General features: G+C 61.3%; 88 protein-coding genes, 1 other RNA gene and 1 riboswitch (1 of these 90 cut by a window edge). Of the genes, 47 read left to right on the top strand and 42 right to left on the bottom strand.

The window, feature by feature from the left end; all coding sequences use genetic code 11:
• Positions 1 to 101: 101 nt before the first annotated feature.
• The 3 genes from fusA to rpsL all read right to left on the bottom strand — a co-directional run bounded on the left by fusA (position 102) and on the right by rpsL (position 3201).
• Positions 102 to 2180 (bottom strand): elongation factor G, encoded by a 2079-nt coding sequence (gene fusA, locus AEYBE204_RS29675; RefSeq protein ID WP_023462131.1) that lies wholly within the window; start codon positions 2178 to 2180, stop codon positions 102 to 104.
• Between the two features lie 163 nt (positions 2181 to 2343).
• Positions 2344 to 2817, bottom strand: coding sequence for a 30S ribosomal protein S7 (rpsG, locus tag AEYBE204_RS29670; protein WP_023462130.1), 474 nt, complete (start codon positions 2815 to 2817; stop codon positions 2344 to 2346).
• Between the two features lie 12 nt (positions 2818 to 2829).
• On the bottom strand, positions 2830 to 3201 hold the full coding sequence (gene rpsL, locus AEYBE204_RS29665) for a 30S ribosomal protein S12 (protein ID WP_023462129.1): 372 nt from the start codon (positions 3199 to 3201) through the stop codon (positions 2830 to 2832).
• 341 nt (positions 3202 to 3542) lie between these two features.
• Between rpsL and AEYBE204_RS29660 the strand changes: the two genes are divergently transcribed.
• From AEYBE204_RS29660 to AEYBE204_RS29650, 3 genes are read left to right on the top strand one after another with little or no spacing between them, the layout of a single operon-like run.
• The gene (locus AEYBE204_RS29660) at positions 3543 to 3896 is read left to right on the top strand and encodes a helix-turn-helix transcriptional regulator (protein WP_023462128.1); all 354 of its coding nucleotides are present in this window, start codon (positions 3543 to 3545) and stop codon (positions 3894 to 3896) included.
• 1 nt (position 3897) lies between these two features.
• A complete protein-coding gene (locus AEYBE204_RS29655) occupies positions 3898 to 4350 on the top strand; it encodes a VOC family protein (RefSeq protein WP_023462127.1) in 453 nt (150 codons plus the stop codon).
• Entirely contained in the window at positions 4347 to 4823 is a 477-nt protein-coding gene (locus tag AEYBE204_RS29650) for an SRPBCC family protein (protein WP_023462126.1), read from the top strand. Before AEYBE204_RS29655 ends, AEYBE204_RS29650 begins: the two co-directional genes overlap by 4 nt.
• Before the next feature lie 84 nt (positions 4824 to 4907).
• On the opposite strand, the gene thiC is transcribed toward AEYBE204_RS29650, so the two are convergent.
• Positions 4908 to 6776, bottom strand: a complete 1869-nt coding sequence (gene thiC / locus AEYBE204_RS29645) for a phosphomethylpyrimidine synthase ThiC (RefSeq protein WP_023462125.1) — start codon at positions 6774 to 6776, stop codon at positions 4908 to 4910.
• Positions 6777 to 6854: 78 nt separating this feature from the next.
• A riboswitch (TPP riboswitch) is annotated at positions 6855 to 6969 on the bottom strand.
• Between the two features lie 102 nt (positions 6970 to 7071).
• Here thiC and AEYBE204_RS29640 point away from each other — a divergent pair.
• Genes AEYBE204_RS29640 through AEYBE204_RS29630 form a run of 3 tightly spaced genes read left to right on the top strand, consistent with a single transcriptional unit; the run spans position 7072 to position 10002 of the window.
• Positions 7072 to 7911 carry a TIGR00266 family protein gene (locus AEYBE204_RS29640; RefSeq protein WP_023462124.1) on the top strand — a complete coding sequence of 280 codons (840 nt, stop codon included), beginning with the start codon at positions 7072 to 7074 and terminating at the stop codon, positions 7909 to 7911.
• Between the two features lie 5 nt (positions 7912 to 7916).
• Entirely contained in the window at positions 7917 to 9230 is a 1314-nt protein-coding gene (gene cytX / locus AEYBE204_RS29635) for a putative hydroxymethylpyrimidine transporter CytX (RefSeq protein WP_023462123.1), read from the top strand.
• A 28-nt stretch (positions 9231 to 9258) separates the two neighbouring features.
• Positions 9259 to 10002 (top strand): hypothetical protein, encoded by a 744-nt coding sequence (locus AEYBE204_RS29630; RefSeq protein ID WP_023462122.1) that lies wholly within the window; start codon positions 9259 to 9261, stop codon positions 10000 to 10002.
• A 12-nt stretch (positions 10003 to 10014) separates the two neighbouring features.
• Here AEYBE204_RS29630 and AEYBE204_RS40300 read toward each other — a convergent pair whose 3' ends face one another.
• Together AEYBE204_RS40300 and AEYBE204_RS29625 are read right to left on the bottom strand one after the other, a co-directional pair.
• Positions 10015 to 10152, bottom strand: a complete 138-nt coding sequence (locus tag AEYBE204_RS40300; protein WP_023462121.1) for a hypothetical protein — start codon at positions 10150 to 10152, stop codon at positions 10015 to 10017.
• A gap of 246 nt (positions 10153 to 10398) precedes the next feature.
• Positions 10399 to 10773, bottom strand: coding sequence for a hypothetical protein (locus AEYBE204_RS29625; RefSeq protein ID WP_023462120.1), 375 nt, complete (start codon positions 10771 to 10773; stop codon positions 10399 to 10401).
• A 117-nt stretch (positions 10774 to 10890) separates the two neighbouring features.
• Here AEYBE204_RS29625 and AEYBE204_RS29620 point away from each other — a divergent pair, with 117 nt between their 5' ends.
• The gene (locus tag AEYBE204_RS29620; RefSeq protein WP_023462119.1) at positions 10891 to 11220 is read left to right on the top strand and encodes a helix-turn-helix transcriptional regulator; all 330 of its coding nucleotides are present in this window, start codon (positions 10891 to 10893) and stop codon (positions 11218 to 11220) included.
• On the top strand, positions 11217 to 11663 hold the full coding sequence (locus AEYBE204_RS29615) for an SRPBCC domain-containing protein (RefSeq protein WP_023462118.1): 447 nt from the start codon (positions 11217 to 11219) through the stop codon (positions 11661 to 11663). Before AEYBE204_RS29620 ends, AEYBE204_RS29615 begins: the two co-directional genes overlap by 4 nt.
• 3 nt (positions 11664 to 11666) lie before the next feature.
• On the opposite strand, the gene AEYBE204_RS29610 is transcribed toward AEYBE204_RS29615, so the two are convergent.
• Positions 11667 to 11906, bottom strand: a complete 240-nt coding sequence (locus tag AEYBE204_RS29610; RefSeq protein ID WP_023462117.1) for a hypothetical protein — start codon at positions 11904 to 11906, stop codon at positions 11667 to 11669.
• Positions 11907 to 12238: 332 nt separating this feature from the next.
• Here AEYBE204_RS29610 and AEYBE204_RS29605 point away from each other — a divergent pair, with 332 nt between their 5' ends.
• From AEYBE204_RS29605 to AEYBE204_RS29590, 4 genes are all read left to right on the top strand, one after another.
• Complete coding sequence (locus tag AEYBE204_RS29605) at positions 12239 to 12595, top strand: hypothetical protein (RefSeq protein ID WP_023462116.1); 357 nt, start codon at positions 12239 to 12241, stop codon at positions 12593 to 12595.
• A gap of 68 nt (positions 12596 to 12663) precedes the next feature.
• On the top strand, positions 12664 to 13650 hold the full coding sequence (locus AEYBE204_RS29600; RefSeq protein ID WP_023462115.1) for an SDR family oxidoreductase: 987 nt from the start codon (positions 12664 to 12666) through the stop codon (positions 13648 to 13650).
• A gap of 31 nt (positions 13651 to 13681) precedes the next feature.
• Positions 13682 to 14206, top strand: coding sequence for a helix-turn-helix domain-containing protein (locus tag AEYBE204_RS29595; RefSeq protein ID WP_023462114.1), 525 nt, complete (start codon positions 13682 to 13684; stop codon positions 14204 to 14206).
• Positions 14207 to 14260: 54 nt separating this feature from the next.
• Complete coding sequence (locus AEYBE204_RS29590; RefSeq protein ID WP_023462113.1) at positions 14261 to 15448, top strand: CynX/NimT family MFS transporter; 1188 nt, start codon at positions 14261 to 14263, stop codon at positions 15446 to 15448.
• Here the strand turns inward: AEYBE204_RS29590 and AEYBE204_RS29585 are convergent.
• Entirely contained in the window at positions 15415 to 16164 is a 750-nt protein-coding gene (locus AEYBE204_RS29585; protein WP_023462112.1) for an endonuclease/exonuclease/phosphatase family protein, read from the bottom strand. The genes AEYBE204_RS29590 and AEYBE204_RS29585 overlap by 34 nt on opposite strands.
• The gene (locus tag AEYBE204_RS29580; protein WP_023462111.1) at positions 16164 to 17180 is read right to left on the bottom strand and encodes a phosphatidylserine/phosphatidylglycerophosphate/cardiolipin synthase family protein; all 1017 of its coding nucleotides are present in this window, start codon (positions 17178 to 17180) and stop codon (positions 16164 to 16166) included. Before AEYBE204_RS29580 ends, AEYBE204_RS29585 begins: the two co-directional genes overlap by 1 nt.
• Positions 17181 to 17321: 141 nt before the next feature.
• Here AEYBE204_RS29580 and AEYBE204_RS29575 point away from each other — a divergent pair, with 141 nt between their 5' ends.
• The gene (locus AEYBE204_RS29575) at positions 17322 to 17690 is read left to right on the top strand and encodes a hypothetical protein (RefSeq protein WP_023462110.1); all 369 of its coding nucleotides are present in this window, start codon (positions 17322 to 17324) and stop codon (positions 17688 to 17690) included.
• A 2-nt stretch (positions 17691 to 17692) separates the two neighbouring features.
• Here the strand turns inward: AEYBE204_RS29575 and AEYBE204_RS29570 are convergent, their stop codons facing one another.
• A complete protein-coding gene (locus AEYBE204_RS29570; RefSeq protein WP_023462109.1) occupies positions 17693 to 18475 on the bottom strand; it encodes a M12 family metallopeptidase in 783 nt (260 codons plus the stop codon).
• A 63-nt stretch (positions 18476 to 18538) separates the two neighbouring features.
• On the opposite strand from AEYBE204_RS29570, the gene AEYBE204_RS39485 reads away from it, so the two are divergent.
• Positions 18539 to 19054 carry a hypothetical protein gene (locus tag AEYBE204_RS39485; protein WP_023462108.1) on the top strand — a complete coding sequence of 172 codons (516 nt, stop codon included), beginning with the start codon at positions 18539 to 18541 and terminating at the stop codon, positions 19052 to 19054.
• 210 nt (positions 19055 to 19264) lie between these two features.
• Positions 19265 to 21076, top strand: a complete 1812-nt coding sequence (locus AEYBE204_RS29560) for a long-chain-acyl-CoA synthetase (RefSeq protein WP_023462107.1) — start codon at positions 19265 to 19267, stop codon at positions 21074 to 21076.
• Positions 21077 to 21124: 48 nt separating this feature from the next.
• Here the strand turns inward: AEYBE204_RS29560 and AEYBE204_RS29555 are convergent, their stop codons facing one another.
• The gene (locus AEYBE204_RS29555; RefSeq protein ID WP_023462106.1) at positions 21125 to 21421 is read right to left on the bottom strand and encodes a hypothetical protein; all 297 of its coding nucleotides are present in this window, start codon (positions 21419 to 21421) and stop codon (positions 21125 to 21127) included.
• A gap of 149 nt (positions 21422 to 21570) precedes the next feature.
• Between AEYBE204_RS29555 and AEYBE204_RS29550 the strand changes: the two genes are divergently transcribed.
• A complete protein-coding gene (locus tag AEYBE204_RS29550) occupies positions 21571 to 22803 on the top strand; it encodes a tetratricopeptide repeat protein (RefSeq protein WP_023462105.1) in 1233 nt (410 codons plus the stop codon).
• Positions 22804 to 22823: 20 nt separating this feature from the next.
• Entirely contained in the window at positions 22824 to 23183 is a 360-nt protein-coding gene (locus AEYBE204_RS29545) for a hypothetical protein (protein WP_023462104.1), read from the top strand.
• Between the two features lie 90 nt (positions 23184 to 23273).
• On the opposite strand, the gene AEYBE204_RS29540 is transcribed toward AEYBE204_RS29545, so the two are convergent.
• Positions 23274 to 25793: a TonB-dependent receptor gene (locus AEYBE204_RS29540; protein WP_023462103.1), complete on the bottom strand. Its 2520-nt coding sequence runs from the start codon at positions 25791 to 25793 to the stop codon at positions 23274 to 23276.
• Between the two features lie 345 nt (positions 25794 to 26138).
• Positions 26139 to 27317, bottom strand: a complete 1179-nt coding sequence (gene nhaA, locus AEYBE204_RS29535; protein WP_023462102.1) for a Na+/H+ antiporter NhaA — start codon at positions 27315 to 27317, stop codon at positions 26139 to 26141.
• Between the two features lie 84 nt (positions 27318 to 27401).
• Here nhaA and AEYBE204_RS29530 point away from each other — a divergent pair, with 84 nt between their 5' ends.
• On the top strand, positions 27402 to 28829 hold the full coding sequence (locus AEYBE204_RS29530; RefSeq protein ID WP_031230383.1) for a protein adenylyltransferase SelO family protein: 1428 nt from the start codon (positions 27402 to 27404) through the stop codon (positions 28827 to 28829).
• On the opposite strand, the gene AEYBE204_RS29525 is transcribed toward AEYBE204_RS29530, so the two are convergent.
• The 6 genes from AEYBE204_RS29525 to AEYBE204_RS0120180 form a co-directional block, all read right to left on the bottom strand.
• Entirely contained in the window at positions 28819 to 29109 is a 291-nt protein-coding gene (locus AEYBE204_RS29525) for a type II toxin-antitoxin system RelE/ParE family toxin (protein WP_023462100.1), read from the bottom strand. The genes AEYBE204_RS29530 and AEYBE204_RS29525 overlap by 11 nt on opposite strands.
• A complete protein-coding gene (locus AEYBE204_RS29520; protein WP_023462099.1) occupies positions 29106 to 29396 on the bottom strand; it encodes a type II toxin-antitoxin system ParD family antitoxin in 291 nt (96 codons plus the stop codon). The genes AEYBE204_RS29525 and AEYBE204_RS29520 overlap by 4 nt, the downstream gene beginning before the upstream one ends.
• Before the next feature lie 42 nt (positions 29397 to 29438).
• Positions 29439 to 30362, bottom strand: coding sequence for a glutaminase (locus tag AEYBE204_RS29515; RefSeq protein ID WP_023462098.1), 924 nt, complete (start codon positions 30360 to 30362; stop codon positions 29439 to 29441).
• Positions 30363 to 30371: 9 nt separating this feature from the next.
• A complete protein-coding gene (bla, locus tag AEYBE204_RS29510) occupies positions 30372 to 31304 on the bottom strand; it encodes a class A beta-lactamase (protein WP_023462097.1) in 933 nt (310 codons plus the stop codon).
• A gap of 1 nt (position 31305) precedes the next feature.
• Positions 31306 to 33378: a S9 family peptidase gene (locus AEYBE204_RS29505; protein WP_023462096.1), complete on the bottom strand. Its 2073-nt coding sequence runs from the start codon at positions 33376 to 33378 to the stop codon at positions 31306 to 31308.
• Positions 33379 to 33477: 99 nt separating this feature from the next.
• Positions 33478 to 34353, bottom strand: coding sequence for a rhamnogalacturonan acetylesterase (locus AEYBE204_RS0120180; protein WP_023462095.1), 876 nt, complete (start codon positions 34351 to 34353; stop codon positions 33478 to 33480).
• 151 nt (positions 34354 to 34504) lie between these two features.
• On the opposite strand from AEYBE204_RS0120180, the gene AEYBE204_RS29500 reads away from it, so the two are divergent.
• The 3 genes from AEYBE204_RS29500 to AEYBE204_RS29490 all read left to right on the top strand — a co-directional run bounded on the left by AEYBE204_RS29500 (position 34505) and on the right by AEYBE204_RS29490 (position 43572).
• Positions 34505 to 36757, top strand: coding sequence for an autotransporter assembly complex family protein (locus AEYBE204_RS29500; RefSeq protein ID WP_023462094.1), 2253 nt, complete (start codon positions 34505 to 34507; stop codon positions 36755 to 36757).
• A complete protein-coding gene (locus AEYBE204_RS29495) occupies positions 36757 to 41022 on the top strand; it encodes a translocation/assembly module TamB domain-containing protein (RefSeq protein ID WP_023462093.1) in 4266 nt (1421 codons plus the stop codon). The genes AEYBE204_RS29500 and AEYBE204_RS29495 overlap by 1 nt, the downstream gene beginning before the upstream one ends.
• Positions 41023 to 41340: 318 nt before the next feature.
• Positions 41341 to 43572: an EAL domain-containing protein gene (locus AEYBE204_RS29490; RefSeq protein WP_081724622.1), complete on the top strand. Its 2232-nt coding sequence runs from the start codon at positions 41341 to 41343 to the stop codon at positions 43570 to 43572.
• On the opposite strand, the gene AEYBE204_RS29485 is transcribed toward AEYBE204_RS29490, so the two are convergent.
• On the bottom strand, positions 43569 to 44387 hold the full coding sequence (locus AEYBE204_RS29485; protein ID WP_023462091.1) for a protein phosphatase 2C domain-containing protein: 819 nt from the start codon (positions 44385 to 44387) through the stop codon (positions 43569 to 43571). The genes AEYBE204_RS29490 and AEYBE204_RS29485 overlap by 4 nt on opposite strands.
• A complete protein-coding gene (locus tag AEYBE204_RS29480) occupies positions 44384 to 44791 on the bottom strand; it encodes a thioesterase family protein (protein WP_023462090.1) in 408 nt (135 codons plus the stop codon). Before AEYBE204_RS29480 ends, AEYBE204_RS29485 begins: the two co-directional genes overlap by 4 nt.
• A 54-nt stretch (positions 44792 to 44845) precedes the next feature.
• Here AEYBE204_RS29480 and AEYBE204_RS40295 point away from each other — a divergent pair, with 54 nt between their 5' ends.
• Complete coding sequence (locus AEYBE204_RS40295; RefSeq protein ID WP_023462089.1) at positions 44846 to 45001, top strand: hypothetical protein; 156 nt, start codon at positions 44846 to 44848, stop codon at positions 44999 to 45001.
• 19 nt (positions 45002 to 45020) lie between these two features.
• Entirely contained in the window at positions 45021 to 45902 is an 882-nt protein-coding gene (locus tag AEYBE204_RS29475; protein WP_023462088.1) for a hypothetical protein, read from the top strand.
• Between the two features lie 20 nt (positions 45903 to 45922).
• Here AEYBE204_RS29475 and AEYBE204_RS29470 read toward each other — a convergent pair whose 3' ends face one another.
• From AEYBE204_RS29470 to AEYBE204_RS29460, 4 genes are all read right to left on the bottom strand, one after another.
• On the bottom strand, positions 45923 to 46207 hold the full coding sequence (locus AEYBE204_RS29470) for a hypothetical protein (RefSeq protein WP_023462087.1): 285 nt from the start codon (positions 46205 to 46207) through the stop codon (positions 45923 to 45925).
• Between the two features lie 15 nt (positions 46208 to 46222).
• Entirely contained in the window at positions 46223 to 46651 is a 429-nt protein-coding gene (locus tag AEYBE204_RS39920; protein WP_023462086.1) for a YdcH family protein, read from the bottom strand.
• Positions 46652 to 46735: 84 nt separating this feature from the next.
• Entirely contained in the window at positions 46736 to 47251 is a 516-nt protein-coding gene (locus AEYBE204_RS29465; RefSeq protein WP_023462085.1) for a TIGR02444 family protein, read from the bottom strand.
• Positions 47244 to 47828, bottom strand: coding sequence for a UbiX family flavin prenyltransferase (locus AEYBE204_RS29460; protein WP_031230372.1), 585 nt, complete (start codon positions 47826 to 47828; stop codon positions 47244 to 47246). Before AEYBE204_RS29460 ends, AEYBE204_RS29465 begins: the two co-directional genes overlap by 8 nt.
• Before the next feature lie 173 nt (positions 47829 to 48001).
• On the opposite strand from AEYBE204_RS29460, the gene AEYBE204_RS29455 reads away from it, so the two are divergent.
• Positions 48002 to 48202 carry a DUF465 domain-containing protein gene (locus AEYBE204_RS29455; protein WP_023462083.1) on the top strand — a complete coding sequence of 67 codons (201 nt, stop codon included), beginning with the start codon at positions 48002 to 48004 and terminating at the stop codon, positions 48200 to 48202.
• Between the two features lie 309 nt (positions 48203 to 48511).
• On the top strand, positions 48512 to 49579 hold the full coding sequence (locus tag AEYBE204_RS29450; protein WP_023462082.1) for a helix-turn-helix domain-containing protein: 1068 nt from the start codon (positions 48512 to 48514) through the stop codon (positions 49577 to 49579).
• Between the two features lie 54 nt (positions 49580 to 49633).
• On the opposite strand, the gene AEYBE204_RS29445 is transcribed toward AEYBE204_RS29450, so the two are convergent.
• From AEYBE204_RS29445 to AEYBE204_RS29430, 4 genes are all read right to left on the bottom strand, one after another.
• The gene (locus tag AEYBE204_RS29445) at positions 49634 to 50335 is read right to left on the bottom strand and encodes a DUF1013 domain-containing protein (RefSeq protein ID WP_023462081.1); all 702 of its coding nucleotides are present in this window, start codon (positions 50333 to 50335) and stop codon (positions 49634 to 49636) included.
• Between the two features lie 133 nt (positions 50336 to 50468).
• Positions 50469 to 50987: a hypothetical protein gene (locus AEYBE204_RS29440; protein ID WP_023462080.1), complete on the bottom strand. Its 519-nt coding sequence runs from the start codon at positions 50985 to 50987 to the stop codon at positions 50469 to 50471.
• A gap of 106 nt (positions 50988 to 51093) precedes the next feature.
• Positions 51094 to 51663, bottom strand: coding sequence for a hypothetical protein (locus tag AEYBE204_RS29435; RefSeq protein ID WP_023462079.1), 570 nt, complete (start codon positions 51661 to 51663; stop codon positions 51094 to 51096).
• 129 nt (positions 51664 to 51792) lie between these two features.
• Positions 51793 to 52779 carry an NAD(P)H-quinone oxidoreductase gene (locus AEYBE204_RS29430; RefSeq protein WP_031230369.1) on the bottom strand — a complete coding sequence of 329 codons (987 nt, stop codon included), beginning with the start codon at positions 52777 to 52779 and terminating at the stop codon, positions 51793 to 51795.
• Positions 52780 to 52890: 111 nt separating this feature from the next.
• Between AEYBE204_RS29430 and AEYBE204_RS29425 the strand changes: the two genes are divergently transcribed.
• The 3 genes from AEYBE204_RS29425 to thiE all read left to right on the top strand — a co-directional run bounded on the left by AEYBE204_RS29425 (position 52891) and on the right by thiE (position 54619).
• Entirely contained in the window at positions 52891 to 53112 is a 222-nt protein-coding gene (locus tag AEYBE204_RS29425) for a DUF1192 domain-containing protein (protein ID WP_023462077.1), read from the top strand.
• Between the two features lie 136 nt (positions 53113 to 53248).
• On the top strand, positions 53249 to 53767 hold the full coding sequence (locus AEYBE204_RS29420) for a DUF1465 family protein (RefSeq protein WP_023462076.1): 519 nt from the start codon (positions 53249 to 53251) through the stop codon (positions 53765 to 53767).
• Between the two features lie 228 nt (positions 53768 to 53995).
• Positions 53996 to 54619 carry a thiamine phosphate synthase gene (thiE, locus tag AEYBE204_RS29415; RefSeq protein WP_023462075.1) on the top strand — a complete coding sequence of 208 codons (624 nt, stop codon included), beginning with the start codon at positions 53996 to 53998 and terminating at the stop codon, positions 54617 to 54619.
• Here the strand turns inward: thiE and AEYBE204_RS29410 are convergent.
• Positions 54606 to 55295: a hypothetical protein gene (locus tag AEYBE204_RS29410; RefSeq protein WP_023462074.1), complete on the bottom strand. Its 690-nt coding sequence runs from the start codon at positions 55293 to 55295 to the stop codon at positions 54606 to 54608. The two genes, thiE and AEYBE204_RS29410, sit on opposite strands and share 14 nt — an antisense overlap.
• 187 nt (positions 55296 to 55482) lie before the next feature.
• Here AEYBE204_RS29410 and efp point away from each other — a divergent pair, with 187 nt between their 5' ends.
• Both efp and AEYBE204_RS29400 read left to right on the top strand, forming a co-directional pair.
• Positions 55483 to 56052 carry an elongation factor P gene (efp, locus tag AEYBE204_RS29405; protein ID WP_023462073.1) on the top strand — a complete coding sequence of 190 codons (570 nt, stop codon included), beginning with the start codon at positions 55483 to 55485 and terminating at the stop codon, positions 56050 to 56052.
• A gap of 138 nt (positions 56053 to 56190) precedes the next feature.
• Entirely contained in the window at positions 56191 to 56985 is a 795-nt protein-coding gene (locus AEYBE204_RS29400; RefSeq protein WP_023462072.1) for an inositol monophosphatase family protein, read from the top strand.
• 53 nt (positions 56986 to 57038) lie between these two features.
• On the opposite strand, the gene AEYBE204_RS29395 is transcribed toward AEYBE204_RS29400, so the two are convergent.
• From AEYBE204_RS29395 to AEYBE204_RS29385, 3 genes are all read right to left on the bottom strand, one after another.
• A complete protein-coding gene (locus AEYBE204_RS29395) occupies positions 57039 to 57707 on the bottom strand; it encodes a TetR/AcrR family transcriptional regulator (protein WP_023462071.1) in 669 nt (222 codons plus the stop codon).
• Positions 57708 to 57709: 2 nt separating this feature from the next.
• Positions 57710 to 58576: an oxidoreductase gene (locus AEYBE204_RS29390; RefSeq protein WP_023462070.1), complete on the bottom strand. Its 867-nt coding sequence runs from the start codon at positions 58574 to 58576 to the stop codon at positions 57710 to 57712.
• Between the two features lie 296 nt (positions 58577 to 58872).
• Positions 58873 to 60720, bottom strand: coding sequence for an ABC transporter transmembrane domain-containing protein (locus tag AEYBE204_RS29385; RefSeq protein ID WP_031230367.1), 1848 nt, complete (start codon positions 60718 to 60720; stop codon positions 58873 to 58875).
• Between the two features lie 133 nt (positions 60721 to 60853).
• On the opposite strand from AEYBE204_RS29385, the gene rpmE reads away from it, so the two are divergent.
• From rpmE to AEYBE204_RS29350, 7 genes are all read left to right on the top strand, one after another.
• Positions 60854 to 61078: a 50S ribosomal protein L31 gene (gene rpmE, locus AEYBE204_RS29380; protein ID WP_023462067.1), complete on the top strand. Its 225-nt coding sequence runs from the start codon at positions 60854 to 60856 to the stop codon at positions 61076 to 61078.
• Between the two features lie 293 nt (positions 61079 to 61371).
• Positions 61372 to 62310 carry an acetylglutamate kinase gene (gene argB / locus AEYBE204_RS29375; RefSeq protein WP_023462066.1) on the top strand — a complete coding sequence of 313 codons (939 nt, stop codon included), beginning with the start codon at positions 61372 to 61374 and terminating at the stop codon, positions 62308 to 62310.
• 74 nt (positions 62311 to 62384) lie between these two features.
• Positions 62385 to 63041, top strand: a complete 657-nt coding sequence (locus AEYBE204_RS29370) for a pyrimidine 5'-nucleotidase (protein ID WP_023462065.1) — start codon at positions 62385 to 62387, stop codon at positions 63039 to 63041.
• A gap of 76 nt (positions 63042 to 63117) precedes the next feature.
• A complete protein-coding gene (locus tag AEYBE204_RS29365; protein ID WP_023462064.1) occupies positions 63118 to 63471 on the top strand; it encodes a hypothetical protein in 354 nt (117 codons plus the stop codon).
• Positions 63468 to 64274, top strand: coding sequence for a DUF2145 domain-containing protein (locus AEYBE204_RS29360; RefSeq protein WP_023462063.1), 807 nt, complete (start codon positions 63468 to 63470; stop codon positions 64272 to 64274). The genes AEYBE204_RS29365 and AEYBE204_RS29360 overlap by 4 nt, the downstream gene beginning before the upstream one ends.
• Before the next feature lie 170 nt (positions 64275 to 64444).
• A complete protein-coding gene (gene dapD, locus AEYBE204_RS29355) occupies positions 64445 to 65305 on the top strand; it encodes a 2,3,4,5-tetrahydropyridine-2,6-dicarboxylate N-succinyltransferase (protein WP_023462062.1) in 861 nt (286 codons plus the stop codon).
• 281 nt (positions 65306 to 65586) lie between these two features.
• The gene (locus AEYBE204_RS29350; RefSeq protein ID WP_023462061.1) at positions 65587 to 66054 is read left to right on the top strand and encodes a hypothetical protein; all 468 of its coding nucleotides are present in this window, start codon (positions 65587 to 65589) and stop codon (positions 66052 to 66054) included.
• An 11-nt stretch (positions 66055 to 66065) separates the two neighbouring features.
• Here the strand turns inward: AEYBE204_RS29350 and AEYBE204_RS29345 are convergent, their stop codons facing one another.
• Entirely contained in the window at positions 66066 to 66725 is a 660-nt protein-coding gene (locus AEYBE204_RS29345; protein WP_023462060.1) for a YiiX/YebB-like N1pC/P60 family cysteine hydrolase, read from the bottom strand.
• Between the two features lie 8 nt (positions 66726 to 66733).
• Complete coding sequence (ilvC, locus tag AEYBE204_RS29340) at positions 66734 to 67741, bottom strand: ketol-acid reductoisomerase (protein ID WP_023462059.1); 1008 nt, start codon at positions 67739 to 67741, stop codon at positions 66734 to 66736.
• A gap of 58 nt (positions 67742 to 67799) precedes the next feature.
• On the opposite strand from ilvC, the gene AEYBE204_RS29335 reads away from it, so the two are divergent.
• Positions 67800 to 68606: a thymidylate synthase gene (locus AEYBE204_RS29335; protein ID WP_023462058.1), complete on the top strand. Its 807-nt coding sequence runs from the start codon at positions 67800 to 67802 to the stop codon at positions 68604 to 68606.
• A gap of 184 nt (positions 68607 to 68790) precedes the next feature.
• Positions 68791 to 69312 carry a dihydrofolate reductase gene (locus tag AEYBE204_RS29330; protein WP_023462057.1) on the top strand — a complete coding sequence of 174 codons (522 nt, stop codon included), beginning with the start codon at positions 68791 to 68793 and terminating at the stop codon, positions 69310 to 69312.
• Between the two features lie 138 nt (positions 69313 to 69450).
• On the opposite strand, the gene AEYBE204_RS29325 is transcribed toward AEYBE204_RS29330, so the two are convergent.
• The 4 genes from AEYBE204_RS29325 to AEYBE204_RS29310 all read right to left on the bottom strand — a co-directional run bounded on the left by AEYBE204_RS29325 (position 69451) and on the right by AEYBE204_RS29310 (position 74563).
• On the bottom strand, positions 69451 to 70728 hold the full coding sequence (locus tag AEYBE204_RS29325; RefSeq protein WP_031230364.1) for a hypothetical protein: 1278 nt from the start codon (positions 70726 to 70728) through the stop codon (positions 69451 to 69453).
• An 82-nt stretch (positions 70729 to 70810) separates the two neighbouring features.
• Positions 70811 to 71902: an NADH:flavin oxidoreductase gene (locus AEYBE204_RS29320; RefSeq protein WP_023462055.1), complete on the bottom strand. Its 1092-nt coding sequence runs from the start codon at positions 71900 to 71902 to the stop codon at positions 70811 to 70813.
• A 90-nt stretch (positions 71903 to 71992) separates the two neighbouring features.
• Complete coding sequence (locus tag AEYBE204_RS29315) at positions 71993 to 73384, bottom strand: tetratricopeptide repeat protein (RefSeq protein ID WP_023462054.1); 1392 nt, start codon at positions 73382 to 73384, stop codon at positions 71993 to 71995.
• 63 nt (positions 73385 to 73447) lie between these two features.
• On the bottom strand, positions 73448 to 74563 hold the full coding sequence (locus AEYBE204_RS29310) for an Mrp/NBP35 family ATP-binding protein (RefSeq protein WP_023462053.1): 1116 nt from the start codon (positions 74561 to 74563) through the stop codon (positions 73448 to 73450).
• 71 nt (positions 74564 to 74634) lie between these two features.
• On the opposite strand from AEYBE204_RS29310, the gene miaA reads away from it, so the two are divergent.
• The 4 genes from miaA to AEYBE204_RS29290 all read left to right on the top strand — a co-directional run bounded on the left by miaA (position 74635) and on the right by AEYBE204_RS29290 (position 79690).
• Positions 74635 to 75516 (top strand): tRNA (adenosine(37)-N6)-dimethylallyltransferase MiaA, encoded by an 882-nt coding sequence (gene miaA / locus AEYBE204_RS29305; protein WP_023462052.1) that lies wholly within the window; start codon positions 74635 to 74637, stop codon positions 75514 to 75516.
• Between the two features lie 134 nt (positions 75517 to 75650).
• Complete coding sequence (locus AEYBE204_RS29300) at positions 75651 to 76808, top strand: aldose epimerase family protein (RefSeq protein ID WP_023462051.1); 1158 nt, start codon at positions 75651 to 75653, stop codon at positions 76806 to 76808.
• A gap of 37 nt (positions 76809 to 76845) precedes the next feature.
• A complete protein-coding gene (locus tag AEYBE204_RS29295; protein ID WP_023462050.1) occupies positions 76846 to 78657 on the top strand; it encodes an IlvD/Edd family dehydratase in 1812 nt (603 codons plus the stop codon).
• Between the two features lie 211 nt (positions 78658 to 78868).
• Positions 78869 to 79690 carry a methyl-accepting chemotaxis protein gene (locus AEYBE204_RS29290; RefSeq protein WP_023462049.1) on the top strand — a complete coding sequence of 274 codons (822 nt, stop codon included), beginning with the start codon at positions 78869 to 78871 and terminating at the stop codon, positions 79688 to 79690.
• 74 nt (positions 79691 to 79764) lie between these two features.
• On the opposite strand, the gene AEYBE204_RS29285 is transcribed toward AEYBE204_RS29290, so the two are convergent.
• A complete protein-coding gene (locus AEYBE204_RS29285) occupies positions 79765 to 80793 on the bottom strand; it encodes a sigma-54-dependent Fis family transcriptional regulator (RefSeq protein WP_023462048.1) in 1029 nt (342 codons plus the stop codon).
• A 315-nt stretch (positions 80794 to 81108) separates the two neighbouring features.
• On the opposite strand from AEYBE204_RS29285, the gene AEYBE204_RS29280 reads away from it, so the two are divergent.
• The 4 genes from AEYBE204_RS29280 (at position 81109) to AEYBE204_RS29270 (ending at position 85952) form a co-directional block, all read left to right on the top strand.
• On the top strand, positions 81109 to 82626 hold the full coding sequence (locus tag AEYBE204_RS29280) for an aldehyde dehydrogenase family protein (protein WP_023462047.1): 1518 nt from the start codon (positions 81109 to 81111) through the stop codon (positions 82624 to 82626).
• A gap of 144 nt (positions 82627 to 82770) precedes the next feature.
• Positions 82771 to 83121, top strand: a transfer-messenger RNA (tmRNA) gene (gene ssrA, locus AEYBE204_RS39915).
• Between the two features lie 128 nt (positions 83122 to 83249).
• The gene (locus AEYBE204_RS29275; protein ID WP_023462046.1) at positions 83250 to 83747 is read left to right on the top strand and encodes an SspB family protein; all 498 of its coding nucleotides are present in this window, start codon (positions 83250 to 83252) and stop codon (positions 83745 to 83747) included.
• 69 nt (positions 83748 to 83816) lie between these two features.
• Entirely contained in the window at positions 83817 to 85952 is a 2136-nt protein-coding gene (locus tag AEYBE204_RS29270; RefSeq protein WP_235068118.1) for a serine hydrolase, read from the top strand.
• Between the two features lie 194 nt (positions 85953 to 86146).
• Here the strand turns inward: AEYBE204_RS29270 and AEYBE204_RS29265 are convergent, their stop codons facing one another.
• Positions 86147 to 86506, bottom strand: a complete 360-nt coding sequence (locus AEYBE204_RS29265) for a RusA family crossover junction endodeoxyribonuclease (protein WP_023462044.1) — start codon at positions 86504 to 86506, stop codon at positions 86147 to 86149.
• Positions 86503 to 86650, bottom strand: partial view of a peptidylprolyl isomerase gene (locus AEYBE204_RS29260; RefSeq protein ID WP_023462043.1) — the final stretch only. It continues 659 nt past the right edge of the window; 148 of the gene's 807 nt are visible here — the last part of the coding sequence; the start codon falls outside the window, past its right edge; it ends in the stop codon at positions 86503 to 86505. The genes AEYBE204_RS29265 and AEYBE204_RS29260 overlap by 4 nt, the downstream gene beginning before the upstream one ends.

Below are 86650 nucleotides of genomic sequence, written 5' to 3'. Positions count from 1 at the left end.
TTTTTCAATTCCGCGGATGCGGACCTTCATTTGCGTAGGGTTGATTACGTAAGGAGCGGCCCGTAGCACACAAAATGCCACGGGCCAACATCCGATTTTGTTTAGGCGTACTTCTTGATCACTTCGTCGGCGACGTGCTGCGGCACGGGCTCGTAGTGATCGTAGACCATCGAGAACTGCGCACGGCCTTGCGACATACCGCGCAGAGTATTCACGTAGCCGAACATGTTCGCGAGCGGCACGAAGGCGTCGACGACGATGGCGTTACCGCGCATGTCCTGGCCCTGAATCATGCCGCGACGGCCGTTCAGATCGCCGATGACCGAACCCAGATACTCTTCCGGGGTCACGACTTCGACCTTCATGATCGGTTCGAGCAGCTTGGGGCCGCCCTTCTCACGCAGTTCCTTGAACGCGGCGCGGGCCGCGATTTCGAAGGCGAGGACCGAGGAGTCGACGTCGTGGTAAGCGCCGTCGATCAGGGTGGCCTTGAAGTCGATCAGCGGGAAGCCGGCCAGCAGACCGTTTTCCTTGGACGATTCGAGGCCCTTAGTGACGCCCGGGATGTATTCCTTAGGGACCGCGCCGCCGACGATGGCCGACTCGAACACGAAGCCCGTGCCGGGCTCGCCCGGTTCGAAGACCAGCTTGATGCGGGCGAACTGCCCCGTACCACCGGTTTGCTTCTTGTGGGTGTAGTCGATTTCAGCCTTGCGGGTGATCGATTCACGATAGGCCACCTGCGGCGCGCCGATATTGGCTTCGACCTTATAGGTGCGCTTCAGGATGTCGATCTTGATGTCGAGGTGGAGTTCGCCCATGCCCTTCAGGATCGTCTGGCCCGACTCGTGGTCGGTCGAAACGGTGAAGGACGGATCTTCGGACGCCAGCTTGGCCAGAGCAACGCCCAGCTTTTCCTGATCGGCCTTCGACTTGGGTTCCACGGCGATTTCGATAACCGGTGCGGGGAATTCCATGCGTTCCAGGATGACCGGCGACTTCAGCGGGTCACAAAGGGTGTCACCCGTGCGGGTGTCCTTCAGACCGGCCAGAGCGACGATATCGCCGGCATAGGCTTCCTTGATGTCTTCGCGGTTGTTGGAGTGCATGAGCAGCATGCGGCCAACGCGCTCGCGCTTGTCGCGCGTCGAGTTGAGCAGGCCCATGCCGGCTTCCAGCTTGCCCGAGTACAGGCGGCAGAAGGTCAGCGAACCGACGAAGGGGTCGTCCATGATCTTGAACGCCAGAACCGACAGGGGCTCTTCGTCCGAAGCGTGGCGAACCACTTCTTCTTCGGTCTTGTAGTCGATGCCCTTGGTCGGCGGGATGTCCAGCGGCGACGGCAGGTAATCGACGACGGCGTCGAGCAGGGTCTGAACGCCCTTGTTCTTGAAGGCCGAACCGCAGAGGATCGGATAGAAGGCGCCGGTCAGAACCGCCTTACGGATGCACTTCTTGATGGTGGCGACGTCGGGCTCGTTGCCTTCGAGATAGGCTTCCATGGCTTCGTCGTCGAGTTCGACGGCGTTGTCGATGAGGTACTGACGCGCCTCAACGGCCTTGTCCATCAGATCGGCCGGGATTTCGTGTTCGGCATAGTTGGCGCCGAGCGCGTCGTTGTCCCAGATGATCGCCTTCATCTTCACGATGTCGACGAGGCCGGACAGGGTGTTTTCCGAACCGATCGGGAACTGGATCGGCACGGCCTTGGCGCCCAGACGGTCGCGCATGGACTGAACCGACTTGTCGAAATCGGCACCGATCTTGTCCATCTTGTTGACGAACACGATGCGCGGCACCGAGTACTTGTCGGCCTGACGCCAGACGGTTTCGGTCTGGGGCTCAACGCCGGCGTTACCGTCGAGAACGGCGACCGCGCCGTCGAGAACGCGAAGCGAACGCTCCACTTCGATGGTGAAGTCGACGTGGCCCGGGGTGTCGATGATGTTCAGGCGCTTGCCTTCCCAGAAAGCGGTCGTCGCGGCGGACGTAATCGTGATGCCGCGCTCCTGCTCCTGCTCCATCCAGTCCATCGTGGCAGCGCCATCGTGGACTTCGCCGATCTTGTGGCTCTTGCCGGTGTAGTAGAGGATACGTTCCGTAGTCGTGGTCTTCCCGGCGTCGATATGCGCCATGATACCAAAGTTACGGTAGTCCTCGATCTTGTGTATGCGGGGCATGATACGGGCCTCAACAGAAGGTCAAAAAGGGATAGCTAAATAGGGTCGCCAAAAAACTTGGTTTCGCCAGAGACTTTAATGTGTAGATGCGCGGGCGGTTTAACCTAAACCCCCCGCGCGTTAAAGCTCTAATATGACAGGGGCGTGAACCCCTGCCCCGCACTTACCAGCGGTAGTGGGCGAAAGCGCGGTTGGCTTCGGCCATCTTGTGGGTGTCTTCGCGCTTCTTGACCGCGGTGCCGCGGTTGTTGGAAGCGTCGAGAAGCTCACCGGCCAGCTTTTCCGTCATGGTGCTCTCACCACGCTTGCGCGCGGCATTGACCAGCCAGCGGATAGCCAGGGCACGGCGACGGTCCGGACGGACTTCGACGGGGACCTGATAGGTCGCACCGCCGACGCGGCGCGAACGGACTTCGATCGACGGCGAAACGTTGTCGAGGGCCGCGTGGAAGGTTTCGATCGCGGTCGAATCCTTCTTCTTGGCTTCCAGGATGTCGAAGGCGCCGTAGATGATGTTTTCGGCGACGGCTTTTTTGCCTTCGTACATGACGTAGTTCATGAACTTGGTGACGACCAGATCACCGAACTTGGGGTCCGGCAGGACGTCGCGCTTCTCAGCGCGGTGACGACGGGACATACTCGATGCTCCTTACTTAGGACGCTTCGCACCGTAGTGCGAACGGCGTTGCTTACGGTTCTTGACGCCTTGCGTGTCTAGCACGCCGCGCAGGATGTGGTAACGGACGCCCGGAAGGTCCTTCACGCGGCCGCCGCGGATCAGAACCACCGAGTGTTCCTGAAGGTTGTGGCCGACGCCCGGGATGTAGCACACCGATTCGATGCCCGAGGTCAGACGGACCTTGGCGACCTTACGAAGGGCCGAGTTCGGCTTCTTCGGGGTGGTGGTGTAAACGCGGGTGCAAACGCCGCGGCGCTGGGGCGAACCCTTCAGGGCCGGCACCTTGTTGCGCTTCGGCGGGGCCTTGCGCGGCTTACGGATAAGCTGGTTAATCGTGGGCATATCATGCTCTCGTATAGGGAACCTGTGCCGTTTGGCCGGGGGGTTCCGGGTTGAAATACGGCCGTTTGGCCGGTCGTGATCGAGGGGCCATATCGACAAACACAAAAGCCGCAACCTGCGCTATGGAGGTTACGGCGGGCACACAGGCCCTGCATAATTCGACATGGGGAACGGGTCTTGGCAGACCCAACCTCAAAAAGATTGCGCGGCTATACAGGCCAAGCACCGCAAGGTCAAGCGGAGTCCGGAACGTCGTCTATAATAATACGAGCGAGCCAAAGGCTTGACAGAGCGCGCCCATAAATATAACCATTAAGTTATATAACTTTTAGGTTTTAAATATGCTCAGCGCCGCCCAGATGGATGCCGCCTTTACCGCCCTCGCCGATCCGACCCGTCGCGCCATCCTGACACGGCTTAAAACCGGAGACGCGACCGTCAACGAACTGGCCGACCCTTTCGCCATGAGCCAGCCGGCGATTTCCAAGCACCTGATCGTGCTGGAACGGGCGGGCCTGATTACCCGCGGCCGCGATGGGACCCGTCGCCCTTGCCGCCTCAACGCCCAGCCGATGGCGGAGATCAATGCCTGGATCGAAGGCTACCGCGCCCACTGGGAGCAGCGTTTCTCGCGCCTCGATGCGCTGCTTGAAGATCTGAAAACCGAAACCCCCAAAACCACCAAAGGAGAGTAGAATGCCCAGCCTGACCCCCTTCCTCATGTTCAACGCCCCTATGCCGGAGGTCGTTACCTTCTATAAATCGGTATTCAGGGATGACGCCGATATCCTCTCGGACGGTACGGGCGGCGGTGCCGCCTTCAGCCTCTGCGGGCAAAGGTTCAATGCTTTCAACGGCGGCCCACACTTTTCGTTCAGTCAGGGCGTGTCGTTCATGGTTACGGTCGGTACGCAGGACGAAATCGACTATTACTGGACCGCCCTGTCGGCGGACGGCGGCAAACCCCTGCAATGCGGCTGGGTGACCGACAGATTCGGTCTGCCCTGGCAGATCGTGCCGGAGCATCTGGGCCGCTACCTTTCCGACCCCGATCGCGAAAAGGCCGGACGCGCCATGCAGGCCATGATGGGCATGGGGAAGCTGGACATAGCCGGCCTGACAACGGCCTTTGAAGGCACGGCCCAATGACCCGGACCCTCAACGTCACGACACCCGCCCCCACCGACATCGTCGTCATCCGTCATTTCGATGCCCCGCGTCCTCTCGTCTGGCGCGCCCTCACCGAACCGGCCTTGCTGAAACGCTGGCTTATCGGCCCGGATGGCTGGACCATGCCGGTGTGCGAGATCGACCTGCGCGTCGGCGGCACCTATCGCTTCGTCTGGCGGCATCAGGCCAAGGGCGACATGGGTATGAGCGGTGAATACCGCGTTGTCGACGCCCCCGTCACCTTTACCAATACCGAAGTCTTCGACGAGGCATGGTACGATGGCGAATGCGTCGTGACCCAGACGCTCAGCGACGATGGCGATGAGACCGAACTGACGGTGCTGATGCACTTTATATCGGAAAAGGCGCGCGACATGGCGCTGCAATCCGGCATGACCTCCGGCATCGACAGCGGGTATCAGCGGCTGGACGGCATATTGACAGAGCTTTGAACAAAAAGGCGTGGGGTCACGGACCCCACACCCCTTGACCGATGCGCAAACGGTTCATTCTGTTCCCGGTGACGGGTGCAGGGTCTAAGACCCTGCTTCTACCGGTAGGTAGACCTCCGAGCCCAGCGCCTTGAACTTCTTCGACATCTCGCTCATGCCGGAGCTTTGTTCAACAACGGCGGCCTCAAGGTCGGCCTTCTCGTTATCCGTCATGTTCGCCGCATAGTCCCGGACTTCCTGCGTGATCTTCATCGAGCAGAACTTCGGGCCGCACATCGAGCAGAAGTGCGCCGTCTTATGCGCTTCCTTCGGCAGGGTCTCGTCGTGGAAGGCGCGCGCCGTGTCGGGATCGAGGCCGAGATTGAACTGATCCTCCCAGCGGAAATCGAACCGGGCCCGGCTCAGGGCGTCGTCCCAGGCGCGCGCCGCCGGGTGGCCCTTGGCGAGGTCGGCGGCGTGGGCGGCGATCTTGTAGGTGATCACGCCGGTCTTGACGTCGTTGCGATCCGGCAGGCCGAGGTGTTCCTTCGGCGTTACATAACAGAGCATGGCCGTACCGAACCAGCCGATCATGGCCGCACCGATGCCGGAGGTGATGTGATCGTAGCCCGGCGCGATGTCGGTCGTCAGTGGGCCCAAGGTATAGAAGGGCGCTTCGCCGCAGGTGGCGAGTTGCTTGTCCATATTGGCCTTGATCTTGTGCATCGGCACGTGGCCGGGGCCTTCGATCATCACCTGACAGCCCTTGGCCCATGCGATCTGGGTCAGTTCGCCCAAGGTTTCCAACTCGGCGAATTGTGCGCGGTCGTTGGCGTCGGCGATCGAGCCCGGACGCAGACCATCGCCCAGCGAGAAGGTGACATCGTACTCACGCATGATGTCGCAGATTTCATCGAAGTGCGTGTAGAGGAAGTTCTCCTTATGGTGCGCCAGACACCACTTGGCCATGATCGAGCCGCCGCGCGACACGATGCCGGTGACGCGATTGGCGGTCAGGTGGACATAGGCCAGACGCACCCCGGCGTGGATGGTGAAGTAATCGACGCCTTGCTGGGCCTGTTCGATCAGGGTATCGCGATAGACTTCCCAGGTCAGGTCTTCGGCAACGCCATTGACCTTTTCCAGCGCCTGATAGATCGGCACGGTGCCGATAGGGTTCGGCGAATTACGCAGAATCCATTCGCGGATATTGTGGATGTTGCGACCGGTCGAGAGGTCCATGACGTTGTCGGCGCCCCAGCGGATCGCCCACACCATCTTGTCGACCTCTTCTTCCATCGACGAGGTGACGGCGGAATTGCCGATATTGGCGTTGATCTTCACAAGGAAGTTGCGGCCGATGATCATCGGCTCGACTTCGGCATGGTTGATATTGGCCGGGATGACCGCGCGGCCACGGGCCACTTCGTCGCGGACGAATTCCGGGGTGATGAAATCGGGGATAGAGGCGCCGAAGTCCTCGCCGTCGCGGATCACGTCGGCGTCGGCCTTGCGGCGGATGTTTTCGCGGATGGCGATATATTCCATTTCAGCCGTGATGATCCCGGCGCGGGCATATTCGAGCTGGGTGACCATCTTGCCCGGCTTGCCGCGCATCACCTTGGGCAGGTTGGGGAATTCCGGCGCCAGACGATCGGCGGAGACATTGCCGTTGTCTTCGGGTTTGACGGCGCGGCCTTCGATGAATTCGACATCGCCACGATCCAGCACCAGTTGTTCGCGCACGCGCGGCAGGCCTTTGTCGATCTCAGGCACGAAGCCCGCTTCGGTATAGGGGCCGGTCGAATCGTAAAGGCTGACCGGCGGCTCGTTGGCCTCTTTTTGCAGCGCGACTTCGCGGAACGGGACGCGGATGTCGGGGAACAGGACGCCCGGCTCATAGACCTTGATCGAGCCGGGAAACGGCGAGGCCTCGACCCTGATGGGCTTCAGCTCTTTGATGGGCTTGTTCATTGTGTAATCCCTTTAAAACAAAGGGATCATGCGCGTCAGGTGCTATGGTCCACGGGCGGGTTGCTGAAAACGCGGTCGCCCTGGGCTGTACTCACTCCCTTCGCCGGCATGACCCGGATCAGGTTCGGCGGGTGTACGGAAGCTTGTCCGATTCTCAGCCCGCTTTGACGCGCGGACACCCCGGTGAACTACGGCGGAACATAGGGGAAGGTTAAGGTGGGGGCAAGGCAGAAAAGGACTTCCCTTTGCCGTCAGTCGCGTTAAACCTGTGCCACCACATCGCAGGAGCCCGCTCATGTTCGGCAATTCATCCGTCCCCACCACGCACCACGGTCGTCAATCCGGCGTCGCCGACGACATCGACTTCGACATCAAGGGGCAGGAACTGCAATTCGTCGAGATCGAACTCGATCCCGGCGAAAGCGCCATCGCCGAAGCCGGGGCGATGGTTTGGAAAGATGCCAGCGTCGGCATGACCACCGTCTTCGGCGACGGGTCGGGTCAGCAGAAAGGTTTCATGGGCGCGCTGCTCGGTGCGGGCAAGCGTCTGGTCACCGGCGAGAGCCTGTTTACCACCGTCTTCACCCATAATGGCCACGGCAAGGCCCGCGTCGCCTTCGGCGCGCCGGTGCCCGGGGCCATCGTGCCGCTCAAGCTATCGGATGTCGGTGGCCGCCTGATCTGTCAGAAGGACTCGTTCCTCGCCGCCGCGAAAGGTGTGTCGCTCGGCATCGCTTTTCAGAAGCGCATCATGACCGGCCTGTTCGGCGGCGAAGGCTTCATCATGCAGAAGCTCGAAGGTGACGGCTGGGTCTTCGTGCAGTTCGGCGGCATGGTCATCGAGCGCGAGCTGAAGGCCGGTGAGCAGCTTCATGTCGATACGGGCTGTGTCGCGGCCTTTACCGATACGGTCGATTTCGACCTCGTTCAGGCCGGCGGCGTCAAGTCGATGCTGTTTGGCGGCGAAGGCGTCTTCTTCGCGCAACTGACCGGACCGGGCAAGGTGTGGATTCAGTCCCTGCCCTTCTCGCGTCTGGCCGGTCGCATCGTGGCGACGGCGGGCGGCGGCGGTTCCAACCGTGGCGAAGGCTCGGTCTTGGGCGGCCTCGGCGACCTGATCGGCGGAAATAACTAAGCGCTATGTCCCAACCCGACTCCTACGATCCCTTTGTTCCGGCCCAGGCCTCCCAGCGCATCCTGACCACGCGCGATGCGTTTGCCCTATGGTTTTCGCTCGGCATCGGCCTTCTGGTGCTGCAAGCCGGGGCCTATCTGGTGCCCGGCCTGTCCTTGCCTCAGGCGCTGTTAGCCATCGTGGTCGGGAGCGGCATCGGCGCAGTGTTGCTGGGTCTGGCCAGCATGGTCGGGGCGGATACGGGTCTGGCGACTATGGCCGCGCTCAGGCCGACACTGGGCATTCGCGGCGCGCATGTGGCAGCGATCCTCAACATCCTGCAACTGATCGGCTGGGGGGCGTTCGAGATCATCGCCATGCGCGATGCCGCAGGCACCTTGTCGCAAAATGCGTTCGGGGTGGGCTTGCCGATCCTGTGGACCCTCGTGTTCGGCGTCGCGGCCACGGCGCTGGCGGTGATGGGCCCGCTTGGCTTCGTCCGTCGTCTGCTCAGGAAATACGGTCTGTGGGTTCTGCTGGCCGGGGCCGCGTGGATGACCTTCGCGCTCCTGTCGAGCGGCGACCTGAGCGCCGCGTTTGCCCGCCCCGGCGACGGCTCGCTGGCGTTCGGGAGCGCCATTGACCTCGTCATAGCCATGCCACTCAGTTGGCTGCCGCTGATCGCCGACTATGCGCGCTTCGGCAAATCGCCGGGCGCTATGTTCAAGGGCAGCGCCCTGGGCTATGCGCTGGCCAATATCTGGTTCTTTTCGCTCGGGGCAGCTTACGCCCTGAGCGCCGGACAAAGCGCCGACAACATGCTTCTATCGGCTCTGGCGACCACCGGCGGCGGGCTGGCCTTGCTGTTCATTCTGATCGATGAGACCGACAATATCTTCGCCGACATCTTCTCGGCAGCGACCTCATTGGCCAGCCTTATCAAGGCCCATATCCGTCATCTGGTGATCGGCTTCGGCGTCCTGTGTACGGCGATCGCCCTGTTCGTGCCAATGACACAGTTCCTGACCTTCCTCTACATGATCGGCTCGGTCTTCACCCCGCTTTACGGCGTGTTTCTGGTCGATCACTTCATCATCCGCAAACGTCAGGTCGCGGCAACGGAAATCCACGACATCAAAGGCCCGTATGGCTTTACCTTCGGCCTGAGCCTGACGGCGTTTGCCGCGTGGGCGGCCGGGATCGCCACCTATTATGCCGTCTTGAACCTTTCGCCCGCATGGGGTGCCACCCTCCCCGCCTTTGCCGTATCAGCCATCGGTTATTGGGGACTGTCCAAGATAATCCGTCCCATTGACAGGCGCCCGCCAAATTTATCATAATCAACAAACATTCAGGGGGGATGACATCATGAAATTCGTAGCCGTAAACCTGTGCCTGGCTCTGGTGCTATCGGCAGGAAACGCTATCGTCGTGCCGGTGGCTCAGGCTCAGGTTTCTGACGCCTCTGCCGACACCGCCGTAGATATCGCTATGGCCTACCTTAAAGAGAACAAGCTTTTCTCACTGCTGATGCGCACGGAGCCCGGCTTCGAAGCGGAGGCACGGGCAGAATTCCGCCGCATCGCAACCTCGGTGCCCGCCGACAAGGTCCAATCCGAGGCTCAGGCCTATGGCACCAAGGTTGTGCTTCTCCTTATCGAAAAATATACCATCAAGTCGTCGGATGCGGCGATCGAAGGGTTCCTGCAGCAAAACCTTAAAATGGCCATCGGCTTGAAAGACCGGCCCGCAGACTGCGTCGCCTACGTCATGGGTACCGGAAAGATATCGCTTGAGATTATGACACCCGCGATCATCGAAGCTGAAACCGAGATTAAATACCAATTGCTCGAAAGCGCCCTGACGCGCCCTGCGGCCTTTACACCTATGGCGATATCGGACCTGCTCGCATTGGTTGAAAAGCGTTATGCGGCCATCGGCGGCGATATCTCGAACCTGACGCTTCTGGATCAGGCGACATCGCTGCCGCCGGCACAGGGATGTCAGGTGGTAACGCAGTTCAGCCAGATGCTGACCGCAGGTACGCCGACCGAAAACGCCACGCTATACCGGAACTTTTTATATCTGAGCAAACAGTCTCAAGCGCAATAATCAGATCATCAATCAGTCGATCATTGCTGCGACGAGGCGGCGCAAGGCGCGCGGCGAAAAGCCGGGCATGGTAGCCTTGGGTTCGGCCTGACGCGCGGCCTTAGCGGTCAGGGTGCGCGCGTCGTGGTGCGCGGGATTGGCAGTTGCCATGATAAATACTCCTTTGCCGGCGGTTTTATCCGCACGGTCGTCATTTTGAATCGGTGAAACGCGCCGGACTTTCAACAGTGCGGCGATCGAACGGGGATAGTGAGAGAGGTTTCTCAGGCGCGCCGGGTCCCGCTTATGAGGTGCGGACAGACTTCTGGCGCGGCATATCGTCGTTTGACCTCACCCATATAGGGCAAGGCTCACCGAATTACAAGTTGCAATTGTTACCAACCGCCCCAACGGTCCTTATCCCCCACATTCTGCCCTGATACGCACCTCAAGTTTGGCGTGGGTTTCCTGCATCCGGCGCAGGCGTTGTTCGTCCAGTTCACCTGTCCCGCCCGCAGCCTTGTCATAACGGATCATATCGCGCAACGCCTTTTGAACTTCGACCATGCCGTCGCGCGCCCCGCGCCAGTGGGCGCAGGCATAGTCCATATTGCCCTCTTCCTTGTAAACGAGCGCCTTGGTCGCGGTTTCGCTCAGCCATGTCATCAGCCCGGCATACTGGGTTTCGATCTGCTCATAGTTACGCCGGGCACCGGCGGGATCGAGCTCGGCACGGGCCGACGGCGCGGTGACCATCGCAACGGTAAACAGGATAAGAGCAGCACGGCGCATGGCATCCCCGGCAAATGCACTACAAATACCATCGTTTTTCAAAACATGGCGTTACAAATCCTGTGAGGCTTTTCAATTAGAATTGACTAATAAATTAGCGAATGCTAATTTATTTACATGATCGAACTTGCCCCCATAGACACCGTCCTTCGCGCGCTCGCGGACCCCACACGCCGGGCCGTCTATGAACGCGTCATGTCGTCGGAGGAAATCACCGTCACCAGCCTGACCGAAGGCAGCGGCGTCACACAGGGCGCGGTGTCGCAACACCTCAAGGCGCTCAGACTGGCGGGTCTGGTCATCGAACGACCCGAAGGGCGACGGGTATGGTATCGCGCCGCACCCGAAGGCCTCAAGCCCCTGAGCGACTGGATGAGCCACTATGGTGCCTTCTGGACCGAGCGGTTCGGCAATCTTCGCGAACTTTTGAAGGATATGGATAGATGAGCGACTCGCAGAATATCGTCGTCGACGAAATTTTCCCCCACACCCCGGACGCGATCTGGAAAGCCCTCACCGACGGCGAACTGATGAAGCGCTGGCTGATGCCTGCCGAAGGCTTTGCAGCGACCGTGGGCAAGCGTTTTACCTTCAAGACCACGCCCGCCGGGCAATGGGACGGCACCATACATTGCGAAGTGCTTGAAGTCGTGCCTGCCGCCCGCTTCGTCTATAGCTGGCAAGGCGGACATGAGGATAATGTTGGTTACGGGTCGAAGCTGGATACACAGGTCACGTGGACACTAACGGCGGTCGATGGCGGCACACGCGTTCATCTCGTCCATTCGGGCTTTGTCGTTCCACGCAACGATGTAGCCTTCAAAAACATGGGCGACGGCTGGAAAAAGGTCGTGCAGCGCCTCGGCTCCGCGCTGGAGGATCAGGCCTGATTCTCAGACAGCGGTGTTTTTCGACACTTTCGGCTGGTTGGAATCGCTCTTGCCATAGCGGTCATTGCCGAGGCCCTTGCCGTGATCGGTATGCGGTGTGCGACGCTCGTCTTTCGCTTCGGTCTCATCACCATAGGGCTCACCCGGCTCGCCATTTTGCGGATGTTCGCGCTCGAAATGCTCGCGCACATCGCCGGTCTCGGACTTTTTGGTGTCAGGGGATTTGGGCGCGTTACTGGACATTGGAATTCCTGCTTTAAAATACAGAACGGCCCGGTCTGAGCCGGGGGAAACTCAGGCCGGGCCGCTGGTTTACACTCACCCTTCACGGGCCTCGTGTAATTCAAGTTCGCTTTTTCATACCCCTTCAATCTATGCTCAGCCTCGTCAAAAGGCTGTATCCGACACGATGCGTGCGGGTAAAAAAACGATCAGACAATGGCTTTAGAGACTCTTTAAGCGGACTATCGCGCCGCCCGCTGGCCCTCTTATCCACAGGTCAACCTTACGGAATTTGCAACTTTTTTCGTTTTGGCGGGTCTGATAATCTGACGCGGTTCAGAAGGGGTCTGTCCATGAAACTGTTTACATCCGTATGTCTTGCCGTCGCCCTTGGCAGTGCTGCCATAACGTCGGCCTATGCCGCCACACCGCTTGAAGAATCGCGCGCCATCGCCGCTGATCTCAAAGCCTCCATGACCGAAATGGGCGACGCGTCGAAGGCCGGCGATATGAAACGCGCCTGCGCCGCCTCGCGCCGTTCGGTCGATCTGCTCGACCAATATATGGTCAAATTCAAGCAGATCCGCGATTCCAATCCAAGTGCCGACGCCGACAAGCTAGCCGAAGCCGACCTGATCCACGCCAAGTTGTCCAATCAGCGCACCGAGCTCAACACCCTGAGCGGTGAAATCTGCGCTAAGGCAGGTTAGGCATCGATTTTTGACCGGCCGCGGCGGCATACCTCTCCTCATCGGGGGATTAACAGAGGATATGCCGCATGACTCCCGACGACTACCGTAAAGACTACGCCGCCGAGGCGGACCGCACCGCCGACCAGCACCGCGCCATTCAGGACGAGGTGCTGGAAGGCGAAAAGTCGGAGTCCGAATCCAGAAACGTGCCGCAAACCGGCGCGCGCGATTACCCGGCCCCGCCCTTCCCGCATCAGACGCTCGAAAAACCGGGACATGAGGCCGATCTCGACCTGCAACCGATGTACGACGCGCCCTATTACAAGGGCTCCGACAAGCTGAAGGACAAGGCCGCCATCATTACCGGCGGCGATTCCGGCATCGGGCGCGCGGTGGCCATCCTGTTCGCCCGCGAAGGCGCCGACGTCGCTATCGTCTATCTCAACGAACACGAAGACGCGGAGAAAACGAAAGCGCTGATCGAGGCCGAAGGCCGCAAGGCAATCCTGATCCCCGGCGATGTGACCGACCGCGCCTTTTGTTTCGATGCCGTCGAACAGACCGTGAAGGCCTTCGGCAAGCTGGATGTGCTGGTCAATAATGCCGCGTTTCAGATGCACGAAATGGACTTCGAGAAGCTGACGCCAGAGCATTTCGACCTGACGATCAAGACCAATCTGTACGGCTATTTCAACATGACGCAGGCGGCGCTGAAGCATATGAAAAAGGGCGCGGCCATCGTCAATTCGGGTTCGATCACCGGCATCGACGGCTCGAAATCCATCGTCGATTATTCAATGACCAAGGGTGGTATCCACGCCTTTACGCGCGCCCTGTCGGGGCAACTTCTGGCCAAGAGTATCCGCGTCAATGCGGTCGCCCCCGGTCCGGTGTGGACGCCGCTCAACCCCGCCGATAAGCCGGTCGAACAGGTCGAGCAATTCGGCAGCGACACCCCGATGAAGCGCGCCGCCCAGCCCGAAGAACTGGCCCCGGCCTATGTGTTTCTGGCGTCGAACCATTGCTCCAGCTATATCACGGGCGAAATCCTGCCGGTGATCGGCGGTTATTGACGCCCGGGACGGGCGCTGGCAAAATTGCCGCATGTCCCGTCCCACCTCCCCTCTGCGCCGTTTGCGTCTGCTGAAAGGCCTCAAGCAAAGCCATCTGGCCGAGCTGATGGGCGTGGCGCAGACGACCGTCTCGCGCTGGGAAAGCGGCGCGCTCGACCTACCCGACGATCAATGGCGTAAGGCGCAAAGCCTGCTGGCCGACTCGGCACAGGACGCCATCCTGAAACGACTCGTCGAATCCTCGACCCTCAGCCTGCACCTGATCGACGACCGGACACACGACCTGCTGGCGGTGTCGGCATCACGCGAAAACCGCTGGAACGCCGAACCGGGTGCCTTTATCGGCAAGACCCTGATCGGATTCGCCACGCCGGAAATCCTCGCTGCCGAAGCGTCCCTGCGCGAACTTGGCTGGTACGACGACCGCCTGACGCGGCTGGAGGTCGACACCGGCCCCAATCATAATCCCGTCGTGCCGATCATCCGAAGCCGCCTGATCTGGGAGCGCGTCCGCCTGTCCGATGGCCGCGCCGCGCGATTGGTCACTACCTTATAGGATACGCATATCTTATGCGTTGATCCGCACGACGTGACGCCCTATCGAACGCGCATGAACATTCCCGCGCCCCGCCTCGACACTATTTGGCGTCACATTATTCTGCTCTGGCTGATCGGCGTGCTGGCCGCCGCCGAACTCGGCAAGTTCGCGTCCCTGGCCCCGGTCATACGCGAAGACCTCGGCTTGTCGCTGGTGCAGGCCGGGTGGCTGGTCTCGCTGATCGAAACCGGTGGTGCGACGCTGGGCCTGATCGCCGGTTTACTGATCGGACGCTTGGGCAGCCGAAAAGCCCTGATCATCGGCGTGACGCTTTTGACCGTCGCGGGCATCGCCGAAGCCCTGTCATCATCGGTTATGCCCCTGTTCGCCGCGCGCATCGTCGAAAGCGCCGGTTATCTGCTCATCGTTATTGCCGCGCCGTCGCTGATCACCCACGTCGCCCGCCCGCAGGATCAGGCCCACGCCCTGACTCTGTGGAGCACCTTCGTCCCTGCCGGGTTCGCCATCGGCATGATCCTCAGCGGCATCGCGCTTACCTTAAGCCACTGGACCGGTGCCTTGTGGCTGTGGGCCGTGGTGGCGGTCATCGCCCTGATCGCCGCGTGGCGCTCGCCGCCGGTGGAGGTCAAAACCGACACCAAATTCAGCCTGCCGGTTCCGGCGGTGTGGCTCCTGTGCGGCGGGTTCGGGTTCTATACGACCCTGTTCGTCGGGCTGATCGCCATGTTCCCGGCGTTTCTGATCGCGCACGGCCTAACGCCGACGGCGGCGGCAACCGTGACCGGAATAGCCTCAGCCGCGACGCTCGGTGGGGCGTGGGTCGCCGGTCAGGCGCTCCATCGCGGCGAGCGCGCCCGCTGGATCGCGCTGGGCGTCGGACTACTGATCCCTGCCGCCTTGAGCCTGTTGATCTTTGCCGGAGGTCATCCCCTGTGGCTGGCGGTACTGATCGTCGCCCTGAATGCCGTGTCGGGCATTGCGTCGAGCATCGTTTTCGCCCGCCTGCCCAAGATGAGCGTGGTGTTCGACGCGGCTGCGGCCAATGGCGTCCTGACGCAGTTCGGTGCGGGCGGCTCGCTGATCGGCCCGCCTTTGCTGGCCTTTATCGCCGGGCATTGGGGCTGGAGCGCGGTCGGCATCGCGGTGGTCGTGGGTTCGTTCTGCGCGCTGGGCCTGATGGTTCTAGCCGAACGCACGGCAAAGCGTCAGGCTACCTCTTCGACCAGCAACGCCGCGTGATCCGAAAAGGGCTGCGGAATCACCTGCATCGCCAGCCGCCCCTCCAGCGACTTCGAACAGACGCACAGATCCAGCAAATGCCGCCAGCGGTGAAAGCTGAAAGTCGTCATATCCGTCGCATTGAGCAGCATCAGATCGCCGCCCTCCAGCAAGGGCGCCAATTCCTCCAAGCCATTGAAGGTGTTGAAATCGGCGAGGATCATCACCTCGCCGCCCGCCGCGTCGATCCATTCGCGCATCTGCTGGAACTGCTTTTCCCGCACCGGGCGTTGCAGCGAAAAGTGCGTGAAAAACAGGGTCAGCCCTTCGCGCAACACAATCCGATGCACCAGCCGCTTCGAGCCATCGCGGAAATAGAGGTAGTCGAACGCAAAAGGTTGTTTTGCGATAAAGGCATTGCTCTTGCCATGATGGAAGGGCAATCGCGTCAGATGGCTGTCGGGACCGTACTTCCCCTCGATATCATAGACCGTATAGTCCTGACACATCAGGGCCTGAACCTGATTGAAGCCGCCGGAATGAACCGAGCCTTGGTCCAGTTCGACCAGACAGGCGATATCCGGTGCTTCGCGGTCGATGATCTGGCGGAACTGCGCCAGCACGGCCTTTTGCGCTGCCGGGGACTGATAGACGTGACGGAAAGCCTTGGTCACGTGGTGGTAAAGGCTTCCGGAAATCCCGGTCGCATAACCCAGATTGGAAAACAGGATGCGCATCAGGCGATCTCCATCGCTTCCGCTGCCACCGTCTCACCCAGCAAAAGGCAATGCTGACGGTCGGTCTCGAAATGCGAGGCAAGTATTGCCACCACGCCCGGATCGCGCACGACCATATTGGCCTCGCGATTGAGGTGCAGGCTGAGGACGTCGAAATTGCAACTGCCGACCGTACCCCAGTCGCCGTCGATCACCGCGTATTTGGCGTGCAGGGTCGTGTTCTGATAGACCAGCACCTCGAAGCCCAGTTTCAGCCATTTGAATTTCAAGCGCTTCGTCATGAAATCGGCGGACCGTACATCGGTCCTGCCGGACAGCATAAGGTGGATCGACACGCCCCGGTCCTGCGCCGCCAGCAAGGCGTTACGCAGCCGTTTCGGCGGAAAGAAATAGGGCGTGGCGATGCGGATCGAATGACGCGCGCGCTCGACGGCTTGCAATAGCGACTCGTAGATTTGGCCGTAATGGTCTTCGGGGATTTGCACCGCATAGGAGCGCGGCCCGGCAAGGGCTTCCGGCGGCAAGTCGCGGTCGGGCTTGCCACGCGTCAGCCGCGTCCAAAGGCGCTCGAAATCGGCCTCGGCGGCCTTGGAGATGTCGGGGGTCAGGACCACCTGCGTGTCGCGCCAGCCGCGCATATACTCGGCCAGCCCCATACTGCCGAGAAGCGTCAGCCGCCCGTCGACGTGCAGGGTCTTGACGTGGGTGCGGGGGAACCACTTCCACGGCGTAAACACCTGCCAGAAGCGCAAACCGCCGTAAAAGATGACCTGCGCTCCGGCCTGACGCAGGGCGGTAATGGCGTCGGACCCGCGCAGGGTCCGGCTGCCGAAGGCGTCGAGGATGACCCGCACCCGGACGCCTTCGCGGGCCTTGCGGCCCAGGAGGTCGAGGAAATCGCGGCCCATCTCGTCGTCGCGCACGATATATTGCTCGAAGTCGATGGACATCTTCGCTTCGGCGGTGGCGCGCGTCAGATTGTACCACGCCTCTTCGGCGCTCAGATGGAACTGCATAACTCGCAGCCTAACACGGCCTGAAATAAAAATCGCATATGACTGTATGCGCCTCCGGACCACGCCGTTGCATTACAGGTTTTGTCAGTTGAACGGTCACACCTCAAGCCGCATAACGTCGTTTTCAACGAAAGATTCGCCATGAAAACCGCCGCGACGATTGCCCTTCTGACCCTTGGCCTGAGCACACCTCTCATGGCCGCCGAAAGTACGCTAAAGGCGCGCGAGGCCGAAGCCATCGCCCTGCACAAGAAGGATCAGGAACTGGCCTACAGGATCGAGGACGACTTCAAACGCGGCGACAAGGCGACGGCGTGTGCCGGCTTGAAGCAAAGCGTCGAACAGCGCCGCTGGATCGCCACGACGGTCGCCGGGACTCAGGCCGAACTGAAAAGCGGCAAGGCGTCGGCGGCTGACATCGCGGCCTTCCCGCAGATAGACGAAAATGTCGAAGCCACGGCGCTGAACCTCAAACACGTTGAACAGGACCTCGCCTCGAAGTGCAGTTAAGCTCATAGTGTATGGAACCGCCGCACCACGTCGGCGTCCAGCTTCGATATGACGCACTTCTGTCCCACCTTACGGCAGCGTTCGGCCAGCTTGCGAAACTGCGGCAGGCAGGTTTTGAGCGCTGTCTTGCCTTTGTCCGACAGCGTGAAGATTCGCGACCAGCGCGGGTCTTCGCGATGGCGCGGGGCCTGATTGGCGAGGTAGTGCATTAAGGAACACGGATCGTAGTCGGACGCATACCTGACCCGCCCGACAGCTGGAAAAGATAGACGGACATCGCGGCATACCGCCGTCCCCACGCCGCAGGTTTTCAGCAGATCGTTGAGAAAGGGCTCTATCGTCAGATAGGTATCGCGGTCGGGCCGCTGATGCTCGTGCATCAGGCCCAGCACGTGGCCGAACTCGTGCAGCACGCTGCCATAGGGGATGCCGCGCTCGATGGTCACCCGGTTATTGAGCGGCAGGTGCCCGATGGTCGCCGTGGTCGCGTCGCCGTCGCGGATCATCAGCGCATCCAGGCGGCCGCGCGGGTCATGCACAAACCGTACCCCCGATGCGCGGTGCCAGTCGTCCATCGCCTGACAGGCCAGCCGCGCCTGTGCCCCCTTGGGCCAGCGGTCCCAGCCGGTACAGTCCTGTCCCATTGCCCCGGCGCGGGCCAACAGAAGCGGCTCTATACGGTAAGGCACGACACCGTCTTTCCACGGTTGCGCCCAGTCCGGCACGGCAGCCGCCTGCACCAAACCGGCCCACAGCATCATGACCGCAAAAATAAGGTATTTCACGCCTTCCCCCTGCCCGAATTGCCGCCTACCTTACGCGCAATTATGACATTTCAAAGGTTCCCCATGCGCGCCCTTCTGACTGCTGCCCTCGTCCTCGTCGCTGCTCCGGCATTCGCGCAGAACGCCACGCCCAAGACCGAAAAGCCGGTGTGTCCGGCAACGCCCGCCATGACCGGAGAATTTGCCCACTGGACCCATGCCGGACCCGTGACCGCCACCGTCGATGCCAAGGGCGCGCCGCTGCTCAAGGTCGGTACGCCGCTCAAGGTCACGCTAATCGATTCGACGCGAGTGACATACAAGCGCGCCCGCGCCACACCGCCCACGACCCCGGTCTATTCCGGCACGCTGTCGCTCAAGGTGGAGACCGCCGGTCAGTACGGTATCGCCGCCGGGGCCGGGGTATGGATCGACGTCGAAAAGGACGGCAAGACCCTGCAATCGAACAAGCACGGCCACGGCCCGGACTGCTCCGGCGTGCGCAAGATCGTTGAATTCGCGCTGGAGCCGGGCAGCTATACGGTGCATCTGGTCGATAACAAGGAACCGACGATCACCGTGATGGCGGTTGCGCGCTAATCCTTCTTAAGCCTCCCTAGCTTGCTGGGGAGGCTTAAGGTTAAGGTATCCAAACACCTACAAACCTTTGCATTCCTTCCCTTGCGGTAAGGGAAAATACTTTCCGTTCACGTCAATTTTACACTGGCCAAAGTCTTAATCCGGGCTATGCTATCCTTCAAGGAAACGACACAGTTTCCATGAAGAAACAGGGTATTCCGGAGACGTCCCATGAACCTGATGGCCAGGGCCAAGCGCGAGTTCATTTTCCTGAAGCGGCTGCTGCGTCTGCTCAAGCGCGTCAAGACGGTCGACCCGGCCTCCTCCAATCTTGTTTGCGACGATTTCGAAGCCGTCGCCGACCGCTTTGCCGATCAGCCGGCCATCCTGTTCGAAGGCAAGACCCTGACCTATGCCGAGCTTGACGGTATGGCCAACCGCTTTGCGCACTGGGCGCGGGCGCGGGGGCTTAAGGCCGGGGATACGGTCGCGCTTCTGATGCCCAACCGCCCCGAATATATCGCCATCTGGCTGGGCCTGAACAAGCTGGGCGTCGTCACGGCCCTGATCAACAACTCCCTGACCGGTTCGGGCCTGGCCCACTGCATCAACATTTCGGGCGCCAGTCTGACGCTTGTCGACACGTCGACCCAGGGCGCTTTTACCGACATCGAAGCTACCCTTTCGCGCCATCAGGGCTTGTGGAGTCTCGACCTGCCCAAGGAAGAGGAAACCAATAGCCTTCATTCCCTCAGCCATGCCATAAAGGGCCAGAGCAGCGTCCGACCCGACAAGGTTCATCGCGCGCATCTCAAGGCGCACGACCCGGCCATGTATATCTATACGTCCGGCACGACGGGCCTGCCCAAGGCTGCCAAGATCACCAATGCCCGTGCGCAGCTCTATATGAAGGCCTTTGCCGGACTGACCCACATGAAGCCCGGCGAGCGCCTCTATAATACCCTGCCGCTGTATCATTCGACCGGCGGCCTGTGCGGTACGGGCGCGGCCCTGCTCAACGGCGCGTCGATGGTCATCAAGCGCCGCTTCTCGGCCTCGGCCTTCTGGCACGACGTGCGCACGCTCGATTGCACGCACATCGTCTATATCGGTGAGCTGTGCCGCTATCTGATCAATTCGCCGCCCTCCCCCGATCCGGCAGACGAAACCAAGCATAAGATCAAGATGGCCTTCGGCAACGGGATGCGGCCCGAAGTGTGGGATGAATTCAAAAAGCGCTTCAACGTGCCGATCATCGTCGAATTCTACGGCTCGACCGAAGGCAATGTGTCGCTGTTCAATCTCGACGGCCATTCCGGCGCTATTGGTCGCGCTCCGGCGTACCTGCGTAGTTCGTTCAATATCCGGCTGGTCAAGTTCGACATCGAATCCGAGCTGCCCGAACGCCGTGCCAATGGCCTGTGTATCGAATGCAAGCCGGGCGAGATCGGCGAAGCCATCGGCGCCATCGGCACCGATGCCCGCCATGCCTATACGGGCTATGCGGACAAGGCCGCATCGGAAAAGAAAATCCTGCACGACGTGTTCAAGCCCGGCGACGCCTGGTTCCGCACCGGCGACCTGATGAAGATGGACCGCGACGGCTATATCTATTTCGTCGACCGTATCGGCGACACCTTCCGCTTCAAGGGCGAAAACGTCTCGACCTCGGAAGTGTCGGAATGCTGCGCCCGCGCGCAGGGCGTCGATGAAGCCATCGTTTATGGTGTGCCCGTCCCGCACTACGACGGTAAGGCCGGGATGGTGTCGCTGATCGTCGACGACAGTTTCTCCATCGAAGCCTTCGGCCACCACGTCCACACCAATCTGCCGGTCTATGCGCGTCCGCGTTTCGTGCGCCTGCTCCAGCACGTCGAGACGACGGGGACGTTCAAATACAAGAAGATGGATCTGGTCATCGCCGGTTTCGATCCAGCCAAGACCGACGACCCGCTCTATGTGATGAAGATGGACGCCACGGATTACACGCCGATAACCGAGGCCTGTATGCAGCTTATCGAAAGCGGCCAGTACCGGATGTAAAAGAAAACCGCCTCTCATCGAAGAGGCGGTTTTTTGTTTGATCCCGGCTTAATCCCGGCGCAGCAGCAGCCCGACCACAAGGCCCGCCGCCGCCGCGATGGCCAGCGACGCGCCCGGATGACGGCGGATCTGACGACGGACGATCTTAGTCTTGTCCTGCGCCTCGTCACGGGCGTCTTCAAGCAGGTCTTGCAGGCGATCGATGCTGCCATTTATCTTTTCGCGCGTCGCGTCGGACACATGCAGCTTGTTTTCGAGGAATTCCAGAGCATCGGCCAGCGAACGGGTCTTCTTTTCCGTAACCTCGGCAGCGGTATCGATAGCGGCTTTTACATTGTCGGGCATGGGGACCTCCTGTGGGGACACGGCTTTAATATAGCGCCTGCCATATAAATTTTCACCCCTCTATCATTACAAATCAACCTTACAAGGTTTGTAAATTGCTGGTGACGTCAGCAGCGCGTACCCCTGAGCCACATTCAGGGAACGTCGTTATGAAATTTACAAAAGCGCTGGTGGCTGCTGCCTCGTTACTGGCCCTGATGCCGGTGACCGCCTATGCGGCGTGGGGCGCGGCGGACGACGAAGCCAACCGCCAGCGCATGATGAATTCCATGCGTCAGCAGCAGGCCGACAACGACCGCCGGTCGTTCGAGCGCCAGCAGCAGCAACAACAAAGCATGTATAACAAGAATCTGGAGCGCCCCTCCGGCGGCGGGTCGTCGTCTTCCGGCGGGTCGTCGTCGGGCGGCGCATTCAACTCCTATCAGCGCGAAGACCCCGTCGATACCGGCCCGCAAAGCGTCGTCAAATCCTACCGCTTCGTCATCTATGTCAAGGAAACCGAGGCCCAGACCATCGCCCGCCTCGAAAAAGAGGCCACCTCCGGGAATATGCTGTCGCAGTTCAATCTGGGGCGCATCTACTATACCGGCTATGCGACGACGCGCGACGACGCGAAGGCGCGCAAGTGGTTTGGGGCGGCGGCGAAACAGGGCCACATCCCGTCGGCGGCGCAGTACGGCATGATGAACATGAACGCTCAAGGCGGGCCTGCCGACCGCGCCGAAGGTATGAAATATCTGAAAATTGCTACCGACAAAGGCGATACCTACGCCATGTCGCTTTATGGCTTCTTCCTGCTTGACGAGCGTAAGTTCGAAGAGGGCCTGCGTATGCCGGAAGCCGTCGCCTTATTGACCAGGGCGGCCGACGGCGGCGAAGTCATCGCTCAGGCGGCGCTGGGGCGTTTCGTCTATTATCTTGGGGTCGGTGCGCCGCTGGATGCCGATCTGGCGGTCAAGTACCTGAAACTCGCCGCCGAGAACGGCGATCCCGGGTCGATGGACGATCTCGGCGAACTCTATATGGGCGGCTCGAACGGCCTCGTCAAACAGAACACCAAGGAAGGCCTGCGCCTGATCAAGGCCTCCGCTGACGGCGGCTTTGCCCGCGCGCAATATATCTACGGCCTGATGCTGTTGCAGGGAAAGCTGGTGCCGCTCGATGCGCCGACCGGGCTCAGCTACGTCAAAAAAGCCGCCGAAAACGGCCACGCCGACGGGCAGTACATCTATGCCGACTGCCTCTATTTCGGCACCGGCACGGCCAAGAACGTCGTGGAATCGGCCCGCTGGTACGGCAAGGCCGCCGCCCAGGGCCACAAGGAGTCGATCGAGATCATGAAGGAACCCGAAATGATCGAGGCCGCCAAAAAGCTATCCTAACTTTAACAAAGGAACGACCCATGAAACGACTTAGCACCATTGCTGTGGCTACCGCCCTGCTCGTCCTGCCCGCCGTGGCCTCTGCCGCCGACGGCTTTGTCACCTGTCAGGCCCATCAGGCCGACAAGAACCGCGTCCTCTACACCGTCGCCTTCCCCGCCAACAAGGCCGACACCGACGCCCTGTGGACCAAGTTCGTGGCCAAGCTGGCCGACAGCGGCTACACCAAGAGCATGTATTCGACCGAAGCCTCGCCGGTGACCGGCATCTGTAACTGGGAAAAGACGGCTGCTGAGGCCAATACCAAGACCGAGAACTTCAAGGCGGCGTTCGTCGCCAAGGGCGCCAATACGATGGGCGTTTCGGGCTTTCCGGAATAGGCGAATCATGTCCTGCAAAAAAAGCCCCGCTGTCGCCAGCGGGGCTTTTTCATTCTTATACCTCCCCATCAGAGATGGGGAGGTATGTTTCTAGTACTTCACCCGCAGGGTCACGCCGTAGGTACGCGGCTGGCCCATGAAGGCGTCGTAGGTATTGGTGTCCGTCGCGGCATTGTAGTAGGTACCCGGATTGGAACCGCCGGTCTGCACCGTGGTCGTGTTCGGGAAGCCCGTGCCTTGCAGCGGGGCATTGATGACGACCTGCTTATAGGTCTCATCCGTCAGGTTCTGCGCCCAGAACTCCAGCATCCACTTCTGGTTCGTCGCGCCGATACCGATACGACCGTTCACCAGCGTAAAGCTGTCCTGCATCTTGTACGGGATCAGGTCCGAACCGGTGTTGTATTCTGAGGAATACTTGGCCGACAGGTTGCCGCTGAGGCGCAGGTTGGATGCCACATTACCCGCCCAGGTCACCGCCAGCGTGCTGGTCCATTTCGGCGCGAACGACATCTGCGCACCCGGCAACAGCGACAATTGCGGGAAGCGCGCCGGGTTCGACAGGTCCGCCGCCGTGAACGTGCCGTACTTGGTGTCGGCATAGGCGACGCCGCCTTGGACCGACAGGCCGCGGATCGGTGTCGTCCAGTAGATGTCGGCATCGACGCCCTTGGACTTCAACTCCGGGATCGATTCGACCACGAAGGCCGTACCGAGGAAGGTGTTGAGCTGGAAGTCCTCATAGGCCTGATCGAAGGCGGTGATGTTGAACAGCAGCTTGTTGCTGAACAGCGAGGTCTTCAGACCGACTTCGTAAGAGTCGACCGTTTCCGGCTTGAAGTAGAGGTTGGTGTCGGGCGTGATGCCGGTCTGGGCGCGGTCGAGGTTGTAGCCGCCGCCCTTGTAGCCGCGGGCGAACGAGGCATAGGTCATGACGTTGTCATTGAAGCGGTAGGCACCTTTCAGCGTACCCGACCATTCCTTTTCCTCGACCGAATTGGCGACGGTACGGTTATTGAAGGCCGCATTGCCCCAGAAGGTACACATATTGCCGACCACTGTCGGGCGCGACGCCGCCGGAATGCCTGCCCACAGACCGACCGGCGTACCGCCCAGCACGCCTGAGCGCGCGATGGCCGAGGCACAACCGATGCCCGAATCCGAGTTGGAATAGGCCGCCGTCATCTCCTTCTTTTCCTGCGTATAGCGCAGACCGAGGGTGACTTCGAAGGCGTCGGTGAACTTGTAGCTGTTGTTGGTGAACAGGGCCAGCGAGCGCGATTGCTGGGTATAGAGGTCGCGCGCGCCTTCACCCGGCGTATAGGAGGTACCGACCGCACGGCCGGTCAGCAGCGACACCATCGGCAGCGAGGTCGATTGACCCAGCGCCTGCGCCAGCAGGATCGACAGATAGGTCTCATACTGCGTGCCGTAGACGTAGGAGTCCGTGCGGTGCAGGTCTTCGTCGGTGAAGAAGGCGCCGACCAGCCAGTTCAGCTTGTCATCGCCGCCGGCCAGACGCAGTTCCTGCGAGAAGGTATCGAACTGCGCGCGGAAGTCGCCATTGTCGCGGCGGTAGAGGATGTCGGCGCCGGAATAGTCGATGTCCTGACCATTGGTGTTCTTCCACTTGCGCACGCCGGTAACCGAAGTCAGGGTCGAATCAAGCCAGTCGAGTTTCAGATTGGCTTCGACCGAGATACCGCCGTCGGTGATCTGCTGCGTCGTGTCGCGGTTGGCGTAGGCCAGACGCTTTTCAGGGTCGGCGGTCGCGGCGACGCCGTTATTGGCGGTCAGGGTGTTGATGATGGCGCCGGTCGGGCCGGTGCGGGTCTGAACCGTGGCACAGCAATATTCGTCGCGCTTGGTATAGTCGGCGATAACGCGGATCTTGTGCGCGCCCGGCGTGAACAGCAATTGACCGCGGATGGTATAGAAGTCCTGCGTCGCGTCTTCCTTGAGCGTGCGCGGGCCGACGCCGGTATTGACGTCGTAATAGCCGCCGCGTTCGCGCTTGGCGACATAGAGACGACCGGCGACAAGGTCTTCGGCCAGAGGACCGGTGACCGAAGCGGATACGCCCTTGCCGTCATAGTTCGAGACGCTGAGTTCGCCATCGGCCATGAAGACGAACTTCGGCTCCTGGGTGATGATGTTGATCACGCCCGCCGAGGTGTTCTTGCCGAACAGGGTGCCTTGCGGACCTTTCAGGACTTCGATGCGGCCGATTTCGCCAAGGTCGCCGAAGCCGACGCCGTTGCGCGGACGATAGACGCCGTCGATGACCACGCCGACCGAGGATTCCATGCCGGGGTTGTCGCCGACCGTACCGACGCCGCGGATGCGGGCGGTGGTCAGGGTCTCGTTTTGCGTCGAGGTGACCGTCAGGCCGGGGGTCAGGACCTGCATGTCCTTGATGTCACGAACACCGGCGTCCTGAAGCAGCTTGGCCGACAAGGTGGTGACCACGATCGGCACGTCCTGCAGCGACTGCTCGCGCTTCTGGGCCGTGACGGTGATGGTGACCGGCTCGTCCTGAGCCTGAGCCTCCTGTGCGTAGGCCGGGGTCAGCAGGGTGAATCCGATCGCCATGCCGGAGCAGGTGGCCATCAGGGTTCTATTAAAAAACGATGTGGTTTTATGATTTTTAAGTGCGCGCATGCGTTTCCCCTAAGGTAACTTTGATGGCCTCAATACCCTACGTAAAGATTACGAAGGGTTAACGGACGATCTGTGTTCTCACCTGTTGTGCTTTAATTCTATTACGTAAGTCTGACCGGAGCCGATTACTTAAGGGCGATCATATGGCACATTCCTAGACAAAGACAATTTGAAAAACGTCTCGCAAATGCACATGAAAAATCGGCGAAGCCTTGTGAAAACAGGCTTACGCGGCGTTAGCAACGGCAAGGGCCAATTGGAAAAACCAAGGAAATATTGACGGTTACGCAAACGTCAACTTACGCGCCGCGACCGCGAAAGGACTATTGCGCCTGCACATCCCGAAAGTAACGATCCCGTAATTACGCCGAGCTTTATGGCATTTTGGGCACTTTCCGCATGGTCAGCAAAGGCCAATGCGCCCAAAAAGAGGCTCATGGTAAAGCCGATACCGCACAGGAGCGACACCCCGTAAAGCTGCGCGAATCCGCCTTCCGGCAGACGCGCCAGCCCGGTTTTGATGGCCAGCCACGCGATACCGAACACCCCCAGTTGTTTGCCCAGAAACAAGCCCAGCGCCACGCCGAGCATCTTCGGATCGAGCAGCGAGGCGAACGACATGCCTGCAAACGAGAAACCCGACGCCACGAAAGCGAAGAAGGGGACTATGCCATAGGCAACCGGGGTATGCAGGTCGTGCATGATCGACTTCAACAGGCTTTCCTCGCCCCGTGCCGGCGCGTCGAGCGTCACCATGAAGGCCGCCGCCACCGCCGATAGCGAGGTCGACAGTCCGGCCTTCAAACTCAAGGCCCAGATGGCGATGAACAGGATCGTATAGAGGCTTTTCAGACCGTGCGGATATTTGCGCAGGGCAAATTTCGCCAGTCCCATGACAGCGAGAAGGCCCAGAATCCACAGAAACAGCCCGAACTTGAATCCCGTCGAATAGAAGATACCGATCACCATGACCGCGCCGAGGTCATCGACAATGGCCAGCGTCAGAAGAAACACCCGCAGAGCGTCGGGCAGGCCCTTGCCCACCACCGCGAACACCGCCAGCGCAAAGGCGATATCGGTCGCCATCGGCACCGACCAGCCGCGCAGATCACCGCCCGGCAAGGCGCCATTGATCGCCACATAGACCAGCGCCGGGACCGCCATGCCGCCGATCGCCCCCAGCACCGGCAGGGCCAGTTTGCGCGGATTCGACAACTCACCCCGGAAAATTTCGTATTTGATTTCAAGCCCGACCACGAAGAAGAAGACGGCCATAAGGCCCTCCTTCGTCCATTTGAGGATCGACTTGTCTTCGGCCCAGCCGCCGACCATCACCGGCACATGATAGTTGATGAAGTCGAAATAGACCGCCGCCCACGGCGAATTGGCCCAGACGACGGCCATCAGCGCCGCCAGCCCCAGAATGAACCCGGTCCCGGCTTCGGTTTTCAGAAAATCGAGCGTGAACTTCATTGGTGCCTCCGGACGCAATTTGAATCGACAACTTATGCGAAGCGTAGCAAAGCCCTTTCGCTCAACCTAGCAAAACCGGACGCCATGCCCTCTAAATCGACCTATCGCCCTGATCCGCGCATGGAAACCTCCGGCCTGCCGCTGTTCGACCGCGTGGCGGCGGCGGATTTTCCGCAAACGACCCTGCGCTACCGTAACGACCGGGCGGCGACAAGCATCGGGCTCGACCTGAGCGACGCCGAATGGATCGCCCATTTCGGACGCTTTCAACCCTTGCCTGACAATCTGAGCCAGCCGTTAGCCCTGAGGTATCACGGCCATCAGTTCCGCCATTACAACCCTGACCTCGGCGACGGGCGCGGTTTTCTCTTCGCCCAGATGCGCGACGATCAGGGCCGTCTGCTCGATCTCGGCACCAAGGGATCGGGTCAGACGCCGTGGTCGCGCGGCGGCGATGGACGCCTGACGCTCAAAGGTGGGGTACGCGAAGTGCTGGCCTCGGCCTATCTGGAGGCCGTCGGGGTCAATACCTCGAAGAGCTTTTCGCTGATCGAAACCGGCGAGGACCTGCGCCGCCACGACGAGCCCTCGCCGACGCGCTCGGCGGTGTTGGTGCGGCTGTCGCACAGCCATATTCGCTTCGGGACGTTCGAGCGGCTGGCCTATGTCAACGACCGGCTGGCCTTGGGTAATCTGACCCGATATGTGGCGGAACTTTATTACCCCGACCTGACGGCTCTTGAGGGTCCGGCCCTGACCCACGCCCTGTTCGACGTCGTCCTGACCAAGACCGCGCAACTGACGGCACAGTGGATGTGTGCGGGGTTCGTGCATGGCGTCCTCAATACCGACAATATGAGCCTGACCGGCGAAAGCTTCGACTACGGCCCCTATCGGGTCTTGCCGCATTACGAGCCCGGACTGGTCGCCGCCTATTTCGACGAAGGCGGACTCTACGCCTATGCGCGGCAACCGGATGCGGTGTTCTGGAATCTACACCAACTGGCGCGTTGCCTGAGCCTGATCGGCGACAGCGTGCCGCTGATCGACAGCTTGAACGCCTTCACCGACCGCTATCAGGCAGCGATGGCAGAGACCTTCTGTCGCCGCTTGAATATCGTCTCGCAAGGGCTGGCGGCCGACACGACGCTGCTGGCTGCCGGATTCAAGGTGCTGGAGGCGCTCAAGCCGCAACCGCGCAGTTTCGAGGGCTTTTTCTTCGACTGGTTCGGCGGCGCAATGTCCGAGACGCGTGCGCTTGCCGGTTCGCGCGGAGACATTTACACGACCGACGCCGGTCTGACGTGGCGCGAACGGCTAAAAGATTACGCGGCGACCGATCCCGACCGACTCAATCACCGCGTCTTCAAACGCCCGGATCCAGCCACCCTGCTCTATGACGAGATCGAAGCCCTGTGGGCACCGATTGCGGAGCGCGACGACTGGTCGCTGTTCGAGGCGAAACTGGCCGAAATCGAAGATTACCGGGCGGCACTAAAGCTCAATCCGTAAGTATATCGGCGTTTACCAATCGCGCACTGTGCAGGATGCGGCTGATTCTCAGGTCCGCCCCAGCCAGACGGTAAAAGACCGAATAGTTGCCGTAAGGGGCGCGTCTGAATTCACCCAAACCTTCGATTTGAGCATAGCCGCGTGGTCGATCGCCTAAACCCAGACAGAACCCCTTAAGCTCAAGCGCAAAACGAACCGCTTGCACCGGGCTGTCCTGCGCGATGAAGTCCGCGATGTCTTCAAGGTCAGCCAGAGCCTGACGCGTAATGAAAACCATCATGCCGCAGCGTCATCCTTGATCATGGCCCGATATTTGGCGATCAACTTATCGAAGGCTTCTTCGGCAGGCACATAACCGCTCGCCTCGCCCTCGTCGATCAGCGCCTTCAATTCGGCAATCTTCTGCTCGCGCTGCTGCTGCTTGTATTTCCAGTCGCGCAGGGCTTCGCGCACGACCTCGCTGGCCGAGGCGTATTCACCGCCGTCCACCGCCTGACGGATCATGGCGGCCATATCGGCGGTCAGAGCGATGCTGACCTTTTCGACGCGGGGCTTATCATCGGGCATGGCACGTCTCCGGTGGGAATTGGTAGTAATTTATACCACCGATCATAGCACCGAACAATTGGTGATCTGGCTGAACGCCTCCAGCGCCGCAAAGCCCACCACCGACGTGCCGAAACGATCGAGCTCTGGCGACCAGACGGCGACCGTTGCCTGACCGGGAATGACCGCAACAATCCCACCGCCGACGCCGCTCTTGGCCGGCAAGCCGACACGATAGGCAAACGAACCCACCGAATCGTACAAGCCGCATGTCAGCATCAGCGAATTGAGCCGCCGCGCCAGCCGTTCGGGGAACACCGTCTCCTCGACAACGGGCGAGAACCCGCCTGCCGCCAGTGGCAAGGCTGCCCGCGCCAGATCGCGGCAGGAGATGGTGATCGCGCATTGTCGGCAATAGGCCGCAATCACGGCTTCGACGTCGTGGGTAATCGTGCCCGCCCCCTTCATCAGGTTGGCGATGGCGCGGTTCTTATGCGCGGTCTCAATTTCCGACGCCGCCACCTCTTCGTCGATGGTGAGCGACGATTGCGCCAGAAAGCCCATATAGTCGCGCACTAAGGCGTCGGAGCGCTTCGCCACCCGCATCAGCATGTCGGTGACGGCCAACGCTCCGGCATTGATGAAAGGATTGCGCGGCAGACCGCCCTCGTGTTCCAACTGCGACAGGAAGTTGAACGGCGTCCCCGACGGCTCCTTGCCGACGCGGGTCCAGACCTCGTCACCGATGCGGTTGAGCGCGATACCCAGCGCGAAGAGCTTGGTTACCGACTGGGCCGAAAAGGGCTCGTCGGCGTCACCCACCACGTATTCAGTACCGGACACCATCTTGACCGCCATGCCGAACTTGCGCGGATCGACGCGTTGCAGTTCGGGGATATAGTCGGCGGGACGGCCCTTGCCAAAATGCGGCTGCACGGTCTTTTCGACCTGTGACAGGACCTCGCTGATGGACAGTTCGTGTTTCATAAGGCCGTCTTAAGACGAGGCGCTCTCGCTGTCGAGGCTTTCGGCAAAGGCCAGGGCATCGACGACCAGCCGTGTGACATCGGCCACGATGGCATTACGCGCCTTGTCGTCCAGCGTCCCGCCGGTCGTATAGATGGCCAGAAAGATCGGCACGGTTTCACCCGTCGGCCAGATCACCGCCACGTCGTTAACCGCGCCATTGGCGCCGCGTCCGGTCTTATGCCCGACGGTCCAGCCCTGCGGCAGACCGGCGGGGATCATATCCGGCCCGGTCGTTGTCGCCTTCATCCAGTCGGTCAGCAGCGACAGGCTTTTCGGCGTCAGCACCTTGCCCGTAAACACCGTACGCAGCAGACCGCTCATGGCGTCGGGCGTCGTGGTGTCGCGCGCGTCGCCCTCGACATTGCTGTTGAGTTCCGGCTCGGTACGATCCAGCCGCGTCACCGTATCGCCCAGACCTCGCACGAAGGCCGTCAGACCTTCGGGTCCACCGATCAGCGGCAACAACAGGTTGGCCGCCGTATTGTCGGATACGGCCACCGTCGCCGAACACAGATCGCCGATGGTCATGCGGCCCTTTTCAAGGTGCATCGTGGTGACCGGCGCGTGATCGACGATATCGGCCTTGCTGTATTTGACCTCCTGCGCGACGGTCAGCTTGCCCTCGTCGACCGCTTTCAAAATCGCCGCCGCCAGCACCCATTTGAAGGTCGAGCACATGGCGAAGCGCTCAGTCGAATTGAGATTCAGGCTGCCGTCGGCGGCGGTGTCGCCGACCATCCGCGTCGAGCCGGTCAGGGTCGAGACCCCGATCCGGCCGCCGTGACGCGCCTGAATCTCCATCAACCGCTTGCCGAGGTCGATCACGCGATTGACCTTTTCTGAGCAGCCCGCCAGAGCGAGCGCACCCGCTCCGGCCAGTATCCCCCGCCGCGTCAGCATCCTATTTCGCCTTCGTGTTTTCGTTCAGCCAGTCGAACACGGTATTGTGCCACTTGAGCGAATTCTGCGGCTTGAGCACCCAGTGGTTTTCATCCGGGAAGCGCAGGAACTTCGACTTGACGCCGTTCATTTGCAGCGCCGTGAAGGTGCCGATCCCTTGCTCCGGGATGACGCGGAAGTCCTGATCCGAATGGATGACCAGCATCGGCACCGACCAGTCCTTCGAATGGAGCGCCGGGTTGAACTTGTCGTAGTTTTCCGGCTTCTCGTACACCGTGCCGCCGTTTTCCCATTCCGAGAACCACAGCTCTTCGGTCGCGTAGCCCATCGAGCGGTTGTCGAACAGGCCGTCGTGGTTGACCAGGCACTTCCACGGTTCCTTCCACTGCGACGCGATCCAGTTGATCATGAAGCCGCCATAGGAGGCCCCCAGCGCGCAGGCGCGATTCTCGTCGAGGAAACTGTACTTCGACAAGGCGAAGGCGTAACCCTTTTGCAGGTCTTCCAGCGGGCGGTCGCCCCAGTGCTGGCTGATCGCGTCGGTGAAGCCCTGCCCGTAGCCGGTCGAGCCGTGGAAGTCGATCATGATCACCGCGTAACCGGCCCCGGCATAGGTTTCCGGGTTCCAGCGGTACGACCACGACTCGCCGAACGAGCCCTGCGGTCCGCCGTGGATCAGGAAGGCGATCGGGTATGTCTGGCCCTCGACATAGTTGGCAGGTTTCAGAATGTACCCATGTACCGTCTCGTCGTTCCAGCCCTTGAAGGAGAACTGCTCGAAGGCCCCGAAGGCGCGATTGCCGATCACCGCGTCATTGATGGTGGTGAGTTTCGTCGCGCCATCGTCGATCAGCTTGGCTTTCGGCTTCGAGACGAACAGTTGCGACGGCGAATCCAGCCCGCTCTTCATGAAGACGAAGCCGGTTTTCAGCGGCGCGAAGGCATCCAGATGCCCGCCCTTCGACAGCGGCGTCACCTTATTAGTGGCGATATCGACCTGAAACAAAGGCGTCTTGCCGACGTCACCGGCAACGACATAGAGCGACTTGCCGTCCGCGGCCCACGTCAGGCTGTCGGCCGAGCGGTCCCAGTCGGCGGCGATCTGCTTGGTTTCACCGGTCGCCAGATTGCGCAGGAAAATCTCGAACTGATCGGCCTCGAAGCCCGCGCGCTTCATGGCGCGGTAAGCCAGCCACTTGCCGTCCGGCGACACCTCGGCACCCGTATCCCAGGCTTTGTTGGCCTCGGTCAGGTTAGTCTGAACGGTCGGGTTGGCGATATCGACCTTATAGATGTCGAAATTGGTCGAGCGCGGCTCGTCCTTGCCCGCGATGCGCACCGAGTAATAGACGCTCTTGCCGTCGGGCGAGAAGCTGTATTCACTCTCGTCGCCGAAGGGCTTGGACGGCACGTCGCCATCGACCCCGGCGGTCAGCGACACGGCCTCACCCCCGGCCAGCGGCACGTAAAACAGGTGGTTTTGCGTCCCGTCGGCCCACGTATCCCAGTGGCGGACGAACAGACGATCATAGACGACGCCGGTCGATTTTTCGGCCTTCTTGGCTTCGGCGGCTTTCAGGGTGCAGGCGATTTCGTCGGTCTCGCAGGTCTCGGCGATGGCCAGCGCCACGACGACGCCTTTGCCGTCCGGCGACAGCTTATAGGCCCCAACGTCAAGCGCCAGCTTGGTCACCTGCACGGCCTCGGAATCCTTGGCATCGGTCTTCCACACCTGCATCGACCCCGACCGCGCCGACAGGAAATAGAGCGCGCCATCGGCACCCCACTGCGGCGACAGGGCTCCGCCCTTCGAGGCCACGGTGAGGGGCTTTGACGTCTTCGTTTTCAGGTCGGTCAGCCACAGACCGGTGACGCCCTTGGTCTTTTCGGCGTTGAGTACGCGGACCTGAAACGCCGCAAAGCTCTCCGTCTTATCGACCGTCAGACCCGACATGCGGTCGAGCGAGATCAGGTCTTCGTAGGTGAACGGTTTCTTGTCCTGCGCCTGAGCCGACAGACCGGTGAAGAGAACGGCGGCGCCCAGAGCGACGGAAGCGAGCAGACGGTGTTTCATGACGGGCACCTGATAGTTGCAACAGAAAGTGTATCCGTTTTAGACGCCTGTTTCGGAAACCTGTCGAGTCTGCGCCCGCCCCGCGAAGATTAAAAAATGTTAATATACGGGCGTGCGCACTTCGGGTCGCATCCCCGACGGTCCCGGTTCGCCAAGCGCAGGCGGCAGGATATCGGGCGTCGCGGGCACCTTGGGCGCTTTGATGAGGTATTTTTTCAACGGCGTGTTCAAACGCTTGAGACCCTCAACGACCAGGGCCGCATTGAACGCCGCCCCGGCCCAGTTCGGATGAACCTCTTCTTTCGGCGGGAAAAAGTCTGCGGTGACCTTGACTTGCCCCAGTACATCGTACCGATCCGCGATCATGCCGTTGAGCGGAATGAACAGGGCCTTTTCCTGTTCGGCAGCCTGCTGCGCCCACAGGGCATAGTCAGTGGCGTTGCGGTTGACCTTGTCACCGGTCCAGCGATTGCGCGGGATCAGCGAAATAACGATCGGCGTCGCCCCCTTGGCCCGCACCTGCCGGATATATTCGCGCATATACCAGCCGAAGCTGTGGACACCCTCGACCACCTTGCCGTTTTTATCGGTCAAGGTTCCCGTCTCGTCGCCATTGCCTTTCAGCGAGCCCTTGCTGTCGTTATGCCCGAAGGCCATCATGACGTAGTCGCCCGGCCGGATCATCGGCACGACCTTTGCCCACAAATCGGGCGAAGTCTGATAACTGCGCGAAGACGTACCGCCCATCGCATCATTCACCACGTGCAGACGCGACGTGTCGAAATAGTACTTCATCATCCGGCCCCAGCCGAATTGCCCGGCCGTGGCGCCATTGTCTTCGCGGCCGTTACGGACGGTCGAATCGCCGATCAAAAACAAGGCAGGCTTATCCTTGCTGACCGCCAGAGCCGGCGTGGCGGAAACGGCGAAAGCGGCGGTAAGGCTCAGCACATGGCGGCGATCGAAAGATGTCATGGGGGTCCCTCGGATATTGTAGGTTTTGGGGATGAAACGCCGATCAAAGCCACAATCCGGCGATAAGCGGTAAATATTAGTGCTTTTTTATTTGCGAGCCGTTCTTATGGACGGATTATTTCGCTGCGCATCGTCGCGGCCGGTATTTTTGATGGGATTTCTGACCTTGCGCCTGGTGTTTCCAGCCCTTCTGGCTTTGACGTGGCTGACCGGCGAAGCGTCGGCGCAAACGACACCCCCTACCCCCGCTACCGAAACACCGCCCGCCGACGAAACGCCGATCATCACCGACGAGGATTTCGAGAAGGCACTGCCATCGCTGACCGCACCCAAGCCCGTGCCGAAACCCGAACCCGGTCAGGCGAAAGCCGGTGAAAAGCTGCCGGGTAAGACCGTCACCGAAAAGGCCGAGGCGGAAAAGGAAACTCCGCCCCTGTCGGCGCAGGTCGGCGGTCTCGAAGTGCTCGAACTGCCCGATTTTCCGCCCCTAACCGATCCGGAGCTGAAGACCGACCTGGCGCCGCTGGAAACCTTCAACCCGGACGCTGCCCCGGTGGGCGAAGCCATCGCCAACAACGATTCCGAAGTGCCGCCGCCCATCGCCTACGACCTGCACGTCGATGGACTGGCGGCGCTGGGGTTGGAAGCCCGGTTCAAGGACCTCAGCGCGCTGGCGGGCGGCAAGGGCAAGGCCGACAACGCCGCCATGCTGCGCGCCCGCCTGACCGAGGACGAGCAGACGGCGCTCAAACTATTGAAATCCGAAGGCTATTACGACGCCGTGGTCATAGCGCGTGTCGAAAACGCCGACATGGCCTCCAATCAGCCATTAGGCCCCCAAGCGAACGCCGCACCTCAGAATGAGGCGCGGGCCGACGCCAATGCACCGCAACGCCGCCTGTCGGTGCTGGTCAACGCCAATCCGGGCGAGGTCTATAAGCTATCGTCGGTCAAGGTCGTCGCCGACCCGACCGAACCGCCCGATCTGGTGCGCAATGCCTTGCCGCTTAGCCCCGGCGACGTCATCGCCGCCGACCTGATCAAATCGGCCGAGGCCAATGTGGCGCTGGTCCTGCCGCAGGAAGGCTATCCGTTCGCCGAACTGGGCCTGCGCGACATCCTCATCGACCCGCAGACGCGCACCGGCGACTATACCTTGCCGGTCAAGACCGGGCCGCGCGCCCGTTTCGGCGCTATCGTCAACGATACCAGCGGCGGGCGTCAGGCCTTCGGCCCGGACCACGTGCAAATCCTGTCACGGTTTCAGACCGGCGACCTTTACGACAGCCGCGAGGTCGACGACCTGCGTCAGGCCATGACCGCCACCGGCCTGTTTACCTCGGTCGGCGTCGAACCGGTCCTGACCGATCGCAAGAACGATGACGGCACGGCGGTGGTCGATCTCAAGGTCACGCAGAACGCCGGACGCCCGCGGACCCTGGCCGCCGATCTCGGCTTTTCGACGGGCCAGGGCGCGCGCGCCGAAATCAACTGGACGCACCGCAATTTCCGCCCGCCCGAAGGCGCTCTAATCGCCAGCATTATCATCGGCACGCAGGAACAGGGCCTGAGCGGCACCTTCCGTCGCTCGAATGCCAAACGCCGCGACCGCACCTTCCAGTACGGGGCATCGTTCAACCATCAGGCTTACGATTCCTACGAGGCCCAAACGATCTCGCTGGCCACCAGCGTCTCGCGCGTTTCAACGCCCCTGTGGCAAAAGCTGTGGACCTGGTCCTACGGGGCTGAACTTCTGGCCACCCGCGAAACCGGCTTTTCCAAAACGCGCGGCGTAGACGTGCAGGATGACTATTTCTACGCATCACTGCCGCTCAAGCTGAACTACGACCGCACCGACAACCTGCTCAATCCGACAAAGGGCTGGCGCGCGGGTGTCCAATCCACACCCACCCTGACGCTTAATGGTCAGGGCGGCTATTTCGTCTCCAATATCGGCGATGTGTCCTACTACAGGCAGGTCTCGACCAAATGGGTCGTCGCCGCGCGCGGACGCGTCGGCTCGATCTACGGCGCTGAAACCGGCGTCATTGCGCCGTCGCTCAGGCAATATGCGGGCGGCGGCGGTTCGGTGCGCGGCTTCGGCTATCAGGAACTTGGGCCGCGCGACGCCAACAACAACCCGTTCGGCGGCCGCAGCGTCGTCGAAATGGCCGTCGAGGCGCGCTACCGCTTCGGCAATTTCGGCGTCGTGCCGTTCATCGACGCCGGTCAGGTCTATGACAAGGAATTCCCGGAATTCACCAATATCCGTTTCGGTATCGGCGTGGGCGCACGCTACTACACCAATTTCGGCCCGGTGCGCATCGACATCGCCACCCCGATCAGCCGCCGCGACGGTGAATCGCCCGTCTCCCTCTATGTCGGTATCGGGCAGGCCTTCTGATGAGCAAGCCACCTAAAAATACACCCGATACGCCCGTCGAAACGCCGGAAATCGTGCGGCATGACCATGCGCAAACGGAAGCCGATGACCTGCCTCCCCCCGAACGCAAGACGCCCGAAAAAAAGCCCTTCCCGGTTAAAAAAGCCCTGTTGTGGACCGGTGGTGTGCTCGGCGGCCTCATCGTGCTGGCGGGTATGGCCGTCGCCGGATTGGACAGTGATCCGGGCAAGCGGTTTATCGTTTCGCAGATCGTCGGCCTCAAGCCCGACAACGGGCTGAAAATCGGCATCGGTCGCATCGAAGGCTCGATCTACGGCGATATGACGGTACACGACCTGACCGTCGCCGACCCGCAGGGCGTCTTCCTCAAAAGTCCGGCGGTGCGTCTGAACTGGAAGCCCTTCGCGCTCCTCAACACACACGTCGATGTGCGCGAACTGTCGTCGCCGCGCGTCGAGATGCTGCGCCTGCCGACGTTCAAGCCAACCGTTCAGACCGGCCCGTCCGAACCGTTCAAGCTGCCCGACATCAAGATTGATGCCGAGAAAGTCGATTTCAAGTCGATCTATCTGGCCGAGCCCGTCACCGGTCAGGCCCAGACCCTGACGCTCTCAGGCACGGCGCATCTGCTTAAAGGGCGCGCCACGATCGATGCGCGCCTGAACGGGGATAAGGGCGACCGCGCCGAACTGAAACTTGACGCCCAGCCCGACGCCAACAAATTGAGCCTATCGGGCCTGATCGATGCCCCGCAAAAGGGCGCCATCGTCGGCCTGATCGGGCTCGATGCACCGCTCAACGCGACCCTGAGCGGACAAGGCGACTGGAAGAGCTGGACCGGCAAGCTTGTCGGCACGACCGGCGAAAATCAACTCGCCGATCTGACCCTGACGGCGCGCGATGGCCTGTTCGGCGTCAAGGGCACCGCGCGGCCTCAGGCCCTGATCCCGTCTACCGCCGACCTGTTCGCTCCCGCCGTCAGCATCGACCTCTCGACCACGTTCAAGGACCGCGTCGCCGACGGCACGCTCGCCCTCGCCTCGGATGCGCTGTCGCTCGGTGCCAAGGGCCGCATCGACCTCGCCAAAGGCGAATTCGGCAACCTGACCTTGCGCGCCGACCTGTACAAGCCCGCCTCGGTCGCCAAGGGCCTGACCGGTAACGCTATCTCGGCGGATGTGTTGCTTGATGGTCCGTTCAAGCGCCCGCTGATCGATTACAAGCTGAACGCTAAAACCATCGGCTTCAATGATGTGGTCGTGCATCAACTCAAGGCCGAAGGTCGTTCGCGCCTCGACGGCGACCATATCCTGATCCCGGTCAAGGCCTCGGCGAAGCACATCACCGGCCTCGACGCCGCCGCGGAATCGCTGGTCAGCAATATCACCATCAATGGCGATCTGGCGTGGTCGGACGGCATGATCCTGTCCGACAACCTGAAAATTCGCTCGGACAAGATCAACGGCACGGCGATCATCCTCGCCCAGCCCAGCGAAGGCCGTTATGAAGGCGCGCTGAAAGGCAAGGTCAATCAGTATCTTGTCCCCGGCCTCGGCGTGTTTAACCTGACGGTCGATGCCGATCTGAAGCAACTGGCTGTCGGCGGTTTCGGTATCGTCGGCAAGGTCGATGGCGAAAGCGTCCGTCTCGACAATGGCGGCCTGCGCGACTTCATGGGCGGTAATTTCAAATTCTCCGGCGCGATGAATACCACGGGCGGCGGCGATATCGTCCTGCAACGGCTGAGCGTCACCGGTCCCGATTTCCGCGTCACCTCGGCCAGCGGACGCTACGCCAAAAACGGCACGCTGAACTTCAAGCTGACGGCGGACTCCAAAAAATACGGCCCCTTGTCCGCCGATGTCGGTGGCACGATCAAGGCCCCGACGGCCACCCTGCGCGCCGCCAGCCCGGGCCTCGGCCTTGATCTGCAAAACGTTGTCGCGCGCCTGTCCACCACCGAAGCCGGTTACGTCATCAAGGCCGAAGGCGGCTCGAAATACGGCCCCCTGCTGGGTGACGTCATCGTGCGCAAGGGCGACGGCCCCCTGACCATCGATATCAATACCGCTCAGGCCGCCGGTATCACCGCCAAAGGCACGGTCGTGCAATCCGATGCGGGGCCGTTCACCGGCACGATCTCGCTGACCGGCCAGGGGATCAATGGCACGGCGCGCCTGCAAGGCTTCGGCGCAAAGCAAGGGGCGCAGATTTCCGCTCGCGCCAACAATTTCGTTGTCCCAGGCATCGCCGATGTCCGCATCGGGCGCGCCATTATCGAGGCCACGGCCAAGCTGGAAGAGCAGCCCACAATTCAGGGCGATATCCAGATCGCCGACCTGCGCTACGGCACAAACTGGGTGCAAAAGGCCCGCGCGAAGGTCAATCTGACCGGGATGCGCGGCACGGTACAGATGATCGCAAATGGAGACGCGGGCACCTCGTTCAACCTCGCCGCCAATGCCGAGGTCGCGCCCGAAAACATCGTCGTCGCCCTCAGCGGTCGCGCCGGGGCCGTGCCCTTCGCGCTCGAAGCGCCTGCCCGCGTGATCAAACAGGGCGAGGACTGGGTGCTGGCCCCCGCCGTGCTGCTCACCGCGCAAGGCAAGGTCAATCTGGCCGGGCGCTTCGGCAACGTCATCCGGGCGCAGGCGCAGTTCACGCGCTTCGATCTGGCCATCCTCAACATCGTCAATCCGGACCTCGGCATCAACGGCACAGTGTCGGGCGGCCTCGACTATACCCAGCGCGGTCAGGCTTTCCCCGAAGCCAAGATGCAACTTGAGTTCGACAATATCACCCGTTCGACCATCGCCCGCGTCTCGACGCCGCTCGACATCCAGATGGAAGGCACGCTGGGCGGCAACAATACCTCGGCGCGCGGCGTCATCCGTCAGCAGGGCGTCGTCATCGGTCGTTACGACGTCCGCCTCGACCCGCAGGGCGGCGGGGCGTGGACCGAGCAATTGATGAACGGCACAGTGCGTGGCGGTATCCGCTATAACGGCCCTTCCAGCGCCCTGTTCTCTCTGGCCGGTCTGGCCGATCAGCAGATGACCGGTAACGTGGCGCTGGCCGCCGACGTGTCGGGCAGCCTGGGTTCGCCGCGCCTCAACGGTCTGGTCAAGGGTACGGGCCTGACCTACGAACACCTGACCTTCGGTACCCGCATCCGCGATATTGCGCTGGAAGGTCGTTTCTCCAACGACCGGCTGGAGTTGCAGAAGTTCGACGGTCGCGCCGGTTCCGGCACGGTGTCGGCGACCGGCTTCGTCGGCCTTTCGGCGGACGACAAGTTCCCGATGAAGCTCAATGCCAAGCTCGACAATGCCCGTCTGGCGGCCTCGGATGCGGTGTCATCGACCGTCTCCGGCACCATCGACGTCACCAACGACGCCCAGAGCGGCCCGTGGATCAGGGGTGACCTGCGTCTGCCCGAACTGCGCTACGCCGTGGTATTCCAGGGCGCGTCCAAGGTCAACGAACTTGAAGGCGTCCGCATCAAGGGCGTCGAGATCAAACCGCGTCAAGCCGGTAATGCCGCGCCGTCGCTATGGAACCTCGACATCAAGGTCGCCGCTCAGAACCAGATCTTCGTCACCGGCATGGGCCTTGAATCCGAATGGAGTATGAACCTCGCCGTCACCGGCACGACGCAGAGCCCGCGTGTGCTGGGTCGCCTCAACGCCCTGCGCGGCACCTACGCCTTCTCGGGCCGCGAGTTCGAGATCGACAAGGGCCAGATTCTGTTCGACGGCGGCAGCCTGACCAATCCGGAAATCGAACTGACGGCTTCTACGGTGGTCGAGGAAATCACCGGCACGATCAATGTCACTGGTCGCGCCCAGAACCCGCAGATCGCCTTCGGCTCCTCGCCGTCCCTGCCTCAGGACGAGGTCCTGTCGCGCATCCTGTTCGGGGAAAACGTCGCCAACCTGTCGGCAACCCAGGCCCTGCAACTGGCCGGTTCGCTTCAGGCCCTGCAAGGCGGCGGTGGGGGCCTCAACCCGCTCGGCAAGCTGCGTTCGGTGACCGGTATCGACCGTCTCCGCGTGCTGGGGGCCGACGCGACCGCCGGACGTGGCACGGCGCTAGCGGCGGGTCAGTACCTGACCAACGACATCTATGTCGAGATCGTCACCGACACCAAGGGCTTCACGGCGACCCAGATTGAAGTCGCCCTGTCGCGCACCCTGTCGATCCTGACCCAGACCGGCACAACCAGCGGCACCAGCGTCAACCTGAGATATTCAAGGGACTATTAGGCTACCCCCTCCTCCCTGTGCGAAGCATGGGGAGGAGGCACGCCAAGCGTAAGCGACAGCGTGACGGAGGGGGATAACGCCAAACCACTCAATGTGCTGAGAATTTCGGAGTCACCCCCCTCCCGTCAGCCTGCTTCGCAGTCTGCCACCTCCCCATCGATACGCGACAGGGAGGAGAGGTCAAACAAACGTCATGTCGATTCAAAAAATACCACCCGAACGATAGTCCATCTTTCGTTAACTATGCCGATTACAGAAATATTCACCTCTCGCCTATAGATTGAGGCTATTAAGTGTCAGTTGTGTAAAGCGTACCCCATGTCAGCATCCGCCCCGATTGCGTTCCCCACCCCCTTACCCGGACCGGAGGAAATGGCCCTGCTCAAGGGCGTCGCCATCGAGGAAATCGACACGGCGGTGATCATCACCGACGCCAGCGGCCGCTTTCTCTACCTCAATCCCCGTTTCAGCGAACTGACCGGCTATCTCCCCGAAGAGGTGACCGGACGCGCCATTCGCGACCTGTGTTCGCGCCATGCGGCCTCCTGCGGCCATATCGACGACATCCTGTCGCGCGTCCGGCTCAAGCGGCAATATTCCGGCGAAGTCCTGATCCATAACAAGGACGGCCACCCCATGTGGGTGGAGCTCAACGCCACCGCCGTACGCGACGAGCGCAAGCGTCAACGCCTGATCGCGACCGTTACCGACATCACCTACGCCAAGCTGCACGACACGCTTCAACGCAAGGTGCTTGAGGCCCTGCTCGAAGACCGCCCGCTGGTCGATACACTGAACCTGATCTGTCATGAGGTCGAAACGCTTTTGCACGGCGTGACCATGTCGGTCCTGCGCATCGTTGACGACCATCTGGTGCCGCTGGCCGGACCCAACCTGCCCGACTGGTACAATAACGCCATCAACGGCGTGCCCGTCGGTCCCAATCAGGGCTCCTGCGGCACCGCAGCCTTTCGCGGTGAACCGGTTCTGGTCAACGATATCGCCACCGATCCTTTGTGGGCCGAATACCGTAAGGCCGTAGCGCCGCTGGGGTTCCGCGCCTGCTGGTCCACCCCTATCAAGGACAAGACTGGCAAGGTCGTCGGCACCTTCGCCTTCTATGCGCCCAAGCCGCTGGTACTCAATACCTTCACCCAAAGCATGGTCGACATCTGTTCGCGCCTGTGTTCGCTGGCCTTCGAGAAATGCGCCTTTCAGGACCGCATCCAGTTTCTGGCGCACCACGACGCCCTGACCGGCCTGCCCAACCGCGCCTTCTTTCAGGCCCGTCTGGCCGAGGAAGCGGCGCGCGCCACGCGGCAGAAGACGCAACTGGCCCTGCACATCATCGACCTTGACCGTTTCAAGGAGGTCAATGACACGCTGGGTCACCCGGTCGGCGACGAGGTGCTGAAAACCGTTGCGCGGACCCTGCAAACCCACGCCGCGCCGGGCGATGTCACCGCGCGTCTGGGCGGCGACGAATTCGTCTTTTTGCAGGTCGGCGTCACCGACCGAACACAGGCCGAACTTCGCGCCACACAACTGGTCGACGGCATCCGCGAGGCCCTGGCGGCGCAGTTCGACCACCACGGCCCGCAAACCAGCGCCAGCGCCGGTTTCGCCCTGTTCCCCGACGAAGCGCCGTCCTTCGACCATCTGATCCGCCACGCCGACATGGCGCTTTACCGCGCCAAGACCGAGGGCCGCAACCGCTGGCGTGCCTTCGACGCCACCATGGCGCAGGCCCTGCTCTACCGTCGTCGGCTGGAAAGCGACCTGCGCGACGCGCTGGCCGCCGATGGCGAAGGCCTGTCTCTCGTTTATCAGCCGCAGTTCTGCCTGAACGACAGCCGCATCATCGGCTACGAGGTACTGGCGCGCTGGAAACATCCGTCGTTCGGCGCCATCCCACCGTCGGAATTCATCCCCATCGCCGAAGAGGCCGGGATGATCGCCGAGTTGGGCGCGTGGATTTTGAACCACGCCTGCGATGCCGCGAGTACGTGGGCAGATGATCTGACCATCGCCGTCAACCTGTCGCCAGCGCAGATTTTCGAGGGCGACCTGACAGCGTTTGTCAAAGCAACACTGGCGCGCACCGGTCTCGATCCGGCGCGGCTGGAGCTTGAGGTCACCGAAGGCGTCCTGATCGACAATACCGAGCGCGCCCTGCACGTGCTGCACGGCCTGAAAGACCTGGGTGTACGCATTTCGATGGACGATTTCGGCACCGGCTATTCGTCGCTGTCCTACCTGCAAACATTTCCGTTCGACGCCATCAAGATCGACCGCAGCTTCACGCAAGGGCTGGACGGCACGCACTCGAAGCACGGTTTGCACGCCGACGCCATCGTGCGTGCCGTCATCGGTCTGGGTCACGCTATCGGTATCCCGGTCATCGCCGAGGGTGTCGAATCCCAGCCGCAGTTCGACCGGCTCAAGGCACTGAAATGCGATGCGGTTCAGGGTTATCTGATCGGTAAGCCCCTGCCGCACCTGATCGACCCGCTGCCGGAGTTCGATGCGAAAATCGTTCGGATTGCTTAAGCCGCGATCAGCACGAAGCTGGCGTCGTCATGGATCTTGAAGCGCGGATAGGTTACGCCGTCCGGATCGGCGCGTTCGATGGCGCGTAAGCGTTCGGTCAACGCCGCGCCCTCCCCGGCCAGCAGACCGGCGAAGACCTCATCGAACGGCACGCCGTAGGTCTTCCACAGATCGTAAAATCCGTCGGTGGCCATGAGGATATGCGTTACCTCAGCTACTGGCACACGCACGATCTCAAGTCCTTTCAAACAGGCCGGATCGAGGCTCAACACCCAGTAACCGTCTTGCGTATTCATCAGGGCGCGTTTGTCCCGCAAGGTGGGATCGACAAATACCCGTGCCGCCGCAAGCGATAACGGACCATGCTCGGCCTGCACCTGTTGCAGCACCTCAAGCGACTTCGCGTCCAATTCCTCCAAAGCCCCGCCACCGAAAACCCGTTGCGAGCCCTCCGGCGCGATCACCCATGCCTTGACGTCGCCCAGCGTCGCAATTTCCAGCACATCGCCGTCGCGGCGCACCCAACACAGACCCGCCGACGGCATGGCGAAAGCTTCCGCCGCGATCGGCCCGAAACTTTCATAGTCCACTCGCACGGTGGCGATGACCGCGCGCAAACGGTCCTCGATCCCGCCCCTTACGGTCTCCAACGCCGCCGAGACCTTTTCGACCAGCCAACGCGCCTCGCTGACCGCAAACCGCGACGGCCCGAGCGACGTCGCGCCGTCGAGCAGCCACACAGCATCCGCCGATTGACCGATCATGTCTTCGTTTTGCGGGCTCCCGCGATCCGATCCCTGCGCGATGATCTTCATTTGGGCATAAACCGGTCGAAGAATTCGCCGCGCGTCAGCTTGCCGTTGATTTTCGAGATCACCTCGACCTGCGCCCGGATGCACACCGCCTTATCCGACACCCGCACGATACGTTGCGCAAAAATCGCTTTCGCGCCCTTGCGACTGACTGTGCTTTCAACATCGAAGACCTGCCCGCCGCTGAGCGAATTCACGAAGTCTATCTCCATATGCGACACCATCAGAAAGACCTGGTCGCGCACCAGATCGGCGAAGGTCACGCCCTGCGCCTCCATAAATTCGTGCCGCGCATATTCCATATAGACGAGGTAGTTGGCGTTATTGACCACGCCCTGCGCGTCGCATTCGGAGTCGCGCACTTTCAGCGTGGTGACAAAGGTCGTGCCGTCGAAGCGATTGTTCATGAGTATCTCCTGAGCAGCTTTTACCCCAATTCGCTTACAGGGAAATTACAAATTATGGCGAAAATCGGCGCGCATAAAGATCACGAAAATCCTAGCCTTATGCTCAGGTTACAACATTTCAGGAGATTAGTTATGGGCCGTGGAATTTTACTCTGGCTGCTGGGCGTGCCAATTCCCGTCATCATCCTGCTGGCGCTTATTTTCCGCTGATTCAAGAAAGATAACGCCAATGGTTACCGCAACTACCGAAGTCGTCACGCCTGACGACGATTACGAATATATAGACTACACCCCCGGTGCCGGCGCGTGCTGGCCCGCAATCATCGCAGGCGCCGTCGCGGCCACCGCCATCTCGCTCATCCTGCTGATGCTGGGTCAAGGCCTAGGCCTGTCGTCGGTCTCCCCGTGGGAGCCGATCCACGACACGGCGTTCAAGCTGACGGCAGGCATCGCCATCTGGCTGGTCGTCATGCAGTGGGTGTCGTCGGCGCTCGGCGGTTACCTTGCCGGACGTCTGCGCAAGACCTATGTCGGCGTCGATAAGGACGAGGTCTTCTTCCGCGACACCGCTCAGGGCTTTCTGGCGTGGTGCGTGGCGACCCTGTTCACCGCCGCCGTTCTGGCCGGTGTGGCAGGGGCCGTCGTCGGCACCGGTGTTCAGGCCACGGCCACAGTGGCGGCGGGTAACGCCGCCAAGGGAAGCGATTCCGACCCGGCTACGGCCTACTATGTCGATCAGCTCTATCGTCTGAACCCCAATGCGCAGGTCGCCGGTGCCCCTGCCGGTCAAACCCTGCCCGACGTCACGGCGGAAACGGGCCGCATCCTCAGCTATGGGACCGAAACGGGTGAAGTATCTTCCGCCGACAAGGCCTATCTGGCGTCGCTGGTCGCCGCCCGCACGGGCCTCACACAAGCCGAAGCCGCCGCTCGCGTCGACACGACCCTGTCTCAGGCCAAGACGGCTCGCGACATGACGCTCAAGGTCGCTGACGATGCGCGCAAGACGTGGGCCAAGGTCATGCTCTACGCCTTCCTGTCGCTGCTCATCGGGGCGTTTATCGCCGCGGTCGGTGGTGCCATCGGTGGCCGTCAGCGTGATCAGGATTAAACAAAAGGCTGGGCAGTAACCTACCTGCCCAGCCTGCTTTGCTTTAAAATGGCTTTAAGATTGTCACTGTCAGCCTTGTGCCTTAGCTTTGTCCCTTGAACATAGACAAAAACTAGTCGCCCATAAAAAGCCCATCCCACTATGGCTAGAAAGAAACTGGCTAAAAGCGTCGTCAGGTTAACAGAAATGCCAAACGCCCACCCAATAATGGTCAGCGTCGTTCCAACAGGTACGAATAGAAGATAGGCAGAACCCGGCCAAAATTCGGCAATAATAAAGTCGAATATATAGAAAAGCCTCTTCACCCCCAGACACCCTTCTTACGCAATAATATCCGGACGGATGCGGTCTTCCAGCGTCGTGATCTGATCCCGAAGGGCCAGCTTCTTGCGCTTCAGACGCGCGATCAGGATCTGATCCGGCATCGGCATGGTTTCCAGCGCGTGGATCGAATCGTCGAGATCCTTGTGCTCCTGCTTCAGCAGTGCCGCCTGCGCGCGCAAGGCCACGGTCTCGGCATTGATCGGCAGCGACGACACCGGATTATCCAGTTCGCGGTAGGCCGGTTCCAGATCGTCGGGCTGGGTATCGACAATTTCTTCCGACACCAGTTCCAGCGTCACCTTGTCCAGTTCTTCGCGATGACCGACCCGCCGTTCCACGTCGCCATTGGCATCGGCTGGCGTGTTTTTCACCAGTTGCAGCGAATCGGGACGGAAAAGCGCGCGGATGTTGTTGTCATCGTGCATGGGGCTCAGCTCCGGTCATTCTGGACGGTCTGTGGATCATACGGCCCCTGACGTGGTTAATTTCCACACCCGATCAGAGCCTTCTCAATCCGGAGTATAGCTTAAAAAACCGCGCTCCGAAAGGGCATCACTCAAGGCCGTCAAACGATTTCGCGGCACCACCGGCGACCACGCCCGCGCGACGCGCGTCAGGTTGTTCTGCGCCTGTTGAAAACCGGCGGCGGAGCCTGTGGGCAGGATCAGCGCCGCCAGCGACGCCATCTGTTCGCGCTCGGCCAGAAGCTCGGCGGACTTGATCTGTTCGCGCACGCGGTGTTTGGCGTCGGGTTCTATATCGCCGATCGGCCCCTTGATCTGACGGCGGATGGCGCGCAACGGCCCGACGACGTGATCGGCCCAGGCGCGCGAGATATCGGCGGCGGCCTCCGTCGTCTCTTCGTCCAGCGCCACGCCGACCGAGGCCGCCCATTGCGAGAACAGCAGCAGCGGCACGTTCTGCCCGTGATTGTCCTGCAAATCGAGGCACAGCCCGGCGATCCCTTCCGCCGCATAGGCCTTTACCGCCCAATCCCAGAAAGAATTGGTCCAAAAGCTACTCACCCGATAACCCACTCCAACGCGTCATCGGCGCGTCAAGGCCGAACAGATCGAGCGAGCGCGCCACGGTCTGATCGACCATGTCCTGAAGGCTTTGCGGACGCGTATAGAAGGCCGGCATGGGCGGGGCGACGATAGCGCCCATCTCGGTCACCGCCGCCATCGCGCGGATATGGCCCAGATGCAGCGGGCTTTCGCGCACCATCAGCACCAGCCGGCGGCGCTCCTTGAGGACCACATCGGCGGCGCGGCTGATCAGGGTCGAGGTGACGCCGGTGGCGATCTCGCCCATCGTCTTGACCGAACAGGGCGCGATCAGCATCCCCAGCGTCTTGTACGAGCCCGACGCGATGGTCGCCCCGATATCGCCGACCTTATGCACGTGATCGGCCAACGCGTTGACGTCGCCCACCGAAAGATCGGTTTCCGCCGACAGCGACAAAGCGGCGGCGCGCGAGATGACCAGATGGCTTTCGACCTTCAGGGCCTTCAGCATACGGAGTGCGGTGATACCGTAGATCGCTCCCGACGCGCCAGAGATCGCGACGATAAGCCTCTGATTACTCTGGGGGGCGCTCATGGTTACTCCGTAAGAAACCCATAAAATTAAGCTTTTATTTGATTTGAATCTCGCAATTCCGTGAACGGATGTAATGGATTGTGATTACCGCGTCCAGCGTTTTGGGTGTTTGCTGTAGAGGTTCAGACACGGGTCTGGGCTGGACCTCTTACTCAACGTAAAGGAGACTGCCTATGAGCATCGAAGCGAGAGTGCGTGAACTTGATCATCGTCATCAGGTCCTGAAAGACACCATCGCCAAGGAATCGCGTTCGCCGTCGGCGGATGCCCTCTATCTCAAGGAACTCAAGCGTAAGAAGCTCAAGCTTAAGGACGAAATCGACAAGATACGCGCAGATATGCGACAGGAACGGGTGCTTGAGACCCTCCAGTGACGGGGGGTGATGCACCATTCTGAAAAAAAACGCCGGAGGTTGAACCTCCGGCGTTTTTTGTTTTCAAAGCGAAAAAGGGCAGCCTTTTGCAAGACTGCCCTGAAATCACATATACCTAAAATATGGCGGATTGTACAAGATCCGACGGGTTGCCCAAGCACTGCCCTGGGTTGAAAAAATCCCCAAAAATCAATTGCTTTCAAACCTTGACCAGCATTTAATATACGAATTGACAGGATCGTTCCATGTCGATATGTCCAGATTTGACCCCCGTTTCGTCCGGATTTCGGACATTTTTCAGGTAACAGCGTGCCGCGTTTTAACAGTACAACCGGCGCGCCGCCCTTTTCGCGTCCGCTCAATCCCTCGTTCATGTGGGAATTATCGCCGGACACGACCGACCGGGCCTATGAATTCTACCGGCACAGCTACGAAGACCTCACTCAGGTCACCGGCATAGCGCCCGATGCGGTTGCCGGTTTTTATAATCGTATTTCGCATTTCGATCTGAACGGCAGCCATCTCAGCTTCTGCGAGGGCAGCGCCCAGACCCTGACCCGGACGTGGCGGGAGACCCGCCTCAGCGACGCGGAATATATTGTCATTTCCGTACCTCATCAGGGCCTGCTTGGGGCCGATTTCAACGGCCGTACCGGGCCGATAGCGTTGGGGGATATCGTGCTGGCCGAAACCGGCAAGCCCGCCGCGATGGACTTTGACGAACTGAAGATCACCAAGCTGATGGTGCCGCGCGCCCTGATCCCGCGATCGCTTCTCGATCAGGATCTGCACGGTATGGTCATCGGTCAGGACACGCCGACGGGTTTTTTGCTCTCCAGTCACATTCAAAGCCTGTTGCAGGTGGCGCCCTATCTGTCGCCGGACGAAGCGTCCGCGTCAGTTGAGGCCACCTTCACCTTGCTGGCCGCCGGGCTGGACCTCAGCCGCCTGACGCCCCAGAGCATAGATGCCCTGCGCCGCTCGGTGCGTCAGATCGCCCTCGACCATATCGACCGGCATCTGCTCGATCCGGCCCTGACACCGGACAGTATTGCGCGGCATATCGGTGTGTCGCGTTCGACGCTGTATAATGCGTTCCGGATGGACGGCGGCATCGGCCGCCATATCCGCGACAAGCGGCTGGACAGCGTCTATCGCGTCCTGCGCCGCCGCCGGGGCCATCGCCCCAGCATTCAGGACATCGCCTACGCGCACGGTTTCAACGCCGACACGCACTTCAATCGCGCCTTCACTCAGCGTTTCGGACTAAGACCCGGCGAAGTCTCCGGTCGTGAAATGACGGTCCACGCCACCGCCGATGCGGGCGATCTTCAAACCAATCTCCGCCGGTATCTGGACGTCTGGCAGGCCGGCTAAGTAAAAAGGCGGACCATGAGGCCCGCCTTTTTCTATTCCTGTGACCGCGGACGATCAGTAATCGTCGTCGTCTTCCGGGGCCGATTTCGTCGAGGTGCCGAACACGTCCTCGACCGTCAGGTCGGCCTTGCGGGCGTAAGGGTCTTCGTCCTCGTAGGCGTGAACCACCGGCGCGGCCGGCTTGAGCGACGGATCGTCGAGCGGAATGCCCAGCTTCTCGGCCTGCTTGCGCTTGACGTCGGCGGCCTTGCGCACGGCGGCGTCGAGTTCGATCTGCGAGATGAGACCCAGCGTCACCGGATCGACGGCCTTGAGGTTAGCCGAGTTCCAGTGCGTGCGGTTGCGGACCTGCTCAATGGTAGTCTTGGTCGTGCCGAGCAGCTTGGAAATCTGCGCGTCGGTGACTTCAGGGTGGTGTTTGACGAACCAGGCGATGGCGTCCGGGCGATCCTGACGGCGCGACACCGGCGTATAGCGCGGGGCCTTCTTCTGCGGCTTGAGGAGTTCCGCGTGGCGGCTCTTAAGCGCTTGCATGCGGTAAGCCGGGGTCTTTTCGGCCTTGTCCAGCTCTTCGCGGGTCAGCTGCCCGTTGGCGATCGGGTCGGAGCCGCGAATGTCGCGCGCCACTTCGCCGTCGGCGATGCCCTTCACTTCCAGAAGGTGCAGGCCGCAGAAGGCGGCGATCTGCTCGAACGAGAGGCTCGTATTGTCGACCAGCCACACGGCGGTCGCTTTCGGCATAAGGATGTCGGACATTATACAGTCTTTCGTAACGGGGTACGGAAACGAATTTCCGCGAACCACAAATAGCTACGCCCGGCCTTTGCGACCGGGCGTGGATGTTCCTGAGTTTGATATAAGACGATTTGCGCGCGAAAGAAACCCTCTTTTACGCTTTCGTCTGACACAGACCCTTGGCCGCCGCGATCCCCTTGCTGTCGCGCATGATCGAAACCTCGAACGGACGATCCTGCGTCGTGGACGACGACAGGGTGGCCAGATAGACGGCGCCACGCGAGCGGAAGCAATAGGTTTCCTGCACCCGTGTCCATTCGCCCGACGTATAGGGGTGATAGACGCCGAACGGGCTCAGCTTGTAACCGCGCGCGTCGAGGCTTTGCAGCAGGGCCGCGCGCAACTGCGCGCCATCCCCTTTGGCGGCGCTGATCGTGCAGCCGCCGTTCGACGTCGTGACACTGAGGCCGATATCGCCGTGCGGCGGCCGGGAATCGGTCATTTCCGCCTCGGCCTTGACCGCGCCCTTGCTGAGGCTTTTCAGGCAACCTTGCTCCAGTGCGTGGTTCATGGCTCCGTTCAGGTCGGCGTCAGGCTGCGCCTGAGCGCTCGACGCCAGCGCCGAAAGCGCGATGCCGCCGATGCACAGTCTTACAGTAAATTGTTTCCACATGACCCGAACCCTTCTGAAATCAGCCTTTGCGCCAATTGTCAGAGGTCGGACGTAAGGAGTCGCAAGGGAATGATCAGCAAAAAATCAGAAACCCGTAACGGCGTTTTCAAGCTATACACAGCCCTTTTTTGGCGGCATCGCCGGCGCGATCGGTCCAGATCGACACCTGTAAGGGCGTCCGGCTGCGATTGGCGGAACTGGAAATCAGGATTATCCGCACGGCCTCGCCGTCGCGGACGCAATAACTTTCCTGTACATAGCTCCAGTCGCGGTCGCGCGTCGCCGGGCCGTAGTCGGCAAACGGCACCGGCTCCAGACCCATAGTGCGCAGGGTCTCCAGCACCGTATCGCGCATGTCCGCCCCGTTACCGAGCGTACCGCGAATGTAGCAACCGCCCCGCCCGTCGCTTTTCACAGTGACCCGCCCGCCGCCATAAAGTTTTTCCGCCTTATCGTCGCCCTCGTCCAGAACACCCTTCTGCGTGACCGTGCGGCCATTGCGTTTGGAGTAGTCCTTCAGATTACCGCCGTAACGCAGCCAGGTCAGACAACTCTGTTCGACCGCATAGGCGACGGTCTCTTCACTGGAAGAAAACGGATTGAGCCCGCGTGCCTGAACCGGCGCCGCCAGACTCAGGGCAAATATTACCGCTGCCGCTGTTTTAAATAGGTGCATTATCAACCCACGAATTAGAGCGATATGCCAAAAAGTGCCAAGAAGCGTTCTTGGGGTTTTTGGCTACAATATCGCGAGAATAATCGTCCCCAAGAGACTTAATAATCGAGAATTGAACATTGTTCAATGCTAAAGTTCCAGCACGACCTTGCCGCTGTGCGCACCGGAGTCGAGGAACTCATGCGCCGCCCCAACCTCGGCGAACGGAAACACCTTTGCTACCACGGGCCGGATCGCGCCCGCCTCGATCAATGGCCAGACCCTCGCCCGCACTTCCGACGTCAGACGCGCCTTTTCTTCCGGTGAGCGCGGCCTGAGCATCGACCCCGTAATGATCGCTTGCTTCTGCATGAGGCGCGTCACGTCGATTTCCGCCGTGTTGCCGCGTGCCATGCCGACCTGCACCAGCCGCCCTTTCGGCTTGAGGCACAGGATGTTCTTCGCCACATAATCCCCCGCCACGATATCGAGGATCACGTCGGCCCCGCCTTCCGCCTTGACCGCCTCGACGAAATCGCCCGTCGTGGTGTCGATGACGACATCGGCCCCCAGCGCCCTGACCCAGTCGATGCGGTCCGCCCCACGCACCGTGGTGATGACCTTGGCGCCAAACGACTTACCCAGCATTACCGTCATCGAGCCGATACCGGAATTAGCCCCGTGCACCAGCACCGCCTCCCCGGCCTTCAGCCCACCGTGCTCAATGAGGTTGGCATAGACGGTCAGGCTAACCTCCGGCAGGCTGGCGGCCTCAGCCAGCGACAGACCCTGCGGCACCGGCAGCAGATGGCGAATGTCGACGCTGACATAGTCGGCATAGCCGCCGCCATTGACCAGAGCGCAAACCCGGTCGCCGATGTTCCACGCGACGTCATCGCCCCAGTCGGGATGCGGTACGATTGACTCAATGATGCCCGCCACCTCAAGGCCCATGATCGGTGACGCACCTGCCGGTGGCGGATAGAGCCCGCGCCGCTGCAAAATGTCCGGACGGTTGACGCCGGCATGAGTGACCCGAATTAACACATGTCCGCGCCCCACATCGGGACGGGGGACGTCGATTATGCACAAATCGGCGGCGGTTTTCCCGCCTTCACGCACAGCTACGGCTCTCATGATGATTCGTTTTCCTTGCTTTTCTCGCGCCTTAAGCGTTTTATGACCCCAGCTTAAGGGCATTTGCGAAGCGCGCACAATGCCCCCTTTTGGATGCTCCGGAGGTGCCCGATGTCCGAAGACGAAACCGTGCCCGCGTTCAAGACCGGCAGCGCACCGGCCTCGGCCCTGTTCGCCTTGGTCCACGAAGACCTGAGTGACTATGCCGTCACCGATCTCAAGGAACGCATCAAGGCGCTGGAAGACGAAATCGTCCGTGCAAAGGCTATGGTCGAGCGCAAGCAAAGCGGCCGCAGCGCGGCGGACGCCCTGTTCTCCTTCAAGGGGAATTAAGACTTTTTTATCCACACCCGTGGCACACAAAAGGTGGGCCTGAGGGTGGAAATGGCACGCCGGTTGCAGATGTGACCTGCATATAAGTGGGCCGGAATATGGCCCCTGTTTCGAGTTTGAAGAAAGATACGTTCCCATGTCCGATGCCGGAATCGCACCGTTTGCCCAACGCGTTGATATTGTCCGCGATTTCGCCCGCTCGGACCTGTTCGACCGCACCTTCCGCGAAGGCATGGCCCTGGTCGAAGAAACCGCCGCCTATCTCGATGGCGACGGCCGCCGCGACTCGCGCATCCTGAGCCGCGAAGACGCGCTTCTGTACGCCGGTGAATCGATGCGTCTGACGACGCGCCTGATGCAGATCGCCTCGTGGCTGCTGGTGCAGCGCGCCGTCCGCGAAGGCGATATGGAAGCCGCCGACGCCTGCGACGACAAATACCGCCTGTCGCCCGCCAATGCAGTGGAACTCAACGAGCAGCACACCATCCTGCCCGAAGGCCTGCTGACCCTGCTCGATCGCTCGAACCGCCTCTACGACCGGATTTCGCACATGGACAAGCGCATGTTCGTCGAAGCCGAAGCCGACCTGCCGATGGCCAATCCGGTGCTGGACCAGATGGCCCGCCTGCAAAGCGCGTTCGGAGTGTCGCTGTAAACCTTTTTATACCTCCCCAGTTTACTGGGGAGGGGGACCGCACGAGATCGCGTAGCGAGCGAGATGTAGTGGTGGGGTATCTTAAATGCAGACACCCTTCTTGTTTTATCTACCCAGCCACCCCACCCGTCATCGCTCCGCGATGCCACCCTCCCCGCCAGCGGGGAGGTATATGTTACGACGTACGAAATCCTTGCCCTCTCCCCCCATTTCAGGCATTCCCTGCGCATGACCTGTCAGCTCTATCTCATCACCCCGCCGCAAATCGCCGACCACTCCGTCTTCGCGAAGACGCTGGACGACGCCCTGTCGGCGGGTCCGGTCGCGGCCCTGCAAATCCGCCTCAAGGACGTGTCGCTCGACGAAATCCGCGCCCTGACGAAGCTGATCACGCCGGTGGCCCACAAACACGGCACGGCGGTGCTGATGAACGATCACGTCCAACTGGCCAAAGAACTGAAGCTCGACGGCGTCCACGTCGGGCAATCGGACACCTCCTACAAAGACGCGCGCAAGACGCTGGGCCTTGAGGCCATGATCGGCGTCACTTGCCACGACAGCCGTCATCTGGCCATGGAAGCCGCCGAGTCCGGCGCGGATTACGTGGCCTTCGGCGCGTTTTTCCCGACCTCGACCAAGGTGGTCGAGCACATGGCGCACCTGGACACCCTGACCATCTGGCAGGAAACCATGGAAGTGCCCTGTGTCGCCATCGGCGGCATTACGGCTGACAATGCCGCTCAGGTCGCCGCCGCAGGCGCGGATTTCATCGCCGTGTCGGGCGCGGTCTGGAACCACCCCGATGGCGCGGCCACCGGGGTCAAAAAACTCCTTGCCGCTATTGCGGGTTAGCGGTCGCCGCCTCCGGCGACGGCCAGCCGACCGACAGGCGCGACACCACCGGCTGAAGCGCCTGAAGATTGGCATTGGTCGAGGGGATTTGCTGGTCGCCGACTATATCGCTGGTCAGGGCCTCATTATGCCCTTTGGGCGGCGAGAAACGCAGACTCAGAACACAGCCACCATCGAGCGTGTTCAGCTTGCCGCCCTGAAAATCAGACGCGTAACCGCCGTAGTCCCACTCGAAGCCGTACATGGTCAACGGTCCGCCATTGGCGGTCTCAACGTCTTTCAGCTTCGAGCCGACGCGGATATTGCCGGGGCCGTACCACTGCACGGCCTCGTCGCCAATGCTGACGTCGGCCACCTTGGTCTGGGCGGCATCCCAGAAGGTGACGATGACCTTGCGCGCCGGATCGTCCGGATAGATGACGACCGCGTTTTCGGTCGAGCCTTCCGGCCCCGGCACGGCTTCCTTTTTCGCATTGCCGGGAAAGGCTTTCAGGATCATGTCGGCGGTCATGTCCTTCGTCACCGGCACGCCGCACGACAGGGCCTGAACGCCCTTGTCGGCCACGGCCTCGGTCGAGGCGCCATAGCCTGCGCCCTGCGACTGGCCCTCGTCCTTTTTCGAACAGGCGGTCAGGGCCAGCAGGGCCAGTCCGCTTACAGCGATGGTTTTGAACACGTCTCGCTCCTTGATCGTTTCGATTGGCGGCCAAGATGCGGGCCGTGAAATAAAAAGTCTATCGCCCTTTGGCGCTCTTTGCGAGCCCTTGCCTTTGGACGCCGTTACGGGTAGTAACGCGCGCAAGCTTTTCAGCTATCCTTTTCCGGGTCTCCGCGGCCCCTACTCTTTGACAAGTCATATCCTTATGCCCAAAATTAACGCCAATACGATCAAACCCGGCATGGTTCTGGAATATCAGGGCGGCCTGTGGTCGGTCGTCAAGACCGCCCACGTGAAGCCCGGCAAGGGCGGCGCCTTCGCTCAGGTCGAACTGAAGAACCTGATCACCGGTACCAAGCTCAACGAGCGCCTGCGTTCGGAAGACACGGTCGACCGCGTTACGCTGGAGCAAAAGGATCACCTGTATCTATTCGAAGACGGCGACATGCTGGTCTTCATGGATCAGGAAAACTACGAACAGATCAGCCTGCACAAGGACTGGGTCGGCGAAGACCAGATCCAGTACCTGCACGACGGCATGGTCGTCATCCTCGAATTCCACGACGAGCGTCCGATCTCGATCACCCTGCCCGATACCGTGATCCTTGAGGTCATGGAAACCGAACCCACCATCAAGGGCCAGACCGCTTCGTCGTCCTATAAACCCGCCAAGGCCTCCAACGGCATGCGCGTTATGATCCCGCCGTTCATGGGCGTGGGCGAGCGTATCGTCGTCTCGACCGCCGACGGCGAATACATGAAGCGCGCGGATTAGTGCTCACGAAAAAGTTCGGCGCAAGCGCCGATACATTTTTCGTGGTTTTATAATGTCACTTCAGGGCTTGAAGCGGTTCTTCGCCCTGAAGTGGCTTTTTTCATTTAGCTGCCTTCGGCAGCGTAAAGGATCAAGACAATGGTTCTTCAATCCGCCCTCATTCAGGCCATGGTGTCCGCCATCCGCAAGTCCTGCAAAGGCGTGGCGCGCGATTTCGGCGAAGTCTCCGAACTTCAGGTTTCGCGCAAGGGCCCCGGCGACTTTGTCACCGCTGCCGACAAGCGCGTCGAAGCCGCCCTGTTCGAAGAGCTTCTACGTCTGCGTCCCGGCTACGGCTTCCTCGGTGAGGAACAGGGCGCCCACGAAGGCACCGACAAGACGCACCGCTGGATCGTCGATCCCATCGACGGCACGACCAACTTCATGCACGGCATCCCGGTGTTTTCCTGCACGGTCGCCCTGGAACGCGACGGCGAAATCGTCGCGGGCGTCACCTTCAACCCGGTGACCAACGACCTTTACTGGGCCGAAAAGGGCAAGGGTGCCTATCACAACGACAAGCGCCTGCGCGTCTCGGCGCGTCGCAACCTCGACGAATGCCTGATCGCCACCGGCGCGCCGTTCATCGGCAAAACCGGCCACGCGCAGTTCCTGAAAGACCTGCACCAGATCATGCAACGCACGGTCGGCATCCGCCGTCTGGGGGCCTGCTCGCTCGATCTGGCGATGGTTGCCGCCGGTCGCGTGGACGGCTACTGGGAACGCGGGCTGAAGCCGTGGGACATGGCCGCGGGCATCCTGCTGATCACCGAAGCGGGCGGCAAGGTCACTTCGATCGACTCGGACCAGTCGCCGATGATCACCGGCGAGATGATCGCCTGCAACCTCGACCTCTATCCTGAGTTCCTCGACAAGCTGCATATGGCGAAGTAATGCGCGCCAGCGCCAAACAAAAAACCCTCCGGATCACACCGGAGGGTTTTTTGTTAAGCCTCGATCCAGACCTCGTCGTCGGTGACGCGCATGTTCGGCGCAAAACCCCGGAAGGCCGTCCTGACCAGTTTCTCGGCCTCTTCGGCGTTCATCATATTGAACCGGCCAGACAGGAAGCGGAACATCATCGTCCCATACAGAATATCGAGGCCCATCTGACGGTCGATATTGGCGCAGATATCGCCGCGATCGACGCCGCGCTGCCACATGACGGCGACCTCTTCGCGACGCTGAGTCAGGAAGCGTTCCAGCAACACCTCGTGGAAATTAGCGTCGCCCTGCCCTTCGGCCAGAAGCTGCGCCAGAGTCCGGCCTGCCGGTGACGAATAGAACGCCATGGCTTCGCGCACCTGAATCAGGAAGTCGCGCTCGGCCGAACCGGTGTCGGGCGTGGCGACTTCCATCTTGACCCGCGCCATGAAGGCGTCGAACGCGATATAGGTCTTGTTCGGCCACCATTTATACAACGTCGCCTTCGACACGCCTGCTTTTTTGGCGATGGCCTCGGCGGTCATGTCGCGTAGCGTGCCCTGCTCCAGCAACTCCATCGTCGCCTTGAGGATAGTGTCGCGCGCGCTTTCGGACCGCGGGCGCCCACGCGGACGCTTGACGGGGACGATGGATTCAGAAACGGCGGCAACATCGCCGGTATAGGTAGTCATGGTTACGCGGCCTTATCGGTCGAAAAGCTTACAGTACGCCAGGCCTTGAGTTCAGCCTGAAGGGTTTCCAGTTTCTTCACCGCCCGCTCATAAGCGCCCTGCCCCAGCACGAGGTGCAACGGTGGATTGGCGGAGGTCACGGCATTGAACATGGCCTCGGCACCCAAAGCGGGATCACCGGCCTGAACGCCGTGGTTGGTGTCGCGGTACAGGCGGGCCTGACCGGCGGAAACTTCGTAATCGTCGATGATGCGCTGAGTCGCCCCCAGCGAGCCACCGAGGAAATCGGTGCGGAACGGGCCGGGTTCGATGACCGTGACACCGATGCCGAGCGGACGCAGTTCCTGCGCCAGAGCTTCGGACAGGCCTTCGACGGCAAACTTGCTGGCATTATAGAGGCCCCAGCCCGCGCTGCCGACCAGACCGGCGATCGACGACAGGTTGACGATATGGCCCTGACGACGGGCGCGCATGTGCGGCAGGATGGCGCGCGTCACGCCCAGCAGGCCGAACAGATTAATGTCGAACAGGGCGCGCGTTTCCGCGTCCGTGGCTTCTTCAATAGCGCCCAGCAGACCGAAACCGGCATTGTTGACGAGGATATCGATATGACCGAAGCAGTGCAGCGCCGTAGCGACGGCGGCCTGAATGGCGGTCGCGTCATTGACGTCCATCTCCAGCGCCACGAGTGCGTGGGCATGGTCGGCAAACGCCGCGCGCACGGCGTCGGGGGTGCGCGAGGTGGCAACGACAAAATCGCCGCGTTCCAGTGCGATGCGGGTCAGCTCATGGCCGAAGCCCTGAGACGTTCCGGTGATGAACCAGACGCGATGCGCCTGATCCTCCGGTTCGAGAAGATCATGTGACAAGGTGCAGTGTCCTGAACAGGCCTTTATGCGGGGGGGAGGAAAAGGCCATGAAAAACCGGCCCTTACGCCACTCGCCGGATGAGGACGATATAATACGGAACGTTCAGTATTTCAATTATGCGCAGGCCAAAAAGATGATTTATTTTGCAACCACCTGTTTTTATTAACGATAAAAATGCACGTTAGAGTTATATTTTACCAAACGATGTTCCGTATACGGTAATATAAAACCGATGCGCCTGATATCGCTAACGGAGAACGCGTTTAATTCGCCGCTCAGGCGAATCGAACCGCACCTAGCTGTTGAATTGCAACTCCGCCAGACGCGCATAAAGCCCGCCTTTTGCGACCAGTTCGTCATGCGTCCCCTGCTCGACCACGTGGCCTTCGTCGATCACCACGATGCGGTCGGCCTTAAGCACGGTCGCCAGACGGTGGGCGATGACCAGCGTCGTGCGCTCGCTCATCGCCTCGTTGAGCGCATCCTGCACCAGACGCTCATTCTCGGCATCGAGCGCCGAGGTCGCCTCATCGAGCAGCAGGACCGGCGCGCGGCGAACCAAGGCGCGCGCGATCGACAGGCGTTGCTTTTGCCCGCCCGACAAGGATTTGGCGCGTTCGCCGAGGGCCGTGCCGAACTTCTCCGGCAAGGCCTCGATGAAGCCGAGCGCCTGCGCCTTCTGAGCGGCGGCGCGGATGTCATCGTCGCTGGCGTCGGCGCGCCCAAATCGGATATTGTCCGCCGCCGAGGCGGAAAACAGCGCCGCATCCTGCGCCACCAGCGACAGGCGCTCACGTACGGCCTTGGGATCGGCCTTCGTGATATCGACGCCATCGAGCGTGATCGTGCCGCCGCTCAGTTCGTAGTAGCGCAGCAGAAGCTTGAATACGGTGGATTTGCCCGCCCCCGATGGCCCGACCAGCGCCACGGTCTCCCCCGCCTTCACATCGAGGCTGAAGCCTTTCAGCACACGCTGATCAGGACGCGCCGGATAGGCGAAGTCGACATCCCTGAACACGATCTCGCCGCGCGCCGGGTCCGGCAGGGCTTGCGGATACGCCGGCGCGATAATAGTGGGCTTTGAGCCCAGAAGCTCATCGATGCGCGCCATGGCCCCTGCGGCCTTTTGCACATCGCCCCATGTCTCGGACAAAGAGCCGACAGAACCGGCGACCAGCACCGACAGCATGACGAACTGGATCAGCGTGCCTTCGGACATGTCCCCGGCGATGACCGCGCGCGACCCCAGCCACAGGACGAAGGCCACGCCGCCGAAGACCAGCGAGATAACCAGGGCCGTCATGAAGGCCCGCGCCCCCATGCGCTTCAACGACAGCTTGAACGCGGTCTCGACGCCTTCCGCGAACCTACCGCGGGCATAGTCTTCGCGCACGAAAGCCTGCACGGTTTCCAGCGCGTCCAGCGTCTCGCCCGCCGTGCCGACGGCATTGGCGAAGCTGTCCTGCGTCTGCCGCGTCAGCTTACCCACGCGTTTGCCGAAGGTGAACAGCGGCACCAGCACGACCGGGAAGATGCACAGCACGAACAGGGTCAGTTTCGGACTGACGAACATCAGCAAAATCAGGCCGCCGATGAACGAAATGCCGTTGCGCAACGCCACGGAGATCGAGGTCGAAACCAGCGTATCGACGATCTGCAAGTCGGTCGTCAAGCGCGACACAACTTCACCCGTGCGGATTTTCAGGAAGAAGCCGGGATCGAGGCTCAGGATATGGCTGAACACGTCCTTGCGCAGATTGGCGACGACGCGCTCGCCCAGCTTGGTGATATAGAAGTAGCGCAGCGCCGTCGCCAGAGCGAGGACCAACGCCACCACGGCGACAATCAGGAACCAGAAGTTCAGTTGCGAGGCGTTACGCGACCCGAACCCGTTGTCGATCAGGAACCGCGACGCCCCGGTCAGGGCAAAGGTGGCCCCCGACGACAGGAGCAGAAACACCACCGCTCCCAGCGCATCGACCTTTTGCGCCGTGATATAGGGCCAGAGATGAATCAGAGGCTTGAGGTCGCGGGTTTTCTCACGTCCTCCGGCGGCGGTATTGAGTTGCCCCACCAGTTCGGCACCCGATCCGGGGCGGTCTTTGTGGGCGTCTGCGGCGGCGGGCTGTGTCTGATCGGTCATAATGCGACCCATAAAGCTTAAATCCTTGCGCCGCAACGCCGCTTCCTGTAAGGAGCGCCCTTCGCTATTCCCGGCATCACCTTTCTTTGCGTCCGCATCCCTGCTGGCCGGACGTTTTTAAGGACTTAAAGACATGAAAAAAGACGGTCACCCCGACTATCACTGGATCACGGTCACCCTGACGGACGGTTCGTCCTATCAGACGCGTTCGACCTACGGCAAAGAAGGCGCCGTCCTGAACCTCGACATCGACCCCCGCACGCACCCGGCGTGGACCGGCGGCAACGGCACCCTGCTCGACCGCGCCGGTCGCGTGTCGCGCTTCAACAACAAGTTCGGCGGCTTCCTTAAGAAGTAAGGCCTGCGACTTTCGTTGCGCGTTTCAAATCCGGCTCAGGGAACTGGGCCGGATTTTTCTATTCCCTTCTGCGTTTACGGGGAGAACCGGGCCGCCGGTGCGGGTAGTCCGAAGGGCCGGATGAGGGGCGAGTCGCGCAAAGAAAGAGGCCCCTCGCCCCGCAAGCAGGGAGAGGGAGTTAAAGGTAAAAACCGCATGACAGTTGCGCCCATATCCTGTATGCGCCGCGACATATAGCTGTCACCCTTTGCTGATACGCCGAACGGCGTAGTCCCGAGGCACATTACTCCGAAATGATCAAGCAGACCCAATCCGACGCGCAACTCGAAGAAAAAGGCTGGGCTACCGCCCGCACCCTGGCCGAGGCCCTGCCCTTCATCCAGATCTACGACCGCGAAATCGTCACCATTAAATACGGCGGCCACGCCATGGGCGACGAAGCGGTAGCCAAGCTGTTCGCTTCGGATATCGTGCTGCTCAAGCTGCTGGGCATCCACCCGGTCGTCGTCCACGGCGGCGGACCACAGATTTCGGCCATGCTCAACCGCGCAGGCGTCAAATCGACCTTCATCGACGGCCTGCGCGTCACCGACGAAGCGACGATGGAAATCGCCGAGATGGTCCTGTCGGGCGCGGTGAACAAGGAAATCGCCAACTGGATCACGCAGGCCGGGCGCGAAGCCGATGTGCGCGGCGTCGGCCTGTCGGGCAAGGACGCCGGTCTGTTGCTGGTCGACAAGGCTACCCGCACCAAGAAAGACCCCGACTCGATGATCGAACAGGTCGTCGATCTCGGTTACGTCGGCGAACCCAAGGTCGTCGATGACAAACTGATCCGCACCCTGATCGGCGACGCCGAACATGACTACGTGCCGGTCATCGCTCCCATCGGCGTCAGCGAAGAAGGCCACACCTACAATATCAACGCCGATACCGTCGCCGGGGCGGTCGCGGGCAAGCTCAACGCCAAACGCATGCTGCTGCTGACCGATATCGCGGGCGTGCTGGACGGCGACAAGGATCTGATCCGTCAGATGACGGTCTCCGAAGCGCGTCAGCTGATCGAGGACGGCGTCGCCGTTGGCGGCATGATCCCGAAGCTGGAAACCGCCATCGGCGCGATCGAAGCCGGGGTCGAGGCCGTGGTTATCCTCGATGGCCGCCGCCCGCACGCCATGCTGGTCGAACTGTTCACCGAACACGGCGCGGGCACGCTGATCACGCGGGACTAAGGTCCACCTCCCTACGCTTGCATAGGGAGGAGAAGAGACTTGAATCTCCCCCAAAAAAAACCGAAGCTGGCGGGATGACCGTTACCTCTCCCGCCGCTTTGCCGCACGTTTCGACCTGGCTGTTCGACCTCGACAATACGCTCTACCCGCCCGAGGCCGAGGTCATGGCGCTGGTCGAAGGCAAGATGACGGCCTTCGTCATGCGTCAGACCGGTCTGGCGCGGCAGGACGCTTTTGAGCTTCAGAAGAAATACCTCTACGAACACGGCACGACACTGGCCGGATTGATGGCCTACCACAGCATCGATCCCTACGCTTTCATGAACGAGGTGCATGACGTCTCGCTCGACGCCCTCCTGCCCGATCCCGATCTGAACGCGGCGATTACCGCGCTGGAAGGCCGCAAGCTGGTCTTCACTAACGGCGACGAAAACCACGCCTATCGCATCCTCGACAAGCTGGAGATGACCCACCTGTTCGAGGACGTGTTTCACCTCGGTCACGCCGACCTGATCCCCAAGCCGAACCTCGCTACCTTCCATCGCATGATGCAGAAACACGCGGTCACCGGCCCGGAAACAGCCTTTTTCGAGGACAGCCCCAAGAACCTCAAACCCGCGCACGAACTGGGCATGACGACTATCCTCGTCGGGCCGCACGCCGAAACCAATACGGACACGTTCGTCCATGTCCGCGCGCCGTCACTGAAAGCGTTTCTGCTTCAAAATTGAACGTCGTTCAAAATTAACTTGACACCCGCCTATATGCGTGAACAATGTTCACTATATAGCCTCGGGAGTCATGCTCATGTTCAGAATCATCAGCCTTGCCTGTCTCATCGCCGCCTTCGCCCTGCCCGCCTCGGCGCAGGATAGCCTTGAGAACACCTCGCGCGCGTCGGGCAATTCTGCCGAAGCCACGGCGCAACTGTCGGGCGCGGGTGTTCTGGTCGCCGTCGGCAGCGTCGCCTTGCCGGTCATCATGGTCGGTGCCTCCGCCGAAAGCGCCGGTGAAGCGATCCGCGATTCCGGTGAAACCGCGTGGGATGAGGCCAACAAACCCCTGCCCGTCTCAAAGGAAGTTGTTGTCGCGCAAGCTGCGCCCGATGTGCCTTACGACGTGCAGAAGCCCGCTAAGCCTGCGCCGAAGAAAGCCCAGTGAACCGGTTCGCGGCAGGACTGGCCGCGGCCTTGCTCGTGACGACGCCCGTTTTCGCCGGTGATGAATCCGGCGACAGCGCCGCCACGGCTGCCGGTCACCTGACGCCCACACAAATCGCCAGTTTCGCCAAGCAGATCGAAACCGATCTTGCCGCCAAAGGGGCGCGCGTCGCCATCGTCTTCCGCACCAGCCGCCCGCACGACAAGCTGCCACCCGGCATCGCCTATACGCACGGCGCCTTCTGGGTCTATCGCGATATCAAGACGTCCGACGGACGCGTGCTGAAAGGCTATGCGGTCTATAACCTCTATCACGGCGACGGAAAGACCCTGCCGGTCAGCCAGTCCTATCTCAAGCAGGATTTCCCGCTCAATTTCACCTCGACCACGGCGGAAAGCGACGTCGGCATCATTATCCCGACGCCTGAAATGCAGCGCCGCTTGTATGGCCTGATCGGTACCCCGGCCTACGACGCCCTGCATGTCCGTGACTATTCGCTCGTCTCGAACCCGTGGGACCCGCGCTATCAGAACTGCGTCGAATTCCTGCTCGATGTGGTAGCGTCAGCCGCATGGGAGACGACCTCCTACCCACAGATCAAGGCTAATCTGAAGGCGCATTTCACGCCGACCCGCGTCAAGGCCGGGTTTCTGCAACGCACCTTCGGCCCCATGGCCGACCCGCGTCTCCAGACCGATGACCAGCCCGGCCCCATCGCCACGGCGACGTTCGAAAGCCTTGCCGACTTCATGCTGACGCGAAAGCTTGCCTCGCAGAGCTACGTGCTCAAACGGGCTGATTAGAGCGCATTCCGAAAAGTGTGCAGCGGTTTTCGGATCAAATGCGCGCCAGAAAAAAACTTAGGGCACGATTTCGATCTGACAGATCGGAATCGTGCCCTAAACACTTGATCCCCCGCGCCTGAGCGCTTAAGGCCTCTCTCATTCTGTTTTGACCTGATGAGAGAGCCGCCATGTCCGACCTCGCCGCCTTCCACGACGATATCGAAGCCGCCTGGGAAATCCGCGACACCCTGTCGCCGTCCACCACCGGTTCGGTGCGCGACGCCGTCGAAAAGGCGCTCGGCCTGCTCGACAACGGCCGCTTCCGCGTCGCCGAGAAGGTCGATGGCGAATGGGTCGTGCACCAGTGGCTGAAAAAGGCCGTCCTGCTATCGTTCCGTCTCAACGCCAACGAACTGATGCACACGGGCCGCGGCCTGTTCGAGCAAGCCCCGATCGGGCCGTTCTGGGACAAGGTGCCGAACAAGTTCGCCAAGTGGAGCGCCGAAGACTATCAGGACGCCGGTTTCCGCTCGGTGCCGGGCGCCATCGTCCGCCACGGTGCGCACGTCGCCAAGAACGTCGTCCTCATGCCGTCCTTCGTCAATATCGGTGCCTATGTCGGCGAAGGTACGATGGTCGATACCTGGGCCACGGTCGGTTCCTGCGCCCAGATCGGCAAGCACGTCCACCTGAGCGGCGGCGTCGGCATCGGCGGCGTGCTTGAGCCGCTGCAAGCCAATCCGACGATCATCGAGGACAACTGCTTCATCGGCGCGCGTTCCGAAGTCGTCGAAGGCGTCATCGTCCGCGAAGGCTCGGTGCTGGGCATGGGCGTCTATATCGGTCAATCGACCCGCATCGTCGACCGCGCCACCGGTGAGGTTTTCTATGGCGAGGTCCCGCCCTATTCGGTGGTGGTCGCCGGCTCCATGCCGTCGTCGAACGACAAGAACCCGAACGCGCCGCATCTTTACTGCGCCGTCATCGTCAAGCGCGTCGACGCCCAGACGCGCAGCAAGACCGGCATCAACGAGCTGCTGCGGGACTAGGCCGTAAACTCATAAATATGACCGCCATGGTGCGAGACCATTTGTGCGGATACCAGGAGAAAAACGAAGGGAAATGCTAACATTTTCGAGATTTTTCGACGCCGTAGCCCGTGCAAATGGGCCGCACGCTCTGCGCGGCGAAATAGCTTCATCCTGCGGCGTCGATGCGCTTGGCCGTAGGTCAACTACGGCCTGCGCCCATCTCCTGGCATTATTTTGCTATTTCTGCCGCCATGGCGGCCATATTTATGAGTTTACGGCCTAGTATGTACGGACGGGGGATGGCGCTCTGTCTGGCGTTTGCCGTGGGCGGCGGCGCACAGGCCGATCAGACGGTGCAGGTGCCTGTGCCGTCCGCTGTGACCCGTCCCCTGCCCGACTTTATCGCCTATGATGCGGATAAGGACGGTTTCCTGACCATAGGCGAGTATGCCAAGGCACGCTGGCCGCTGACGCTCAGACATTTCGACCGCGATCATGACGGGCGTATCGCCTCGCTCGAATGGGTGGATGGCACCTGCTATGACGAGGTGTCGAAAGACCCCGAAACGATCCGCAAATTCCGCAACCAGTGCATAGCGGACATGAAGGTGGAATTTGCCCCGTCGGGCTTCTGGGACTCCGGCAACGACTTCCCCGACATCCGCTTCCAGTTCCGGCTTTGGGACTGCAACCGAGATGGCCGTGTCAGCGCACAGGAACACGCGATCGCGACACAGAGCGTGTGTCCGGCGATCAAACCGGAATAGAGCCACGTCCTTTATAGGAGATAGTTGGAATAGATTTTCCGCACATCGGCGTCACGGGCGATGCTGACCGGTGTGACGAGTTCCCGTAACATGACACGCGCGATACAGGCGTCGGAGGATAAGCCTTTGCAATCCGGGTCCTTGGCGGCGCGTTTCGCGATAAGTTTACGTGCCGCACCTTCACCTACGCCCAGTTCGCCGATGCGCTGCCGCTGCCCCAGTTCGATGCCCGCCGGTTTGAACGCCAGATAAGCCAGTTCGCTGCAATAGATGCTGCGATTATCAAACGAGAAATAGATATCGTAAGGGCGACCGTACAGTGCCTTGGCCGCGGCAAAGACCTTTCGCGTTTGAGTCTCGGTCAGGTTTTTGGGCCGATAAACCGCGTAACGAGCAAACTTGCCGCGCGCGGCCCATGCCTTGAGCGGCGTTTCCTTGACCGGCCCGACGGCCTCGACAACGACCCAGCCATCGGGCGTGCGTTTGACGATGCCCATGTGGGTGTAAAGACTGCGACTGGCCAGCAGAATGGCCTTCGATTGCTGACTGCGCGAAGTCTGGAAAATCAGATCGCCGTCACGCCATTCCGGCGCAGGCGCATGCCAGCGCCAGACACTGACGGCCAGTCCGATACACAAAATCAGTCCGACGATTTTCCAGATTTTACCCATGTCTCCCCCTAACCGACGTTATCGTTCGCCGCTGCCGCCACCCCGTCCAGATAGCGCTTCGTATCATCCAACGCATTGTCCGCCAGAGCCGCGCGACGGCGCTTCAGGTCCACCGCGCCTGCATCGTAATCGGCCATCAGGGTGCGTACAAAATTACCCGACTGCACGTCTTTCAGCACCGCGTCCATCGCCGCTTTCGACGCCGCGCCGATGACGCGCGGGCCGGTCAGATAAGCCCCATATTCCGCCGTATTGGAAATCTTCTCGAAGCCGCCCGACATGCCGCGCTCCCACAACAGATCGACGACCAGTTTCAATTCATAACAGGTCTCGAACCACGCCACTTCGCGCGGATAACCCGCTGCGACCAGCGTATCGAACGCCGTCGTCACCAGTTCGCGCGTCCCACCGCACAGCACGACCTGCTCGCCGAACAGGTCGCTTTCGCACTCGGCCTTCATGGTGGTTTCCAGTATCCCCTTGCGCCCGCAGCCCAGCGCCGCCGCGAAGGACAGGCCGATGGATTTAGCCGCCCCCGTCGCGTCCTGATGCACGGCAAACAGACAGAAAACCCCCTCGCCCGCCTCGTAGATGTCGCGAATGCGCGGCCCGATACCCTTGGGCGAAACCAGCAGCACATCGACACCTTCCGGCGGCGTGACCAGCCCGAAATTGACCGACAGACCATGCGCGAAGATCAGGGCCTGACCGGCGCGCAGGTGCGGATTGATCTGATCGCGGAACAGGGCCTGATGCGCCTCGTCGGACGTCAGGACGACGATGACCTCGGCCCATTGCACGCCCTCTTCGACCGTCACGACGCTGAGACCGTCGGCCCAGACCTTGGCCCGCGTATCGCTGTCGGGTTTCAGCGCCACCCTGATCTCGGCCACGCCGGAATCGCGGGCATTGAGCGCCTGGGTCCGCCCCTGCGAGCCATAGCCGACGATGAGCAGCCGCTTGCCCCGGATGACGCTGAGGTCGCAATCGCGGTCGTAATAGACGGGCAATGACATGGGGCGAACTCCTCACTATAATCGTCGCAGAATCGTATCCCCTATAGAGTAGCGCGCCATGGCCCGACACCCCGAATATCAGTATCTCGATCTCGTGCGCGACCTCATGGACAGCGGCGTGACGCGCATGGACCGTACGGGCACGGGCACGACCGGTGCGTTCGGACGGCAGATTCGTTTCGATCTTTCAAAGGGTTTTCCGCTCCTGACCACCAAGCGGGTGCATTTCAAATCCGTGGCGGTCGAGCTTCTGTGGTTCCTGCGCGGTGACACCAATGTGAAGTACCTCAAGGACCACGGGGTTTCCATCTGGGACGAGTGGGCCGACGAGAACGGTGATCTCGGCCCCGTCTATGGCAAGCAGTGGCGCTCGTGGGCCGCCCCCGATGGTCGCGTCATCGACCAGATGGCGCAGCTGATCGAGAACCTGAAGACCAATCCCTATTCGCGCCGCCACGTCATTTCGGCGTGGAACCCGTCAGAGGTCGAGGACATGGCCCTGCCGCCGTGCCATTGCCTGTTCCAGTTTTTTGTCGCTGAAGGCAAACTGTCGTGCCAATTGTATCAGCGTTCGGCGGATGTGTTTCTGGGCGTGCCGTTCAACATCGCCTCCTATGCCCTGCTAACGCATATGGTGGCGCAGGCCGTAGGGCTTGAGGTCGGCGATTTCGTGCACAGCTTCGGCGACGTGCATCTGTATTCGAACCATATGGAACAGGCGACGACGCAACTGACCCGCGATCCGCTGCCGTTCCCGACGCTGAAACTGGCCCCTAAGACGGATTTGTTCGGGTTCGACTATGCCGATATCGAACTGATCGATTATCAGTCGCATGGCGCACTGAAAGCGCCGGTGGCGGTTTAAAAACATACCTCCCCAGCTTGCTGGGGAGGGGGACCGCACGACGCGCGAAGCGCTAGATGCGGTGGTGGGGGCTCGCGTAAGTGATGCAGATGCGCTGTTTCCATTTTCCCGAGCCCCCTCCGTCTCACTGCCTTCGGCAGCGATCCACCTCCCCCAGTAAACTGGGGGAGTATGAAAGAAGATCATGCCCCGTCCCAAACTCTCCCTTATCGTCGCTATGAGCGAAAACCGCGTCATCGGGCGCGACAACAGCCTGCCGTGGCATCTGCGCTCTGACCTGAAGATGTTCAAGGCCATCACCCAGTCCAAGCCAATCATCATGGGCTCGAAGACCTGGGACTCGCTGCCGCGCAAACCGCTGCCGGGACGGCTGAACCTCGTCTGCTCGCGCGATCTCAAGTTCGAAGCCGAGGGCGCGGTCATCTGCGAAACCCTGTTCGAGGCGTTGGAGATCGCGCGCGAACACGCGGCGGATGAAGGCGGCGATGAAGTCGTGGTCATCGGCGGGGCCAATATCTACGCCCAGACGATCGCCAAGGCCGACCGGCTATATGTGACGCTGGTTCACACGACGCTGGAGGGCGATGCGCTGTTTCCGGAAATCGATCCGGCGGTGTGGGCGGAAACCAAATCGGAATTCGTCGAAAAAGGCGAAGGCGACGACTTCGATTTTACGTTGAAGGTGTTTGAGCGGATAAGACCATAATCATACCTCCCCACTTGTGGGGAGGGGGACCATGAGCGGAGCGAATGGTGGTGGGGGCCTTACCGAACAAACTAAGGCCCCCTCCGTCAGCCCTATGGGCTGCCACCTCCCCCGCGTGGCGGGGGAGTATGTATCTTTCTAAAACCCGATTTTGGACTTGACGCCTTCCTTGATCATGTCGCCCAGCATCGACTTCTTCTTTTTCTTTTCTTCCGGCTTGGCCGACGAAGACGCTTCGGAGTCGGTGTCCGCCTGAGCGCCGCCCATCATACTTTCCATCGATTGCCCCAGCAGACCGCCGGTCGAGGAACGATAGCGCACCTTGACCGTCCATTGGATATTCCACGGCACCTTCACGTCGGTTGGGCGCGGCGGATAGCTGATATTGGTCTCGCCGCCGAACGCTGTCAGGCTCAACAGAGACTGCGGGGCCGCCTTGTAAACCTCGGACGGCACGGCGCAGGTCGTGGTCTGCGGCGACAGCAGCACCTTCTGCGTCACCAGACGCTGAGCCTCCGCCGGCGGCAGGTAATCGGCCATCAGGCTCATCGCCATCAGACCGGCCTGCGCCTCCGACGAACTCCAGAAGACAAACGTGTTGCCGTCGCCGCCGATGGTCGAGGCGAAATAGCCCGTCGAATTGCCGACCACGTTCCACGCCAGATTGACCGCACCCGACGGCAGCGGCGCATTGGCCGTCAGCTCCAGTGGCGCCATGAAATCCTGCTGCGGCGTCAGGTTGAAGGCAATGTCCGGGCTGTAATTACCCTTGATCGTATGCGCCCCGGCGATCGAGCTCTGTCCCGGCAGACCCTTGTTGTGCTTGACGTTCGGCCACTCGCCATAGGTCGTCGAGGTGGAGGGCAACGGCCCGACGACGGTATTGATCTTCACCGTCGAGGCGGTCAGCTTCTGGAATTCCGCCAGACGGGCATCGGTCGCCGTCAGTTTCGACAGATCGACCACCACCGGCTGACCGGGACGCGCCTTTTCGCCGCAGCCCCAGTAGATCAGGATTTTCCCTTTAGGCGGGTCGTAGGTGTTGGTGCCCGGACCTTCCTCGACCTTCCCCGGTGTGTTCGGCGTGGTCTTGAAATAGAGCGGAAGGCTGGCCCCCATGCCGAGCGTCGACGGCACGAAATGGTCGGCCTTCGCCTCACCCGTGGCCGCCTTTTTCGAGGACAGTTCAAGCTTGAGGTCGTGATGGACCTTGTCGCCACCGCCCATCATAGTGCTCATCATCGAGCCCATGCTCGGCTTGCCGCCACCCAGCGAAAAGCCGGTTCGAGTCGTCGTATCCATCCAGTATTCGGCCACCGGTCCGGTAACCACCTGCTTCGGCTGCGTCGCCGAATGAGCCGTCGTCAGGGCAAGGCCTGAGCTTGCCACGATCATGGCTGCGGTTCTGATACGCATGAAACAACCCTCCTTAAGATTTCACCTGAACGGCGTTATCCTAAGAAGGGTTGATGACAGCTACAATACCTGTTTGGCGAAATTAAACCAGAGTCGCGAGCGCCGAACGGTCGAACGGCTTCAATTCCTCGTGACGACCGGCGCTGATCTTGGTCAGCCACGCCGGATCGCCCAGAATAGCGCGGCCTACGGCCACCAAGTCGAAGTCGCCGCGATCGAGACGGCGCAGCAGTTCCTCGATCCCCTGCGGGCTGGAGTGCTCGCCGCCGAAGGCTCCGATGAAGTCGCCGCTCAGGCCGACGCTGCCGACGGTGATCACCGGCGCGCCGGTCAGCTTCTTGACCCAGCCCGCAAAATTGAGGTCCGAACCTTCGAATTCCGGCTCCCAGAAACGGCGCTGCGAGGCATGGATAATGTCGGCCCCGGCGTCGAGCAGCGGGCGGACCCAGGCCTCGAGATCAGCCTCGGTCGTGACGACGCGGGCGTCGTACACCCCGCCCTTGAACTGCGAGATGCGGATGATGATCGGATAGTCCGGCCCGACTTCGGCGCGGGCAGCCTTGATGACTTCGGCCGCGAACTTGGTGCGCTCGCCGATGGTCGGCCCGCCCCACTGATCGCCGCGGCGGTTGGTCTGGTCCCAGAAGAACTCGTCGATCAGGTAGCCGTGCGCGCCGTGCAGTTCGATGGCGTCGAAACCCAATCGCTTGGCGTCGCCCGCCGCGCGCCCGAAGGCGGCGATCGAGTCGGCAATCGCCGCATCGGTCATAGGCTCCCATTGTTTTTCACCCGTAAGCGTCAGACCCGACGGCGTGTCTTTAGGAGTTGGATCGTAGCCGGTGTTCGACGCCGCCGCGCCCGTGTGCCAGAGCTGCGGCGCAATGCGACCGCCCTTGGCGTGAACCGCTTCGACGACCTTGCCCCACGCGGGCAGTGCGTCGCCGAAGAAGTTCGGGATATTGGGTTCGTTCTTCGAGGCCGGACGCTCGATCACCGTGCCTTCGGTCAGGATCAGGCCGATGCCGTCCTCGGCACGGCGCTCGTAATATCGGGCCACGTCGTCGGTCGGTACGCCGCCGGGCGAAAACTGCCGCGTCATGGGGGCCATGACCACACGATTGGGCAGGTTCAGCGATTTAAGGGCATAGGGCGACAGAAGGGTGTTCAGCGACATGGTTCGGCTCCGGCGAATAAGTAACCGCTCCTGATATGGTTACGCTTCTCGCACTCGCAAGAAACGACACTCCGTCGCCTGTGAAAAACCTTAGCCGATGACCTTGGGATAGGCGGCAATCAGACTGGTTTCCGCGCTTTCGGCGGCTTTCAGCAGATTGTCCGGCAACTGGCCCTTTAACGCATCGCGTGCAGTGACCGCTGCCGGATGCCCGTTACGCGCCGCCACATCCAGCCAGACATAAGCATTGGCCTGATCGTTAGGCGTCTTGGCCGTGTCGTTCAGGAAATACTGGCCCAGAGCATATTGGGCTCCCGCGTGTCCCTGCTTGGCTGCTTCCAGCCACCTGGCCTTGGCCGTCGGCAAATCCTTTCCGGCATAAGCCCGTTTGCCCAGCAGATGGTGCGCGGCTGGACTGTCGGCCTGCACGGCTTGATCCAGCCAGGCCGAAGCCTTGGCCTTGTCGGCGGCGACACCCTCACCCCGATCATAGATGTCGGCCAGAAACACCATCGCGTCCACCTGGCCCGCGGTCGCGGCTTTTTCAAGGAGGTCGATGGCACGGGTCGTATCCTTCGGTCCCGCCCCACCGCTGTGGAGCAGGCGTCCGGCCTGATACTGGGCCTGAGCCAGATATCGGGGTTCGGTTTGGCCTTTGGATCTGTTGACGCGTTCCGAAATAGCCAGGGCTTCCGGCAGGTTACGGATTTTCGGGTCATCCCGGGTATAGAGGTCGATCAGGCTGAGGGCGCCGTTCAGAACATATCCCGGAAGAACTGTATCGATGGTTGCACCGGCACTGTCGTAGCACAGCCGGTGCCATTTGACGGTTTGCGACAGGTCTTTTTCTACACCATTCCCCTTGGCGTACATCTCGGCCACCTTGCGCGTGGCAAAACAGCGATTGTCGAACCCCAGTTGAGGATCATTGGCCATGCCGTTAATAACGGAAATACGCGAAGGCGTATCCGCCGCCAGACCGATCAGGGCGTCCTGAGAGTTGGTAATCCCAAGATGCATGGAGTCGGTGTAGAGTTCCGCGGCACGGGCCTTGTCGATCGGTACGCCCAGTCCGTTATGATACATTTCCGCCAGTGCATGGCAGGCCCGCGCGACCTGAGGCGTGCGGTTCAGCGCCGTTGCCCGCTCCGGCAGCGCCTTACTTCTGGCAAGGTCTGCCTTGGCCCTGGTGCAGTCCCTATCGTAGCGTTTCAGCAGATAGGGATAATCCTTCGTCTCAATGGCCTTGGTCAGGGCCGCATCGGCCTGCAAGGCAGCGGCGGCTTTTTCGGCATCCCGACGCTCTTTGGCATCCGATGTCCGGCGATCGAGGGAAGATGTGCCCGACCGATAATCGGACGAACGATAAGTAGAATTGCGCGGATTGGTCGGCGGCGGCGTCATGGTTTGCGCCGCCAGTTGGCTCGCCATCAACCACAGGCACAGTCCGCCCGCAAAAGCGGTAATGATCGTTTTACGCATCGTATTCCCCCTCGGTCACGCCTCCCCGGCGCGTATTATGCCCTTACACAAGCATAAAGCGGCTCACGACGTCAACTGTCCCCACAAGGCTTTCGCCATCTCGTCGAAGCGTTCGGCCATGACGCCAGTTTGCAACGGCGCGGCGTCGTCCGATGCCTGACGCAGGGCCGGGTCCAGCGGCACCTCACCCAGGAACGGCAGGTTCAGACCTTCGGCCATCTTCCGTGCGCCGCCACGGCCGAAAATCTCGATCGCCGTGCCGTCAGCGCCCAAGAAATAGGCCATGTTCTCGACCACACCCAACACCTTCGTTCCGGTCTTGCCGAACAGGGTCACGGCGCGGCGCGCGTCGATCAGCGCCATGTCCTGCGGCGTCGAAACCACCACCGCCCCGTCGATCAGCGTCTTTTGCGTCAGGGTCAGTTGCACGTCGCCGGTTCCCGGCGGCAGATCGACGATCAGCACGTCGAGCGGCGTCTCGTCGCTGCCCCACGCCGTCTGGGTCAGGAGTTGCGTCAGGGCCTGCGACGCCATCGGTCCGCGCCAGATCATTGCCTGATCGGCATCGACGAGGAAGCCGACCGAATTGACCTTCAACCCGAAGGCCACCGGCGGCACCATGTGTTTGTTGTCGTCAAAGGTCGGCGGTGTGGTGATCCCCAGCATGACCGGGGCGGAGGGTCCGTAAATATCGGCATCGAGCCAGCCGACGCGCAGACCGAGACGTTTCAGGCCTAGGGCCAGATTGAGCGACACGGTCGACTTGCCGACCCCGCCCTTGCCGGACCCGACGACGACGACGTGCCGGACGTGATCGGGCCGCGCGGTGGCGACGGGGGCTTTCGGCTTGCCCTGATCGGCGGCCTGCGGCGACAGCTTGGCCTTGGTTTCCGGACGCACATGGCCAGAAGCTTCAGATTTGGGGGCCTCGGTTTCGGCGGTCAGTACGACCTGCGCCTTCTCGATACCGGGCAAACCGGCCAGCAGGGCCTCCGCCGCTACGCGCACGGGACCGAAGCGCGTCACGTCCGCGTGCGGCACCTCCAGCATGAAGCCGACGCGCCCTGACGACAGGACCAGACCGCGCACCAGACCTGCCGCCGTCAGACCCTTGCCCGTCACCGGATCGGCAATCGTATCGAGGGCGTCGAGGACGATCTGTTTGTCGAGGTTGGCCATTTTGTCTATTCCCATTACGTTGAGGGGCGTATAGGCCGAAACAGGATCGACACAACCTTTTTTCACGGATCATGACCGACAAAGCGCCTCACATTCTGTTGCTGGGTGGCCCGACGGCCTCGGGCAAGTCGGCGCGCGCGCTCGACTGGGCGGCGCAGACCGGCGGCGTGATCCTCAATGCCGACTCGATGCAGCTCTATCGCGACGTGCCGATCCTGACGGCGCGACCCGATGCCGCCGATGAGTCGAAAGCGCCCCATGTACTTTACGGGGTGCTGGGCCCGGATCAGTTGTGGTCCACCGGCGACTGGGTCCGCGCCGCGACGCCCTATATCGAGGCCGCCCTGCGTGGCGATCAGTCCCTGTGCATCGTCGGCGGCACCGGTTTATACTTTCTCAGTCTGACGCGCGGTCTGGCCGAGATTCCCGACATCGACGACGCGGTGCGTCAGCGCGCGCGCCAGACCTACGAAAATGAAGGGGAAACCGCCGTGCGTGACCTGCTGCGCACGCTCGACCCCGAAGCGGCCACGCGGATCGCGCCTAACGACCGTCAGCGCCTGACCCGCGCGCTGGAGGTCGTCTGGCAGACCGGTACGGCCCTCAGCGACTGGCAAAAGCGCAATGTGCCGCTGCTACCGGAAGGATCGTACAGTCTGGAAATCCTCCGGCCCGACCGCGACTGGCTCTACGACCGCTGCGACCGACGCTTCGATCTGATGCTGGGACAGGGCGCCTTGAACGAGGTCGAAACCCTTATCGTGCAAGGCTTACAGAGTGATTGGCCGATCCTGCGCGTACTGGGTCTGGCCGAGCTCTGGGCCTATGTGCGCCGCGAGATGACACTGGCCGCCGCGCGCGATCTGGCCAAACAAAAAACCCGCAACTATGCCAAGCGCCAGACGACCTTTTTCGGCAATCAGTTCCAGACCGCCCCTTCCCACGGCGCGTGATTTTGTCATATAATTTTGCCAGACGCATTTTTCTATTGTCTGACTAAAAACCAAGGTCTAATCATCACCCTAAGCCGCGACAAGACGCGGCATGGTGTTCAGGAAACGCAATCCCCTACGGAAAGGCCTCAGGCATGACATTCTCCAACTCCACGGCGCTGGCTGCCGGTCTCGTTCTGGCTGGACTCAGCCTGACGTCGGGCGCGTTAGCCGCGACGGCGACCAGCGAATCGTTCGGCAAGCTGGCCGACGGGACCGAAGTGAAGGCCGTCGTGCTGAAAAACGCCAAGGGCGTCACCGCCAAGGTCATTTCCTATGGCGCCACCCTGCAATCGCTGAAGACTCCGGATCGCGCCGGTAAGGTTGCCGACGTCGTCATCGGCTACGACACGATCACCGGCTATGTCGAAACGCCGCAATATACCGGTGTCACCGTCGGCCGCTATGCCAACCGCATCGCCAAGGGCAAGTTCTCGCTCGACGGCAAGGAATATACGCTGGCGACCAACAATAATGGCAACCACCTCCACGGTGGTCTCAAAGGCTGGGACAAGGTCAACTGGACCGTCAAGGACATGAAGTCCGGCGGCGCGGCGGGTACCGCCTCGGTGACGCTCGCCTATACCTCGCCCGACGGCGAAGAAGGCTATCCCGGCACGGTCAAGGTCGAGGTGACCTACACCCTCAGCGAGGCCAACGACCTGACCGTCAGCTACAAGGCGACGACCGACAAGCCGACCGTCATCAACCTGACCAACCACTCGCTGTTCAACCTCGGCGGCGTCAATTCCGGTCGTTCGGCGCTCGACGCCACGCTGCAACTGGAATCGGACGGCTATCTGCCGACATCGGACACCGCCATCCCGTCGGGCGAAATCACCCCGGTCAAGGGCACGCCGTTCGACTTCACCAAGCCGACGCTGATCGATAGCCGCGTCCGCGACGCCCGCGACCCTCAAATCCTCGTCGGCCTCGGCATCGACCACAACTACGTGCTGCGCGGCGGCGTGACCAAGACGCCGAAGCTGGCCGTCACCCTCACCGACGCCAAATCCGGCCGCGGCCTGAAAATCCTGACGACGGAACCGGGCATCCAGATGTACACCGGCAACTTCCTTGACGGCAAGGTCCCCGGCAAGGGTGGTCAGGTGACCCGTATGGGCGACGCCGTGGCCTTCGAGGCCCAGCACTTCCCCGACAGCCCGAACCAGCCGAAGTTCCCGACCACGCGTCTGAACCCCGGCGAAACCTACACCCAGACGACGGTCCACCACCTGTTCGTCAGCAAGTAATTCGTCTCTCTCGTCTATAAAAAAGATCCCCACACCGATGTCTCAGAACTCCGTACCCCGCTCCAAGACCAAGCTGCGTTCGCGCGAATGGTTCGACAATCCCGGCAACGCCGACATGACCGCGCTCTATCTGGAGCGCTACATGAACTTCGGTCTGTCGCTGGAGGAGCTTCAGTCTGACAAGCCGATCATCGGCATTGCCCAGACGGGGTCGGACCTGAGCCCGTGTAACCGCCACCACCTCGAACTGGCCAAGCGCATCCGCGACGGCATCATCGAGGCCGGCGGCATCCCGCTGGAATTCCCGGTCCACCCGATTCAGGAAACCGGCAAGCGTCCGACCGCCGGTCTCGACCGCAACCTGGCCTATCTCGGACTCGTCGAGGTCATCTACGGTTATCCGCTGGACGGTGTCGTCCTGACCATCGGCTGCGACAAAACGACCCCGGCCTGCCTGATGGCTGCCGCCACGGTGAACATCCCCTCGATTGCTTTGTCGGTCGGCCCCATGCTCAACGGCTGGTACAAGGGCGAGCGCACCGGCTCCGGCACCATCGTGTGGAAGGCCCGCGAACTGCTGGCCGCCGGTGAAATCGACTATCAGGGCTTCATCAAGCTGGTCGCGTCGTCGGCCCCGTCCACCGGCTACTGCAACACCATGGGCACGGCGACGACGATGAACTCGCTCGCCGAAGCGCTGGGCATGCAGCTCCCCTATTCGGCCGCCATCCCCGCACCGCACCGCGACCGTCAGGAATGCGCCTACCGCACCGGTCAGCGCATCGTCGACATGGTGCACGAAGACCTCAAGCCGTCGGACATCCTGACCAAGGAAGCCTTCATCAACGCCATCCGCGTCAACTCGGCCATCGGCGGCTCGACCAACGCCCCGATCCACCTCAACGCGCTGGCTCGCCACATCGGCGTCGAGCTGACCGTCGAGGAATGGCAGGAGTACGGCGAAGAGGTGCCGTTGCTGGTCAATCTGATGCCCGCCGGTGAGTATCTCGGCGAAGACTACCACCACGCCGGCGGCGTCCCCGCCGTCGTGGGTCAGCTCATCAAGCAGGGCCTGATCTATGAAGACGCCCTGACCGTCAATGGCAAGACCATCGGCGACAACTGCCGCGATGCTATTATCGAAGACGAGAAGGTCATCCGTCCGTTTGAGCAGCCGCTGAAACTGGCCGCCGGGTTCCGCGTCCTTAGCGGCAACCTATTCGACAGCGCCGTCATGAAGGTCTCGGTCATTTCGCCGGAATTCCGCGAGCGTTACCTGTCCGATCCGACCTCGCCCAACGCCTTCACCGGTCGCGCCATAGTTTTCGACGGTCCGGAAGACTATCACCACCGCATCGACGACGAGAGCCTCGCCATCGACGAACACTGCATCTTGTTCATGCGTGGCGCCGGTCCCATCGGTTATCCGGGTGCGGCCGAAGTCGTCAATATGCGCGCGCCGAACTACCTGCTTAAGCGCGGCATCACCTCGCTGGCCTGTATCGGCGACGGGCGTCAGTCGGGAACGTCGGGTTCGCCCTCGATCCTCAACGCCTCGCCGGAAGCCGCCGCGGGCGGCAACCTCGCCATCCTGCAAACGGGCGATAAGGTGCGCGTCGATCTCAATGCCAACACCGTCAACGTCCTGATCTCCGACGGAGAGATCGCCGATCGCCGCACGGCGCTTGAGGCCGCTGGCGGCTTCCAATACCCGGCGCACCAGACGCCGTGGCAGGAAATGCAGCGCGGCGTCGTCGGTCAGATGGGCTCCGGCATGGTACTCGAAAACGCCGTGAAGTATCAGCGCATCGCCCAGATCGGCATCGGTGTCCCCCGCGACAACCACTAGGCCACGGGCCTAGGACCGTTACCTGGAACAGAAAGAGCCGTCGGAGTTTCAACCTCCGGCGGCTTTTTTGTGCAACAAATTTCTTACATTCCGGATATTGAGACAAATTGTCTTAAATATCCTTTTTACAATTTTCCTCTTACACTCAACTTGCTCCGCAGAACGGGCGATCGTGCAAAGTCACGAACCATAGCTACCGAGAGGAACCGCCATGTCTATCCGCGCCCGCATCTTCGCGCTGGTTGCCGTCTTCGCGACCATGGCACTCGCCATCACCGCGCTGGGACTGGTGACCATCGCCCAGTATCGCGACATGATCGGCGAATATGGCCGCGCCTACGAACATACCTACGATATCGAGCGCCTGAACCACCTCGTCAGCAACGTCGTCATGGAATCGCGCGGCATCTATGCCGCCCGCGATCAGGTCGAAGTCAATGAATTCGCCAATAAGCTGACCGGTAATCTGGATACGATGGAGCTGCTGCTGGCCGATTGGCGCACCTCAAAGGATCCGGACGACCGCGCGCGCTTGAAAACCACCGAACCGCTGGTCGGCAAGTTCATCGGCGTCCGCCGCAACCTCGCCGCCCTGGCCACACAAGGACACATCGAAGAGGCCCGCGCTCTGGGACTGACCGACAGGCCCGATCGTATCCGTTTTCAGTCGCACCTTGATGGTCTGGTGACCGCATCGCGTCAGGAATTGATCGATAGTCAGAACAGGACCGCCGCCTTCAACGCTGACCGGGCCATCACCTTCCTGCTGGCGGCAGTTCTGGCCATCGTGGTCATCGGGCTGGTGTCGCTGTGGCTGATCGTCAATTTCATCAACAAGCCGCTGCTGAGCCTCGCCGGAACGATCATCGGCCTGTCGGAAGGCAAACTCGACACGCCGGTCCCGGAGGCTGACGGAAAGGACGAATTGGCGCAGGTGTGGCGCGCGGTGGCGAAACTCAAGGCCAACGCCATCGAAGCCGAGGCGGTGATGGAGGCTCAACGCGAGGCCGACCGCCAAATCCTGCTGGATTAGAGCGCATTGGCTTCGCCGAACTCCGTTTCCAAAAAGTGTGCAGCGGTTTTTGGAATCAAATGCGCGACAAAAAATTACAATCCCGCCTTGCGATAAATCGTCGAGCGGTGAATGCCCAGTGCCCGCGCAGCCGCGCTGACATTCCCGCCGTGAGCCTCAAGCGCCCGGCGGATGGCGGCGGTTTCGACATCCTCCAGCCGGTTTGCCGTCACCAGCGTTCCGCGCCCATTGTCGTCGCAGCGGCTGAAATAGTCGCGACCGTCATGACCCCTGAGCCGTCCCGTGCCATTCGGCGCACCGTCGAACAGGTCGCTCAAACGCACCTGATCGAGGTCGTCCCAGTTGCGCCCGATCAGCGACAGGCCGCGCCGGTTGGCCCCCACCACCACGTCGTCGCGCAACACCAGAATGCCTTCGCGCGCCGCCCCCAGCAGACTGGCGTCGCTGTGGAAGCGCAGGGTGCGGCAATCCTCGAAGCCGTCACGGAACAGCCGGTGTTCGATCTGCTCCGCCGCCAGTCGCATCAGGCCCAGCATATGCGATCCCTGCGGGCTGGCCGGGGTCGAAATATCGAGCACCCCCAGCACTGCCCCGCGCGGGTCAATGATCGGCGTCGCGGCACAGCTCAAAACCCCGTGCGCCTGAAAATAGTGTTCCGCGCCATTGACCGCGACGCTGCGCCGTTCGGCGATGGCCGTGCCGATAGCGTTGGTGCCCGTGCCGTCCTCGCTCCACAGGACACCGGGTCGCAACGCTACTTCGGCGGCCTTACCGGCAAAGGTCGCGTCGCCCACCGCATCGAGGATTTCGCCCTTCGCGTTGGTCAGGATGACGATGCCCGACAGGTCGCGCGCCTCGCTGTAGAGCGCATCGAGTTCAGGCCGTGAAATGCGGCGCAGGGCTTCGTGGCGTTCGTGCAGATGACGGATATCCGACGCGCTGGGGGCCTCGGCGGGCGGTGCGCGGCGGGCATCGAGCCCCATATCGGCGCAACGCATCCACGAGCGCAGAATGGCGTGATTGACCTGATCGACAGGCAGACTGCGCTGCTCGAAAAACACCTTGCGCGCCGCTTCGACGCGGGCGGTATCCATGACAGTCATGAGCGTCTCCCGGTAGGTTCGGTCCATTCTTACGACCGATTTGCGGCCATTATGCGCCCTCTTTCTTACCCTGTCACCTGTCGCAATTTGCGACACTGGCGACACCTCTGACGCAGGGCGCGACACCGCGCAAACCCTTACGATCACAAGGCGCGTGATGCCGCGCCGCAACATCGCGGCTTGGCCTTGCCGGGGGGTTTCAGGCGGGCGCAGACTGGAACTCTCAGGGGGCCTGAGCGCATTTCGAAAAGTGTGAAACGGTTTTCGGATCAGATGCGCGACCAGTAAACAAGCCCGGATATAAGGACAGACAAAATGACCAAGCATGAACGCGATATTTCCGCCGCTACGCCGTTCAAGGCGCGCTACGGCAACCTGATCGGCGGCGACTGGATCGAGCCGGTCAATGGCCGTTACATGGACAATATTTCGCCGGTCAACGGCCAGAAGTTGTGCGAAGTGCCGCGCTCCGACGCGCAGGATATCGAACGCGCGCTCGACGCCGCGCACAAGGCGAAGGCCGCATGGGGCCGGACCTCGGTCACCGAACGCTCGAACATCCTGCTGAAGATCGCCGACCGGATCGAAAGCCACCTCGCCGCCATCGCCGAGGCCGAGACCTGGGACAACGGCAAGCCGCTGCGTGAAACCACCGCCGCCGACATCCCGCTGGCCATCGACCATTTCCGCTACTTCGCCGGTTGTATACGGGCGCAGGAAGGCTCGATCGGCGAGATCGACCATGATACCGTCGCCTACCATTTCCATGAGCCGCTGGGCGTGGTCGGTCAGATCATCCCGTGGAACTTCCCCATCCTGATGGCCGCGTGGAAGCTGGCGCCCGCTCTGGCCGCCGGAAACTGCGTCATCCTCAAACCCGCCGAACAGACCCCGGCCTCGATCCTCGTCGTCGCTGAACTGATCCACGACCTGCTGCCGCCGGGCGTACTGAACATCGTCAACGGCACCGGCATCGAGGCGGGCGCGCCGCTGGCCAAGAGCCCGCGCATCGCCAAGATCGCCTTCACCGGCTCGACCGCCGTCGGCAAGGAAATCATGCGCTCCGCCGCCGACAATGTGACCAACATCACGCTGGAACTGGGCGGCAAATCGCCGAATGTCTTCTTCGCCGACGTGATGAACGAAGACGACGCCTTCCTCGACAAGGCGCTGGAAGGCTTCGCTTTCTTCGCGCTCAATCAGGGCGAAATCTGCACCTGTCCGTCGCGCGCTCTGGTCCACGAGTCGATCTATGACCGGTTCATGGAAAAGGCCATTGCCCGCGTCGAGGCCATAACGCAGGGCGACCCGCTCGATATGGGCACGATGATCGGCGCTCAGGCTTCTCTGGAACAATATACCAAGATCCAGCGCTATCTCGATATCGGCAAGGCGGAAGGCGCAAAGGTCCTGACCGGCGGCGAGGCCAATCACCTCAGCGGCGATCTGAAGGACGGTTTCTACATCAAGCCGACCATCTTTGAAGGCCACAACAAGATGCGGGTGTTTCAGGAGGAAATTTTCGGCCCCGTGGTGTCGGTGACGACCTTCAAGACCGTCGAGGAAGCCATCGAGATCGCCAACGATACGGTCTACGGCCTCGGCGCGGGCGTGTGGTCGCGCGATCAGAACATCGCCTATCGCGCTGGCCGCGGCATCGAAGCGGGCCGCGTGTGGACCAACTGCTACCACGCCTATCCGGCCCACGCGGCATTCGGTGGTTACAAGCAGTCGGGCATCGGTCGTGAGACGCACAAGATGATGCTCGATCATTATCAGCAGACGAAGAACATCCTCGTCTCCTACGCGCCGGCGAAGCTCGGCTTCTTTTAATTCGGATACAGGGCGTCTCTCCCGGACGCCCTGACGCACGACGCTTTGTCCCGAAGCGGGTAGTCCCCCCACAAGCCCCTGAGGTCGTGCTATTGGCCGTCCGCTTAACTGCGGACGGCTTTTTTATGTGCATGAGCCCCCGCCCCTCTTTCTTAATAACCGCAGAGCGCCTATATTCAGACTGTTCCTTCGGGATCTATGGGGATAAACGCCCACGTAATAAGCGGACTGGACCCGGGTGCGATTCCCGGCGGCTCCACCATCTCTCCCTTACGGGACATCATGGGGCCGATCAGCATCGACAGACGTGTAAAGGTGTAGCCTTCTCCAGGTTTGGGCCGCCTTGATCAGCCCAAAATTCTAGTTGCGAACGATAACTTCGCTTCGGATGTCGCTCTTGCTGCGTAATGCGGCGGAGTAAATCCACCTAAACTCCTGGGGAATAAGCCCTCCAGGCGGGGCCCGATGGGGGCCTGGCAACAGAACCCCATCACTTTTCCATTTCATTTTTTTCCAGAACCTTGACCCTCCATTTTCGCGGGGACAGGGGCATTTTTGCTGTTTTGTTTCGCCTGCGACGTGCTAAGTCTTTTGGCTATTCCTCCGTTGCCGAAGTTACCGTCATGTCCGAAGCCCCGCCCGTGATCGACCATATGGATTACGCCAACCTGACTCAGGAGGCCCTGCGCGGTGTCATACGTCAGGCGCTTTTGCGAGCGGCGCAACCCGGCGGCCTGCCCGGCGACCACCACTTCTACGTGACCTTTCTGACCCGCGCCGAAGGCGTGTCGATCCCCGACGATCTGTTGCTGCGCTATCCAAAGGACATCACCATCGTCCTCCAGCATCAGTTTCGCGACCTCAAGGTCGAACAGGACCGAGTCAGTGTCACCCTTAGCTTCGGCGGCATGCCCAAGGTTCTGCGTTTTCCCTATGCCGCGATCACGCGCTTCTACGACCCCAGCGTCCAGTTCATCCTCGAATTCGAGGTCGAGGAAGCCGAAGAGGCCAATGACGACCTCGCCGCCGAGATCGAAGATACTCCGGTCGCCACCCCTGAAAAGATCGACAGCGACGATGCACCCAAGGTCGTGTCGCTCGATCAGTTCCGCAAAAAATAACGGCCCTCCCGCGGAAAGCCAACAATGTCCGGGTTTCACGCTTCGCTCATTAAATTAACCAAACATCACTTGCCCCTTATCGCGGGCGTGATCACTGCCCTGTGGCCCGTCGGGGCCTTTACAGCTGCCATGCCGCCGCCGGTCGACGTGCCGGTGGCCGCTGTCGAAACCCCGCCGGCACCGGTCAATCCGACACCCAGACGCCGCATCGCGCCACGCGTGACCGTTGCGCCTGCGCCGCCGCTGGTCGTCAATCGCATCACCGGCACACCGGTCAGCGCAGAAGACATCGAGAACTTCACCGATGCCCTGATCCCGGCGCTCATGCAGCGCGACCACGTCATGGGCGTCACCGTCGCCGTGGTGCAAGGTGACGCGCCCGTCCTGATCAAGGGCTACGGCTACGACCGCCTGTCGCCGCGTCATGCGGTCGACGGCAATGCCAGCCTGTTTCGCATCGGCTCTATCACCAAGACCTTCAGTTGGATCGTCGCGCGGCAGGAGATCGAAGCCGGACGATTGAAACTCGACGGCCCCGTCTCCGCCTACCTTCCGCCCGATATTTTCCGCGACGACCGCCGCTATACGAAGCCGCTCCGGATGCGAGACCTGATGGCCCATACCGGCGGGTTCGAAGACTCCGCACTTGGCCATCTGTTCCGCCTCGATCAGGGGCGCATCGAATCGACCGACACCTATTTCCGCCGCCATGCCCCGGACCGGGTGCGCGAACCGGGCGATTTCGCCAGCTATTCCAACTACGGCGCGGCGCTCGCCGCCCGCGCTGCCGCCCACACCGCCAAGGCTGCCGATGTCCCGACCCTGATGGAGGCCCGGATTTTCCGGCCACTGGGCCTCAATTCGACCACCCTGCGCGAACCCTACGACCCCGCTCTGATCAACGCCTCCGCCTCGGCCGAAGGCCTGCCCGCGCCGATGCCGGCGTCGCTGTCGGGCCGCCTTTCGCAAGGCTACAGCTGGGACGGCGCGACGTGGAAAACCCAGCCGTTCGACTTCGCCCTGCCGCTGGCCGGGGCCCTGAGCGGGTCATCGACCGCCGCCGACATGGGCCGCTACATGTCGCTGCTGCTCGGCGACGGGCAACTGAACGGCGTCCAGCTGTTCGACGCCGGTTCGACCAAGGCCTTCCGATCGCCCCTGCTGCGCATGCCCAATGGTTATAACGGCTGGGCGTCCGGCTTCCGCATCGGCGAAACCGCGCAGGGCCGCCAGACCTACGGTCATTCCGGCGCGACCTTGTGGTTCAACGCCAATATGATCCTCGTGCCGGAACTGGGCATCGGAATCTTCATCGCCGCCAATACCGAAACCGGCGATACCCTGACGCGCGCCTATCCGGAACTTCTGATCCGTCATTTGGAAGGCGCGGGTTCTGGTGGCCCACGCCTGCCCGCGCAAACCTATGCCCAGAACCCGGCCTATTTCGACGCTGTCAGCGGCACCTATGTCTCGTCTCGTCGGGCGTTCGGCGGGCTTGAGGGCGCGGTAACCCGCCTGATCAACACGGTCGAGGTCGATGTCGACAATGACGGCCGCCTGATCGTAGCGGCGCAGGATGGAGCCTCGGCCTTCGTCACCACCTCGGCGCGCGGCTTCTTCATCCCGCAGGAAATGAACCCGCTGGGGCCGCAGATCGGCTTCGAGAACCTGCATTTCCTGTTCAAGCCACAGGGCGGCAAGGCCACCGCGTTCGAGACCTCGGCCAATATGGCGCGGTTCGAGCGCGTCGCCTGGTATCATACCCCCGATTTTCTCTATTCCATGACCGGCCTGATGCTGGGGTCGTGCGTCATGGTGCTGATGGGCCTCAGCCGCATCGGTCAGCGCGAGCACCCGACCGATCCTCAGATCATGGCGACTTGGATATCCTACGCCACCGCTGCTGTGTGGATTCTGGCCATCGCCATGTTCCAAAGCTGGAAATCGAGCCTCGATGGCGACCCCAGCGCCCTGTTCACGCGCTGGCCTAGCGGTCAGTTGCAGATGGCGTCGGGCATGGCGGTGCTGGCGTCTCTGGCGACCCTGTTTCAGTTGGGCAACCTCTATCGCGTCTATGAAGAAGCCAATTACCACGCCGACGGCTGGGCCCTATGGCAAAAGGCGGCGCATACGGCGCTCAATCTTGGTTGGCTCTGTTATGCGATTCTGCTGATGGCTTGGGGTGCACTAACGCCGTGGGGTTAGGTCTTTACTCCCCCGGCGTGCCGGGGGAGGTGGATCGGAGCGAAAGCGACGAAACGGAGGGGGGCTCGGAACAGAGGAAACACCATATCTGCTTCCGCTTCGCGAGCCCCCACCACCGCATCTAGCGCTTCGCGCGTCGTGCGGTCCCCGGCACCGGCCGCCCGGCTCCCCAGTAAACTGGGGAGGTAAAGGTGCTACCGCTTCAACGCATAGACCCGGATATGGATTTGTTCGCGTTCGCCCTCGAAGCGTTCGACCAGTAATCGCGCCACCTGACTGTCGTCGTGAAACACGAACCCCTTGATCGCATCGAGCAAAGCCTTGGCCAGATTGTCGAGGTCCATCCACGGCGGATCGCCGATATGCTCCATTCGGATTTCCACCGCATGATCGCCCCACGCCGGACGCGACCCGCGCCATTCCTTACGGAAAAACTCATAGACTAAGGGCTTGTAATACTTGGCCTGCGTCGTCAGACCGTCGATATACAGTTCCAGCCCTTCGGCTGTCTCCCGCGCCCGCACCTTGCCCCAGACGGTCCATTCACCGCTCATGGCAGTTTCCTAACCGGCACATCGAGGTCGCACACCGAAAAATCAGCGCCCTTTTCGGTCCACTTCGCAGCGACCAGAGCCGCAAACGCCGGACCGCTGACGTCCATGATCTCAAGTTCCGGACGCTCGCTCGCGGGTACGTCG

The sequence above is a fragment of the Asticcacaulis sp. YBE204 genome (genome assembly GCF_000495855.1).
Classification (GTDB): domain Bacteria; phylum Pseudomonadota; class Alphaproteobacteria; order Caulobacterales; family Caulobacteraceae; genus Asticcacaulis.
This window is presented reverse-complemented; position numbering and strand designations above follow the sequence as displayed.

Excerpts from the sequence above, each read along its gene's own strand:
- AEYBE204_RS29585 (WP_023462112.1), bottom strand. The coding sequence starts at position 16,164 with ATGCGCATCCTGTTTTCCAATCTGGGTTATGCGACCGGGATTTCCGGA.
- AEYBE204_RS29475 (WP_023462088.1), top strand. The coding sequence starts at position 45,021 with ATGGTTACCGCAACTACCGAAGTCGTCACGCCTGACGACGATTACGAA.
- AEYBE204_RS29345 (WP_023462060.1), bottom strand. The coding sequence starts at position 66,725 with ATGGGTAAAATCTGGAAAATCGTCGGACTGATTTTGTGTATCGGACTG.
- AEYBE204_RS29265 (WP_023462044.1), bottom strand. The coding sequence starts at position 86,506 with ATGAGCGGTGAATGGACCGTCTGGGGCAAGGTGCGGGCGCGGGAGACA.
- AEYBE204_RS29625 (WP_023462120.1), bottom strand. The coding sequence starts at position 10,773 with ATGCGCCGTGCTGCTCTTATCCTGTTTACCGTTGCGATGGTCACCGCG.
- AEYBE204_RS29545 (WP_023462104.1), top strand. The coding sequence starts at position 22,824 with ATGAAACGACTTAGCACCATTGCTGTGGCTACCGCCCTGCTCGTCCTG.
- AEYBE204_RS29330 (WP_023462057.1), top strand. The coding sequence starts at position 68,791 with ATGCCCCGTCCCAAACTCTCCCTTATCGTCGCTATGAGCGAAAACCGC.
- rpmE (WP_023462067.1), top strand. The coding sequence starts at position 60,854 with ATGAAAAAAGACGGTCACCCCGACTATCACTGGATCACGGTCACCCTG.
- AEYBE204_RS29620 (WP_023462119.1), top strand. The coding sequence starts at position 10,891 with ATGATCGAACTTGCCCCCATAGACACCGTCCTTCGCGCGCTCGCGGAC.
- AEYBE204_RS29300 (WP_023462051.1), top strand. The coding sequence starts at position 75,651 with ATGACATTCTCCAACTCCACGGCGCTGGCTGCCGGTCTCGTTCTGGCT.
- AEYBE204_RS29455 (WP_023462083.1), top strand. The coding sequence starts at position 48,002 with ATGAGCATCGAAGCGAGAGTGCGTGAACTTGATCATCGTCATCAGGTC.
- AEYBE204_RS29335 (WP_023462058.1), top strand. The coding sequence starts at position 67,800 with ATGGCCCGACACCCCGAATATCAGTATCTCGATCTCGTGCGCGACCTC.
- AEYBE204_RS29600 (WP_023462115.1), top strand. The coding sequence starts at position 12,664 with ATGACTCCCGACGACTACCGTAAAGACTACGCCGCCGAGGCGGACCGC.
- AEYBE204_RS29295 (WP_023462050.1), top strand. The coding sequence starts at position 76,846 with ATGTCTCAGAACTCCGTACCCCGCTCCAAGACCAAGCTGCGTTCGCGC.
- AEYBE204_RS29365 (WP_023462064.1), top strand. The coding sequence starts at position 63,118 with ATGTTCAGAATCATCAGCCTTGCCTGTCTCATCGCCGCCTTCGCCCTG.
- AEYBE204_RS29495 (WP_023462093.1), top strand. The coding sequence starts at position 36,757 with ATGAGCAAGCCACCTAAAAATACACCCGATACGCCCGTCGAAACGCCG.
- AEYBE204_RS29440 (WP_023462080.1), bottom strand. The coding sequence starts at position 50,987 with ATGTGGAAACAATTTACTGTAAGACTGTGCATCGGCGGCATCGCGCTT.
- rpsL (WP_023462129.1), bottom strand. The coding sequence starts at position 3,201 with ATGCCCACGATTAACCAGCTTATCCGTAAGCCGCGCAAGGCCCCGCCG.
- AEYBE204_RS29490 (WP_081724622.1), top strand. The coding sequence starts at position 41,341 with ATGTCAGCATCCGCCCCGATTGCGTTCCCCACCCCCTTACCCGGACCG.
- AEYBE204_RS29550 (WP_023462105.1), top strand. The coding sequence starts at position 21,571 with ATGAAATTTACAAAAGCGCTGGTGGCTGCTGCCTCGTTACTGGCCCTG.
- AEYBE204_RS29580 (WP_023462111.1), bottom strand. The coding sequence starts at position 17,180 with ATGCAGTTCCATCTGAGCGCCGAAGAGGCGTGGTACAATCTGACGCGC.
- AEYBE204_RS29610 (WP_023462117.1), bottom strand. The coding sequence starts at position 11,906 with ATGTCCAGTAACGCGCCCAAATCCCCTGACACCAAAAAGTCCGAGACC.
- AEYBE204_RS29540 (WP_023462103.1), bottom strand. The coding sequence starts at position 25,793 with ATGGCCACCTGCTCCGGCATGGCGATCGGATTCACCCTGCTGACCCCG.
- AEYBE204_RS29430 (WP_031230369.1), bottom strand. The coding sequence starts at position 52,779 with ATGAGAGCCGTAGCTGTGCGTGAAGGCGGGAAAACCGCCGCCGATTTG.
- AEYBE204_RS29480 (WP_023462090.1), bottom strand. The coding sequence starts at position 44,791 with ATGAACAATCGCTTCGACGGCACGACCTTTGTCACCACGCTGAAAGTG.
- dapD (WP_023462062.1), top strand. The coding sequence starts at position 64,445 with ATGTCCGACCTCGCCGCCTTCCACGACGATATCGAAGCCGCCTGGGAA.
- AEYBE204_RS29425 (WP_023462077.1), top strand. The coding sequence starts at position 52,891 with ATGTCCGAAGACGAAACCGTGCCCGCGTTCAAGACCGGCAGCGCACCG.
- AEYBE204_RS29385 (WP_031230367.1), bottom strand. The coding sequence starts at position 60,720 with ATGACCGATCAGACACAGCCCGCCGCCGCAGACGCCCACAAAGACCGC.
- AEYBE204_RS39485 (WP_023462108.1), top strand. The coding sequence starts at position 18,539 with ATGCGCGCCCTTCTGACTGCTGCCCTCGTCCTCGTCGCTGCTCCGGCA.
- thiE (WP_023462075.1), top strand. The coding sequence starts at position 53,996 with ATGACCTGTCAGCTCTATCTCATCACCCCGCCGCAAATCGCCGACCAC.
- AEYBE204_RS29460 (WP_031230372.1), bottom strand. The coding sequence starts at position 47,828 with ATGAGCGCCCCCCAGAGTAATCAGAGGCTTATCGTCGCGATCTCTGGC.
- AEYBE204_RS29530 (WP_031230383.1), top strand. The coding sequence starts at position 27,402 with ATGCCCTCTAAATCGACCTATCGCCCTGATCCGCGCATGGAAACCTCC.
- cytX (WP_023462123.1), top strand. The coding sequence starts at position 7,917 with ATGTCCCAACCCGACTCCTACGATCCCTTTGTTCCGGCCCAGGCCTCC.
- miaA (WP_023462052.1), top strand. The coding sequence starts at position 74,635 with ATGACCGACAAAGCGCCTCACATTCTGTTGCTGGGTGGCCCGACGGCC.
- AEYBE204_RS29370 (WP_023462065.1), top strand. The coding sequence starts at position 62,385 with ATGACCGTTACCTCTCCCGCCGCTTTGCCGCACGTTTCGACCTGGCTG.
- fusA (WP_023462131.1), bottom strand. The coding sequence starts at position 2,180 with ATGCCCCGCATACACAAGATCGAGGACTACCGTAACTTTGGTATCATG.
- AEYBE204_RS29500 (WP_023462094.1), top strand. The coding sequence starts at position 34,505 with ATGGGATTTCTGACCTTGCGCCTGGTGTTTCCAGCCCTTCTGGCTTTG.
- efp (WP_023462073.1), top strand. The coding sequence starts at position 55,483 with ATGCCCAAAATTAACGCCAATACGATCAAACCCGGCATGGTTCTGGAA.
- AEYBE204_RS29400 (WP_023462072.1), top strand. The coding sequence starts at position 56,191 with ATGGTTCTTCAATCCGCCCTCATTCAGGCCATGGTGTCCGCCATCCGC.
- AEYBE204_RS29290 (WP_023462049.1), top strand. The coding sequence starts at position 78,869 with ATGTCTATCCGCGCCCGCATCTTCGCGCTGGTTGCCGTCTTCGCGACC.
- AEYBE204_RS29560 (WP_023462107.1), top strand. The coding sequence starts at position 19,265 with ATGAACCTGATGGCCAGGGCCAAGCGCGAGTTCATTTTCCTGAAGCGG.
- thiC (WP_023462125.1), bottom strand. The coding sequence starts at position 6,776 with ATGAACAAGCCCATCAAAGAGCTGAAGCCCATCAGGGTCGAGGCCTCG.
- ilvC (WP_023462059.1), bottom strand. The coding sequence starts at position 67,741 with ATGTCATTGCCCGTCTATTACGACCGCGATTGCGACCTCAGCGTCATC.
- AEYBE204_RS29395 (WP_023462071.1), bottom strand. The coding sequence starts at position 57,707 with ATGACTACCTATACCGGCGATGTTGCCGCCGTTTCTGAATCCATCGTC.
- AEYBE204_RS29275 (WP_023462046.1), top strand. The coding sequence starts at position 83,250 with ATGTCCGAAGCCCCGCCCGTGATCGACCATATGGATTACGCCAACCTG.
- AEYBE204_RS29520 (WP_023462099.1), bottom strand. The coding sequence starts at position 29,396 with ATGCCCGATGATAAGCCCCGCGTCGAAAAGGTCAGCATCGCTCTGACC.
- AEYBE204_RS29660 (WP_023462128.1), top strand. The coding sequence starts at position 3,543 with ATGCTCAGCGCCGCCCAGATGGATGCCGCCTTTACCGCCCTCGCCGAT.
- AEYBE204_RS29605 (WP_023462116.1), top strand. The coding sequence starts at position 12,239 with ATGAAACTGTTTACATCCGTATGTCTTGCCGTCGCCCTTGGCAGTGCT.
- AEYBE204_RS29445 (WP_023462081.1), bottom strand. The coding sequence starts at position 50,335 with ATGTCCGACATCCTTATGCCGAAAGCGACCGCCGTGTGGCTGGTCGAC.
- AEYBE204_RS29325 (WP_031230364.1), bottom strand. The coding sequence starts at position 70,728 with ATGCGTATCAGAACCGCAGCCATGATCGTGGCAAGCTCAGGCCTTGCC.
- AEYBE204_RS29280 (WP_023462047.1), top strand. The coding sequence starts at position 81,109 with ATGACCAAGCATGAACGCGATATTTCCGCCGCTACGCCGTTCAAGGCG.
- AEYBE204_RS29630 (WP_023462122.1), top strand. The coding sequence starts at position 9,259 with ATGAAATTCGTAGCCGTAAACCTGTGCCTGGCTCTGGTGCTATCGGCA.
- AEYBE204_RS29650 (WP_023462126.1), top strand. The coding sequence starts at position 4,347 with ATGACCCGGACCCTCAACGTCACGACACCCGCCCCCACCGACATCGTC.
- AEYBE204_RS29420 (WP_023462076.1), top strand. The coding sequence starts at position 53,249 with ATGTCCGATGCCGGAATCGCACCGTTTGCCCAACGCGTTGATATTGTC.
- AEYBE204_RS29285 (WP_023462048.1), bottom strand. The coding sequence starts at position 80,793 with ATGACTGTCATGGATACCGCCCGCGTCGAAGCGGCGCGCAAGGTGTTT.
- AEYBE204_RS29515 (WP_023462098.1), bottom strand. The coding sequence starts at position 30,362 with ATGAAACACGAACTGTCCATCAGCGAGGTCCTGTCACAGGTCGAAAAG.
- AEYBE204_RS29590 (WP_023462113.1), top strand. The coding sequence starts at position 14,261 with ATGAACATTCCCGCGCCCCGCCTCGACACTATTTGGCGTCACATTATT.
- AEYBE204_RS29575 (WP_023462110.1), top strand. The coding sequence starts at position 17,322 with ATGAAAACCGCCGCGACGATTGCCCTTCTGACCCTTGGCCTGAGCACA.
- AEYBE204_RS29595 (WP_023462114.1), top strand. The coding sequence starts at position 13,682 with ATGTCCCGTCCCACCTCCCCTCTGCGCCGTTTGCGTCTGCTGAAAGGC.
- nhaA (WP_023462102.1), bottom strand. The coding sequence starts at position 27,317 with ATGAAGTTCACGCTCGATTTTCTGAAAACCGAAGCCGGGACCGGGTTC.
- AEYBE204_RS29350 (WP_023462061.1), top strand. The coding sequence starts at position 65,587 with ATGGCGCTCTGTCTGGCGTTTGCCGTGGGCGGCGGCGCACAGGCCGAT.
- AEYBE204_RS29555 (WP_023462106.1), bottom strand. The coding sequence starts at position 21,421 with ATGCCCGACAATGTAAAAGCCGCTATCGATACCGCTGCCGAGGTTACG.
- AEYBE204_RS29655 (WP_023462127.1), top strand. The coding sequence starts at position 3,898 with ATGCCCAGCCTGACCCCCTTCCTCATGTTCAACGCCCCTATGCCGGAG.
- AEYBE204_RS40300 (WP_023462121.1), bottom strand. The coding sequence starts at position 10,152 with ATGGCAACTGCCAATCCCGCGCACCACGACGCGCGCACCCTGACCGCT.
- AEYBE204_RS29525 (WP_023462100.1), bottom strand. The coding sequence starts at position 29,109 with ATGATGGTTTTCATTACGCGTCAGGCTCTGGCTGACCTTGAAGACATC.
- AEYBE204_RS39920 (WP_023462086.1), bottom strand. The coding sequence starts at position 46,651 with ATGCACGATGACAACAACATCCGCGCGCTTTTCCGTCCCGATTCGCTG.
- AEYBE204_RS40295 (WP_023462089.1), top strand. The coding sequence starts at position 44,846 with ATGGCGAAAATCGGCGCGCATAAAGATCACGAAAATCCTAGCCTTATG.
- AEYBE204_RS29640 (WP_023462124.1), top strand. The coding sequence starts at position 7,072 with ATGTTCGGCAATTCATCCGTCCCCACCACGCACCACGGTCGTCAATCC.
- AEYBE204_RS0120180 (WP_023462095.1), bottom strand. The coding sequence starts at position 34,353 with ATGACATCTTTCGATCGCCGCCATGTGCTGAGCCTTACCGCCGCTTTC.
- rpsG (WP_023462130.1), bottom strand. The coding sequence starts at position 2,817 with ATGTCCCGTCGTCACCGCGCTGAGAAGCGCGACGTCCTGCCGGACCCC.
- argB (WP_023462066.1), top strand. The coding sequence starts at position 61,372 with ATGATCAAGCAGACCCAATCCGACGCGCAACTCGAAGAAAAAGGCTGG.
- AEYBE204_RS29485 (WP_023462091.1), bottom strand. The coding sequence starts at position 44,387 with ATGAAGATCATCGCGCAGGGATCGGATCGCGGGAGCCCGCAAAACGAA.
- AEYBE204_RS29505 (WP_023462096.1), bottom strand. The coding sequence starts at position 33,378 with ATGAAACACCGTCTGCTCGCTTCCGTCGCTCTGGGCGCCGCCGTTCTC.
- bla (WP_023462097.1), bottom strand. The coding sequence starts at position 31,304 with ATGCTGACGCGGCGGGGGATACTGGCCGGAGCGGGTGCGCTCGCTCTG.
- AEYBE204_RS29315 (WP_023462054.1), bottom strand. The coding sequence starts at position 73,384 with ATGCGTAAAACGATCATTACCGCTTTTGCGGGCGGACTGTGCCTGTGG.
- AEYBE204_RS29435 (WP_023462079.1), bottom strand. The coding sequence starts at position 51,663 with ATGCACCTATTTAAAACAGCGGCAGCGGTAATATTTGCCCTGAGTCTG.
- AEYBE204_RS29615 (WP_023462118.1), top strand. The coding sequence starts at position 11,217 with ATGAGCGACTCGCAGAATATCGTCGTCGACGAAATTTTCCCCCACACC.
- AEYBE204_RS29320 (WP_023462055.1), bottom strand. The coding sequence starts at position 71,902 with ATGTCGCTGAACACCCTTCTGTCGCCCTATGCCCTTAAATCGCTGAAC.
- AEYBE204_RS29310 (WP_023462053.1), bottom strand. The coding sequence starts at position 74,563 with ATGGCCAACCTCGACAAACAGATCGTCCTCGACGCCCTCGATACGATT.